Annotated in this window: 89 protein-coding genes and 1 pseudogene (2 of these 90 cut by a window edge); 38 read left to right on the forward strand and 52 right to left on the reverse strand. The window is 71.9% G+C overall.

Annotation, left to right across the window (positions count from 1 at the left end; all coding sequences use genetic code 11):
- The 9 genes from OG698_RS14005 to OG698_RS14045 form a co-directional block, all read right to left on the reverse strand.
- Positions 1–1,652 carry the 5' portion of a CDP-glycerol glycerophosphotransferase family protein gene (locus OG698_RS14005; protein WP_406103344.1) on the reverse strand. The gene continues 592 nt to the left of window position 1, outside the view, so only the first 1,652 of its 2,244 coding nucleotides appear in the window; it begins with the start codon at positions 1,650–1,652; its stop codon lies beyond the left edge, outside the window.
- 47 nt (positions 1,653–1,699) lie between these two features.
- Complete coding sequence (locus tag OG698_RS14010) at positions 1,700–3,928, reverse strand: CDP-glycerol glycerophosphotransferase family protein (protein WP_406103345.1); 2,229 nt, start codon at positions 3,926–3,928, stop codon at positions 1,700–1,702.
- A 22-nt stretch (positions 3,929–3,950) separates the two neighbouring features.
- A complete protein-coding gene (locus tag OG698_RS14015) occupies positions 3,951–6,203 on the reverse strand; it encodes a CDP-glycerol glycerophosphotransferase family protein (protein WP_406103346.1) in 2,253 nt (750 codons plus the stop codon).
- A gap of 118 nt (positions 6,204–6,321) precedes the next feature.
- The gene (locus tag OG698_RS14020) at positions 6,322–6,657 is read right to left on the reverse strand and encodes a hypothetical protein (protein WP_406103347.1); all 336 of its coding nucleotides are present in this window, start codon (positions 6,655–6,657) and stop codon (positions 6,322–6,324) included.
- Between the two features lie 28 nt (positions 6,658–6,685).
- Positions 6,686–7,900 (reverse strand): macrolide-inactivating glycosyltransferase, encoded by a 1,215-nt coding sequence (gene mgt, locus OG698_RS14025; protein WP_406103348.1) that lies wholly within the window; start codon positions 7,898–7,900, stop codon positions 6,686–6,688.
- A 43-nt stretch (positions 7,901–7,943) separates the two neighbouring features.
- Positions 7,944–8,399: a MaoC family dehydratase gene (locus tag OG698_RS14030; RefSeq protein ID WP_406103349.1), complete on the reverse strand. Its 456-nt coding sequence runs from the start codon at positions 8,397–8,399 to the stop codon at positions 7,944–7,946.
- Between the two features lie 37 nt (positions 8,400–8,436).
- Entirely contained in the window at positions 8,437–9,924 is a 1,488-nt protein-coding gene (locus tag OG698_RS14035; protein WP_406103350.1) for an acyl-CoA synthetase, read from the reverse strand.
- 11 nt (positions 9,925–9,935) lie between these two features.
- Positions 9,936–10,808 (reverse strand): amidohydrolase family protein, encoded by an 873-nt coding sequence (locus tag OG698_RS14040; RefSeq protein ID WP_406111058.1) that lies wholly within the window; start codon positions 10,806–10,808, stop codon positions 9,936–9,938.
- A gap of 16 nt (positions 10,809–10,824) precedes the next feature.
- Positions 10,825–11,751, reverse strand: a complete 927-nt coding sequence (locus tag OG698_RS14045; RefSeq protein WP_406103351.1) for an SDR family NAD(P)-dependent oxidoreductase — start codon at positions 11,749–11,751, stop codon at positions 10,825–10,827.
- 199 nt (positions 11,752–11,950) lie between these two features.
- Here OG698_RS14045 and OG698_RS14050 point away from each other — a divergent pair, with 199 nt between their 5' ends.
- Positions 11,951–12,376, forward strand: coding sequence for a MarR family winged helix-turn-helix transcriptional regulator (locus OG698_RS14050; protein ID WP_406103352.1), 426 nt, complete (start codon positions 11,951–11,953; stop codon positions 12,374–12,376).
- A gap of 10 nt (positions 12,377–12,386) precedes the next feature.
- Positions 12,387–13,163, forward strand: a complete 777-nt coding sequence (locus OG698_RS14055) for an IclR family transcriptional regulator (protein ID WP_406103353.1) — start codon at positions 12,387–12,389, stop codon at positions 13,161–13,163.
- 4 nt (positions 13,164–13,167) lie between these two features.
- Here OG698_RS14055 and OG698_RS14060 read toward each other — a convergent pair whose 3' ends face one another.
- Together OG698_RS14060 and OG698_RS14065 are read right to left on the reverse strand one after the other, a co-directional pair.
- Positions 13,168–14,778 (reverse strand): MFS transporter, encoded by a 1,611-nt coding sequence (locus OG698_RS14060; RefSeq protein WP_406103354.1) that lies wholly within the window; start codon positions 14,776–14,778, stop codon positions 13,168–13,170.
- A 35-nt stretch (positions 14,779–14,813) separates the two neighbouring features.
- A complete protein-coding gene (locus tag OG698_RS14065; protein WP_406103355.1) occupies positions 14,814–16,178 on the reverse strand; it encodes a DUF6351 family protein in 1,365 nt (454 codons plus the stop codon).
- Positions 16,179–16,439: 261 nt separating this feature from the next.
- Between OG698_RS14065 and OG698_RS14070 the strand changes: the two genes are divergently transcribed.
- From OG698_RS14070 to OG698_RS14080, 3 genes are read left to right on the forward strand one after another with little or no spacing between them, the layout of a single operon-like run.
- Positions 16,440–17,507, forward strand: coding sequence for a Rieske 2Fe-2S domain-containing protein (locus OG698_RS14070; protein WP_406103356.1), 1,068 nt, complete (start codon positions 16,440–16,442; stop codon positions 17,505–17,507).
- Positions 17,504–17,674, forward strand: a complete 171-nt coding sequence (locus OG698_RS14075; RefSeq protein WP_406103357.1) for a hypothetical protein — start codon at positions 17,504–17,506, stop codon at positions 17,672–17,674. The genes OG698_RS14070 and OG698_RS14075 overlap by 4 nt, the downstream gene beginning before the upstream one ends.
- Positions 17,671–18,612, forward strand: a complete 942-nt coding sequence (locus OG698_RS14080; RefSeq protein ID WP_406103358.1) for a PDR/VanB family oxidoreductase — start codon at positions 17,671–17,673, stop codon at positions 18,610–18,612. Before OG698_RS14075 ends, OG698_RS14080 begins: the two co-directional genes overlap by 4 nt.
- A gap of 156 nt (positions 18,613–18,768) precedes the next feature.
- On the opposite strand, the pseudogene OG698_RS14085 reads toward OG698_RS14080, so the two are convergent.
- The 3 genes and pseudogenes from OG698_RS14085 to OG698_RS14095 form a co-directional block, all read right to left on the reverse strand.
- A pseudogene (locus tag OG698_RS14085) lies at positions 18,769–20,055 on the reverse strand (ABC transporter substrate-binding protein).
- Positions 20,052–20,885, reverse strand: a complete 834-nt coding sequence (locus OG698_RS14090) for a carbohydrate ABC transporter permease (protein WP_406111060.1) — start codon at positions 20,883–20,885, stop codon at positions 20,052–20,054. The pseudogene OG698_RS14085 and the gene OG698_RS14090 overlap by 4 nt, the downstream one beginning before the upstream one ends.
- A gap of 17 nt (positions 20,886–20,902) precedes the next feature.
- Entirely contained in the window at positions 20,903–21,841 is a 939-nt protein-coding gene (locus OG698_RS14095; RefSeq protein ID WP_199841621.1) for a carbohydrate ABC transporter permease, read from the reverse strand.
- A 191-nt stretch (positions 21,842–22,032) separates the two neighbouring features.
- On the opposite strand from OG698_RS14095, the gene OG698_RS14100 reads away from it, so the two are divergent.
- Both OG698_RS14100 and OG698_RS14105 read left to right on the forward strand, forming a co-directional pair.
- Entirely contained in the window at positions 22,033–22,935 is a 903-nt protein-coding gene (locus OG698_RS14100) for a phosphotransferase enzyme family protein (RefSeq protein WP_406103359.1), read from the forward strand.
- A gap of 166 nt (positions 22,936–23,101) precedes the next feature.
- Entirely contained in the window at positions 23,102–25,939 is a 2,838-nt protein-coding gene (locus tag OG698_RS14105; protein ID WP_406103360.1) for a glycosyl hydrolase family 95 catalytic domain-containing protein, read from the forward strand.
- A 68-nt stretch (positions 25,940–26,007) separates the two neighbouring features.
- Here OG698_RS14105 and OG698_RS14110 read toward each other — a convergent pair whose 3' ends face one another.
- The 4 genes from OG698_RS14110 to OG698_RS14125 all read right to left on the reverse strand — a co-directional run bounded on the left by OG698_RS14110 (position 26,008) and on the right by OG698_RS14125 (position 30,338).
- The gene (locus OG698_RS14110) at positions 26,008–26,730 is read right to left on the reverse strand and encodes a 3'-5' exonuclease (RefSeq protein WP_406111062.1); all 723 of its coding nucleotides are present in this window, start codon (positions 26,728–26,730) and stop codon (positions 26,008–26,010) included.
- A gap of 109 nt (positions 26,731–26,839) precedes the next feature.
- Positions 26,840–28,096, reverse strand: coding sequence for an SAV2148 family HEPN domain-containing protein (locus tag OG698_RS14115; RefSeq protein WP_399967555.1), 1,257 nt, complete (start codon positions 28,094–28,096; stop codon positions 26,840–26,842).
- 101 nt (positions 28,097–28,197) lie between these two features.
- Positions 28,198–29,505 (reverse strand): copper amine oxidase, encoded by a 1,308-nt coding sequence (locus OG698_RS14120; RefSeq protein WP_406103361.1) that lies wholly within the window; start codon positions 29,503–29,505, stop codon positions 28,198–28,200.
- Positions 29,506–29,549: 44 nt separating this feature from the next.
- Entirely contained in the window at positions 29,550–30,338 is a 789-nt protein-coding gene (locus OG698_RS14125; protein ID WP_406103362.1) for a Tat pathway signal sequence domain protein, read from the reverse strand.
- A gap of 159 nt (positions 30,339–30,497) precedes the next feature.
- Between OG698_RS14125 and glgX the strand changes: the two genes are divergently transcribed.
- Positions 30,498–32,612 carry a glycogen debranching protein GlgX gene (gene glgX, locus OG698_RS14130; protein ID WP_406103363.1) on the forward strand — a complete coding sequence of 705 codons (2,115 nt, stop codon included), beginning with the start codon at positions 30,498–30,500 and terminating at the stop codon, positions 32,610–32,612.
- Here glgX and OG698_RS14135 read toward each other — a convergent pair.
- Positions 32,566–33,834 (reverse strand): MFS transporter, encoded by a 1,269-nt coding sequence (locus OG698_RS14135; protein ID WP_406103364.1) that lies wholly within the window; start codon positions 33,832–33,834, stop codon positions 32,566–32,568. The genes glgX and OG698_RS14135 overlap by 47 nt on opposite strands.
- A 90-nt stretch (positions 33,835–33,924) precedes the next feature.
- On the opposite strand from OG698_RS14135, the gene treY reads away from it, so the two are divergent.
- Positions 33,925–36,339, forward strand: a complete 2,415-nt coding sequence (treY, locus tag OG698_RS14140) for a malto-oligosyltrehalose synthase (RefSeq protein ID WP_406111064.1) — start codon at positions 33,925–33,927, stop codon at positions 36,337–36,339.
- Positions 36,340–36,615: 276 nt separating this feature from the next.
- Positions 36,616–37,866 carry a M14 family zinc carboxypeptidase gene (locus tag OG698_RS14145; RefSeq protein WP_406103365.1) on the forward strand — a complete coding sequence of 417 codons (1,251 nt, stop codon included), beginning with the start codon at positions 36,616–36,618 and terminating at the stop codon, positions 37,864–37,866.
- A 39-nt stretch (positions 37,867–37,905) separates the two neighbouring features.
- Here OG698_RS14145 and OG698_RS14150 read toward each other — a convergent pair whose 3' ends face one another.
- Positions 37,906–38,457 (reverse strand): FHA domain-containing protein, encoded by a 552-nt coding sequence (locus OG698_RS14150; RefSeq protein WP_406103366.1) that lies wholly within the window; start codon positions 38,455–38,457, stop codon positions 37,906–37,908.
- A gap of 195 nt (positions 38,458–38,652) precedes the next feature.
- On the opposite strand from OG698_RS14150, the gene OG698_RS14155 reads away from it, so the two are divergent.
- Together OG698_RS14155 and treZ are read left to right on the forward strand one after the other, a co-directional pair.
- Positions 38,653–39,603 carry a GNAT family N-acetyltransferase gene (locus tag OG698_RS14155; protein ID WP_406103367.1) on the forward strand — a complete coding sequence of 317 codons (951 nt, stop codon included), beginning with the start codon at positions 38,653–38,655 and terminating at the stop codon, positions 39,601–39,603.
- A 135-nt stretch (positions 39,604–39,738) separates the two neighbouring features.
- The gene (gene treZ, locus OG698_RS14160; RefSeq protein ID WP_406103368.1) at positions 39,739–41,487 is read left to right on the forward strand and encodes a malto-oligosyltrehalose trehalohydrolase; all 1,749 of its coding nucleotides are present in this window, start codon (positions 39,739–39,741) and stop codon (positions 41,485–41,487) included.
- 18 nt (positions 41,488–41,505) lie between these two features.
- Here the strand turns inward: treZ and OG698_RS14165 are convergent, their stop codons facing one another.
- Positions 41,506–42,432: an aminoglycoside phosphotransferase family protein gene (locus OG698_RS14165; RefSeq protein ID WP_406103369.1), complete on the reverse strand. Its 927-nt coding sequence runs from the start codon at positions 42,430–42,432 to the stop codon at positions 41,506–41,508.
- A gap of 5 nt (positions 42,433–42,437) precedes the next feature.
- Positions 42,438–43,562 (reverse strand): M24 family metallopeptidase, encoded by a 1,125-nt coding sequence (locus OG698_RS14170; protein WP_406103370.1) that lies wholly within the window; start codon positions 43,560–43,562, stop codon positions 42,438–42,440.
- Positions 43,563–43,777: 215 nt separating this feature from the next.
- On the opposite strand from OG698_RS14170, the gene OG698_RS14175 reads away from it, so the two are divergent.
- Positions 43,778–44,530: a metallophosphoesterase gene (locus tag OG698_RS14175; RefSeq protein ID WP_406103371.1), complete on the forward strand. Its 753-nt coding sequence runs from the start codon at positions 43,778–43,780 to the stop codon at positions 44,528–44,530.
- A gap of 21 nt (positions 44,531–44,551) precedes the next feature.
- Here OG698_RS14175 and OG698_RS14180 read toward each other — a convergent pair whose 3' ends face one another.
- From OG698_RS14180 to cyc2, 3 genes are all read right to left on the reverse strand, one after another.
- Positions 44,552–45,145 (reverse strand): PDZ domain-containing protein, encoded by a 594-nt coding sequence (locus OG698_RS14180; protein ID WP_406103372.1) that lies wholly within the window; start codon positions 45,143–45,145, stop codon positions 44,552–44,554.
- 90 nt (positions 45,146–45,235) lie between these two features.
- Positions 45,236–47,125, reverse strand: coding sequence for an O-aminophenol oxidase PhsA (gene phsA / locus OG698_RS14185; protein ID WP_406103373.1), 1,890 nt, complete (start codon positions 47,123–47,125; stop codon positions 45,236–45,238).
- 62 nt (positions 47,126–47,187) lie between these two features.
- Entirely contained in the window at positions 47,188–49,389 is a 2,202-nt protein-coding gene (gene cyc2 / locus OG698_RS14190; RefSeq protein WP_406103374.1) for a germacradienol/geosmin synthase Cyc2, read from the reverse strand.
- Between the two features lie 134 nt (positions 49,390–49,523).
- Between cyc2 and OG698_RS14195 the strand changes: the two genes are divergently transcribed.
- The gene (locus OG698_RS14195; RefSeq protein ID WP_406103375.1) at positions 49,524–49,991 is read left to right on the forward strand and encodes a universal stress protein; all 468 of its coding nucleotides are present in this window, start codon (positions 49,524–49,526) and stop codon (positions 49,989–49,991) included.
- Between the two features lie 68 nt (positions 49,992–50,059).
- Entirely contained in the window at positions 50,060–52,126 is a 2,067-nt protein-coding gene (locus OG698_RS14200; RefSeq protein ID WP_406103376.1) for a prolyl oligopeptidase family serine peptidase, read from the forward strand.
- A gap of 22 nt (positions 52,127–52,148) precedes the next feature.
- Here OG698_RS14200 and OG698_RS14205 read toward each other — a convergent pair whose 3' ends face one another.
- Entirely contained in the window at positions 52,149–52,991 is an 843-nt protein-coding gene (locus tag OG698_RS14205; protein ID WP_399968357.1) for a pentapeptide repeat-containing protein, read from the reverse strand.
- Between the two features lie 206 nt (positions 52,992–53,197).
- Here OG698_RS14205 and OG698_RS14210 point away from each other — a divergent pair, with 206 nt between their 5' ends.
- Positions 53,198–53,659 (forward strand): hypothetical protein, encoded by a 462-nt coding sequence (locus OG698_RS14210; protein ID WP_399967523.1) that lies wholly within the window; start codon positions 53,198–53,200, stop codon positions 53,657–53,659.
- A gap of 19 nt (positions 53,660–53,678) precedes the next feature.
- On the opposite strand, the gene msrB is transcribed toward OG698_RS14210, so the two are convergent.
- The 4 genes from msrB to OG698_RS14230 form a co-directional block, all read right to left on the reverse strand.
- On the reverse strand, positions 53,679–54,086 hold the full coding sequence (gene msrB, locus OG698_RS14215) for a peptide-methionine (R)-S-oxide reductase MsrB (protein WP_399967521.1): 408 nt from the start codon (positions 54,084–54,086) through the stop codon (positions 53,679–53,681).
- A 13-nt stretch (positions 54,087–54,099) separates the two neighbouring features.
- Positions 54,100–55,494: a UDP-N-acetylmuramate--L-alanine ligase gene (gene murC, locus OG698_RS14220; protein ID WP_406103377.1), complete on the reverse strand. Its 1,395-nt coding sequence runs from the start codon at positions 55,492–55,494 to the stop codon at positions 54,100–54,102.
- Between the two features lie 113 nt (positions 55,495–55,607).
- Positions 55,608–56,081, reverse strand: coding sequence for an indole-3-glycerol phosphate synthase (locus OG698_RS14225; protein WP_100591298.1), 474 nt, complete (start codon positions 56,079–56,081; stop codon positions 55,608–55,610).
- A 144-nt stretch (positions 56,082–56,225) separates the two neighbouring features.
- Entirely contained in the window at positions 56,226–56,999 is a 774-nt protein-coding gene (locus tag OG698_RS14230) for a pyrimidine reductase family protein (protein WP_100591297.1), read from the reverse strand.
- Positions 57,000–57,036: 37 nt separating this feature from the next.
- Between OG698_RS14230 and zapE the strand changes: the two genes are divergently transcribed.
- Positions 57,037–58,128, forward strand: coding sequence for a cell division protein ZapE (zapE, locus tag OG698_RS14235; protein ID WP_406103378.1), 1,092 nt, complete (start codon positions 57,037–57,039; stop codon positions 58,126–58,128).
- Positions 58,129–58,140: 12 nt separating this feature from the next.
- Here zapE and OG698_RS14240 read toward each other — a convergent pair whose 3' ends face one another.
- Positions 58,141–58,683 (reverse strand): hypothetical protein, encoded by a 543-nt coding sequence (locus tag OG698_RS14240; protein WP_329569368.1) that lies wholly within the window; start codon positions 58,681–58,683, stop codon positions 58,141–58,143.
- A gap of 179 nt (positions 58,684–58,862) precedes the next feature.
- On the opposite strand from OG698_RS14240, the gene OG698_RS14245 reads away from it, so the two are divergent.
- The 4 genes from OG698_RS14245 (at position 58,863) to OG698_RS14260 (ending at position 63,272) form a co-directional block, all read left to right on the forward strand.
- Positions 58,863–60,263 (forward strand): alkaline phosphatase PhoX, encoded by a 1,401-nt coding sequence (locus tag OG698_RS14245; RefSeq protein ID WP_406103379.1) that lies wholly within the window; start codon positions 58,863–58,865, stop codon positions 60,261–60,263.
- Positions 60,264–60,482: 219 nt separating this feature from the next.
- The gene (locus OG698_RS14250; RefSeq protein ID WP_406111066.1) at positions 60,483–61,307 is read left to right on the forward strand and encodes a PPK2 family polyphosphate kinase; all 825 of its coding nucleotides are present in this window, start codon (positions 60,483–60,485) and stop codon (positions 61,305–61,307) included.
- A gap of 147 nt (positions 61,308–61,454) precedes the next feature.
- The gene (locus tag OG698_RS14255; protein WP_406103380.1) at positions 61,455–62,318 is read left to right on the forward strand and encodes an ABC transporter substrate-binding protein; all 864 of its coding nucleotides are present in this window, start codon (positions 61,455–61,457) and stop codon (positions 62,316–62,318) included.
- Positions 62,319–62,408: 90 nt separating this feature from the next.
- Entirely contained in the window at positions 62,409–63,272 is an 864-nt protein-coding gene (locus OG698_RS14260; protein WP_406103381.1) for a polysaccharide deacetylase family protein, read from the forward strand.
- 348 nt (positions 63,273–63,620) lie between these two features.
- On the opposite strand, the gene OG698_RS14265 is transcribed toward OG698_RS14260, so the two are convergent.
- From OG698_RS14265 to OG698_RS14360, 20 genes are all read right to left on the reverse strand, one after another.
- Positions 63,621–64,514 carry a peptidoglycan-binding protein gene (locus OG698_RS14265; RefSeq protein WP_406103382.1) on the reverse strand — a complete coding sequence of 298 codons (894 nt, stop codon included), beginning with the start codon at positions 64,512–64,514 and terminating at the stop codon, positions 63,621–63,623.
- Complete coding sequence (locus tag OG698_RS14270) at positions 64,514–66,073, reverse strand: DUF6519 domain-containing protein (RefSeq protein ID WP_406103383.1); 1,560 nt, start codon at positions 66,071–66,073, stop codon at positions 64,514–64,516. The genes OG698_RS14265 and OG698_RS14270 overlap by 1 nt, the downstream gene beginning before the upstream one ends.
- A 54-nt stretch (positions 66,074–66,127) precedes the next feature.
- Complete coding sequence (locus OG698_RS14275; RefSeq protein WP_406103384.1) at positions 66,128–68,305, reverse strand: hypothetical protein; 2,178 nt, start codon at positions 68,303–68,305, stop codon at positions 66,128–66,130.
- Complete coding sequence (locus tag OG698_RS14280) at positions 68,305–72,063, reverse strand: putative baseplate assembly protein (protein WP_406103385.1); 3,759 nt, start codon at positions 72,061–72,063, stop codon at positions 68,305–68,307. Before OG698_RS14280 ends, OG698_RS14275 begins: the two co-directional genes overlap by 1 nt.
- Positions 72,060–75,182: a putative baseplate assembly protein gene (locus OG698_RS14285; RefSeq protein WP_406103386.1), complete on the reverse strand. Its 3,123-nt coding sequence runs from the start codon at positions 75,180–75,182 to the stop codon at positions 72,060–72,062. Before OG698_RS14285 ends, OG698_RS14280 begins: the two co-directional genes overlap by 4 nt.
- Positions 75,179–75,571, reverse strand: a complete 393-nt coding sequence (locus OG698_RS14290; RefSeq protein WP_399967496.1) for a GPW/gp25 family protein — start codon at positions 75,569–75,571, stop codon at positions 75,179–75,181. Before OG698_RS14290 ends, OG698_RS14285 begins: the two co-directional genes overlap by 4 nt.
- Entirely contained in the window at positions 75,568–75,903 is a 336-nt protein-coding gene (locus OG698_RS14295) for a hypothetical protein (protein WP_399967494.1), read from the reverse strand. The genes OG698_RS14290 and OG698_RS14295 overlap by 4 nt, the downstream gene beginning before the upstream one ends.
- 19 nt (positions 75,904–75,922) lie before the next feature.
- Positions 75,923–76,459: a phage baseplate assembly protein V gene (locus OG698_RS14300; protein ID WP_329569379.1), complete on the reverse strand. Its 537-nt coding sequence runs from the start codon at positions 76,457–76,459 to the stop codon at positions 75,923–75,925.
- Between the two features lie 30 nt (positions 76,460–76,489).
- A complete protein-coding gene (locus tag OG698_RS14305) occupies positions 76,490–77,629 on the reverse strand; it encodes a hypothetical protein (RefSeq protein ID WP_406103387.1) in 1,140 nt (379 codons plus the stop codon).
- On the reverse strand, positions 77,622–77,975 hold the full coding sequence (locus OG698_RS14310; protein ID WP_406103388.1) for a hypothetical protein: 354 nt from the start codon (positions 77,973–77,975) through the stop codon (positions 77,622–77,624). The genes OG698_RS14305 and OG698_RS14310 overlap by 8 nt, the downstream gene beginning before the upstream one ends.
- A gap of 11 nt (positions 77,976–77,986) precedes the next feature.
- Positions 77,987–78,673: a hypothetical protein gene (locus OG698_RS14315; protein ID WP_406103389.1), complete on the reverse strand. Its 687-nt coding sequence runs from the start codon at positions 78,671–78,673 to the stop codon at positions 77,987–77,989.
- Between the two features lie 8 nt (positions 78,674–78,681).
- Positions 78,682–79,281 carry a hypothetical protein gene (locus tag OG698_RS14320; protein ID WP_406103390.1) on the reverse strand — a complete coding sequence of 200 codons (600 nt, stop codon included), beginning with the start codon at positions 79,279–79,281 and terminating at the stop codon, positions 78,682–78,684.
- Complete coding sequence (locus OG698_RS14325) at positions 79,278–85,919, reverse strand: DUF4157 domain-containing protein (protein ID WP_406103391.1); 6,642 nt, start codon at positions 85,917–85,919, stop codon at positions 79,278–79,280. Before OG698_RS14325 ends, OG698_RS14320 begins: the two co-directional genes overlap by 4 nt.
- Complete coding sequence (locus OG698_RS14330) at positions 85,916–86,248, reverse strand: hypothetical protein (protein ID WP_406103392.1); 333 nt, start codon at positions 86,246–86,248, stop codon at positions 85,916–85,918. Before OG698_RS14330 ends, OG698_RS14325 begins: the two co-directional genes overlap by 4 nt.
- Complete coding sequence (locus OG698_RS14335) at positions 86,239–88,200, reverse strand: ATP-binding protein (protein WP_406111068.1); 1,962 nt, start codon at positions 88,198–88,200, stop codon at positions 86,239–86,241. The genes OG698_RS14330 and OG698_RS14335 overlap by 10 nt, the downstream gene beginning before the upstream one ends.
- 33 nt (positions 88,201–88,233) lie before the next feature.
- Entirely contained in the window at positions 88,234–89,061 is an 828-nt protein-coding gene (locus OG698_RS14340; RefSeq protein ID WP_406103393.1) for a Pvc16 family protein, read from the reverse strand.
- A gap of 60 nt (positions 89,062–89,121) precedes the next feature.
- Positions 89,122–89,847: a hypothetical protein gene (locus OG698_RS14345; RefSeq protein WP_406103394.1), complete on the reverse strand. Its 726-nt coding sequence runs from the start codon at positions 89,845–89,847 to the stop codon at positions 89,122–89,124.
- Entirely contained in the window at positions 89,840–90,568 is a 729-nt protein-coding gene (locus tag OG698_RS14350) for a hypothetical protein (protein WP_406111070.1), read from the reverse strand. Before OG698_RS14350 ends, OG698_RS14345 begins: the two co-directional genes overlap by 8 nt.
- 79 nt (positions 90,569–90,647) lie before the next feature.
- Positions 90,648–91,172: a phage tail protein gene (locus tag OG698_RS14355; protein ID WP_100591276.1), complete on the reverse strand. Its 525-nt coding sequence runs from the start codon at positions 91,170–91,172 to the stop codon at positions 90,648–90,650.
- A 34-nt stretch (positions 91,173–91,206) separates the two neighbouring features.
- Positions 91,207–93,072, reverse strand: a complete 1,866-nt coding sequence (locus tag OG698_RS14360; protein ID WP_406103395.1) for a phage tail sheath family protein — start codon at positions 93,070–93,072, stop codon at positions 91,207–91,209.
- A 641-nt stretch (positions 93,073–93,713) separates the two neighbouring features.
- Between OG698_RS14360 and OG698_RS14365 the strand changes: the two genes are divergently transcribed.
- From OG698_RS14365 to OG698_RS14380, 4 genes are all read left to right on the forward strand, one after another.
- Entirely contained in the window at positions 93,714–93,908 is a 195-nt protein-coding gene (locus OG698_RS14365; RefSeq protein WP_406103396.1) for a hypothetical protein, read from the forward strand.
- A 57-nt stretch (positions 93,909–93,965) separates the two neighbouring features.
- Positions 93,966–94,742, forward strand: coding sequence for a peptidyl-tRNA hydrolase (locus OG698_RS14370; RefSeq protein ID WP_406103397.1), 777 nt, complete (start codon positions 93,966–93,968; stop codon positions 94,740–94,742).
- Positions 94,743–94,851: 109 nt separating this feature from the next.
- The gene (locus OG698_RS14375) at positions 94,852–95,562 is read left to right on the forward strand and encodes a hypothetical protein (RefSeq protein WP_406103398.1); all 711 of its coding nucleotides are present in this window, start codon (positions 94,852–94,854) and stop codon (positions 95,560–95,562) included.
- A gap of 159 nt (positions 95,563–95,721) precedes the next feature.
- On the forward strand, positions 95,722–97,443 hold the full coding sequence (locus tag OG698_RS14380; RefSeq protein WP_406103399.1) for a DUF4157 domain-containing protein: 1,722 nt from the start codon (positions 95,722–95,724) through the stop codon (positions 97,441–97,443).
- Positions 97,444–97,699: 256 nt separating this feature from the next.
- Here the strand turns inward: OG698_RS14380 and OG698_RS14385 are convergent, their stop codons facing one another.
- Positions 97,700–99,025 (reverse strand): hydrolytic protein, encoded by a 1,326-nt coding sequence (locus tag OG698_RS14385; RefSeq protein ID WP_406103400.1) that lies wholly within the window; start codon positions 99,023–99,025, stop codon positions 97,700–97,702.
- Positions 99,026–99,260: 235 nt separating this feature from the next.
- Here OG698_RS14385 and OG698_RS14390 point away from each other — a divergent pair, with 235 nt between their 5' ends.
- The 13 genes from OG698_RS14390 to OG698_RS14450 form a co-directional block, all read left to right on the forward strand.
- Complete coding sequence (locus OG698_RS14390; RefSeq protein ID WP_406103401.1) at positions 99,261–99,986, forward strand: LuxR C-terminal-related transcriptional regulator; 726 nt, start codon at positions 99,261–99,263, stop codon at positions 99,984–99,986.
- A 217-nt stretch (positions 99,987–100,203) separates the two neighbouring features.
- Positions 100,204–103,323, forward strand: a complete 3,120-nt coding sequence (locus OG698_RS14395; protein WP_406103402.1) for a hypothetical protein — start codon at positions 100,204–100,206, stop codon at positions 103,321–103,323.
- Positions 103,320–104,024 carry a DUF4255 domain-containing protein gene (locus tag OG698_RS14400; RefSeq protein WP_406103403.1) on the forward strand — a complete coding sequence of 235 codons (705 nt, stop codon included), beginning with the start codon at positions 103,320–103,322 and terminating at the stop codon, positions 104,022–104,024. Before OG698_RS14395 ends, OG698_RS14400 begins: the two co-directional genes overlap by 4 nt.
- On the forward strand, positions 104,021–106,108 hold the full coding sequence (locus tag OG698_RS14405; protein WP_406103404.1) for an ATP-binding protein: 2,088 nt from the start codon (positions 104,021–104,023) through the stop codon (positions 106,106–106,108). The genes OG698_RS14400 and OG698_RS14405 overlap by 4 nt, the downstream gene beginning before the upstream one ends.
- Before the next feature lie 152 nt (positions 106,109–106,260).
- Positions 106,261–107,820 (forward strand): phage tail sheath family protein, encoded by a 1,560-nt coding sequence (locus tag OG698_RS14410; protein WP_406103405.1) that lies wholly within the window; start codon positions 106,261–106,263, stop codon positions 107,818–107,820.
- Between the two features lie 48 nt (positions 107,821–107,868).
- Positions 107,869–108,309 (forward strand): phage tail protein, encoded by a 441-nt coding sequence (locus OG698_RS14415; RefSeq protein ID WP_406103406.1) that lies wholly within the window; start codon positions 107,869–107,871, stop codon positions 108,307–108,309.
- Positions 108,306–108,803 carry a hypothetical protein gene (locus OG698_RS14420; RefSeq protein WP_406103407.1) on the forward strand — a complete coding sequence of 166 codons (498 nt, stop codon included), beginning with the start codon at positions 108,306–108,308 and terminating at the stop codon, positions 108,801–108,803. The genes OG698_RS14415 and OG698_RS14420 overlap by 4 nt, the downstream gene beginning before the upstream one ends.
- On the forward strand, positions 108,800–108,958 hold the full coding sequence (locus OG698_RS14425; RefSeq protein WP_199815708.1) for a DUF6760 family protein: 159 nt from the start codon (positions 108,800–108,802) through the stop codon (positions 108,956–108,958). Before OG698_RS14420 ends, OG698_RS14425 begins: the two co-directional genes overlap by 4 nt.
- Before the next feature lie 1,810 nt (positions 108,959–110,768).
- Complete coding sequence (locus tag OG698_RS14430; protein ID WP_406103408.1) at positions 110,769–111,857, forward strand: hypothetical protein; 1,089 nt, start codon at positions 110,769–110,771, stop codon at positions 111,855–111,857.
- Between the two features lie 51 nt (positions 111,858–111,908).
- The gene (locus OG698_RS14435) at positions 111,909–112,334 is read left to right on the forward strand and encodes a phage tail protein (RefSeq protein ID WP_406103409.1); all 426 of its coding nucleotides are present in this window, start codon (positions 111,909–111,911) and stop codon (positions 112,332–112,334) included.
- 58 nt (positions 112,335–112,392) lie between these two features.
- Positions 112,393–113,115: a LysM peptidoglycan-binding domain-containing protein gene (locus OG698_RS14440; RefSeq protein WP_406103410.1), complete on the forward strand. Its 723-nt coding sequence runs from the start codon at positions 112,393–112,395 to the stop codon at positions 113,113–113,115.
- Positions 113,112–114,935 (forward strand): VgrG-related protein, encoded by a 1,824-nt coding sequence (locus OG698_RS14445; RefSeq protein ID WP_406103411.1) that lies wholly within the window; start codon positions 113,112–113,114, stop codon positions 114,933–114,935. Before OG698_RS14440 ends, OG698_RS14445 begins: the two co-directional genes overlap by 4 nt.
- Before the next feature lie 97 nt (positions 114,936–115,032).
- A protein-coding gene (locus OG698_RS14450; RefSeq protein ID WP_406103412.1) for a PAAR domain-containing protein crosses the window boundary here: on the forward strand, positions 115,033–115,343 show its 5' portion. It continues 7 nt past the right edge of the window; 311 of the gene's 318 nt are visible here — the first part of the coding sequence; its start codon is at positions 115,033–115,035; its stop codon lies beyond the right edge, outside the window.

Here is a 115,343-nt window from a genome sequence, read left to right on the forward strand (position 1 = left end):
TCGCGCCAGGTCGGGGCGTAGAGCACCACGGTGTTGCCGTCCGGGACACCGAGCCGCTTGCGCAGAGCGACCGTCCGCGACGTGTCCCCCCGCACCAGCACGTCGTTGCGCGGGGCGCCGGTCGGCAGTGAGGTGAAGTGACAGGGATAGGCGCGGTCCCAGATCTGCTGCGCGTACGGACTGGAGACCAGGCTGAAGTCCCAGCGGTCCGCACGCCGGAGCAGCGCACGGACATCGACGTGATACTTCGCGGCCGGGCGGCCGAGCAGGTCGACGCCCATGTGTCCCAGGGGTGTCCCCTGGTGGGTGTGCACATGGATCTGCCCCGGGCGCTTCACCAGGCCGTGTGTCCAGTCGACGTTGTTGACGAAATACGTGGCGCGGCTCATCACCCGGTGGTAACCCGGTGTGTCCGGGGCGACGTGGTCGATGCCTCCCGGCAGCCGCTCCACGTCGTCCGGCCGCACCACCCACACCGGGTGGATGTGCGGGGCCAGCATCCGGGCCGCGTCATGGACGGCCGCCGGATCGCCGAGCACACCGCGGTGCCAGAAGGCCGAGTACACGGCGAGATTCGGATCGAGCGGGCGCCGGCGCTGGGTCCCGGCGATGGCTCTGTTGATCCGCCGTGTGGTCGCCTTGCGCACCTCGCTCTTCTTGCGGAGGGACGCGTTGCGCAGCCGCTCCGCCAGCAAGCAGGCCTGGAACACGGGGTAGGGACTGCCGGGGAGCAGGCGCCACTGGGTGCGGTAGGCATCGTCCGGCGGGGTGAAACCGTCCGGCTTGTAGCGCCGGTAGAACCCCACTGTCTCCCGGTAGAAGGCGGCCCGGTCCTCGGGCAGTACTCGCTCGCCGAGCGGCATCGTCGCCAGGAAGTGGTTGATCATCCGCTCGAAGAGGAGCGGCCTCGCCCCGTCCAGTTCCGGGTGTTCGTCGAGAAACGCGAACAACCCCGCGTACTGCGCGAAGATGTCGAAGTGCCTGCGTCCCGGGGTGCGGGTGATCGCGCCACGCCTGCGCTGCAGATACTGGACGCACACCCGGTCGAGACAGGCGATACGGCGGGCGCACATCAACGCCTGATAGGTGACGGGGGCGTCCTCGTAGAGACCCTGCTGGTAGGTGAATCCGTGGCCGGTGAAGAAGTCGCGACGGTATGCCTTGTTCCAGGCGACCAGGAACAGATGCAGATACTGGGGACTGCGCATGACGTCGAACGTGTCCGTGCCCGCGGAGGCGAGCAGATCCGCCGTCATGCTCCTGCCGCCACGGCCCCACCAGTGCGTGCGCACATGGTCGAAGACGAGAACGTCCGGGTCGCCGGTGACGGCGAGCCGCTCGTCGATGGCTCGCAGGGCTCCGGGGGTGTAGCTGTCGTCGCTGTCGAGGAAGAGCAGATAGTCGCCGGTGGCGTGGCCGACCCCCGCGTTGCGTGCCCGGCCGAGGCCGACGTTCTGCGGCAGGTGGACCGCGGTGACCCGGGCGTCGCGCGCCGCGTACTCGTCGATGATGTTGCCGCAGTTGTCGGGTGAGCAGTCGTCGACCGCGATGACCTCGATGTCGGTGCAGGACTGCGTCAGGATCGAGTCGAGGCACTCGCGCAGGTAGCCCTGGACCTTGTGGACGGGGACGATGACGCTGAAACGAGGCACGGGCTCTTCCACGGTCGTGAGGGATGGGGGCGTGCGGTTCGGACGGGTCAGTGGTGCGGGACGCGGGCTGCGGCCGGGGCCGGAACGCGCTCGCCCAGCGGAACGACCGGCGGCAGGGCCTCGGCCGGCTCACCGAGCAGCACCCGGCGCACCACCCGCTCCGCGGCACGCCCGTCGTCGAATTCGCAGAACCGCTCACGAAACGCGCCGCGCAGCCGGGCCGCGGCCTCGCCGTCCCACTCGCCACCGCGGAAGATCCGCGTGAGCTCGTCCTGGGTACGGGCCACCGGACCCGGCGGCGCGGCGAGCAGATCGAAGTAGACGCCCCGTGTCTCCCGGTAGATGTCCCAGTCGTCGGCGTACACGACGATCGGGCGGTCGAGGTTGGCGTAGTCGAACATGATCGACGAGTAGTCCGTGATCAGCGCGTCCGCGGCGAGGCACACCTCCTCGGGCGAACGGTGCTCCGTCACGTCGATCAACGCGCCGGAGCGCAGCATCCCTTCGAGGCCTGCGGCCCCCTCGTAGGAGTGGTGGGCCCGCAGCAGCACGACGAACTCCTCGCCGAGCGCCTCGCAGAATGCGACGAGGTCCAGCTGGGGGAGGAAGTCCGTGCGGTAGTCGCGGTGGGTCGGCGCGTACAGCACCGCGGTCCGTTCCTCGGGGACGCCGAGGCGGCGCCGGATCGCGGCCACGTCCTCGGCCGTCGACAGGTAGAACGCGTCGTTGCGCGGATAGCCGACGTCCAGACTCTCGTACTCGCCCGGGTAGGCCCGCTCCCAGACCTCGGTGGAGTGGCGGTTCGAGGAGAGGTTGAAGTCCCAGCGGTCCACGCGCTGCAGGAGCTTGCCGAGCGGGCCGGCCGCGGCCGCCGCCGCCGGGAACTCCACCTGGTCCACGCCCATGCGCTTGAGCGGGGTGCCGTGCTGGGTCTGCACATGGACGGTGCCGGGGCGCTTCTTGACCGCCATCTCGAAGTTGACGTTGTTGAAGGTGTACTTGGCGGTGGCCATCACCTGCCAGTAGCGGGCGCTTCCGATCACCACTGTCTCCACGTCCTGCGGCATCTGTCGCGCGTGGTCCTCGGTCGCCAGAAAGACCGTTCTGATGTGCGGGGCCAGACGCCGCGCCGCCGCGTGGATGGCGGCGGGGTTACAGGTGTAGCCGCGACCCCAGTACGAGGAGAAGACAGCGAGGTTCTCGTCGACCGGCCGTCTGAGGAAGGCCCCGTACGGGTTCCCGGTCCGCTTCCGCAGTCTCCTGAGGAGCCGTCCGACAGGCCGCGCCACCCTGCCGAGGCAGCGCTTCGTGCCGCGCAGTGCGCGGAATGCCGTGTAGGAGCGGGAAGCCAGCAACGCGTGCTGCAGCCCCACGCTGCCTCCTGGCGGGCGGTGGCCCGTGGGTCGGTGCTGACGGTAGAGCCGGGCGGCCCTGCGGAAGTACTGTCGCCGCAGCGCGGGCCTCGGCAGCCGTGTGGGCGATGCCGCTGTCTTGAGCACCCCGCACACCAATTGGTGGAAGACCCGGCCGAGCAGCGCCGCGTCCGGCTTCAGCTCCGCCGCCCGGCGCATCACCAGGTCGAACCGGTCGAGGAGATCCATGTGGTGGAGTCCGGGGATCTGGTTCCGGCTGCCTTGGCGGCGCAGCAGATGGCGTACGCAGATCCGGTCGAGCAGCGCGATCCGCTCGGCCCGCAGCGCGGCCAGCACGCTCCACACCGTGTCGGTGAACATGCCGGGCACGAAGGCCAGTTCGTGCCGGGACACGAAGTCGCGCCGATAGGCCGCGCTCCATGCGGGCACCAGCACATCGGGCAGCGCCGGGTGCTGCTCCACGGTAAAGGTCCCGGCCGGGGCCCCCTGCCACAGCCGCTCGAGCGTCGCGCCCCAGCTGCCGTCGAACCAGTGCACCCGCTCATGGTCGAAGAGCAGCAGATCGGGCGCTTCGCACTCGGCGAGCCGGGCGTCGAGGATTCCCAGTGCGCCGGGCACCAGCGTGTCGTCGCCGTCGAGGAAGAGCAGGAACTCGCCCTCGGCAACGGCGATCCCGGCATTGCGTGCGCCCGGCAGGCCGTGACCCGGTGGCGAGTGCACCACCTTGATCCGCGGATCGCGGTCCGCGTGTGCGGCCACGATCGAGGCACACAGCCCTTCCGGGGCGCTGACGACCGCGATCAGTTCGAGGTCGGCGAAGGCCTGGCCGAGCACCGAATCAAGACAGTCGGGCAGTCGCCCCGGCCCGTCGTGGGCGGGAACAACAACGCTGAAGCGGGGCAACACACTCTCCTTCGGTGGGCGTTCAAGCAGCGCTGGTGGGCAGGGTCACGGTTGCCTCCGGCTCCTTCCGCGCACCGGATGCCGCCGGGGCCTGGGCCGGTTGCCGCTCGTCCAACGGCACGACGGGCGGCAGGCCCGCCGTCTCCCCGAGGAGGACATGCCGCACGACCCGCTCGGCGGCGCCCCCGTCGTCGTACGGGCAGAAGCGACTGCGGAACGCGGCCCGCCGCTGGGCGGAGCGCGGGCTGCGCCACTCGCCGGTCGCGAAGATGTCGATCAGCTCGTCCTCGCCGGTGGCGACCGCGCCGGGCGGGAAGGCCCAGAGGTCGAAGTAGGTGCCCCGGGCCGCCTCGTAGGCCTCCCGGTCGTCGGCGTACACGACGATCGGGCGGTCCAGATTGGCGTAGTCGAACATCAGCGAGGAGTAGTCCGTGACCAGCGCGTCGCTCGCCAGGCAGAGGGATTCGACGCAGGGGTGGTCCGAGACGTCGACCAGCCGGGACGAGCCCTTGCCCACGAGCGGACTGCCGGAGAGGTGGTGGGCGCGGGTGAGCAGCATGAAGCCGGGGCCGAGTGAGCGCAGCATGCGCTCCAGATCGATCGCGTGGCGCTGGGTGCGGCGGTAGTCCCGGTGTGTGGGGGCGTACAGGATCGCGACCGAATCCCGGGGGATGCCCAGGGTCTCGCGCAGCCGGGCCACGTCCTTGCCGGTGGCGTGCTGGTAGATGTCGTTACGCGGATAGCCGTACTCGAGCGTGGTGTAGGCGGCGGGGAAGACCCGCTCCCAGACGAGCGTGGAATGGCGGTTCGCGGACAGGACGTAATCCCACTTGTCGCAGTTGGCGAGCATGCGCCCGACGTCGGTGTCGCCGACTGCGGCGGGCCGGTCGAGCAGGTCGAGGCCCATGTGCTTGAGCGGGGTGCCGTGCTGGGTCTGCAGGAACACCTGGCCCCGGGCTTTGACGAGTCTTCGGTCGAAGTTGACGTTGTTGACCAGGTACTTGGAGCGGGCCAGCGCCGTCCAGTACGCAGCCGAGCCGGGGGTGAGGCGACGGGTGGCCGCCGGGATCGTGTGGTCGTGCGCGGGGCCCGCGATCCAGGCGGTGCGGATACGGGGCGCCACTTCGCGGACCTTCGCCTCGATCGCCGCCGGGTTGCAGCCGTAGCCGCGGCCCCAGTAGGCGGAGAACACGGCGTCGTTCTCGCGCAGCGGAAGGAGCCGTTGGATGCGGTAGTGGATCTGGAGTGCGGCCGCCCTGACGGCACCGTATGCGGCGACGGCAGCGCGGTGGACGTGTCGCTGGAGGGCTCGTGCGCAGTACAGGGCGAGGTAGCTGCGGTGCGCGCCCAGGCGTACGAGGGCGTGCCGGATTCTGGTGCGCGCGCGGGGAGTCGCGCCCGGGCAGCGGTAGCGGCGGCCATAGGTGCGGGCCTGGCGCAGAAACGCGGCGCGGCTGCCGCGCAGCAGCCGGTCGCGCGCCGTGAACACCGTGCTGAAGTGGTCGAGCATCCGGCGGAAGACGAAGGGGCGCCAGCGCGCCAGTTCGGGGTGCGCGTCCAGGTAGGCGAAGACCCGGTCGTACTGGTCGAAGATCTCGAAATGCCTGCGCCCGGGGGAGCAGGTGATCGCTCCCTGTCTCCGCTGCCGGTACCGCACGCAGACCCGGTCGAGCACCGCGATCGAGTTCGCGGTCACCAGCACCGGATAGGTCCAGGAGACGTCCTCGTAGTAGCCGGGAGCGAAGGTGAAGCCCGCGCGCTCCAGGAACTCGCGGCGGTAAGCCTTGTTCCAGACGACGTGCAGGACTCTCAGCAGGCCCGGCCTGTCGTCCAGGGTGAACGCCGCCGGGCCCTCCTCGGTGAGCTGGGCCGTGACGACGTCGGGGGCCGTCCTCCCGGTGCAGTACGACCGTACGTAGTCGTAGACCAGGACGTCGGGGGTGTCCGTCTCCTTGAGCCGGTCCGAGATCGCGTGCAGCGCGTCAGGGGTGAGGGAGTCGTCGCTGTCCAGGAAGATCACATACTCGCCGGTGGCGCGTTCCAGCCCGGCGTTGCGGGCTCGGCCGAGACCCCTGTTCTCCGTCAGATGGATGGCGCGCACACGCGGATCCCGGGCCGCGAACTCGTCGATGATCGTTCCACTGCCGTCCGGTGAGCAGTCGTCGACCGCGATCAGCTCAAGATCCGTGAAGGGCTGCTCCAGGACGGATTCAAGGCATTCATGTAGATATGCCTGCACCATATAAGCGGGGACAATCACACTGAACCGTGGCAATACGAATCCATGGGTCGTCAGCGGCGTATTGCCCGAAAACGACCGATAGCATCCGAAGTTACGCTGAATCTGGCATACGGGGTACTTCTGGGTGATCGGAGGGCGGAACCGTCACCCCTCACCGCCGCGAGCGGAGTGACTGGGGCTCACCGTGCTCGTTGCCCTCGCCGGTCACATGGGCGCCGGCCACGAGGTTGTCGATGTCGACGACGCGGGGCAGCGCGGCCGACCGGGATCCGTCGGCGGGTCCGCCTTCCGGGCCCGGGACCACGCTCCGGCACGCCGCCGCGCCGCCGGGCAGGGCGTGCCGGCGAACGCGGTCACCGCGGCTCGGCAGCGGGGACGCACCCACGCCGTGGCGGCGTACGAGGCCGGGCGGTGGGTGCCGGAGCGGGCCGGACGGGAGGTCGCGGAATGCCTTGCCAGGGGGCAGCAGGACGGACCGCTCCCCCATCGGTATCCACCAAAAACATGCGCCCCCTTTACCGTTGGCGGGCACCCGCCCTGTCCTCCGCCGCCTCCACCAGGTCGGCCGCCCGGGCCGTGCCGCCCTCGCCCGCCATGTCCGCCCGGATCCCCTCGAGGCGGCGCGCCACCTCAGGATCGGCCGCCATGGCGAGTACCGCCTCCCTGAGCGTCGCGGGCGTGGCCTCCTCCATCGGTACGTGGCGTGCGACGCCGAGCCCCTGGAGCATGTCGGCGTTGCCGAACTGGTCGACGGCCTGCGGGACCGCGACCATCGGCGTCGCGGTGGCGAGGCCTTCCTGGCTGCCGCCCGCGCCCGCGTGCGTGATGAAGGCGTCGGCCTGCCTGAGGATCGCCAGCTGCGGCACCCAGGGGTGCACCTCGACGTTCGCGGGGATCTCCCCGAGTTCCTTCTCGTCGATGAACTTGCCGATCTGGAGCACCACATGCCAGCCGGGCAGGTCGCCGAAGGCCTCGATACAGGCGCGGTAGAAGGCGGGCTGCTTGGTGAAGGTCGAACCGAGCGAGACGAGGAGGACGTTCTGCGCACCGGCCGGGCGCTGCCACTCTCCCTGCGCCGAGCGGTCCCCCTGACAGGCGCCGACGAAGGTGTAGCGGCCCTCGTCGACCCGGTCGGCGTTCGGCTGGAGCGCCTTGGGGATGAGGACGAGGCAGCGGTCCGGGCGGCCCATGAAGTCCTCGACCGAGAGGTCGATTCCGTTCGACCTGATCCAGCTCTCGAAGGTCTCGTAGAACGCCTTGCCGCGCGGCGTCTGCTTCAGCGGCTCGAACATCGGCTTGCCGACCTCTTCCTCGTATCCCTCCCAGGCCACGAGGTTCGGCGAGAACTGCACGATCGGGACGTTCCAGCGATGGGCCAGGACACGGGCGGGGTAGGCGGTGATGTCGTAGAGGACGAGGTCCGGTTCGTCGCCCTCGTAGAGGTCGACGAGCTGCGGCAGCGCCTGGATCGCGTCGGCGAGGAAGGGTTCGAGGTTGTCGATCAGCTCCGTGCCCCACGCGTCCGGGTCGTCGTCGGTGGGCAGCGTCGAGTGCCAGATCTTCGGCTCTGCCCCGGTCTCGGCGACCTTCTCCGCGAACTGCGGCGGGATCGCGTACGTCACGCGGTGCCCGCGGGCGACGAGCTCCCTGATCACCTCGATGCTCGGGTTCACGTGCCCGTGGGCGGCGATGGAGAACATGGCGATATGGGCGTTCCTGGGGACGGTCATGACGCCACCGTAAGCGAGACGAGACGTATCGTGCAATTTGTTTCTACACGTAGAACCTCGAGACGCTCTGCAGGACGCAGGCAGGCTTGGCCGCTCCCTCGATCTCGACGGTGCCGTCGACCGTGATCTGCACGCCGCCCGGCACGTCCTCGACCCCGGCGAGGCGCGCGGCCAGGCGGATGCGGGAGCCCGCCGGCACGGGGGCAGGGAAACGGACCTTGTTCAGGCCGTAGTTGACCTTGGTGGTGACTCCTTCGACGTCCAGGAGCTCGGTGAACATCGGGATGAAGAGCGAGAGCGTCAGATAACCGTGCGCGATGGGCGCGCCGAAGGGGCCTTCCTTGGCACGCTCGGGGTCCGTGTGGATCCACTGGTGGTCGTCGGTGGCGTCGGCGAAGGTGCCGATCCGCTCCTGCGTGACATCGGTCCATTCACTGGAACCCAGGTCGCTTCCGGCGAGCTTCTTCAGTTCGTCCAGGCCGTTGACGGTGACGCCCATGAGGGGCTCCTTCCATGTGTGCTGATGAATTCGGTGGTCATGAAGTGCCGTGCAGGCGGCGGACGTCGGCCTTGACGAGCTTTCCCGACGCGGTGCGGGGCAGGGCGTCCACGACGACGGCCGACTTGGGGATCTTGTAGGGCGCCAGGCGCCCGGACAGCGACGCGAGGACCTCGTGCGGGTCGGGCGCGCGGCCCTCGCGGGCGACGAGGACCGCCCTGCCGACCTCACCCCACTTCTCGTCGGGTACGCCGATGACCGCGCACTCGGCGATGTCCGCGTGGGCGAGCAGGGCGTCCTCGACCTCGGCGGGGTAGATGTTCTCGCCCCCCGAAATGATCATGTCCTTGAAGCGGTCGACGATGGTGACGTAGCCGTCCACGTCGATCCGGGCCGCGTCCCCCGTCCGGAACCAGCCGTCGGCGAACGCGGCGGCGCTCTCGTCGGGCAGACCCCAGTAGCCGGGCATGACATGGGGCCCGCGCACCAGGACCTCGCCCGTCTCGCCCGGCTCCACCGGCGCGAGATCGGGGCGCGCCACGCGTACGTCGCTGAAGAAGTGCGGCACGCCGGCCGTGCCTGCCTTGGTGACGGCGTGCTCGGCGTCGAGGAAGAGGGTGCCGGGCGCCGCCTCGGTCATCCCGTAGCCCTGCAGGAAGGTGAGTCCGCGGTCCTGGTAGGCCGCGATGAGCGGGGTCGGGACGGGCGAGCCGCCGCAGCTGAGCATCCGCAGCGACGACAGGTCGGCGTCCGGCCAGTTCGGTTGCCGTGTGAGCTGGTCGAACATCGTCGGGACGCCGAACATGAAGGTGACCCGGTGGCGCTCGACGAGTTCCAGGGTCGCCGCCGCGTCGAACGAGCCCACCAGGACACAGCTGCCGCCCTTGAGCAGCACCGGCAGGGTGAGCATGTTCAGGCCGGCGGTGTGGAAGAGCGGCGCCACCACGAGCGCGATCTCGTCGGCGACGAGGTCCTGGTCGACCAGGACGTTGACGGCGTTCCAGGTGAGGTTCCCGTGCGTGAGCATGGCGCCCTTGGGTCGGCCCGTCGTCCCCGAGGTGTACATGATGATGCACACGTCGTCGGGTCCGACCTGCTCGTCGATAGGGAGGGCCGGGGCGGCGGCAAGAAGTTCCTCGTACGCCGCGCCGTCCGCCTCGATGGCGGTGCGGACGCCCGGCAGGTCGCCGGTGCGCGCGGCGGCGTGCAGCAGCACCGTGGCGCCCGAGTCCCGTATCTGGAAGGCGAGTTCGGGCTCGGCGAGCCGGGTGTTGAGCGGTACGAAGACCGCACCGAGGAGCCCGGTCGCGAACAGCGCCTCCAGGAACGAGGGGTGGTTGGGGCCGAGGTAGGCGACCCGGTCGCCGCGACGGACGCCGAGCGCCCGTAGGGCGTGGGCGAGCCGGGTGGTGCGCTCGTGCAGTGCGGCGTAACTGATGGTGGTGGTGCCGTGGATGAGTGCCGTGCGGTGCGGGGTCTTGCGGGCCCGGCGTGCGGGCCACGACCCCAGTCCCTCGTTGCGCATGTCCGGCCCCTTTACGGTTTTGTCAGCCCGAGCAGCCGGGCGGCGTTCTCCTTGAGGATCTTCGGCCTGACCTCGTCCTTGATCGGGAGCTTCGCGAAGTCGGCGAGCCAGCGGTCGGGGGTGAGTACGGGGTAGTCCGAGCCGAACAGCACCTTGTCCTTCAGCAGGGTGTTGGCGTACTGGACGAGCTGCTGCGGGAAGTACTTCGGTGACCAGCCCGAGAGGTCGATGTGCACGCCGGGCTTGTGGGTGGCCACGGCGAGCGCCTCGTCCTGCCAGGGGAATGAGGGGTGCGCGAGGATGATCTTCAGCTGGGGGAAGTCGGCGGCGACGTCGTCCACGTGCATCGGGTTGGAGTACTTCAGGCGGATGCCTCCACCGCCGGGCACGCCCGCGCCGATGCCGGTCTGGCCGGTATGGAAGAGCGCGACGGCGCCGGTCTCCTCGATCACCTCGTAAAGGCCGTACGCCATACGGTCGTTGGGGAAGAAGCCCTGGATGCTGGGGTGGAACTTGAAGCCGCGCACCCCGTACTCCTCGACCAGGCGCCGGGCCTGCCTGATCCCGGCGCGGCCCCGGAAGGGGTCGATGCTCGCGAAGGGGATCAGCACGTCGGGGTTGGCGAGCGCGGCCTCGGCGACCTCCTCGTTGGGGACGGGCTCGGTGCCGGTGGCGGACTCGGCGTCGACGGTGAAGACGACGGCGGCCATGCGCCGCTCGCGGTAGTACGCGGCGGTCTCCTCGAGGGTGGGCTTCCGGTTCCCCTCGACCTTGAAGTAGGCGCTGGACGCGGCGTGCAGCTCGTCGTCGAGCGAGGCCCGCCCCTTGGACGACACCTCGGCATGCGTGTGGACGTCGATCGCGACGAGTTCGTCCACATCGATCGTGGTCATGACGGGGTCACTCTCCCGGGATCTTCGGTGCGGGGATGCCGACGGTCTGCGGCTCGCGCCCGACCGACGTGTGCCACGTCTCGGCGATGGTCCGCGGGCTCCAGCCGCCGTCCGCGTAGGCGACGGACACCTCCTGCGGGTGTGACCACAGGGCGAGCTTGTCGCCGCCGATGCCGATGCACTGACCCGTGACGTCCCGGGCCGCTTCCGAGGCGAGGAAGGGCACGAGCGCGGCGCAGTCCTCCGGCGTGCCGAACCCCTCGCCCCTGCGCAGGAAGCCCGGCAGCGGTTCGCCGTCGCGCAGGGCGTCGACGTAGGGGGCGAAGGCGGGGATGGTCTCGGTCATCGCGGTCGCGGCGACCGGCACGACGGCGTTCACGGTGACGCCTGCGCGGGCCAGCTCCATGGACCAGGTGCGCACCATCGCCGCGATCCCGGCCTTGGCCGCGGCGTAGTTGGTCTGCCCGAAGTTGCCGCGCTGGCCGGCCGGGGAGGCGATGAGGATCAGGCTGCCGCCCTCGCCCTGTTCGCGCATGCGCACGGCGGCGGCCCTCGCGCAGGTGAAGGTGCCCCTGAGGTGGGTGGTGACGACGGCGTCGAAGTCGTCGTCGGTCATCTTCCACAGCACCCTGTCGCGCAGGATTCCGGCGTTGGTGACCATGACGTCCAGCCGGCCGAACGCCGAGACGGCCCGGTCGACGAGGCGCTCGGCGGCCTCGGTGGTGCCGACCGGGACGACCTCGGCGACGGCCCGGCCGCCGGCCTCGGTGATCGTCTTGACGGCCTGCGCGGCGACGTCCTCGTCGATGTCGTTGACGACGACGCTCGCCCCGGCCCCGGCGAGGGCGGTGGCGTAGGCGAGGCCGAGTCCGCGGCCGCTTCCGGTGACGACGGCGACCTTGCCGGAGAGAGAAGTTGAGGGTGTGTCAGGCACTGGGTGGGTCCTTCCAGGTACGGGTACCGGCCGACGAGAAAGAAGCTATGGCCAATCATTGTTGTCGTCAATAGTTGCCGTAAGCCTTGAAGTCCTTCATGCTGGAGCCTCACGCACGACCTCACGCACGACGTCACGCCCCCCGTGCCCGCACGGACCGACCCCGGAGCCCGACATCACTGACGAAGAGGCGCCCTGGATGCGCGCGTTGCACGCCGACACCGGCTATCTCCTCTACCGGCTCGGGCTGCACTCGGGCCGGCTGTTCAACGCCACGCTCGAAGAGTTCGGCCTGCGGCTGCGGCACTACGCGCTGCTGCGCTACCTCGCCACCGTGGAGGGCGCCCTGCAGCGCGAGCTGAGCGACCGGCTCGGCTACGACCCGAGCGCCATCGTGAGCCTCGTGGACGACCTGCAGGAACTCGGCCTGGTGGAGCGCGGACCCGCGCCCGGCGACCGGCGCAGCCGCATCGTCGCCCTCACGGGCCGGGGCAAGGACGTCCTGCGCGACACCGACAAGGGCAGCCGACGCGTCACCGACGAACTGCTCGCACCCCTCGACCCCATGGAACGCGCCACGTTGCAAACCCTGTTGGCGCGGGTCGCGGAAGCGGACCGGGGCTGACCCGGCGGGCATGGCCGAGCCGCCGGAGGTCTCCTTGGACGCACCGCGCAGCCGTTCCGCGGCGGAGCGTCTCCTTGCGGTGCTCGGCGCGTTCGACCACCGCAGACCCGCGCTGTCCCTCACCGAGATAGGCCGCCGGGCCGGACTGCCGCTGGCCACCGCCCACCGTCTGGTGGGCGAGCTCACCGCGTGGGGCGCCCTCGAGCGCGACGCGGCGGGCAACTACCACGTCGGGCTGCGGATCTGGGAACTCGCGGCGCTGGCCCCGCGCGGCCCCGCCCTGCGCGAGGCCGCGCTGCCGTTCCTCGAGGACCTCTACGAGGCGACCCACGAGAACGTGCATCTCGCGGTGCGCGACGGCCTCGACGTCGTCTACATCGAGCGGCTGTCCGGCCGCCACGCGGTCGGCGTCCGCAGCAGGATCGGGGCGCGCTGGCCGCTGCACGCGACGGGCGTCGGGCTCGTCCTCCTCGCCCACAGCGCCAAGTCCTTCCAGGACCAGGTCTGCGGGCGGCCGCTCGCCGCCTTCACCCCGCACACCCTGTCCGACCCGGCCCGGCTGCGCCGCGCCCTGGCCGAGGTCCGGCGCACCGGCTGCGCGGTGGCCGACCGCCAGATCACGGACGACGCGGTGTCGGTGGCCGCACCCGTGCGCGGGCCGCGCGGCGACGTCGTGGCCGCGGTATCGCTCGTGGTCCCCTCGGCCGGGACACAGCCGCACTCACTGGTCCCGGCCGTACGGCTCGCGGGGCGCGGCATCTCGCGCGCGCTGGGCTGGCGGCCCTGAGGGGTCAGGAAGAGACCGCGCCGACGTCCGGCAGGGCGGTGGCGGCCGAACCGTCGGCGTCCCGCGCGCCTGTGTCCGTGCCCTTCCCGCGCCGCAGGGCGACGAGCACCAGGAGCGCCGACAGCGCCGCGGCCGCCCCGCAGACCACGAACCCGATCGAGTAGCCGTGGCCCAGCGCCTCGAGGGCGTAGGGTCCCGCCGCTCCGGGCGGGGAGCCCGCCGGTACCGAGTTCAGGGCGAGCGGCCCGCCCTCGGCGAGGACCTCCCCGGCCGCCGCCTTCGCGCTCGGCGCCAGGTCCGACGTACCGATCGCCCCGTCGAGTCGGGACGCCGCCTGGCTGAGCGCCACCGCGCCGATGACCGCGGGACCGAGGGTGAAGCCGAAGTCGCGCAGCAGGTTCGTCGAGGCGCTGGCCATGCCCGCGAGGTGGGCGGGGGCCGCGTTGACAGCGGTCGCCGTGACGGAGGAAACGGTGAAGGCGAAGCCCACCCCGACCAGGCCGAGCGGCAGGATCAGCGACGGCAGGGCCCGGTCGGTCACCCGCAGCGAGGCGGCGGTGAAGTCGCCCGCGGCCATCAGGGCCAGGCCGCCGGCGAGCAGCAGACGCGGCGCCACCCGGGTGAGCAGCCGGGTGGTCAGCGGGGTGAGGAACGGGGTGATGCCGTTGAGCAGCAGGAAGGCGAACGCGGTGCGCAGCGGGCTCTGATGTTGGATCGGACCGAGTCGGATGCTGGCGGCGTACGCGGTGCCGAGGAAGGCGAACATGCCGACCACGGTGACGGCGGAGGCCACCGCGAACGACCGGTCGGCGAACAGGTCGAGGCGCAACAGCGGTGAGCGCGCCCGCAGTTCGGCGACGAGGAACAGGCCGAGGAAGACGGCGGCGACCAGGAAGGCGGTCACCACGGGCACGGAGCCCCAGCCGTCCATCGGCCCCTGGATGACGCCGTACAGCAGGGCGAACGCGCCGACGCCGATGGTGATCTGCCCGCCGATGTCCAGCGAACGGCCTTCGGGCGCACGGGAGTCATGGGCGAGCAGCAGGCTGGTGAGGGCACTCACCGCCGCGATGGCCGTCACCACGACGAAGGCCCACCGCCAGGAGCCGTAGTTCCCGGTGATCCCGCCGAGCAGCGGGGCGAGGAAGCCGCCCGCGGACAGGCTGGACGCCCACAGGGCGATGGCCCGGGTCCGGCTCGCCGCAGTGGTGCTGCCGGCGGCGATCATCGCCAGTGAGGTGGGGAACAGTGCCGCCGCGCCCAGCCCGGCGAGCGCCTGCCCGACCCAGAGCTGGTGCACCCCCGCGCCGGTGGCGGCCACCGTCTCTCCGGCGCCGAGGAGCACGGCGCCGCCGACGAGCAGCCGTTTGCGTCCGAAGAGGTCACCGAGGACGCCGAAGGTCAGTTCCAGGACGGTGACGGGGAGCAGGAACGCGTCGGATATCCAGGTCAGTTGGGAGCCCACCGGGTGCAGATGCTCCTGGAACAGGCCGTTGAGCGTGGCCGGAAGGGCGATGCCGATCTGAGCGAGGCAGACCGCGAGGCATCCGGCGATCAGGGTTCCGGCTTTCAGGGTTCCGGCGGTGAAGCGGCCGGTGATTCTTCGTGCGGGCATGGGACATCCCTGGGTCGAAGGTTCGGGGAGGCGGTTCAGTGGGAGCGGGCCGCGCCGTTCAACTCGTCCGGCCGGTACGGGACATACGCGGCGTCTCCCAGGTGCAGTCCGAGCGCGGCATGCTGCAGGGCCGCGGGCCGCTCGGCGCCGTCCCAGCGTCCGAGGGCGGCCCTCCGGTCGATCACGTGCACCGCCGCGACGGTCTCCGCGGTGGTGAAGGTGCAGTGGCCGGGGCGCGCGACGTACGCCTGCCGCAGCAGGGCCCCGTCCCCGCCCGCCCGCACCCGGTCCGCGAACGCGTTCTCCTGCTCCACGGGTACGAGGTTGTCGGCGGTGGTGTGCACATCGAGCAGCGGGACGTCGAGGCCCTGCCCCGCCGACGAGGTGCGCCGCGCGGCGGCGACCGCGGCGGGATCGGCGACGGTCCGGGGCCCTGCGGCGAGCGTAGCGAGGTCGGCGCGCAGGTCGAGTCCCGCGGCGCGGTACAACTCCCGTACTTGCGGGGCGTGTTCGGAGCGGGCCAGGAGCGCGGTGTAGTCGGTGCCGGCATTGCCCGAGTTATTGCCGCCCACCGACTGCTCCATCGCGTACCGGCCGCCCTCGATGAACGTAAGCAGCCCCTGGGCCAGCCATCCGTACTGCTGCTTCTCCTGCGCCGCCGCGTCGTGCGGCGCGGGCGGCTTCTCGCCCGACGACCAGGCGGGCAGGTTGAGGTAGGCGGCGGCGAGCGCGATGCGGGCCCGGCCCTGTGCCGTGTCTTGCGCGGACGTCACGGCCGCGGTGAGCCGGTCCGCGGTGGCCGACGCCTCGGCCGCGTCGGCGAACCCGGTGAGCCGGACCTCCTGCCCGGGCAGCAGCAGCCTGGCGAGCGTGTACTCCGCGTTGAGCTGGTAGGTGTCGAGGTCGGTGCCGCCGGCGACCAGGCCGCACATGCCGAGCGCTCCGTCGACGCGGCCACCGCCGTCGCGGGCGATCCGGGCGTTGACCAGGCCGCCCATCGACTGCCCGAGGGAGAGCGTGCGCGCCGGGCGTCCCACCGCGGCGACGAACGCGTCGAGCGTGGCGAACTGGTCGCGCTCGGCGCTCTCCAGGGCCCACATCGAGCCGTGCGGATCGTAGGAAGAGCCCGCCAACGCGTACCCCTCGGCGAGGAGTTGGGATCGCACAGCGGGCGTGGGCGCGTCCTGGGCGACGGTCGGGCCGAAGCCGTGGGAGAAGAGGACGAGGGTGCCGTTCCAGTGGGCGGGGACGTCCGCGATCCAGGTCGCGTCGTCGGCCAGGGTTCCGGTCAGATGCCGGGCGGTTGCCGCGGTGTCCGCCTCGGCGGCGGCCGGGGCCGCGAGGGTGAGGAGCAGCGCGGCGCCGAGCGCGGCGAGGGTACGGGGCAAGGGTGCGGGCACGAGAGGCCCTCCGTTCCGAGGGAGTTCTGCGGGAGTTCCGAGGGAGTACGAGGGAGTGCGGGGTGCCGCCGGGGCATGCCGGCGAATGCGTGGAATGTAGAGCGCAATAATTGTGGAGGTCAATGATTAGAGACCCCCGACATTCTCCGGCTTCCGCCCGACGGAAGAGCCGTTGCCGCGACCTGGCCCCCGTCACGACGCTGGTGGCACACCACGGCACGGCGAAGCAGAGCCGCTTCGCCCTTCAGGGACGGGAGTGCCATGTCCGAGTTCGCGCGGAACCAGTGGTATGTAGCGGCGTACGGGACGGAGGTCGGGCGGGAACTGCTCGCCCGCACCGTCCTCGGCGAACCGATCGCCTTCTACCGGACCGAGGACACGGGCGAGGTCGTCGCCCTGGCGGACCGCTGCGTGCACCGCCGCTTCCCGCTCTCGCACAGCCGGCTCGACGGCGACAAGGTGGTCTGCGGCTACCACGGCTTCACCTACGACACGACCGGCACCTGCGTGTACGTCCCCGGACAGAAACGCATCCCCCGTACCGCCAGGGTGAGTTCGTACCCCGTGGCCGAGCTGGACTCCTTCGTGTGGGTGTGGATCGGCGACCCGGCGCTGGCCGACCGGACGACGATCCCACGGGCCCCGCACCTGGCCGACTCCGCGCACTGGACGACGGTCGGCGGCATGGAGCCCATCGACGCCGACTACGTCCTGCTGGTCGACAACCTGATGGACCTCTCCCACGAGACGTACCTGCACGGCGGCTACATCGGCACGCCCGAGGTCGCCGACACCCCCATGACGACGGAGGTCGACGAGGGCGCGGGCATCGTCCGTGTCAGCCGGCACATGGCCGACGCCGAGTGTCCGCCGTTCTACGCCAACTCCACTGGCATCAAGGGCCGTATCACCCGCTGGCAGGACATCGAGTACCACGCCCCCTGCCTGTACCTGCTGCACAGCCGCATCGCCCCGCAGGGCGTTCTGCCGAACCCGGACGGCACCGACCCGGACGCCTTCCACGTGGAGATCACCTACGCGATCACCCCGTCCACGCGGAACCAGGTCTACGACTTCTGGGCGGTCTCCCGCGACTTCGGCCACGGCGACGAGGAGATGTCCACGTTCCTGCGCGACTTCAACCACGAGGTCGTCATGCAGGACGTGAACGCGCTGAACCTGCTCCAGAAGACCCTGGACACCGAGCCCGCCGGCTACCAGGAGCTCAGCATCAACATCGACACGGGCGGCCTCGCCGCCCGCCGGATCCTGTCCCGCCTCGCCACAGAGGCCGACCGGTCCGCGGCCCCCGACACCGTCGCGCGATGAGCCGCCCGCCCACCGCCGAGGTGTACCGCGTCGACTGGGTCCCCGGCACCGACGAACTGCACGGCATCTGCCACTGCGGGGCCGAGCACGGCACACAGGATCCCGTGGCGATGTGGCAGTGGATGCTGTCCCACCCCGATCACGATCACCAGGAGGACGACCGGTGAACCCGCCCCACGAAGCCGACCTCGTCGTCGCCGCACGGACCGAAGAGGCCGACGGTGTCGTGTCCTTGACGTTCCGGCACCCCCAGGGCGCGACGCTGCCGCCCTGGGAGCCGGGTGCCCACGTCGACCTGGTCCTGACGGACGGCCTGGTCCGCTCGTACTCGTTGTGCGGCGACCCGGCCGACCGCGCCGCCTGGACCGTCGCGGTCCTCCACGAACCGCTCGGACGCGGCGGATCGGCGTACGTCCACGAGAAGCTGACCCCGGGCGCGGTCGTCCGCGTCCGGGGGCCGCGCAACCACTTTCCCCTCCACGAGGCACCGGGCTACCGCTTCGTGGCGGGCGGCATCGGGATCACCCCGATCCTTCCGATGGTGGCCGCCGCCGAGGCGGCGGGCGCCGAGTGGAGCCTGCTGTACGGCGGCCGGACGCGCGGCTCGATGGCGTTCCTCGACCGCCTCTCCGCCTACGGCACGAAGGTGCGCGTCGCTCCGGAGGACGAGACGGGGCTGCTCGACCTCGACGGGTATCTCGGCCCGGCGGGCGACGAGGCCCTGGTCTACTGCTGCGGCCCGGGACCGCTCCTCGACGCCGTCGAGGCCCGGGGCGCCGCCCACACCGAGCGTTTCCGGCCCGCGCAGGACGGGCCGGACAGCACCGGCGGCACGGACCACGCCTTCGAGGTGGAGCTGCGGCGCTCCGGCCGCACCGTGACCGTACCGCCCGGCCGCAGCATCCTGCACACGGTGCAGGATGCGGGGATCGACGTGCTGTACTCCTGCGCGGAAGGCACCTGCGGGACCTGCGAGACCGACATCATGGAGGGCGCGGCGGACCACCGGGACTCGGTGCTCACCGCCGGGGAGCGGGCGGCGGGCGAGACGCTGATGATCTGCGTCTCGCGCTGCCGGGGCCCACGCCTCGTCCTTGACATGTGACCCACTCGCCCGCGTCCCGCCCTAGGGCCTTTCGTTTGGATCGGGCTGGGCTCGCGGGGTCTGGCACGCACTCCCCCAAGCTCTCGACTGCGCTCGAGCAGAGGGGGGACCACCATGACCCCGCTCCCTGATCCAGCCCGATCCAAACGAAAGGCCCTACCTCTGATACCTCGCGAGCACCAGATTTCCGTCCTTCACCAGGCGCTTGCGCAGTTCACCGAGACCGATCGAGCCGCTGTAGTACTCCTGGAGCGCGGGTGTCGCGACCTTGTCCTTTCACTCCGCGTAGCCGCGCACCGACTGCGCCGGGGCCGAGCGGAGGTCACCGGCGAGGGCCGTGCCGGTCGCCCAGTCGTTCTTCTCCGTGTGCAGGGCCGGGTCCTTCAGCGCCTCGGTGCCGGTGGGCAGCATCCAGTCGCCGAGCGCGAGGCGCACGATGTTCGGCGGCCGCAGGAGGAAGTCGATGAACTGCGCCGCCTCCTTCTTGTGCGGGCTGTCCTCGGCGACGGACAGGGTCTGCGGGGAGACGCCCTGGGCGAGCCCGTCACGGCCCGCGGGCGCCGGGAGCACCTGCCAGTCGAAGCCCTTGGGCGCCTGCTGGACGATCTGCTGGCGGTAGGAGAAGCCGAGCGGGACCATCGCGTACTTGCCGGCGAAGAAGCCGGGGAGCGTGTCGGAGCCGCCCATGCCGAGCGTCGCGCCAGAGGCGCTGCCGTCGATGTTGACCTGGTCGTGGACCGTGCGGGGCCCGACCTGGTCCGCGGCGTCGAAGCGGACCGTCACCTTTCCGTCTGCGCCGCGGTGGAACATGCGTCCGCCGGCCGAGAGGGAGAGGTTGAGGGTCGCCGAGACGGGCTCCTTCAGCGGCCACGCGACGCCGAACTTCCTGTCGCCGCTCAGCTTCTTCGTGACGGCCCTGAACTCCTCCCAGGACCAGGGCTTCGCAGGCGTCGGGATGCGTATACCCGCCGCCTTGAGGATCTTCGCGTTGGCGATGAGGACGCGCGGCTCCTGGAGGAACGGCACACCGTAGACGCCGTCACCGAAGGTCGCGGTCTCCCAACTGCGCTGCGGGATATCGGACTTGAGGCGGGTGGGCAGCAGGTCGCGCAGATCGGCGAGGTAGCCGCCGTACGCGAAGTCCGCGAGGTCGTCGGAGGCGTCGTGGATGACGTCGGGCGCCTCCCCTCCCTCGAAGGAGGTGAGCAGCTGGTCGTGGACGCTGTCCCAGCTGCCCTGGACGTACTTGACCTGGATGTCCGGGTGCGCCGCGTTCCACTCCTTCACGAGCTGCTTGTTGGCGTCGACGGACTCCTTCTGCCAGGCGAGGGACTGGAACTCGAGAGTGATCTTGCCGTCGTCCGCCGTCCCGCCGGACGAACAGCCGGTGAGCAGCAGGGCCACGGCCGCGGCGACGGCGGCCAGCCGGGGTATCCGCCTCATGACTTCACCGCCCCGGTCAGCATCCCGCCGGTGAGTCTGCGCTGGATGAACGCGAAGATCACCAGTGAGGGCAGGGTCGCGAGGAACGCCGCGGCGGCCAGCGGCCCGAGGTCGGCGACGCCCTCCGCGCCGAGAAAGTGCGTCAGGATCACCGGCAGCGTCTGCCTCTCCGGGGTCTTCATCAGGACGAGCGCGAAGAAGAACTCGTTCCACGCGGTGATGAACGCGAACAGGGCCGTCGCCACCAGACCCGGCGCGAGCAGCGGAGCCGTGACGGAGACGAGCGTGCGCAGCTTTCCGGCTCCGTCGACGGCGGCCGCCTCCTCCAGCTCGGGCGGCACGGCCCGGACGTAGCCGACCAGCATCCACAGTGCGAAGGGCAGCGACCACACGACGTAGACCATGGTCAGGCCGGGCAGCGAGTTGATCAGGTGCAGGTTCTTCAGGATCAGGAAGAGCGGGATGATCAGCAGGACGAACGGGAACGCCTGGCTGACCACCACCCAGCCCGTCGCCGCGCGGGACAGCGCGGAACGGTGGCGGGCCATCACGTACGCCATCGGGGTCGCGATGACGACGGCGATCAGGGCCGCGCAGACCGCGACGATCACGGAGTTGGCGGCGGCCCTCAGGAGGGGCTGCTCGTCGAAGGCCTGGCGGAAGTTGGCGAGTGTGGGGTCCTTGGGTATCCACGTGGGGTGCAGGCTCGCGAGTTCGCGGGGCGGCTTGAACGCCGTGGAGATCAGCCACAGGAACGGGAACGCGAGGAAGACGAGATAGGCGAGCAGCGCGAGGTACTGGCCCGCGCGCGCCGGCCTGCTCGGCCGGATGCCTGTCCGGGTACGGCTCACTGCTCGTCGCCTCCCTTGAGCCGGCCCACGAGGTAGAAGGCGAGGATGACCGAGATGACCGCGACCATCACGCAGCCCATCGCCGCCGCGTAGCCGAACTGGCCGTAGCGGAAGGCCTCTTCGTAGGCGAAGAGCATGGGCAGGCGGGTCCGGCCGCCCGGGCCGCCGTTGGTCAGGACGTAGACCAGGGCGAACGAGTTGAAGTTCCAGATGAAGTTGAGCGCGGTGATGGCGAGGGCGACCGGCCTGAGCGCGGGCCACGTCACGGCGCGGAAGCGGCCCCAGGCGCCGGCGCCGTCGAGCGCGGCGGCCTCGTGGAGTTCGGGCGAGGTGTTCTGGAGCCCGGCGAGCAGGGCGACGGTGGTCTGCGGCATGCCCGCCCAGATGCCGACGACGATCACGGCGGGCAGCGCGGTCGCCAGGCCGGTGAGCCAGTCACGCCCGTCACCGAGGCCGAGGTCGCGGATGGTCTCGTTGAGGATGCCCGCGTCCGGGTTGTAGACGAGGCGCCACATGATGCCCACGACCACCTCGGGCATGGCCCAGGGAATGATCGCGAGCGCCCGCGCCAGCCAGCGGAAGCGGAGGTTCTGGTTGAGCAGGAGCGCGAGGCCGAGCGCGAGCAGGAACTGAGGGACGGTCACCCCGACCGCCCACAGCAGGCCGATCCGGAACGAGTCCCAGAACAGCGTGTCGTGCAGCAGGTCCTGGAAGTTGAGCGCGCCCACCCACTGGGTCGGCGCCGTGCGGCCGGCCTGTGAGTCGGTGAACGCCAGCGCGATGCCGTAGAGGAGAGGCCCGACGCTGAGCACGAGGATCGGGATGAGGGCGGGCAGGACCAGGAACCAGGCGGCGCCGCGGTCCGCCGGGCGCCCACCGCCCGGTGGCCCTGGCGCGCGCTTCCCCGTCCGCGTCGTTGCGGTCGCCAATGTCACGTGTCCGGCTCCTTCGGGCGACTGGGTATGGCACCGGCCGCCCCGGCGGCCTCCGTCATCGTGCTGAGGGACCCGATACTCGTCAAGCCGGTGCGCACGACCTTGTCCGTTACGGCGTGGACCGGGGCGTATGCGCATGCGAAACGGGTGCGAGACTGGGCCCGGACCAAGGGATCGGCGGGAGGCAAGTGATGGACGAGGCGCAGGCGCGGAAGGTGCTCGCGGCGGCGGAGCTCCCCGGCGGACAGCGGGGCGGCGGACAGCGGGACGGTGGGCCGGAGGGCGGCGGGCCGGAGGCCGAGCTGCTCGCGCTCGGCGAGAACGCCGTGTTCGCGCTCGGCGACCTCGTGGTCAAGGTGGGCCGCGACCCCGAACTCCTGGAGCGGGCGCGGCACGAGCTCGCCGTCGCGGGCTGGCTCGCCGGCCAGGGCGTGCCGGCCGTACGGGCCGCCGAGCCCGAGCCGCTCCTCGTGGACGGTCACCCGGTGACGCTGTGGCACCGCGTTCCGGCCGCCCTGCGCCCCGCCGAGCCGCGCGACCTGGCCGAGCTGCTCCGCCTCGTGCACGCCCTGCCCGCCCCGCCCTTCGCGCTGCCGCGCCGCGAGCTGCTCGGCGGCGTCGAGCGGTGGCTGCGGCTCGCGGGCGACGCGATCGACCCCGCCGACGCCGCGTATCTGCGCGAGCGGCGCGACGGCTTCGCGGACGCGGCGGCGGCGCTCGTCCCGCACCTGACGCCGGGCCCGATCCATGGGGACGCGCTGCCGCGCAATGTGCACATCGGCCCCGACGGACCCGTCCTCGTCGACCTGGAGACGTTCTCCTCCGACCTGCGCGAGCACGACCTGGTCGTCATGGCGCTCTCCCGCGACCGGTACGGGCTCGACCCCGAGGCGTACGACGCGTTCACGCGGACGTACGGCTGGGACGTGCGGGAGTGGGACGGGTGCGCCGTGCTGCGCGGCGCGCGCGAGACGGCGAGCTGCGCGTGGGTCGCCCAGCACGCGCCGGCCAACCCCAAGGCGCTCGCGGAGTTCGAGCGCAGGGTGGCGTCACTGCGGGACGGGGATCCGACGGTGCGCTGGTACCCGTTCTGACGGGTTCCTTCGGGGCGCTCGGCTGAACTTCCGCTCCTGCACGGGCGTTTGGACTCCCGCGCAGGAGTTGTTGGACTTTCGCGCTGAATTCATCCGATCTCTTTCCCGTGAGGGGGTCCTGGAGCAAGGTACGGCGGAGTTGGCCGACTCTTGCCTGGAGGACCTGATGCCCACGCACCCCGAACCCGGCTCCGCCGTCTCCCGCCGCTCCGTCCTCAAATACGGCTCAGCCATCGGATCTCTCCTGGCCCTGAGCCAAGTTCCCGCCTTCACGGCACAGGCAGCCCCGAGACCCGGCGGGCACCCGGCCACGCCACGCCTCGTACCCGAGGCCGACGCGCTCGCGCTGCGGTACGGGTCCCCGGCCGCCGAGGACCTGCTCATGCGGGAGGGGCTGCCCATCGGCAACGGCCGCCTCGGGGCCGTCGTCTCGGGGCACCCGTCCCGCGAGGTCCTGTCCGTCTCGGACGTCACCCTGTGGACGGGCGGAGCGAACGACGCGCTCGAGTCCGACGGTCAATTCCCCTACGACACCGCCCACTTCGGCTCGTACGGCGTCCTCACCAAGGCGTATCTGGAGGTGCCGGGGCACGACCCGTCCGCCGTGCGCGGCTACCGGCGCCGCCTCGACCTCAGCAACGGCCTGACGACGGTGGAGTACGAGGTCGGTGGCACCCGCTACCGGCGGGAGATCTACTGCAGCCACCCCGACGACGTGATCGTCGTCCGGCTCACCCGCAACGGCGGCGGCACCTGGAGCGGACGCCTCACGCTGACCGGGACGCGCGGCGAGCCGATCACCGTGGACCCCGCCACCGCCTCGGCCGGCTTCGCCGCGAAGCTCGACAACGGCCTCGCCTACTCCGCCGTCGCGCGGGCGGCGACGCACCGCGGCGGCACGGTCGGCGCGAGCGGCTCCTCGGTCACCTTCGAGGACTGCGACGAGGTGCTCCTCGTCCTGAGCGGCGGCACCTCCTACTCCCCCGACGCCGACGGCTTCATCGACCGCGACGCCGACCCGCGCGCCACCGCCGCCACGCGGACGGCCGCCGCGGCGAAGGCCGGCGCGACCCGCCTCCTCGCCGCCCATGTCGCCGACCACCGCGCCCTGTTCGACACCATGAGCGTCGACCTGGGCGCGTCCACCGACGCGCAGCGGGCCCTGGACACCGACAAGCGGCTCCTGGCCCGGCAGGCCTCCGGCAACCGCCCCGACCCCGAACTCGAGGCATCGTACGTCCAGTTCGGCCGCTATCTCACCGTGTGCGGCTCGCGCTCCTCGCTACCGCTCAACCTCCAGGGCCTGTGGATCGACCGGAACGACCCGGCGTGGATGGCGGATTACCACACCGACATCAACCTCCAGATGAACTACTGGCCCACCGACAGGACCGGCCTGCCCGACTGCTTCGACGCGCTCGCCGACTACTGTCTCGCCCAGGTCCCGCACTGGGAGAAGCGCACCCGCGCGCTGTTCAACGACCCGCGCAACGGCTTCCGCAACACGAGCGGCGAGATCGCCGGCTGGACCACGGCGATCTCCACCAACACGATGGGCGGCCCCGGCTGGTGGTGGCACCCGGCGGGCAACGCCTGGCTGTGCAACTCCCTTTACGAGCACTACGAGTTCACTCTCGACCGGCGCTATCTGGCGAAGATCCTGCCGCTCCTGGAGGGTGCCTGCGCGTTCTGGGAGAAGCGGCTCGTCACGGCGACGGTGAAGGACCCGAGGACCGGGGCGGACGCCGAGGTGCTCGTCGACGACCACGACTGGTCGCCCGAGCACGGCCCGACCGACGCGCGCGGCATCACGTACGCCCAGGAGCTGGTCTGGCAGCTCTTCGAGAACTTCCGCACCGCCACAGCGGCCCTCGGCACGTCCGAGGCGTACGCCCGCCGCGTCGCCGCCCTCCAGGACAGGCTGTACCTGCCGCGCGTCAGCCCCGCCACGGGCTGGCTGGAGGAGTGGATGGGCGGCGCGAACCTCGGCGAGACGCAGCACCGGCACCTCTCCCACCTCGTCGGCCTGTTCCCCGGCGACCGCGTCAGCCGCGACCGCAGCCCGCACGACGTCCTCGTCGGCGTCGACAAGGGCCTCACGGCACGCGGCATGGACTCGTTCGGCTGGGCCTGCGCGTGGCGGGCGCTGTGCTGGGCCCGGATGAAGGACGCGGAGAAGGCCTATCAGCTCCTCGGCACCGTTCTGCGCCCCTCCCTCAACCACAGCAACGGCACCGCGCCCAACTTCTTCGACTTCTACCAGCTGGGCAGCAACAGCTCGGTGTTCCAGATCGACGCCAACTTCGGCACGACGGCCGCCGTGATCGAGATGCTCCTCTACTCCCGCCCCGGCCTCGTCGAGCTCCTGCCCGCGCTGCCGGTCGCGTGGGGTGCGTCGGGCAAGGTCACCGGCATCGGCGTGCGCGGCGGGTTCACGGCCGACCTGGAGTGGAAGGACGGCGTGGCGACGAGGCTCCGGCTCACCTCGACCGGCGGCCGCACCACCCGCGTGCGCGCCGGCTCCTGGACGAAGGACGTCACTCTGAGGGCCGGGGCGAGCGTCACCCTGACCCCCTCGTACGCGTCACAGCGCTACGTTCTCGTCAACCGGGCCGACAGCGGCATGGCGATCGAGGTGTCGGGGACATCCGAGTCCGCGCCGCTGGTCCTGGGCGCGCGCACGGGCGGCGCGTCGCAACAGTGGAAGTTCGCGGAGTCCCTGGACGGCGGCCACCGCCTCACCAATGTGCACTCCGGCCTGACGGCGGACGTCAGCGGCGGCCAGGCCACGGAGAACGCCCCGATCGTCCAGTACCGGGCCACCGGCGCCGACAACCAGCACTGGCGCACGGAGTCCACGGACGGCGACTACGTCCGTCTGGCGTGCGTCCGCACGGGCAAGTCGCTCGGCACGGCGGGCGGTTCGACGGCGACGGGCACGGCGGTCGTCCAGCAGACGTACACGGGTGCGGCGTCGCAGCAGTGGCGACGAGTGGCCGTGTAGGCGGCAAGGGGCCGGGGGGGTCACTGGCCCTGGCGCCGGTGGCTCGGTGAATCCCCCCGCCCCACCGCTCAGACCCCGGGCCCCGTCAGCTCCCGCATCGGCCACGCCGCCTCGACCACTGCCTGCGCGTCGCCCTTGCGGCGCAGGAAGGACTGGAAGTCCGCCGCCCACTGCGCGTACCACTCGATCTGGGATTCGTGCAGCCGGGCCGGTCCGAGGGAGGCGACCTTCGGGTGGCGGCCGGCTATCGCGGCGGCCAGGCGCGCGGCGGCGAGGGCGTCGGCGGAGGCGTCGTGCGCGGATTCGAGCGTCACGCCGTACTCCGCGCACACCGCCTCGAGGTTCCGCTTGCCCTTGCGGTAGCGGTCCACCGAGCGGTCGATCGTGTACGGGTCGATGACCGGCGCCGGGTCCACTCCGCCGAGCCGCTCCCGCAGCGACGGCAGGCCGTGGCGGCGCAGCTCGGCGGAGAGCAGGGTCAGGTCGAACGCGGCGTTGTACGCGACGACGGGCACGCCCGTGCGCCAGTACCCGACGAGCGCCTCGGCGATGGAGTCCGCGACCCGGTCGGCCGGCTCGCCGTCGGACGCCGCTTTCTCATTGCTGATCCCGTGCACGGCGACCGCGTCGGCGGGGATCTCGACCCCCGGGTCCGCGAGCCACTGCCGGTGTCCCAGCGGCCTCGCGTCCTTGACCTCTATCACCGCGCCCGTGACGATGCGCGCCTCGCGCGGATCCGTCCCCGTGGTCTCCAGGTCGAAGCCGACCAGCAGCTCCTGGTGCCATCCCATCGCGGCCCCCTTCTTCATGGTGCGTCCCCGTGTCTCCCCAGTGGCCACCACGATGACATGGGGCACTGACAACGGCCGGGGGCGTTCCGCTTCCCGCCGTGCGGCGGGGTCAGGACACGGGACGGGCGTCCGCCCAGGCCAGCTCGAATTCTTCGCGATACGTCGGGAAAAGTCCGGCTTCCTCCCCGTCGCGGGGACCGTTCGCCTTCACCACGCGTCCGGGCCCGCGCAGCACGAGGACCGGCGCCTCCATGCCCCTGGCCCGGCGCAGATACGACTGGACGACCCCCACGCCGTCCGACCCGTCGCCGTCGACCAGATACGCGGTGAACCGTGGGGTCTCGTCGTAGACCTGGATCTCGAACGCGCCCGGGTCGCGCAGCCGGGCCCGCACCCGGCGCATGTGCAGGATGTTCATCTCGACGGCGCGGCTCAGCTCGCCGCGCTTGAGACCCAGCTCGCGCTCCCTGCGCTTGACGGCGCTGGAGGCGGGGTTGAGGAAGAGCAGCCGCACCCGGCAGCCGGACTCGGCGAGCCGGACGAGACGGCGGCCCGAGAAGTTCTGCACCAGCATGTTCAGGCCTATGCCGATGGCGTCGAGGCGGCGCGCGCCGCCGAAGATGTCCTCGGCCGGGAACTGGCGAAGAAGCCGCACCCGGTCCGGGTGCACGCCCACGACGTCGGCGTACCGGTCGCCGACGAGCTCCTCGACGGCGTCGACGGGGAGCCTGCGGGCGGACGGCACGTCGGAGCCCGCGCCGAGCATCTCCAGGAGCCGCCCGGAGGCGCGCTCGGCCTGGGCGAGGACGGCCTCGGACAGGGCGCGGTTGCGCGAGACGACGTTCCGCGTCACCTCGAGCTCGTCGAGGGCGAGTTCGACGTCGCGGCGGTCGTCGAAGTACGGCTCGAAGCAGGGCCAGTGCTGCACCATCAGCTCGCGCAGCTGCGGCAGGGTGAGGAAGCTGAGGACGTTGTCGTCGGCCGGGTCGAGCAGATAGCCCTTGCGGCGGCTGACCTCGCGCACGGCGACGGCCCGCTGGACCCACTCCTGCCCGGCGGGCCCGGCGGCGGCCACGACCCAGTCGTCGCCGTGGACGGGTTCGTAGATGGGGCGCAGCACTGCGGCCACGACGGCCCGCAGCCGCTGTTCGACCAGGTTCAGCCAGATGTAGGCGCGGCCGGCCCGCTGCGCGCGCGTACGGACCTCGCTCCAGGCGTCGGCGCCCCAGGCGAACTCCGACTCCGGTCCGATCTGGGATCCCATGTCCATCGGCCGTGCCAAGGACACCGCTCCGGGCGGGACGTCAGCGGAGCTCCCCTCGTGACCTGCGTCACCAGGGGGCAGCTCCAGCCCACCCGAGCTCACCCACGCACCGCCTTCCGCTCCCCCGAGCACTCCCCAGCAACGATCAAGGAAGGGTACTCCGGGAGCGGTCGGCGGTGCAGCCGGATGGGCAGGGTAGTTTCTCAACTACCGTTTCTGGGCACGCCGTTCTGGTCCGCGAGGTCGGCGGGAGTGAGCGGATTCATAGCGGTCACGTCCCTGGGGGCCAGTGAGAAGCCCTGCCAGTGGACCGGCATCGGCTGCTGGTCCTCGTCCCGGGCGATGTGGTGGAACCCGATGTTGACCCAGGTGATCGGGTGCGTGAGCGTCTGCCCGCCGACCCACTTGTCGACGCTGGCGCCGCCGCAGTGCCCGGCCGGGTTGTCGCTCGCGTACTGCTCGCACTTCTTGTACTCGGTGAAGTACACGTCGTGCTTGGTGAACGAGCGGCCGGGGAACTTGGCCGTGCGGCCGGGCACGAACTCGTAGGACCTGGGGTGGCCGTCCTTGTTCTTGCCCGCGGTGCTGACGACCCGCCACCAGCGCATGTCCTTCGCGTCACCGGCGAGTTCCTTGGTGACGGGGGTGCGGGTGGTCTTCGTGGTGGGGCTGCCGCTGCCGCTCGGCGCGGTGACCTTGGAGTCGTACTGCTCGACCTTGCTCTTGGGGGAGCCGTCGAGGCCGAAGTTGAGCCGCCAGAAGACGTTGTGCGCGTGGCTCTCGGCGTAGGCGCGGGCGCCCTTGCCGATCGGCCAGCCCTTGCCGTCCGTGCCGTTGTAGTCGTACGGGGAGAGGCTGCCGGTCGCGCCGACGTTCGACGTGATCGTCCCGTCGGAGGAGAACCGCCACTCGGTGATGTACTCGTACCAGGACGCCTTGTTGACCGTGTAGATGAGGAGGTCCTTGCCCTGGGCGGTGTAGACCTTGCCGCTGCCGCCGGTGCTCTCGTCGTCGTTGAGCCGGTACGCGTGCCCACGCGCGCGCGTGGTGGTGCACAGGCCCTGCACGTTGCCCCGGTCGGGCACCTTGACGGTCTTGATGGTGCCGCCGGGGCACTCGCCGGGCTTCAGGTTCTGCAGGGCGTACCCGAAGTCGGTGCCGGTGACGTCGTCGTACTCGTTCTCGCCGTCGTCGTAGGGGACGTGCACCTGCGCGAGGCGGGCGCTGGTGAGGACGGCGATCGGCTTGGGCTCGTCCTTGGGCTGGTAGCTGACGTTGTCGAGGACGAGCCCGGACAGCGTGTTGTAGTGCCAGCACATGCGCCAGGTCGTGCCCCCGTCGAGGACCTGCTCGATCTTGTACGCGGTGCTGCAGGCCGGGGCCGCGGCGGCGGGCGCCTGCGGGGCGGCGGTGGCGGGGCCCGCGGCGCTGACGGCGGTGCCGAGCAGCGCGAGGGACGTGAGGGCGACGGCGGCCCGGGCGCGGGCGCGCCGAAGTCTGTTGACGTGCATACGGAATGACTCCTTCAAGCAGGAGAGAGACGGGCGTGAGGGACTCAGCCGAGGCGGCCGACGGTGCGCGCGCTGAGGTCGACGACCAGGGCGCGGGTGTCGATCCACGGCCCGTTCCTGACCTTGGTGACGACGCGCAGGCACCGGTGCTCGCCGCAGGCGGTGAGGCCGGACGGGACGTGGGCGACGGTCTCCTTGCGGAAGACCATGCCGCTCAGCTCCAGCTGGTCCGTGCCCGTGAGCTGCTTGCCGGTGGCGTCCTTGTAGTCCTTCTTCAGGCCGGCGCCGAGCGGGTCTGCGATGAGGAGCTGGGTGGCCTCCCGCAGCTCGCCGGGGCTCGGCGGCGGCTGCACGCCGTGCGCCGTGTCGGTGTTCTCGACCTTGCCGCTGTCGAGGTTCACGGTCCTGGTCACGACCGTGTCGGCCTTGTAGTCGTAGAAGACGACCTCTGCGCGGCGCTCGGCGGCCTGTGCGCCGCTCTGCGTCGGGTCCACCTCGCTGAGGTTCGTGGACAGGTGCTGCGGTCCCCGGTCGCCCTCGACGTCCCGCGCGCTCCTGCGCAGTCCGTTGCTCGCGACGGCGAGCTGTTCGGCGCGCTTGATCTCGTCGTCGGTGAGCGGGTCCCTGCCGACGCCCTTCTCGCCTTCCCTCGGCGCGGCCTCCACCACGCCGTCCTTCGGGATCGCGTCCTGCTGGGCGGAGCCGGCCTTGGCCTGGTCACCCGCGCCCGCCTCCCCCGGCAGGGTCACGCCCAGCAGCACGGCGGTCGCCGCGGCCGCGACGGCCGCTCCCGCCATCATTTTCCCCAGATGGCGTCTTGCGAGCTCTCGCACATCTTCCCCCTGTTGTCCCCGCGGCCCCACCTGTGGGCGACGGGTATGCGTGGTCTTCCTGTAAGAGGGGCCCAATTCCTAGGTGGTTCCGTCACTTTCGGGAAGACTCTCGCCGAAGTCGCCCGGGGCATCCGGGCCGGAAGTGGAAGAGTCGTACCCATGCAGGTCTGGCCTGGACAGGCGTATCCACTCGGTGCCACTTACGACGGCGCCGGCACCAACTTCGCGGTCTTCTCGGAGGCCGCCCGGCGCATAGAGCTGTGTCTGCTGCACGACGACGGGTCGGAGACCGCGGTGGAGCTGCGGGAGTCCGACGCCTTTGTGCGGCACGCGTATCTGCCCGGCATCATGCCGGGCCAGCGGTACGGCTTCCGCGCGCACGGCCCGTACACCCCGGAGCGGGGCCAGCGGTGCAACTCCTCGAAGCTGCTCCTCGACCCGTACGCGCGTGCGATCAGCGGCCGGATCGACTGGGGCGAGGCGGTGTACGGGTATCCCTTCGGGTCGCCCGACAAGCGCAACGACCTGGACTCGGCGCCGCACACGATGACGTCGGTCGTGGTCAACCCCTACTTCGACTGGGGCGACGACCGTCCGCCGCGCACCGAGTACCACCACACGGTGATCTACGAGGCCCATGTGAAGGGCCTCACGATGACGCACCCGGCCCTCCCGGACGAGCTTCGTGGCACCTACGCGGCGCTCGCCCACCCGGCGATCCTGGATCACCTCACGGAGCTGGGCGTGACGGCGCTCGAACTGATGCCGGTCCATCAGTTCGTCAACGACCACCGCCTGATGGAGATGGGCCTGAGCAACTACTGGGGCTACAACACCATCGGCTTCTTCGCCCCCCACAACGCCTACGCCTCCTGGGGCGACCGCGGGCAGCAGGTCCTGGAGTTCAAGTCGGCCGTACGGGCACTGCACGAGGCCGGGATCGAGGTCATCCTGGACGTCGTCTACAACCACACGGCGGAGGGCAACCACCTGGGCCCGACGCTGTCCTTCAGGGGCCTGGACAACGCCTCGTACTACCGCCTGGCGGACGACCGCCGCTACTACATGGACACGACGGGCACCGGAAACTCGCTGCTCATGAGGTCGCCGCACGTCCTACAGATGATCATGGACTCGCTGCGCTACTGGGTCACCGAGATGCACGTCGACGGGTTCCGCTTCGACCTGGCGGCCACGCTGGCGCGGCAGTTCCACGAGGTGGACCGGCTGTCGTCGTTCTTCGACCTGGTACAGCAGGACCCGGTGGTCTCCCAGGTGAAGCTGATCGCCGAGCCGTGGGACGTCGGCGAGGGCGGCTACCAGGTGGGCAACTTCCCGCCGCTGTGGACGGAGTGGAACGGCAAGTACCGGGACACCGTCCGGGACCTGTGGCGGGGCGAGCCGCGCACCCTCGCCGAGTTCGCCGGGCGGCTGACCGGCTCGTCCGACCTCTACCAGGACGACGGCCGCCGCCCGCTCGCCTCCATCAACTTCGTCACGTGCCACGACGGCTTCACCCTGCGCGACCTGGTCTCGTACAACGAGAAGCACAACGAGGCGAACGGCGAGGGCAACCGTGACGGGGAGAGCCACAACCGGTCGTGGAACTGCGGTGCGGAGGGCGACAGCGACGACCCCGGGGTGCTCGGCCTGCGGGAACGTCAGACCCGTAACTTCACCGCGACGCTGATGCTCTCCCAGGGCGTGCCGATGCTCAGCCACGGCGACGAGCTGGGGCGCACGCAGAACGGCAACAACAACGCCTACTGCCAGGACAGCGAGCTGGCCTGGGTGCGCTGGCCCGAGGACGGCGAGAAGGACTCGCTGCTGGCCTTCACGCGCGCGATGGCGCGGCTGCGGCGTGACCACCCGGTGTTCCGCAGGCGCCGCTTCTTCCACGGGCGGCCGGTCGAGGGCACCCACGACGAGCTGACCGACATCGCCTGGTTCACGCCGGAGGGCGAGGAGATGACGCGGGACGACTGGGGCGCGGCGCAGGCGCGGGCCCTGTCGGTGTTCCTGAACGGGCACGCGATCTCGGAGCCGGGCCCCCGGGGCGAGCGCATCTCGGACGACTCCTTCCTGCTGCTGTTCAACGCCTCGCCCGACGCGCTGGAGTTCCTCGTGCCGGTCAATCACGGGCGCCAGTGGGAGGTCGTGGTGGACACGGCGCTGCCCGAAGGTGTGCCCCTGGGGACCGGTGCGAAGGTGCGGGCCGGTGACCGCCTCACACTCGTCGACCGGAGCCTGACGGTGTTGCAGCGACCGGCGTGACTCCTGGTCCCGCCGGGGCCTTGACGAGGAGTGCGACGCCGAACGCGAGGGCCGCGGCCACGCTGCCGACGGTGAACGCCGCGGCGGGGCCGTGGGACTCGGCGAGGCGGCCCGCCACGGCGAGCGTCACCGCCTGCCCGCCGACGAAGGCACTCGCGGCGAACGTCATGCCTTCGGCGAGACGTTCGCCCGGCACGGCGCGCTCGGTGAGTCCGAAGCCGGTGATCAGGTTCGGCGCGAAGACGGCGCCGAACACGGTCACCGCCACGTAGAGGCCCGCCATGCTCTGTGTGCCGATCAGCAGGAGGGACAGGAGCGCGGCGGCCGCAGTGGCGACCCGCCAGCGCAGGGCGAGCCCGAAGCGGTCCGGCACGGCGGCCATGGACAGACCGACGACGGCGCTCATGACGCCCATGGCCGCGTAGACGAGGCCCGCCTGGTCCTCCTGGCCGAGCTTCTGGGTGAGCGCCGTGATCCCGGCCCCGCAGCCGCCGAGAAGGATGCCGAGGAGGACGAGGCCGAGGCGCACGAGCCGGACCTCGCGCGGCATGCGGGGTCGCCGGGCGCGCGGCTCCTTGGGGGTGGGCGCCCCCGCGGGCCGGACCGCCGTCGCAGTCGGGTGCAGCGCGAACGCCGTGCCGCAGACGGCGACCAGGAGAGCGGCGGCCCCGAACGCGTACGCGGGGTGGCCGACGAAGGACGCGACGCCGATCAGTGCGGGCCCGAGGACGAACGACACCTCGTCCATGGTGCTCTCCAGCGACAGCACGGTGTTCACGACGCGCTCGTCCGCACCCCCGCGGCGGACGAGCGCGACGCCCCGGGCCCTGGCCAGCGGGCCGATCCCCGGCACCGTGGCTCCGGCGAGCACGCCGAGCGCCACCAGGAGCGGCGTGGACGGCCCCGCGAGGGCGCCGAGCGTGTAGCAGGCGATCGCGACGGCGTTCAGCAGCGAGCAGCACAGCACGACGCTCCGCTGACCGCGCCGGTCGGCGAGCCGGCCGACGACGGGCCCCATGGCCACCTGTCCGAGCGCGAGCGCGCAGGCCACGGTCCCCCCGGTCGCGAGGGAACCGCTCGTCCTGGTGATCAGCAGGACGCTGCCGAACTGGATCACCGCCACCGGCAGCCGCCCCAGGAACGAGATCACCGGGAGCAGCGCACCGGTCGCCCCGAGCACCTCGCGGTATGTCGCCGACGTTCCCCCCGCTGCCTGTGCCATCGTTCGAAACTATCGACGGCGCCGGTGACATATGCATGCGGCGATGACACGAAAGACGCCGGGGCGGGTACGTAGGTTCGCATGACGCGCATGACACCGGACCATCACGAGGGCGAGGTCCCCGACCCGCCCACGGCCACGTACCGGATGCAGCTCCAGCCGGCGTTCCCGTTCGCCGCCGCCGCCGGAGCCGTCCCGTATCTGGCCTCTTTGGGTGTCTCGCACCTGCATCTGTCGCCGGTCCTGGAGGCCGTACCCGGTTCCACGCACGGGTACGACGTCGTGGACCACGCGCGCGTGCGGGACGAGCTGGGCGGTGAGGCCGGGCTGCGGGCGCTCGCGCGGACGGCGCGGGAGCACGGGCTCGGCCTGATCGCCGACATCGTGCCCAACCACATGGCGTCGGCGGCCGGGCTCAACCGGCCCCTCCAGGAGGTGCTGCGGGACGGGCCGCACTCCCCTTACGCGCACTGGTTCGACATCGACTGGGAGGCGCAGGGCGGGCGGGTTCTGCTGCCCGTGCTCGGCCACCGGCTGAGCCACGAGCTGGACCACCTGGAGGTGGACGGCCGTGTGCTGCGCTACTACGAGCACGCGTTCCCGCTGCGCGAGGGCACGGAGACGCTGCCCCTTCCCGAGCTGCTCGACGCGCAGTGGTACCGGCTCGGCTGGTGGCGTCTGGCCCGCACCGAGCTCAACTACCGGCGTTTCTTCACCATTTCGGACCTCATCGGGGTCCGCGTGGAGAACCGCGAGGTGTTCGACGCCACCCACGAGAAGATCGTCCAGCTGCTGCGCGAGGGCGTCCTCGACGGGCTGCGCGTCGACCACCCCGACGGCCTCGCGGACCCCGGCGCCTACCTGAAGGACCTCGCCGACGCGGCCGGCGGGCGCTGGACCGTCGTCGAGAAGATCCTCGGCGAGGACGAGCAGCTGCCCGCCGCCTGGCCGGTGGCAGGGACGACGGGCTACGACGCGCTGCGCCGGATCGACGGCCTCTTCACCGACCCGTCGGGCGCGGACGAACTGCTCGGCCTGTTCCGGCGCTTCACGGCGGCGCCCGCCGACCGGGGCGGCGACTGGGACGCCACGGCGCGCCGTGCGGCGTACAAGGTCGTCACGCACGAGCTGGCGGCCGAGGTGGACCGCCTCACGCGCGAGGCGGTCAGGTTGTGCGCCGCCGACGCGGCCCTGCGCGACCACGCCCCGTGGGCCCTGCGCGCCGCGGTACGCGAACTCCTGGTGCGCCTCGACGTGTACCGGCCGTACGTGACCGGGGGCGCGGACCCCGAGAGCGTGCTCACGCGCGAGGACGCGGAGGACGCTAAGGGGGTGTTCACCGTCGCCGAGGAGGCCGAGGCGGTGGACACCGTGCGGGATCTGGCACTCGGGAAGCACGGGTCCGGACCCGAACACGGCGCGTTCCGGGCGCGGTTCGCGCAGACGGCGTCCGCGCTGCGGGCCAAGGCGGTCGAGGACACGGCGTTCTACCGGCACGCGCCCCTGCTGTCCGCGACGGAGGTCGGCGGTACGCCGCAGAGCCCCGCTGTGGACCCGGAGTCGTTCCACGCGTACTGCGCGCGCGTGCAGCGCGACTGGCCGTACATGGGCACCGTGTTGTCGACGCACGACACCAAGCGGAGCGCCGATGTGCGGGCGGGGATCTCCGTGCTCACGCAGTGTCCCGGGCGTTGGGCCGATCTGCTCGCGGAGGTCACCGAGCGGACCGCGCGCGAGGGCGGCGCGAGCTCGCCCGACGCCCAACTCGCCTGGGCGGCCTGGCAGACGGCGGTCGGCTTCGGCGACCAGGACGGCGAGCGGCTCCAGGGCGCGATGCTCAAGCACGTGCGCGAGGCGGGGCTGCACACGAGCTGGACCGAGCCGGACGCGGACTACGAGAAGGCGGTACGCGACTTCGTGGCGGCGGGCCCGTGCGGGCCGCCCAGGGAGGCCGTCGCCGCGTTCGCGGACTCGTTGCGGCCCCATGTGCGGGCGAACGTCCTGGGGGCCGCTCTCGCCCATCTGACGATGCCGGGGGTACCGGACGTCTACCAGGGGACGGAGCGCGAGTACCGGGCACTGGTGGACCCGGACAACCGTGCGCCGGCCCGCTTCGACCTGAAGCGGCTGAACTCCGCTGAGGGGTCCGTGCCCCGCGATCTGTCCGACGAGAAACTGGCGCTCACCGTCGCCGCGCTGCGGCTGCGCCGGGCGCACCCGGAGTGGTTCGGCGGCGAGTCGACGTACGATCCGCTGCCCGCGCGGGGGGCGGGCGCGGCGCACTGTGTGGCGTTCGCACGCTCCGGGGAGGCCGTCGCCGCCGTGACCCGGCTGTCCCTGCGCCTCGCGGAGACGGGCGGCTGGCGCGACACGGAACTGCCGCTCCCGGAGGGCCGCTGGGTCGACCTGCTCGCCCCGGGACGGGAGTTCACCGGCCACGCACGCGTGGAGGAGCTGTTCGACCGGCTTCCGGTGGCGCTCCTGGTGCGGGCGCCGGTCGGCTGAGGAGGGCGTCCGGGACAGTTCACGGGCGGCGCGCGTCCAGGAGTCGTTCAGCCGGATTCCGGTTGCGCTCCTCGTGCGCGCACCCGTCAACTGACGAGTACCGGCGGCGTCTTCGGGCCGCGTGTGATCAGGCCGCTCCCCGAGGCCGTCGGCGAGACCTCCCTCGCCCCGGCGGGCCCCGGCCGCACCAGCGGTGAGGCACCCGATGCCGCCTTCTTGACAGGTGCCGCGCAGCGTGGGGTACTGCGGGATGCGACGCGGGGAGCACCAACGGGGGTGAGTCACCTGACGGAGCAGCGCTACCCCAATGTGGCCGAACTGGTCCAGTCAGCACGGGAGCTGGCGACTCACCGACCCGACCTGTGCGTTCTACGCCAGGTCGGGACCTCACGCGCGGGCCGGCCGCTGCACCTGTTGTCGGTGGGGCACGACCACCGCGCGGTGCTCGTGGTCGCGGGCGCCCACGCGAACGAGCCGGCCGGTGGCTCCACTCTACTGCGCCTGGCCGAACGGGCCCTGATGGAGCGGGAGTTACGCACCGACTGCTCCTGGCACTTCCTGCTGTGCGCCGACCCCGACGGCGCGGATCTGCACCGCACCCCCGCGCCGCGCACCCTGCTCGACTACCACCGGCACTTCTTCCGCCCCGCGGGCCCCGAGCAGCCCGAGTGGTCGCCCTCCGTCCTGCCGCCCGACCGGCTGCCGCCCGAGACGCGGGCCCTGACCGGGGTCATCGACGAGCTGCGCCCCTTTCTCCAGGTGTCCCTGCACGGCACCGATCTGGGCGGCAGCTGGGTGCAGTTGACGCGGGACATACCGGGGCTCGCGGAGCCGTTCGCCAAGTCGGCGGCGGAGCTGCACATCCCGGTGGAGACGGGGGCGTCGGACGCGGCGGGCTGGCCCGCGACGGGCCCCGGCGTCCATGTGATGCCCGAGCCCGGCGCCGAGGCCGCGTTCCCCAGCCTGCCGGACGACGCCCGGCACAGCACCTGGCACCACGCCCACCGCTACGGAGGCCGCACGGCGATCGTCGAGGTCCCGATGTGGGCGAGCGACCTCGTGGACGACCCGGCGCCGCATCCCGCCCCCGACCGGGCGCTGCGGCGCCTCGCGCAGCGGCTGAGCCGGGACACACTCCTCGTGGAGGAGATCCTCCAGTCGGCGCTGCCGCGGCTTCCCGAGGTGGACGGGCCGCTGATGCGGGCGGCGCGCTGGGCCGTAGCGCTGGTGCCGGGCCTCGCGGACGACTGGCTGAAACCGCCGCCGCCGGACGCGACGATGGCGTACGTGGGAAGCATCGACGCGTTCTCCAGACGGCTGCCGCTGAGGGCGGCCGCGATGCTCCTGCGGGTCCTGAAGGAGGCCGACGACCCGGACGCGGAGCGTCTTGAACAGCTGGTGGCCCACTGGTGCGACGCGTTCGCAGAGCGGTTCAGTGCGCGCTGGGTGCCGCTGGAGCACCAGGTCGAGCACCAGTCGCGTACGACTGTCGCGGCGGTACGGCACACGCGTGCGGCGGGGGACTGAACACCAACGCCCCCTGCACCGGCCGGAGTCGTTCGACAGCTATTCGGCGGACAGCCGGAACGAGATCCGTCCGAAGCCGACCTGGTCGCCGTCCTGGACGACCGCCGCGCCGACCACCCGCCGCCCGTTGACGGACGTGCCGTTGGTGGAGCCGAGGTCACGCAGCACCCACATGCCGCCCTGCCTGCTCAGTTCGGCGTGCACCCGGGAGACCGTCTCGTGGCTGAGGCGCAGTCCGTTGGCCGGGTCACGCCCGATCCGCAGCGGGTACGGACTGCTGGGCGGCGGCAGTTGCAGCTTCGGGAGCCGCTCGCGCTGCCAGGCCCCGCGCAGCCGCACCGTGAAGGCGGAGACCGCCGCCACGGTGCCGAAGACCACCCGGGACAAGCGGCCCTCGGTGTGCAGATCGGCGGTGAGCGCGGCCAGTTCGTCGGACCGGCGGGCGGCGAGGGCCAGCTCCATGCGCCGTACGAACGTGTCGTGCGACAGCCGGCCGAGTGCGGCGCCCTCACGGAGCTCCCGCAACGCCCTGTCGCGCTCGGCGTCGGACAGCCGCGCGGGGTACGTATGGTGCTCGAACGAGGAGGTCACGTACGTGATTGTCCGGCAGCGCGGCCGAGGTGTCCAGAAAACGACGAACTTCAACCCGCCTCCGTACGGCCTTGACCAGCAAAGACGGTGACGGAACGCGGTGCGTGGGAAACCGGTCGCGTCCGTCCCGTGCCCGCTGCTACGTTCGGCGGCTCGGACCGCCACCAGGCGCGTTCACGTGGACCAGGAGAATTCTTGACTGCTGCACCGCAAGGAAGCCCGCACCCGACGCGCGACGACTCGGAGCTGGTCGTCCGCGCACTGACCGAGGAAGACGTACCGCTTTTCCGTACGTTCGAGGATCCGGGCCTCGTGGGCCGCGTCATCACCGGCGTCGGCTATCGCACCGTCGCCGAGGGCGGCGACTACCGCCCGGACTGGACCTGGGTCGCCCTGCGCGAGGGGCGCGTGGTCGCCCGGGCCGCCTGGTGGGGCGGCAAGGACGACACGGAACCGGTGCACCTGAACTGGTTCGACGTCCTGGAGGACGATGTCGAAGCGGGCGCCGAACTGCTGCGGCGAGCCCCGTTCGACGTCGAGTACGAGCTGATCCTGCCCGCGGACTGGCGTGCGGACCCGCGGACGCGGGCGGCCGCCGAGGCGCGGACGGAGGCGGTCACGCGGGCCGGCAAGAAGCTGCTCGTGGAGCGGCTGCGCTACCGGTGGACGCCCGAGAACGGCCTGCCGGAGCGCCCGGGCCGCCTGGAGTTCCGGGCGGAACCCGACGACGAGGTGATCCTCGACGTGCTGCGCCGGGTCCACTCGGCGACGCTCGACGCACACGCGCGCCGCACCATCGAGGAGTCGGGCCTCGACACGGCCGCGCAGGAGGAGCTGGACTTCTTCCACTGGTGCCCGTCACCGCGCGAGTGGTGGCAGCTGGCGTACACGCCGCAGGGCGAGCTGGCCGGCCTGCACATCCCCGCTCACAACCCCGGCGGTCCGTGCATCGGGTTCATCGGCGTGGTACCGGAGCAGCGCGGTCACGGCTACGCGTACGACCTGCTGGTCGAGTCGACGCACCTCCTGGTGGAGCACGGCGCCGAGTTCGTCGCGGGAGCGACGGACGACGGGAACTTCCCGATGGCGGCGAACTTCGCGAAGGCCGGGTACCCGGTCACGGAGAAGCGCATCAATTTCGTCTGAGGTTCACCGGCCGGTTCGGCGACGGGTCCGATCCGGCGAGGAATGCGCGGAACCCGCTGCGAATCCCAGCGGATCGATCTCCGCTGACGCAGGATGGACGGGTCGTCACTGTCGGCAGACAAGGGGGAACCGTCCGTGCAGTTCGAGGTGTGGGCACCACAGGCAGAGCGGGTCGCGCTCCACTGCGAGGGCGCCACGCGCGCGTTGGAGCGCGACCCGGACCGCGAGGGGTGGTGGGCGGGCGAGGCCGACGCGCAGGACGGTTCGCGCTACGGCTTCGTGCTCGACGACGGGCCGGTGCTGCCCGACCCCCGCTCGCGCCGCCAGCCGGACGGGCCCGATGGCCTGAGCGCGGTCGCCGACCACGCGCGGTACACATGGCACTCGGAGTCGGGGCCGGGCAGCGGCCTCCCCGGCGCGGTCCTGTACGAGCTGCACGTGGGGACGTTCACGCGTGAGGGCTCGCTCGACGCCGCCGCCGAACGGCTGGGCCACCTCGTCGAGTTGGGCATCACGCATGTGGCGCTGATGCCGCTGTGCCCCTTCCCCGGCCGGCACGGCTGGGGCTACGAGGGCGTCAGCCCGTGGGCGGTGCACGAGCCGTACGGGGGCCCCGAGGCGCTGAAGCGTTTCGTCGACATGGCGCACGGGCTCGGGCTCGGCGTCGTCCTCGACGTGGTCCACAACCACCTGGGCCCCTCGGGCAACCATCTGCCCGCGTTCGGGCCGTACTTCACCGACACCCATCACACGCCCTGGGGCGCGGCGGTCAACCTCGACGCCCCCGGTTCCGACGAGGTGCGCGCGTACTTCGTCGGCAGCGCGCTCGCCTGGCTGCGCGACTACCGGATCGACGGGCTGCGCCTCGACGCGGTGCACGCGCTGCGCGACACGCGCGCGGTCCACTACCTGGAGGAGCTGTCCACGGCCGTCGACGCCCTGGCCGAGGAGCAGGGCAGGCCGCTGTTCCTGGTCGGCGAGTCGGACCTCGGCGACCCGCGCGTGATCACCCCGCGCCGCCACGGCGGCCTCGGGCTCCAGGCGCAGTGGAGCGACGACTTCCACCACGCCCTGCACACGGCGGTGACGGGCGAGTCCCAGGGCTACTACGAGGACTTCGCGAAGGCGCCGATGGCCGCGCTCGCCAAGACCCTGAGCCGGGGCTACTTCCACGACGGCACGTACTCGACGTTCCGTGGCCGGCATCACGGGCGCCCCATCGACCGCACCCGCACGCCCGCGCACCGGCTGCTCGGCTACGCCCAGACCCACGACCAGATCGGCAACCGCGCGCAGGGCGACCGGCTCTCCGCGAGCCTGTCCCCCGGGCTCCTCGCGTGCGCGGCAACGCTCGTGCTGACGGGGCCTTTCACGCCGATGCTGTTCATGGGTGAGGAGTGGGCCGCCGGCACCCCGTGGCAGTTCTTCACCGACCACACCGACCCGGCGCTCGCCGACGCCGTACGCAAGGGCAGGCGGCGGGAGTTCGCGTCGCACGGGTGGGCCGAGGAGGACATTCCCGATCCGCAGGACCCGGCGACCCGGGAGCGCTCCTGCCTGGACTGGTCGGAGCCGGACAGCGACTCTCACGCGCGCGTGCTGGCCTGGTACCGCGAGCTGATCGCGCTGCGCCGTGCCCGGGCCGACCTGACGGACTCCGACCTGGCGGCCGTGCGCGTGGCGTACGACGAGGAGGCCCGCTGGATCGCGTACCGGCGGGGTGATCTGCGGGTGGCGGTGAACCTGTCGGACGATCCGGCAGCGGTACCGGTCGGCCGGAACGGCTACCGGGTGCTCGCCGCGTGGGAGCCGGTGGGGCTGCCCGGCGAGGACGGTCTGCTCACCGTCCCTCCGCAGTCGTGCGCGGTGCTGATCGGGCCATGAGTCGGCCCGTAAGGGGCTTCAGCCGGTCTCCGGGTCCTTGTCGGCGAGTTCCGTCACGAGTTCGAGGAGGATCGCCTCCCACGCGCGCTCCAGCTGGGTGCGCAGCAGCGGCACGGGGCTGTCGTCCGTGCCGTGGAGGCGCTCGCCGAGGCGTACGAGGGTGTCGCAGCGGGCCAGCCACAGGCCGCGCAGGCTGGCGCGGGCGCCGTAACCGGCGAGGGTCGCCGCGCGGACGGCCGCGCGGGCGCCGACCGAGATGCTCAGGCCCGCGATGTCCTCGGCCGGGTCGCCGATGACGGCGTCGGTCCAGTCGAGGACGCCGCGCACCCGGCCGTCGGGGGTCACGGTGAGGTGCTCGCCCCTGAGGTCGTTGTGGACCACGACGGCGCCGGGCTGCGGGGCGAGCTGGGCGGCGGCCTGCGGGGTCAGCTGCGCGAGGCTCGCGATGTCGAACTCGCCGTCAGCACCGAGGAGTTCGGCAGCCCGCGCCGCCTCCCGGAGCACTACGTCGAGGGAGCGCGGCGCGGTCCTCGTGAGCCCGAGCGCCTCGGCCCGCGCGGCGGGCACCTCCCGCAGGCCGCCGAGCAGCCCCGCCAGGTCCTCCTCGCCGACCGCGGTGACGTCGACGACCTCGCCCGACGCGCCCTGCAGCCGCGTGTCGAGGGTGTACGTGCGCCCGGTCGCCCACTCGCCGGACGCGAGAGAGGCGGGCACGGCGATGCCGACGTGCTGGCGCACGAGGTCACGGAGCCTGATCTCGCGGCGCTGGCGCACGGACGACGGCGCGTCGAGGGCGAGGCGCAGCACATAGCGGGTGCCGACCCACCAGGTGGAGTGCTCGCCGCCCTCGGCCACGGCACTGACGTCGAGCTGCCCGCCGTCGGGGAGGAGGGCGTCCAGCAGTCTTCGTACGGTGTCCTGGGTGGGCCGCGGGGCGTCGGACATGGCGTCTAGCTCACGATCGCCATGTCCCGCGACGTGCTGTTCAGCCGTCGTACGCCGTCCTCGGTGACCGTCACGATGTCCTCGATGCGCACCCCGAAGCGGCCCGGAAGGTAGATGCCCGGCTCCACGGAGAAGCACATCCCGGGGACGAGGGGCAGTTCCTCGCCCTCGATCATGTAGGGCGGTTCGTGGGTGGTGACGCCGATGCCGTGGCCGGTGCGGTGGATGAAGAACTGGCCGTAGCCGAACTCGGTGATGACAGCGCGGGCGGCGCGGTCGACGTCCTGACAGGCGGCGCCCGGCTTGACCGCCGCGCAGCCCGCCGCCTGCGCCTCGCGCACGACGTCGTGGACGCGCTGCTCCTCGGCGGTGGGCTCGCCGACGTGCACGGTGCGGGAGGTGTCGGAGCCGTAGCCGTGCTTGAGGCCGCCGAAGTCGAGGACGACCATGTCGCCGTTCTCGATGACGCGTTCGCCCGCCTCGTGGTGCGGGTTGGCGCCGTTCGGGCCCGATCCGACGACGGTGAAGTCGACCTGCGAGTGCCCGAACTGCCGCAGCAGATCGGCGAGATCGCCCGCGACGTCGGTCTCCCTGCGGCCCGCGAAGGGAACCTTCTTGATCTCCTCGTACGTGGCGTCGGCCGCCTCGCCCGCCGCCATGAGCCGTTCGAGTTCGGCCGCGTCCTTGACGGCGCGCATCATCGGCAGGGCCTCGGTGAGGGAGGCGTACGAGGTGTCGGGCAGTGTCTTCTGCAGCCCGATGAGGTGCATCGCCCACGCGTTGTCGCTGATGCCGAAGCGCCCGGAGACGTCGAGGAGGGGCGCGGTCACCGCGTAGGGGTCCTTGCCGTCGGTCCAGTCCCGCAGGGTGAGGGCGTCCGCTCCCACCGCCTTCGCGGCGTCCGGTGCCTCAAGCGTGGGGACCACGAGGACGGGGTCCTGACCGGGGGCGAGGACGAGCATCGTGAGGCGCTCGGTATCGGCGGTGGGCGAATAGCCGGTGAGCCAGACCATGTCGGGGCCGGGGGCGACGAGGACGCCGGCGAGCCCCGCGTCGGCCGCGGACCGGGCGGCGCGCTCCATCCGGGCCTTGTAGTCGTCGGCCGTGAACGGCGCGGGCGTGGCGGTCATCCGGTCCTCCGGGTGCTCCGAGCTGAACCTTGCTTCTCCGAACAGGACGTACGGGCAGCATCCTGCCCGCCCGCAGGGCCTGACGCGAGTCTGTTCCCGCCTGCGCGCGCCGCCCGGCCGGGCCGCTTCCTAATGTCTACCCATTGATCAACCATTACAACTAATGGTTAGATCGGCAGTATCCGTTAAGCCCCTTCTCCGGAGGACGTACAACCATGCTTGTACTGGCCCAGATCAGCGACCTGCACCTCGACGGAACCCCGCGCGCCACGGCGCGCGCCCGGCGCGTGATCGACCACCTCCGGGCGCTGGCGGGCCCCCTCGACGCCCTCCTGGTCACCGGCGACATCGCGGACCACGGCGCGGAGTCCGAGTACGAGGAGGCGGCGGAGCTGCTGGGGCTGCACGACGGCGACGCACCCTTCCCCGTCCTGACCTGCCCCGGCAACCACGACAGCCGGGCGCCCTACCGCAAGGCGCTGCTGCGCGAACCCGCGGCCGAGGGACCGGTGAACCGCGCCCACCACGTCGGCGGCGCCGTGGTCCTCATGTGCGACTCCAGCATTCCGGGCGCCGACGAGGGCCGGCTCGACGAGGAGACGTACGGCTGGCTGGAGGACACCCTCGACAGGCTCGACGGCGAGACGCCCGTCCTGCTCGCGTTCCACCACCCGCCGGTGGCGCTGCACCACCCGCTGCCCGACACGTACCAGCTGGACCGACCACGGGAGCTGGCCGCCCTGCTGGAGCGGCGGCCGGAGATCGCCGGGATCATCGCGGGGCACGCGCACACCCCGGCCGCCACCGTGTTCGCGGGCCGTCCACTGATGATCGGCCCCGGCGTGACCTGGACGCTGCGGCTGCCCTGGGAGGGCGAGGGTGTGGCGGACCGGGACGCACCGGTGGGCCTGGCCTTCCACATCCTCGACGACGAGCGGCGGCTGACGACGCACTTCCGGGTGGTCTGATCTCCCCCCTAGGGCGATCCCCTAGGTCACCACTCCAGGAGTCACCGCCAGCACCTGGCGCACGCCCGACTCGTGCCGGACCGTCAGCGTGACCTGCCGGCCCGGACGCGCGGACTCCACCGCCTGGGCGAGGGCGCCCGCCGAGCCGATCCGCGTCCCGCCGAAGGCGATCAGCACATCGCCCCGGACGAGACCGGCCGTATAGCCGGGACCGGGCACGTGCACGCCCACGAGCAGCGCCCCAGCCCCCTTGGGCGCGTCCACCGCCTCGACGCCGAGCGCCGCCCGCACGGGGCGGGCGGAGGGCGACGGGGCGGCGGAAGAGGTCGACGGATGTGACGGCTGGAGCGCGGGCGACCGCGGCGCCGCCCCCGCCTGCTGCTGCATCTCGGCCAGCTTGCTCATGCCTATGACGGCGGCGCCGACCGTGCCGAGGCCGACGCCCGACAGCACGAGCACGGCCCCGAACAGCAGGCCGAGCAGCAGGGTGACGAGGCGCTTGCCACGGCGCCGTGCCGCATGCGGGCGGCGACCGCCCGAACCGTTCCCCCGGGCCGCCGCCTCACGGCGCGGGGCTCCGGGCATCGACTTGGGGCGCAACGCGGTCTGTTCCATGGCCCACCTCCGGCCAAAGCTCTACCCGTCCGCGTCCGGCGCGACGATCCTCGAACGAGTGAGACTGAACCGGGCATTTCTGGCATACGGTCAGCCGCCGTGCCCTCCGTGCCCCCCATGTCCGCCGTGCCCGGCACCGTGGTCGAACTTCATCGCTTCGGCGGGCATCACCACGAACGGCCGCATCATGCCCATGTCCTCGTGCTCCAGCAGATGGCAGTGATACATGAAGCGCCCGTACGCGCCGTCGAACCGGCCCATGACGCGCAGCATCTGGCCGGGCAGCGCCCGGAAGACGTCCTTGTAGCCGCGCTCGTTCGGCGGGAGCGGGACCGGCGTGGCCGGGTCGGGCGCGAGCGGCGCGCGCGTGCCGCCGACCGTCGCGTCGAACCCCGACACGTCGTACGTGTCACGGCCGAGGATCTGGAAGTCGGCGAGATGGATGTGCATGGGGTGCACGACGGGCGGGTTCACCGCGAGGTTGAGGAAGCTCCACTGCTCGTAGCTTCCCTCGGCGACGGTGAAGCCGAGGCCGTCGTTGAAGGTGCGTGAGGTGCGACGGTACGTCTTCAACGTACCGTCGGCGCCACGGAGTTGGATGACGCCGTCCGCTGGGACTTCGACCTCCCCCTCGACCTCGGTCATCTCCCAGATCTCGGGGTGACCACCGCCGCCCTTCGTGGCGGGCGGGGTCAGCACGATCAGCCGGTGCCCGTGCTCGATGTCGTGCGTCAGGCGGCGGAAGGATCCCGAGAGCACCTCGGGCAGCTCGAAGGGGTCGTCCGCGCCGCACTCGCCGACACGGAACTCCATGACGTGCGGATAGCGCACGTTGTTCGCCGGGTCGGGTACGCCGGGCGCCTGGCCCGCGCCCTTGTTGACGAGGCGTACGCGGCGTCCCGCGAGCGCGCGGAAGTCGATGAGCAGGTCCATGCGCTCGGCCGGCGCGACGGTCAGCGTGGGCAGCGCCTCATCGAAGTCGACCGGCACCGGGCGCGGCAGCAGCCCGCCGTCGCTGCCGATCTGATGCAGAACGCCCGGCACCGGGTTGTCGTCCTCGTCGATCAGGACGAGGTCGTAGATCCGGGCGTTCGACGCGTTGACCAGGCGGAAGCGGTGCCAGGCCGCGTCCACTTCGGCGTAGGGCCAGATGCGGCCGTTGACGGTGGTGTACGGGCCCGCGAAGGGCACGGAGACCGGCTTGCCCGTCTCCGGGTTCTTCTCCTGGACGATCACGGTCTTGTGCAGCAGTCGGCCATTGAGCGCGCCGTCCTCGTCCGTGTCGAGGTTGCGGTCGGCGATGAGGAGCGGGATCTCCCGCTCCCCGGAGGGGAGTTGGAGCGCGTCCTCCTCGTCGTCGCGGACGAGGTAGGTGCCGTAGAGGCCCGCGTGGACGTTCCACCGCGTCACGTTCATGGCGTGGTCGTGATACCACCACTGGACCGCCTGGTGGTCGTTCGGGTACTCGGAGAGCTGGGCGTCGCCGTAGCCCACCGCGTTGTCCGCCCAGCCGTCGTTGCCGCCGCCGGTCTGCGCGCCGTGCAGGTGGGTGACGGTCCAGGCGGGCAGGGCGGCGACGTCCGCGATCGGCGGGACGCCGCCGCGGCCCGGTTCGGTGCTCGGGTTGGGGTTCGCCGCCGGCACCTCGACGGCGGTGACCGGGTACTCGCTGCCCTTCGGAATGCGGTTGGTCCAGGCGATCCGGACGCGCTGCCCGCGCCGGACCTCGATCGTCGGCCCCGGCACCGATCCGCCGTATCCCCACATGAGTGTCGGCGGGAGCTGCGGGTGCAGCCGCACCCACGTCGGCCGCAGCGCGATCTCGGTCTCCCGCAGGACGTCCGTGGAGTCGGGACGCAGGACGGGCGGAACGGTCAACGGCGCGATGTGCGGCGCCAGTTCACCGTCCGCCGCGGCGGGCGCGGAATCCCGCGCCGCGCCCGCCAGGCCGTCCGTGATCCTCTCGATGATGTCGGTCATGGTGAGAACACCCCCGTGTTCTGTGTTGCGTCCCCCGTGGTGCGGCCGGTCAGTGGCCGCCTTCACCCCACAGGACTCACCACACCCCACGAGGGTTCCATGAACCCCTCATTCCGGCTGAAAAGGTTCGGCAACCGTCCCGGTACGAACCCATGCGCGCGCCGGGCCAGGTCGGCGGCTCCGTAACGTCGGCATTCCCGGTGCCAGTTGAGGATCCCGGCCGTCCAGTTCTGGAGCTCCAGCACATAGCCGTCCATGGTCGCCCGCGCCTCGCGCGACAGCTTGAAGTCGTCGTACAGGACGGGGAATTCATGGGTGGCGACATGCTCGAACTGCTGCATGCGCTGTGTCATCAGGTCGTGCACGACGCCGAGCGCGGTCGGGTAGTCGCAGCCGAAGAAGTTCTGCACGACGAGGATGCCGTTGTGGATCTCGCCCTCGTACTCGATCTCCTTCTGGTACGAGAACACGTCGTTCAGGAGCATCGCGTAGTCGACGGCTGCGTTCTCCAGGGAGCGGACCGGGCCGCTGCGGTAGACCTCGGGCGGCACGGCCGGGCCGTGGCCCATCCGGCTCAGGCTCATGGTGAGGTCGGCGCCGAACGTGGCGCGGCGCATCTCCAGGTAGTCGACAGGGTCCGGGATGCGGTTCTGGAGCTGGTTGGCCAGCTCCCACACCCAGCTCTCCGTCATGACGTCGATGGACGCCTTCAGGGTGCGCCGCTGCTCGGTCGTCATCCCGGCGGCGGTGCGGGCCCACAGGTCGGCGAGGCCGCGCTCCATCGCGTTCACGGGCGGCGGGATCTCGCCGCCGTCGACGGGCATACACGCGGAGAGCCGCTCGGTGCACAGCTTCGCCGCGGCGAGGTCACGCCGGTGCCCGAAGACGAGCGGGTAGTAGTCGTCCCCGTACGTCCCCCAGGCCAGCCAGTGCGCACTCAGGTCCAGGGCGTCCTGGTCCCCGTCGGGGTCGATACCGGCCGAGCACAGGGGCAGGTCGTAGGCGGCGAGCTTGTCCTCGTCCCAGACGCCTTCCTCCAGGATGCCCATGGCGTGCGCCCACGGCGTGATGCGCCGGCGGGCCTCCTCCAGGCCGGGATTCAGCCGGAGCCGGAACGGCATGTAGAAGTCGGGGAGCAGGGACGGGCCCACCTTCTGGTACGGCACATGCGTGTAGGCGCGCAGCCGTTCTGCGCCGGCCGCCGCGAGCAGCGCCCCGACGTCCGCGCCGGACGTGCCGATCCCGGTGGGCCCCGCCAGGGGGTTGCTCCCGGTCGCCCCCTCGTTCATGTACCGGCTGGAGCGCAGATGCCATTCGTGGCCGCCGGACTGCCAGTCCTGGAGGCCCCGCGTGTAGGCGGCGACCGCGGCGACCTCGGGCGGTGCGAGCCCCTTCTCGACGGCGAGGGCCGGCACTTCGGTGAGCGCGGTGTGCTCGAACTGGTGGAGGCGCGAGGTGAGGATGTCGTTGACGGTCTGCGCGGCCTCCTGCGTCGTGCAGCCGAAGAAGGTCTCCAGGACCAGTACGCCGTTGCTCAGCTCGCCCTCGTCCTCGACCTCCCGCTGGTACGAGAAGAGGTCGTTGCGCAGGTGCACGGCGTCGGAGAACGTCTCCATGAGGACGCGCAGCGGCCTCGACCCGGCGGCGGACGCGGGCACTTCGGAGGTCGCGTACTCGACGAGCCCCGCCGACCAGGGCGCGCCGCCGACCTTGCGGCGCATCTCGATGTACTCGACGGGGTTGGAGATCCGCCCCTCGTTGATGTTGGACAGCTCCCACATCGACTCGTTGAGGAGGTGCTCGGTCGACTCGGCGAACCTTCGGCGCCAGTCCACCGACATGGCGGGCACGGTGCGCGCCCAGAGGTCGGCGAGGCCCGCCTCGACGGGGTTCTGCGGCTCGGGCACGGGGGTCGACAGGTCCATCGGCATGAACAGGGGCAGGCGGTCCAGATAAGCCTTGCCGCCCTCGCGGTCCGTGGTCCGCTTGAACGTCTCCAGGAAGTGGTCGTCGAAGAAGAAGACCCACACGTACCAGTCGGTGACGAGCGACAGGGCGGGCCCGTCGCAGTCGGGGTGGGTGTACGCGCACAGCAGTCCGTAGTCGTGCGCGTCGAGGTCGCTCTGCTCCCAGATACCCGACCCCTCCAGCATGCTCATCTCGCGGGCCCACTGTGTGGAGTGCGCCCGCGCCTCGTCGAGGTGTGGATTGAGCCGCGCCTGGTACGGCATGTAGAAGTGCGGCAGTTCGAACGGCTGCGTCATGGCCCGGCCCTACCCGTGGCCTCCGGCGGGCATCCGGACGGCGGCACATGATCGCACCATCGCGTGAACCGACGACTGAGGAGCGTCCGGACGGGGAAAAGGGCGGTACCCGATCCCCAGCTGAGGAGTCTTCGGTGAGCCAGGCCACGGAGCCGTTGATCGTCGTAGGCGTCGACGGTTCGAAGCACTCGAAGGAAGCCCTCCGCTGGGCCGTGCGGCAGGCCACACTCGTCGGCGGCCGGGTGCACGCCGTCATGAGCTGGGAGTGGTCCACGAATCCCTTCAGCTTCGGGCCCGCCGACGGGGCCACGGTGGCCGGCGGGAGCGAGCCGCTCTCCCCCGAGGAGACCTCGCGCGTCAGACTGATCGACGTCGTCACGGAGACGGTAGGCGAGAGCCCGCCCGTCCCGGTGCACAGCCGCATGGTGCACGGGCCCGCGGCGAAGGTCCTCGTCGAGGCGTCCGGGGCCGCCGAACTCCTCGTCGTCGGCACCCGCGGCTACGGCGGTTTCAAGGGCGCGCTGCTCGGCTCGGTGAGCCAGCAGGTGACGCAGCACGCGCACTGCTCGGTCGTGGTGGTGCGGCACAAGTCCGACAGCTGACGCGAGCGGCGGCCCACGCCCTGTCGCCCACCCGACGGGGTGTCAGCGGGGCGTGCCAGAGTGCCCTCATGGACGATGCCCGAGAGTTCCCACGCCAGTACGCCCGCACCCGCCGCTTCGCCCTGGGCGCGCCGAGCCGGTTCACGGTTTCGGCCGACGGCGGACGCGTCCTGTTCCTGCGCACGGGCGGCGGCGCCGACCCCGTGAGCTCGCTGTGGCTCCACGAGGACGGTGAAGAGCGGGTCCTCGTGAATGTCTCGCGCACCGCACGCGCAGGAGACGTGCCGGCCGCCGAGCGCGTGCGCAGGGAGCGGGCGCGAGAGAGCGCGGTCGGGCTCGTCTCGTACTCGGCCGACGCCGAGTGCCGCACCGTCGTGTACGCCCTGTCGGGAGCGCTCTGGGCCGTGCGTGTCGCGGACGGCGTCCCGTTCCCCGTGTCGGCGGCGGGCCCGGTCGTGGACCCGCGCCTGTCCCCCGACGGCCGTTCGGTCGCGTACGTCACCGGGGGCGCTCTGCACGTCGTCACGCTCAACGGCGAGGACCGGCTGCTCGCGGCACCCGAAGGCCCTGACATCACCTACGGGTTGACCGACCACGCGTCCTCGGAGTCGATGGGCCGGGCGCGCGGACACTGGTGGGCGCCCGACGGCGGCGCGCTGCTCGCGGCGCGCGTGGACACGTCGCGTGTGCAGCGCTGGTATCTCTCCGACCCCGCCGACCCTTCGGCGCCGCCGCGCGCCGTGCGCTACCCGGCGGCGGGCACGGCCAACGCCGACGTGTCGCTCCATTTGCTGCACCTGGACGGCTCGCGCGCCGAAGTGGACTGGGACCGTAAGGCGTTCGAGTACGTGCCCGTGGCCGGGTGGGACGCGCAGGGCCCGTTCGCCGCGGTGCAGAGCCGCGACCAGCGGACGCTGCGCACGCTGGCCGTGGACGCCGCGACGGGCGCCACCCGCCTCCTGGACGAGCAGCTCGACGCGGCCTGGGTCGAGCTGGTCCCCGGCGCCCCGTGCCGCACGGCGTCCGGCGCGCTGGTGACCACCCGCGACGAGCAGGACACCCGCCGCCTCGTCGTGGCCGGGAAGCCGGTGACTCCGGTGGGCCTCCAGGTCCGTCAAGTCCTTGGCGTACAGGGCGAGTCGGTGCTGTTCGAGGGCGGCGACGAGCCCACCGAGACCCATGTGTGGACGTGGGCGCCCGACGCGGGCTGCGTCAGGCTCACGGACACGCCGGGCGTGCACACGGCCGTCTCGGCGGGCGGCACCACGGTCCTGGTGAGCCGCCGGGAGGACCGTACGACCGTGGAGGTGACGAAGAGGGGCAAGCCCGTCGGGGAGATCGCCTCGCTCGCCGAGCGCCCCGTCGTCCCCACGCGGCCCGTTCATCTGCGGCTCGGCGAGCGGGAGTTGCGCAGCCAGCTGTTCCTGCCGTCGTGGCACACACCGGGCAGCGGCACGCTCCCCGTCCTGGTGAACCCGTACGGGGGCCAGCACCTTCTGGTTGCCACGCGCGGCCTCGGCTGGCCCGCGCATCTGTCGCAGTGGTTCGCCGAGCAGGGCTTCGCGGTCCTGGTCACGGACGGGCGCGGCTCCCCGGGGCGCGGTCCCGCGTGGGAGAAGGAGATCCGCGGCGACATCCTGACGCACGCCCTCGACGACCAGGTCTCCGCCGTACAGGCGGCCGGGGCACGGTTCCCCGACCTCGATCTGACGCGGGTCGCGATCCGCGGCTGGTCGTTCGGCGGGTTCCTGGCCGCGGGCGCCGTGCTGCGCCGGCCCGACGTCTTCCACGCGGCGGTCGCGGGCGCGCCGCCCACCGACCAGCGGCTGTACGACACGCACTGGAAGGAGCGCTATCTCGGCCATCCCGACGAGGAGCCCGAGAACTACGAGCGCTGCTCCCTGATCGCCGACGCGCCCCTGCTGCGCCGGCCGCTCCTGCTGGTGCACGGGCTCGCCGACGACAATGTGGCGGTCGCGCACACCCTGCGCCTGTCGGCGGCGCTGCTCGCGGCGGGCCGCAGCCACCAGGTACTCCCCCTGCCGGGCGCGACGCACATGGTCACGCAGGAGGGCGTCGCGGAGAATCTGCTGCTGTTCCAGCTCGACTTCCTGAAGAAGTCCCTGGGGGTCTGACCACTCGCCGAGAGGCGGGTGCCTACCAGTGCGCGGGGCGGCTCAGGGTGGCCGGGATCCTGGTCGAGCCGTCCCCGCGGGCCGCGTTGACCTGCGCCTGCGTGAGGAAGATGCTGCCGGTCAGATCGGCGCCCTGAAGGCGCGCGTCGCGGAGGTCGGCCCCTATGAGGTCGGCCTGGCGCAGGTCGGCGCCGGTGAGGTCGGCCGCGATCAGATAGGCGCCGCGCAGGTTGGCGCCCCGCAGATCGGCGCCCTTGAGGCGGGCCCCCATCAGGTCGGCGCCCCGGTGGTTCTTCTTCCGGCCGGGCACGGCCGCCCGTACGAGTTCGCTGACCTTCAGGAGCGTCTCGCTGACCTCGCCGCGGAGGGTGGGGACGTCGGCCGCGGCGAGGGTGGCGGCGTCGGCGCGGGTGAGCTCCTCGATCCCGTCGAGGGCGCGCCGCACCTCCGCGTGCGCCGGGCGGGCCCGGTCGAGCTCCAGCGCCTCGGTCAAGTACCAGAGCAGTTCGTGCAGTTGGCGCATGACAGGGAAGACGTCGAACATCGTGCGCGCGGTCCCGCGCGACGTACGCCAGTCCTCGCCGCCGAACGTGACCTGTGACACCTGCTGACCGGCGCCGAAGCAGTCGAAGACCGTGCAGCCCGAGTAGCCCTTGTCACGGAGCGTGGTGTGGATGCCGCAGCGGAAGTCGTCCTGGAGGTTGTGGCACGGCCGGCCCGCGGCCTTGTCCGCGGCGAAGTCGGAGGACTTGGCGAAGGGCAGCGCGACACAGCACAGCCCGAAGCAGTTCCCGCAGTCGGCGCGCAGATCGAGCCGGCGCCGGTGCCCGGCCTCCGGAACAGCGCCGGGGCCATCGGACGCCACGGCCTCGGGTCGGGTTTCGCGCTTCTGGGACAACGGGCCTGGTCTCCTACGTGTACGTGGTGTCTGCGGCGTGGGGCTCTCATTCTCCCCGATGGCGCGGGCGGCGGACCGGGCGCGGGCCCGGGTCACCCGCCGGGCCCGGTACCGTGGGGGAGGAACGATCTCGTGGGCCTCCTGGCGGGCTGCGTGAACCCAGGAGGAACCAGATGACGACGAACCGCGGACGCAAGCACGTGATCCGGAACCGGATGACGTCGACCGGAGAGTCGTACGTCGTCGCCGCGAAGAACCTCAAGGCGATGAAGGACATGGGCGCCACCGCGGAGGCCGTGCGCACCCAGCGCTGGCGGCCCGCGGAGTCCCTCGACGTCCCCTGCCCCTGCGGCGGCACGTGCGAGCCCGGCGAGAAGTGCGACCGCTGTCACGCCCGCCACCGTCACGTGGGCCGGGCCCCCGGCAGCCTCACGGACGTCGAGACGTGGATGGACAAGTACGACTGCATGGGCTGCGCGTCCTCGTACACGCTGACCGTCGTCCTGCCCGGCCGCCCGTGGGGCATCGCCGAGACGGTCGTGCAGGGCGGCTCCTCGGAGCCGGTGGTCCGGGCCCGTGTCTTCCCGGGCGTCGTCCACCCGATGATGCGCCCGGAGACACCGGCGGAGGACTGAGCCTCCGCCGGGGCCCCGGTCAGCCCGCTTCCGGCGCCAGCTTCAGCGAGATCGAGTTGATGCAGTACCGCTGGTCCGTCGGGGTGGGGTAGCCCTCGCCCTCGAAGACGTGGCCGAGGTGCGAGCCGCAGCGGGCGCAGCGCACCTCGGTGCGGACCATGCCGTGCGAGCGGTCCGCGATCAGCTCGACGGCGTCCGTGTCCTTCGGGTCGAAGAAGGACGGCCATCCGCAGTGCGACTCGAACTTCTCGCCCGAGGTGAAGAGCTCCGCGCCGCACGCGCGACAGGAGTAGACGCCCTTGGTCTTGGTGTCCGTGTACTCACCGACGAAGGCGGGCTCGGTGCCGGCCTGGCGCAGTACCGCGTACTCCGCCGGGGTCAGTTCCGCGCGCCACTCCTCGTCCGGCTTTTCGACGTCGTACGACATTCAGCTCAGTCCTTCACTTGGCAAGGCGATCCAGGATCTGCGGGCCGAGCTCCGTGACGTCACCCGCGCCCATGGTGAGAACAAGGTCGCCCGGCTTGGCCATTCCCGCGATCACGTCGGGCACGGTCGCCTTGTCGTGGACGGTGTCCACGTCGGCGCCCGCCGCGCGGGCCGCGTCGATGATGAGGCCGCTGGTGATGCCGGGGATCGGGTCCTCGCGGGCCGGATAGATGTCCAGGACCACGGACGCGTCGGCGAGGCCGAGGGCCTCCCCCATCTCCTTGCCGAGCTCCTGGGTGCGGGAGAAGAGGTGGGGCTGGAAGACGACGAGGATCCGGGAGTCCCCCGCGGCCGAGCGCATCGCCTCGAGGTCGGCGGACATCTCGGTGGGGTGGTGCGCGTACGAGTCGATGACCTGCACGCCGTTCTCCTCGCCCTTGAGCTGGAGGCGGCGCTTGACGCCGGTGTACGACTTCAGGGCCGCGGCCAGGTTGCGGGAGGGGATGCCGAGCGCGACGCCGGCGGCGAGCGCGGCGACCGCGTTGTGCGCGTAGTGGCGGCCGGGGACCGAGACGGTGAAGGTGAGCAGCTTGCCGTCGAGGAGGACGGTGACCTCGCTGGTCAGACCGCGCGGGGTGACCTTGTGGATGCGGACGTCGGCCGCCTCGGACTCGCCGTACGTGACGACCTTGAGGGACGTCGTGTCGCGCAGCCTGCGGGTGAGCTCGACCGCGCCGGACTGGTCCGCGGCGATGACGAGCGTGCCACCGGGGACGATCTTGGAGGCGAAGGTCTCGAAGGACTCGTAGATCTCGTCCATCGACGCGTAGTTGGCGTGGTGGTCGAGCTCGACGTTGAGGACGATGGCGACCTCGGGCGCGTACTTGTGGAAGCTGCGGTCCGACTCGTCGGCCTCGGCGACGAAGATCTCGCCCTCGCCGTGCAGCGCGTTCGAGCCGGGGGCGTCGAGGTCGCCGCCGATGGCGTACGAGGGGTCGAGGCCCAGGGAGGACAGCGACACCGCCAGCATCGACGTGGTCGTCGTCTTGCCGTGCGTGCCGGCGACCGCGATGGGGCGCAGGCCGTCCATGAGGGAGGCGAGCGCGTCGGAGCGGTGCACGACCGGGATGCCGAGCTCGGCGGCGCGGGCCAGCTCGGGGTTGTCGGCACGGATCGCGGAGGAGACGACGACGCAGGTGGCGTCCGGCGCGAGGTGCGCGGCGTCGTGGCCGATGTGGACGGTGGCGCCGAGCGAGCGCAGCGCCTCGGCCGTGGCGGACTCCCGGGAGTCGCTGCCGGCGACCTGGGCGCCGCGCTGCGTGAGGATCTTCGCGATGCCCGACATTCCGGCGCCGCCGATGCCGATGAAGTGCGGTCGGTCCATGGCGGTGGGCAGGCCGGGTGCCATTGGTTTCTCCCTGGGACGGTGTGTGCTGCGTGCCCACTGTGCGGGCAGGCTCAGCCTACTTTCTCCGTGCACCCCGCCCGCGCAACCCCGTATCGCCCCGGCGGCGAGAGGCCCTAGGCCTTGCTGTACGAGAAGAGCTTCAGCACCGGAACGCCCACCTTGTGCCGGGCGCGCGAGGCCCAGTCGCGGTGGAAGAACTCCTCCACGTAGTGCGGGTCGGTCAGGACGATGACCTCGTCGGCGCCGATCTCGTCGACGAGGGACTTCAGGGCGTCCAGGGGGTGGTCCTCGACGAGGCGGCCCTCTGCCTGGCAGCCGGCCTGGTGGAGTGCGGTGAGGGAGACCTGGAGCGCTTGTTCGCCGGGTTCCGTGGCGTCCTGGCCCTCGGGTACGTCCCTTTCCTTCGCCGCGTCGTCGAGCTCCCCCATGGCGACGTCGTCGATGGCCCGCAGCAAGCGGTCGGCCTGGTCGCCGCGGGGCTGGAGCAGCACATGGAAAGTGACTTCCTCGTCACCGTGCAAGGTGGTGACGAACTCCACGTCGGCGGACGTCAGGGCCTTCTCGATCATCAATACGCTCGTGAACACGACAGGCGCCCTTCTTCTCTCCTCCGTGGGCCGTCGACTCTCGACCGGTCCCTGCGGAAACCATCCTGCCCCGTGGCCGTACGGGGTCTGCGAGATTTAGTGTGCCCAGCGGAACGTAAACGGAACGGCACATTCCGCTGATTGTCAGCTCCGACGGTATCGGGTGAACAGGAACCCGGCCTCTTCCAGTACAGAAGCCATCTCGAAACGCTCGGGGACGGTCAGGGACGGTCCCCCGGCAATGCGCTGGGCGTCTCCGGCGGTGAGCATCGGCGACAGCGTCAGACAGAGCTCGTCGAGCACCTGTGCGGCCACGAACTGGCCGAGCAGGCGGGGTCCGCCCTCCGTGAGCAGCCGGGTCAGCCCGCGCTCCGCGAGCGCCCGGACCGCACGCTCCGGCTCGACGGTGGTGCCCTCGCCGACGATCAGCACCTCGGCGCCCGCCTTGCGTGCGGCGTCCAGCCGGTCGGGCGGCGCTCCGGCGCCGGTGACCACGAACGTGGGAACGAGGGGGGAGGTGAACAGCGGAAGGGAGAAGTCGAGGTTCAGGCTCCCGGTGATCACCGCGATGGCCGGGGCGGGTGCCTGTCCGGCCGCCTCCCTGCGCCCGGCGAAGGCCTCACGCGCGCGTGCCGGGCGATAGCCCTCCAGACGGACCGTTTCCGCACCGACCAGGACGGCGTCCGCGAGACCGCGCAGGGTGCCGAAGATCCGCATGTCGGCGGCGCTCGAGATGCCCTGCGAGCGGCCGTCGTGCTGGGCGGCACCGTCGAGCGTGGAGACCATGTTGGCGCGCAGCCATACGTCCTGCCCGGCGGGGTAGGCATAGGCGTCCGCGAGCTCGTCGAGACTCCATTCACGGGCTTCGTGGGCCGCGTGATCTGCTGTTTCGTACGTCACAGGGAACAGGCGTCGCATGTCACGCAGTGTCGCACGGCGTCTAGAGTTGGGTCCTGTGTCGTCCTCCACCACCGCCCCGGCCCAGAGTCCGATAGCCGACGCGGCCCCGCTGTCCCTGTGCGCCCGTGAGCCGCTCGTCCCCGCGGACCGTCTGGTCGCCGAGATGGTGCCCCCGCCGCGCTTCGACTCGGTCCGCTTCGAGACGTACATCCCGGACGCCAATCAGCCCAGCCAGACCGAGGCGGTGCGGGTCCTGAGCGGCTTCGCGGCCGGGCTCGGCGGCGCCCACGCGAGCGGCTCGGGCAAGCGGAGGTGGTTCGCCAAGAAGCAGGCGGCCCCCACCGGGCCCCGCGGCGTCTATCTGGACGGCGGCTACGGCGTCGGCAAGACCCACCTCCTCGCCTCCCTCTGGCACGCCACCCCGGCGGCCCCCGAGCAGAAGGCGTTCGGCACGTTCGTCGAGCTGACGAACCTGGTGGGCGCCCTCGGCTTCCAGCAGACCGTACGCACGCTCGGCGAGCACCGGCTGCTGTGCATCGACGAGTTCGAGCTGGACGACCCGGGCGACACCGTCCTGGTGTCGAGCCTGCTCGGCAAGCTCGTCGACGCGGGCGTCGCGCTCGCCGCGACCTCGAACACGCTGCCGGGCAAGCTCGGTGAGGGCCGGTTCGCCTCCGCCGACTTCCTGCGCGAGATCCAGGGCCTGTCCGCCCACTTCCGCCCCCTGCGGATCGACGGCGACGACTACCGCCACCGCGGCCTGCCCGAGGCGCCCGCCCCGTTCTCCGACGAACAGGTGACGAAGGCGGCGTACGCGACGCAGGGCGCCTCGCTCGACGACTTCCCGCATCTGCTCGACCACCTCGCGCGCGTGCACCCCAGCCGCTACGGCGCCCTGACGGACGACCTCGATGCCGTCTGCCTGACCGACGTGCAGCCGGTCCCCGACCAGTCGACGGCGCTGCGCCTCGTCGTGCTCGCCGACCGGCTCTACGACCGTGAGATCCCCGTGCTCGCCTCCGGCCTCCCCTTCGACCAGCTGTTCAGCGAGGAGATGCTGAACGGCGGCTACCGCAAGAAGTACTTCCGTGCGATCTCCCGGCTGACCGCGCTCGCGCGGGACGCGAAGGGACTGGTGCACGCATAGGGCCGCCCGCGGTCACCTGCTGCGCCGCCTGCCGGTCACAAGCGCGACCACAAAGCCCGCCGAGCTGACGAGCACCGTCAGGACAGCGGCGCACACCGCACTGACAAGCCAGTCGGCATCCCTGCCCTGCCTCGCGTCCTCGCTCCACCACATCACCGTCAACACCACCCATGTACCACCGATCCAGGCGACAGCGCTCCGGACCGATGGCGCCTTGAACGGCTCTGCGCGGTCGATGTGCTCAAGGGCCTCCTTGGCCATGCGCTCCCACCGCAGCGTCAGGGCGAAGAGAAGGCCGACCCCCGTCCCGATGGCGACGAGCGCCAGGGCATCGGCCGCCCCCGTGAACCGCCACCCCGCGACTGCACAGATCCCCACCATGAGCGCCGCCGTCGCGGCCCCCAGCAAGCCACCCGCGCGCACCGGATGCCGATGGCCGTAGGCCTGGACCCGGCCAGGACGCCGCGGCGCACGGGCAAGGCTCCGGTCGCGGTTCACCAAAGCCCGGACCACCACCCGGTCGATCGCGCGCACCGCCCGCAGCAGCACCTTCACGTCCCCTCCTCGTCTGCCACCCGCCCGGCCCCCCTGAGCCGTACGCAACGGGACAGTAGAGCGGTTACACGAGCAACCTCCCCCCACCTGACACTGCTACGCGCGTGGTTCCCGTGACGAATGGGCCGTGATAGACACAGCCGGGTCACAGTTCCTGTCCGCCAACAGGAGGTTGCCCCATGTCTGAAGCACGTACCGCACGTACCGCTCAGTCCCCCGCAACACGACGTCAGGTCCTCGCGCGCAGCGGCGCTTCCGTCGCCGCCATCGCCTTCGCCGGAAGCCTCTCCGAGCTCTTCGCGGGCACGGCCGCCGCGCAGAGCCTCGGCAACAAGGGCTACGGCCCGCTGGTGCCCGACCCCGCCGGGCTGCTCGACCTGCCCGCGGGGTTCCGCTACAAGGTCCTCTCGCGCGAGGGCGACCCGCTGCGCTCCGGCGAGGGCAAGGTGCCCAGCAACCACGACGGCATGACGGCCCTGGAGGGCAGACACGGCCGGGTCCACCTGGTCCGCAACCACGAGAACCGCGTCACCGCGAAGATCGCCGTGCCGACCGTCGAGGGGCTCACCTACGACCCGATGGGCAAGGGCGGCTGTACGGCACTCACGCTCGACCATCGGGGCAATGTCCTGTCGGAGCGCGTCGCCATCGCCGGCACGGCCGTCAACTGCGCGGGCGGGCACACGCCTTGGGGCACCTGGCTGACCTGCGAGGAGACCGAGGACAAGGCCGGCACGAACGGCTACACCAAGGACCACGGCTTCATCTTCGAGGTCGACCCGGCCGACCCGCACCGCTCGGGCGCCGTGCCGCTGACCGCGATGGGCCGCTTCCAGCACGAGGCGATCGCGATCGACCCGAAGCGGGGCGTCGTCTACGAGACCGAGGACGCCTTCGAGAAGCCGTTCGGCCTCTTCTACCGCTTCCTGCCCAACAGGCCCGAGGGCGGCCTCGGTTCGCTGCGGGCGGGCGGAACGCTCCAGGCCATGCGGGTGCCCGGGGTGCCCGACCTGTCCGTGGTCCAGGAGACGGGCGCGACCTTCGACGGCATCGAGTGGGTCGACGTACCCGACCCGCTGGCCGCGCAGACCCCCATCCGCCTCCAGGACTTCGGCCCGAAGGGCATCACGCACGCACAGAAGCTGGAGGGCTGCTACTGGGGCGGCTCGTCCGTCTACTTCGTCTCCTCCTTCGCCCACAGCGCGGAGGGCTCGGCGGCCGACCACTTCGGGCAGATCTGGCGCTACGACCCGAACAAGCGCCGCCTCACCCTGGTGATCGTCTTCGGCCCGAGCACCGACGTCCAGCTGCCGGGCGAGGAGCCGGACAACATCTGCCTCGCGCCCAGCGGCGGCCTGATGGTGTGCGAGGACGGCGAGGGCGCGCAGCACGTCTTCGGGGTGACCCGTAAGGGCGACGTGTATGCGATGGCGCGCGGGCGCCAGAACATCGGCACGGCGCAGGAACCCGCGTGGGGCGAGTTCGCGGGCGTCACGTTCTCCCCGGACGGCGACACGATGTACGTCAACTGCTACACGCCCGGGACGACCTTCGCCGTGACGGGGCCCTGGCAGCGGTAGCGCAGGTGCCCGGTCCGTCGCACGATCGAGGGACCTGACGGGAAGGGGTGCGCGGTGGCCAAGGCCGACAAGGACACGAAGCGGAAGGGCAAGGGCAAGGGCAAGGGCAAGGGGGAGCCGGCCAAGAGCGCCGGGAAGTCCCGGGCCAAGGCCGGACAGGCCCCCGGGAAGCCGTCCGGGAAGTCCTCCGGCGCCAAGGCGCCCGTCGCGCTTCGTGAGCTGCTGCGCATCCCCGCGGGTAAGCCCGTGAATCTTGCGTCCTTCGACGCGCGGGCGACACCCGCCGGCCCCTCCGGCAAAGCCGCCGGCCTGGAGGCGGCCGCCCGTATGGGTGAACGCCTCGCCGACCTCCAGGAGCGCCTGTGGGCCTCCAGTACGGCGGGCGACCGGCGCCGGGTCCTGCTGATCCTCCAGGGCATGGACACCAGCGGCAAGGGCGGCACGGTCAAGCACGTCATCGGCCTCTTCAACCCTTCAGGCTGCCGCATCAAGGCGTTCAAGGCGCCGACCGCCGAGGAGCGCGGCCATCCGTTCCTGTGGCGCATCATGCGGGCGCTCCCCGAGCCCGGCGAGATCGGCATCTTCGACCGCTCGCAGTACGAGGACGTCCTCGCCGCCCGCGTCCGCGGCCTCGTCCCGCGCCGCCAACTGGGCGGCCGCTACGGCCAGATCAACCGCTTCGAGCAGTCCCTGGCCGAAGACGGCGTGACGGTCGTCAAATGCTTCCTCCACATCTCGTACGAGGAGCAGCGCGAGCGGCTGCTGGAACGGCTCGACAACCCGGACAAGCACTGGAAGTTCACCATGGGCGACGTCGAGGACCGCGCCCTGTGGCCCGCCTACCAGGAGGCGTACGAGATCGCGCTGGAACGCTGCTCGACGGACGACGCGCCCTGGTACCTCGTGCCGGCGGACCGCAAGTGGTACCGCAACTGGGCGATCAGCAAGCTGCTCCTGGAGCATCTGGAGGCGCTGGACCCGGCGTACCCGAAGGCGGACTTCGACGTGGCCGGGGCGCGGGAGCTGTTGCTCGCGCAGGGGTGAGGCAGGGTTCCGTCCCCACCGGCGCCGCCCACAACTGCGGCTGATCACCGAGCGTGCCGATCCCGCCCCCTGGGCAGGGTCTTAGGGGTCCTGCCGGGCCCATGAGCCCTTCAGGACGTCGCCCCCTAGGGACAAGGACACGGACACATGGAACGACACGCAGTCTGGGAGTTCACCGACGACCGCGGGCATGTGGCGGCCGCGGGGGACGTGCCGTTACGGGTGGTGGCCTACATACAGGCCGGCGCCACCCTGTGGGACCACGGGATACGGCCGGTGGGGATCTTCGGCTCGTTCCACGACGGGGATCTCGCCGACCCGGCCAAGGCGGGGACGCTGCCGCTCGACGAGGTCCTGTACCTGGGGGCCGGTCACAGCGTGGGGCTGGAGGCGGTGCTCGCGGCCGAGCCCGACCTCGTCGTCGCCGTCACCTACGGCGGCGCTCAGGTGTACGGCGTCGATCCGGACATGGCGAAGCACCTGGAGGAGCACGTCCCGGTCGTCGTGGTCGACGTCGGTCAGGGCCGTTCGCTCACCGCGGTCAGGGAGCGCTTCGCCGAGCTGACGCGCTCGCTCGGGGCGCGGGACCGGGGCGGGGCCGAACTGGAGCGCGCCATGCGGGAGTTGGAACAGGCCGCGCGGGACGTTCCGGGGCGGGTGCTGGCCCTGTCGCCGGGTGGCCCGGACAGCGTCCATCTGGCACGCCCCGCCAAATGGCCCGACCTGAGCGCGCTGACGGCTCTCGGCGTACGGACCGTCGAACCGCCACCGGGGCCGGGCGCCAACTGGAATACGGCCGGGTGGGCACAGGCCGCCGCGCTCACGCCCGACATCGTGCTCGTGGACTCCCGCGCGAACGCGGCCCCGTGCGAGCAGTACGCGGCGAACCCGTACTGGCAGCAGGTCACGGCCGGGGCACGCCTGCTCCCCTGGAACCCCGAACTCCCGGCGAGCGAGTCCGCGCACGCGCGCTTCTTCGACCAGGTGAGCAGGGCGCTGCGGGACACCTGAGCCCGCCCCCCTCGCCCACCTGGCCCGACGCCGCACCGCACACGCGGCACGGTGCGCAATTAATCGCATTAGTACGTTTAATGTCGCCGCGTGATGACCTATGTACGGAGATTTGCACTGGTCTGTGCCCTGGGCGCGCTGGGGGTCGGAACTGCCGCCTGCGGTGGGAGCGACGGCTCCGCCGGGCACCCGGGGCGGGGGGTGGTGAGCGCGAGCGCCTCCGCGTCCGCCGCGCCCTCGCGCCCGCCCACGCTCGCGCCGGGCCCCGCCGGACTCACCCCCGTGTTCAAGAGCGCGCCCCACCCGCGGGACCGCACCGTGGCCCTCACCTTCGACGCCGACATGACCGCCGACGAGGGCGCCCGCGCCGCGGCCGGTGAGCACTTCGACAACCCGGCCCTGATCGCGACACTGCGCCGGCTGAAGGTGCCCGCGACCGTGTTCATGACCGGGCGGTGGGCCGAGGAGTACCCGGCCGAGGCGAAGTCGATCGGGAGCGATCCGCTCTTCGAGGTGGCCAACCACTCGTACAGCCACTACGCCTTCACCGGTCAGTGCTACGGCCTGCCCACCGTGCCGCCCGCGCAGATGCGGACGGACGTGGAGCGCGCCTTCACCGCGTTCCGCAAGGCCGGTGTGAAGCGCACGGTGCCGTACTTCCGCTTCCCGGGCGGGTGTTACGACCAGGAGGTACTGCGGAAGCTGACCCCGGCGGGCGTCACGGCCGTGCAGTGGGACGTGGTGAGCGGGGACGCGTTCGCCACGGACTCGGACGCGGTGGCACAGCAGGTGCTCGACGGGGTGCGGCCCGGTTCGGTCGTCGTCATGCACTGCACCCGCAGCGCGGCGCCCGCCACGGAAGCCGCGGTGCGCGCCGTCGTACCGAAGCTGCGGGAACGCGGGTACCGGTTCGTGCGGGTGTCGGAGCTGATCGGGTCGACGGCCGGGCGCTAGGGCGGCGTCCGTCCGGGGCCGGACCGCCCCGGGAGTCCTCGCCTTCCGTGGTCGCGTCGGCCGTTTCGGGTTCTCCGACCCTGGGGCGACCGGCGACGACGAGTGGGCGCAGGTCATGCGCGACCGGCAGGACGCCCGGATCCGCAAGGGCACACCGCCAGAGGCGTCGGCGGCGTCGTTCGGGAGGCGCGGCCCTTACGGCAGCCGCGATCACCCTGAGCAGGAGGTGCGCTGCGGGTCGGCGTCCGAGGCAGCCCGCCGACCCGGCACATCGCCCCCCTCGCCGCGGCCCCGCCGCACCTGCCCACCAACGCCGAACCGGCGTGGGCGGGCAGGACGGTCAGGCTCTCAGGACGCCGGGACTTTCAGCTTGTCCCAGCTGGTCCTGCCCGGAATGCCGTCCGCGTCCTTGCCCTTGAAGCCGAGCTTCTGCTGCCAGGCCTTGTAGGACTTGCGGTCGGCGTCGGTCCACTCGGGGCTGGGCCCTTCCTCGTAGTGGTCGCAGCCCTCGGCGACCAGGCGGCGGCCCATCGCCGTGATGACCGCCGACTTCTGGCCGTCGTGGAAGAAGCCGCTGCCCGGAAACGGAGCGTGCGACGGCTTGGACGGCGTGGGCTTCGGGTCGGGCTCGGGGTCGGAACCCTGGGACTTCCCGGCGAGCCGGTCGGCGATCCGCTTGCGCATGCCGTCCATCGTGAAGCCGCGCGGGTCCTGCTTGCCCGGCTGCCACTCCTTGTGGCCGATGACCGACCGCTCGCTCCAGCCGTAGTGGCGGCAGATCGCGGCGGACACCTTCTCGATGGCCTCCTTCTGCGCCTCGGGCCAGGGGTCCTTGCCGTCGCCGAGGTTGATGCACTCGAAGCCGTAGAAGTGCCGGTTGCCGTCGGTGTCGGCCTCGTTGTCGTGCGGCAGCTTCGACTCGTTGACCACGGCGCGCAGGACGTCGCTGTCGCCCAGCCCCGCATGATTGGCACGGCCGTTGCCGACGAGGTGGATCTCGCCCTTCTTGTCGATGACGCCGTGGCACAGCGGCCCCGGCAGGCCCGAGTAGCCGTTGTAGCAGATGTTCACGGAGGCGTCCGTGCCCGAGGTGACGGTGTGGTGGATCATCACGCCGTTCACCGGTCCCCAGGGACCCTTCGTATTGCGGTTGTGCGTACGCCAGTTGCGCACCTCGTGGACCGTCAGACCCTCTTTACGCAGGATCTCCACCAGCTTGGACGCGCTCAGAGGTGTGGCCATCACTCGTCTCCTTCCACGGCGGACTCCGCTTCTGCGGTGGTCTGCGACCTGCTGCGCGAGGGGCCTTCGGCCGCGAGCTCCTCACGGTGTGCCTGTTCCTCCGCCGCAAGGGTCGCCTCGTCCGCGGCCGGGATGCTGATCGCGAGCGGGCCGAAGGCGAGGCGCAGGTCGACGGCGCTCTCCTCGCCCTTGACCAGGGCCAGCGGGGCGAAGTGGCGGGCGATGCCGGCGGGCCCCTGGAGCAGCGGGCGGCGCGCCGGGTCCGTCGGCCATTCGACGCTGCCGGTGGCGGTGCGGGCGGGGACAAGCCAGTGGTCGCCGGTCCGGTAGGTGCCGCCCTTGGCGAAGTACACCTCGACGCCGTCCTCCAGAGGCAGCCACTCCCCCTCCGTGACGGGGACGGCGCCGCCCTTCAGGGCTGCGGTACGGCCCCTGCGCTTCGGACCCTCGCGGTGGTCCCAGCGGCGCAGGAACGGGTGCAGGTGGGGCAGCCGGCCGACGCCCGGCCCGGGCTCGGCGGAGAGGCGGACGCGGCGGCCCGGCAGGTCGAGCTCCTCGACGCGCAGCAGGGGCAGGGCTTCCAGGCGGGAGGCGGAGGCGGTGTCCGTGAACTCGACGAGGTCGCCGACGTCCAGGTCGAGCTTGTCGTCGTGGCCGAGGGACGCCAACTGCACCCAGGTGCCGTCCAGTTCGTCGACCGGGAAGACGACCGAACCGTTCTCACGGGACCACTTGAAGGTGGCGTCCTTCGCCTCACCACCGGCATGGACCTCGACCCGGTACAGCTGGTTCTCCGGACCGCGGTAGCGGGCATCGGGCCTGACCAGGCACGGGTCCTCGTCGGCGTGGTCGGGCCGCTCGCTGCGGGCGGCCAGCCGGGCGGTGGCCGCCGCCTGGCTCTGCGCCCACTTGTCGAAGGCCGCGCGGACGACCTCCTTCGACGGGTCGGCGTCCTCGATCGCCAGCGCCGCGAGAGACAGCGGCAGCACCTGCCAGACCACCTTGACGCGGGCCGCGGTGTCCGGCATCGCCGCGCCGAGGGCGACCTCGCGCAGCGCCGGGTCCTCGGCCGCGTTCACCGACCGCTCCCACACGTTCAGGTAGACCACGAACGGCGACTGCGCGGGCGAGGGCAGCCGGTCGCCGGGCTTCTCCGCGTCCCGGTAGGCGTCGGGCTGGTCCCAGTAGGTCCAGTACGAGGGCGGGGTGGCCGTGTCCTCCGCGCCCTCCGCGTCCTCCGCGGCCTCGTCGGGCACGGGCGTGCCGGGGGCCGGGCGGTCCGCGTCGAGCAGGATGCCGTCGACGTAGTACCGGCCGCCGTGGATGTAGAGGGTGTCGATGTCGTGCTTGCCGCCCACGTACTCGATGCGGAAGCCCGCCGCGTCGCGCGGCCCGCCGTAGCGGCCGATCAGGTCCGCGGCGAGGGTGCGTGCCTGGTGGAGCTGGATCGCGGTCTGCTCGTTGGCGTCGGCGTCGAGCTGGACGCGGCCCTGCTGGGCGACGACCGCGGAGTAGTGCCGCTCCGGGTGGAAGGTGAGACGGGAGAGATCAGCGTGCATGAAGGGGGTCCCCCTGGTTCAGGAAAGTGCGGGTGAGTCGTACGGCGGCACTGCTCATGTCACGAAGAAGATTCCGGCGTCCGTGCCCGCGGGCGTGTGGTCCGCGAGCCGTGCGCGCAGACCGTCCTCGCGCTGCGGCCGGTACAGGTCGTGGAAGGCGCCCATCTCGGCACCGTCGTCCGCGCCGCGCCGGATCACCTCCGGGCAGCCGTCGGCCAACTGCCCGTACCAGGGGGTCCCGTAGCGCACCGCGGCGAACAACGGCTGTACGCCGGGCGTGAGATCGGGCTGGCAGCGGTGTCGTCGTGGCGTGCGCGAGCCGGCCGGGACGTACGAGTACCGCAGGCAGCCGATGCCGCGCCGGGCCACCCGCAGCCTGCCCGTGAAGACCGAGTTCTCGGCGATCTCCACCGCGTGCGTGTGGACTTCGCCGATGACGGTCGTGCGGTGCGCGTGCAGCACGGCGTGAGCGAGGCGGCAGTCCGGGGCGGACAGGGCCTCGCGGTCGTGGCCGGTGGCGTCCAGGATGCTGTCGCGGAGGTGGATGTCGAGGGGGTCCTCGCCGACCTCGTCACCGATGACCTCGATGGTGCCGAGGACGCTGTGCTCGATCTGGAGGCAGGCGGTGGTGCGTTCCAGGACGATGCTGGGCTCGTCGGGCGAGTGCGGCTCGCACTCGGGCTCCAGTGACCAGCCGGGTACGAGGGTGGTGTGCCGTACGACGACGGCTCCCATCGGCCCGGTGACGTTGATGCCGCGCCCGGCGACCAGCAGCCCGTCGAGGACGATGCGCGGCCGCTCGTGCGGGGCGCAATCGTCCGCCACGGCACGGATGTTGAGGGCGTCGGGCCGGTTGCTGTACCAGTCGAGCAGGCGCATCACCGGCCGCGTGCCCTCGGCCGCCCGGAGCTCCAGCCGGTCGCCGGGGTCGAGGTCGAAGTCCAGCTGCTCCTGGTAGGCGCCGCTGTGCGTGATCTCGATGATGCCGTCGGGCCCGGTGCGGTCCGCACGGCGGTCGTGCTGCCAGGCCCGGTACGCGTCCATGATCTGCCGGTACGGCTGTCCCGGGCCGACCCGGTAGAAGGCGGCGTCGGGCCGGTCCACGCGGTCGGGCCGCTCGTACTCGCCGCCGCCCATGTCGGCGCCGGACGCGTAGTGGTAGTCCACCCACACGCCCTGCCGGGGCGCCGACCGCGCCCCGAACGCGATCCGCCCGAGCTCGGGGTCGACGGCGACCTGCCCGCGGCCCGGACGGTAGCGCCAGTCGGACAGGTCGGTGACCACGATGTCCGAGGGCGGTACGGGCTTGTCCTCGCCGTCGCGCCGGATGACGAAGCTCTTGCCGGGACCGTAGTAGTCGAGGAGACGGTCGTGGAGCAGGCGGCGGGTGATGAACGCGGGGACGTTGTCGACCGCGGCGATGTGGGTCGGCGACGGTTCCGGCACCGGCTTGGTGACCAGGGGGCTGTCACTGCCGAGGATCGAGAACGTGTAGAGGTTGCGGGCGCGGTCGATGCAGTACGCCGGAGAGGACGTCAGCGAGTACGCCTTGAGCCGCCAGACGAAGAGGCCGACTCCCGCCGGGGTCCGACCACCCTGCCTCTTGGACGAGTTGGCACGGCGGATGTCGACGGTGCGGGCAGTGCTGTCGAAGGGGCCGCCGGCGAGCGCGAGCGCAGAGCCGTCCCGGAGGTCGAGGAAACGGCCCCTCTCCGCGGCCGTTTCCCGGAACAGCTTCACCGACTGGTTGTGAGCGACCAGCCGCGACAGCTCGACGGCCCGCGCGGGCCAGCCTGCGACCTGCTCGGAGATCTCTTCCAGCAGGTGCAGCGTTCCCTTCCGGCGCCGGTTGGCGACGGTGGCAGCCACGTCCGCGCGCGGCGCGATGGCGTCGGCCAGCGCGGCACGCCCGCCCTCGTGCAGGCCCGTGGTGAGGACGCGTTCGTAGCCCGGCAGGGTGCGGTAGCCGACCAGGTCGCCGAGGTACGGCAGTGCCCAGGGGGCCGCCGTCTCCACGAACAGGTCCTCGTAGCCCTGCGCGACGCCGTCGCGGACCCGGTCGAGCTGCTCGGCGATGACCGCGAGCAGCGCGCGCAGCGGCTCGCCCTCCTCGGCATCGCGCAGGAGATGCCAGCGGGGCAGCAGGGCGGCGAGGCCGTCGGGTTCCCGGGATGTCGCGGGGGCTGCCGTGTCGAACTCGACGTCCGTCGAGTTCGCCGCGTTCGTGGCCATCACTTGACCTCCGTGAGTATCAGCGTGTCTGCGGCACGCGGCGACAGCAGGGCGAGCTGCGCCGGGCGGATGCCGCGGAAGACGAATACCGACCGGCCCTTCGCCAGGCGCCGCGTGTCGGTGATGTCGGGGTTGAGGCGCAGGAGTTCGGCGAGCGGAATGCCGTAGCGCGCGCAGACGGCCGACAGGGTCTCGCCGTCGGCGTCGCGAACGGTGTGGATCTTCTCGTCGTACGTCGCCTCGTGCGCGGGAACACTCGACCGCGGTGCGCCGGGGTCGGTGAGCAGCTCGGCGAGCTCTTCCGGGGTGGCGGACGCGGGGACGCCGTTGAAGACGTCGACGTCGACGTAGTCGACACCCGGCACGGTGTGGGCCGCGGCGAGGAGGTCGGAGAGCCGGGCAACCTGCCCCAACTCCCGCCCCTCGTACCCGAGTCGGCGCAGCAGCGCCTGCCGCAGCCGTGGTTCGACGAATTCCCAGGCGTGGTCCGGAGCGACCTTCACCCTGGCGGCGACGAGCAGCAGGACCAGTTCGCGCACGTCCACACGGACGGGCAGGTTGGCGTCTCCGTACTCGGTGAGGGCCCCGCGCAGGGCGCGCAGGGTGTCCGAGTCGCCGTCCAGGGGTACGTCGTCGGTGCCCGCGACCGTCACGTGCAGGACGCGCCGCCGCCCGTCGAAGAGTTCGCGCGCGGCGGCCCGGCCGATACCGGCGCGGGAACGGGCGAAGTCCTCGTAGTCGGCCGCCGAGACGAGACGGTCGAGGGCGGAGACGGCGAGCGGGATCGTCCGGCGGGTCAGGCCCGGGCCGTCCGCGTCGGCGCCGCCCGTGGCCGGGCGCAGGTTGGTGACGGCTGTGACACCCAGCGGGCGGGTGAGGGGCTGGGTGAGCCGGTCGGCGGGGACGTTGGCGGCCTTGCCGGTGCCGAAGCGGTAGCGGGCGTGGACGTTCTCGTGACCGCTGGGCAGCCGGGCCCCGTGCACGCCGTCGCCGAAGGTGACCGTCGTCCGGCCGTCGGAGGCGGTGCCGGTGATGTAGATCCGTTCGCGCGGGCCGCGTCCGGCAAGGCTGTCGACCTCGTGCCACAGGACGCCGTCGACCCGGATCTCCAGCACCGGTGTGGCACCGAGGGGGTTGTCGTCGGCGAGCCAGGTCAGCGGGGACTGCCACAGGGCGAACGTCTGGTTGACGCGGTCCGAGTCGCCGCTGCCGATGGCCTCCTCCCGGCTCTCGCCGTGCGTGGCCTCGACGACGTTCCCGAGGATGCGGACCGTCTCGCGGCGGTAGCGGTGGGCGAGGTCGGTGGTCAGGGTGAGGTGGGTGTGGACGCGGTCGCCGGGCAACTGCGGATCCACTGTCTGGTCTGCCGCGGCGATCGTCACGACCTCGGCGGCCGTGACGCCGGCCGTCCCGGGGACGTCGCTGCGCTCGCCGGTCACGATGAGCGTGCGTCCGGCGCGCAACCCGTCGTACAGCTCGGCGAGTTCGATCCCGTTGCCGTGGACCTCCTCGCCGAGCGGCTCGTCGGCCGGACGCAGCGGCTCGCCCGCCGCGTGCACGGTGGTGTCGCGGATGTGCGACAGCAGGACATCGAACTCGTCCAGCCAGGGGTCCGCAAGGGTGAGTTCGGTGCCGCGGCCGGTGATCCCGTAGTTGGTGTACGCCGCCGTACGCGCGGCCACGACCTGGGTGGTGACGAACGCGAGCGCGGCGTCGCCGGGTATGCCGTCCCCGGCGCCCTTGGCGGGGCGCTGGATCGCGACCCAGCTGCCGACGGTGATGCCGGTGTGCACGGTGTCGAGCTGCAGCACGCGCCGGTTGACGGGCGCGGGCTTGCTCGCGATGACGATCTCGACGTTGGGCTCGGTGCTGCCCACCGTGTAGCGCAGGCTCACCTCGTACTCACCGTGGGTGAACTGCTGGGTGGCGCCCGGGCGCAGGGAGATCTCCTGCGCGCTGCCGTTGTTGATGCCGACGTGGATCAGGCGGTCCTGGTCCGGACGGGACACGAACAGGGTGCATTCGGGCAGCCCCTCGCGAAGGCGCACGGTGACGCCCGGCTCCTGGGAGTCGGCGGGGCGGCGAACGAGCCAGCTCAGGTCGCGGTCCTGGGCGGAGCGCGTCGACAGGTCGACCTGGCCGGGGCCCAGCGCGAAGGTGACCTGCCGGGTGACGGGCAGCGGCACCGCCCGCTGGTCGGAGCCGTTGCCCTCGACGTACTGGAACTCCGCCCGGATCGGCGCCTTGCCCGCGGTGTCGTGGACGACCCGCATGCTGGTCAGCACGGCTCCTGTGAGCGGCCAGTCCGCGCTGCGGATGACCCGGCCCTTGTCGTCCTGGACGGGCTTGAGCGGGGCCGTGGCACCGAAGGGGGACGCGGTGACCCGCATCGCGAGCAGGTCGCGCAGGAGCTGCGCGCCGCCGGGGGCGGCGGCCCCCGCCTTGCGCCAGGCCGGGTAGAGGCCGGTGAGGCCGGGGTTGAGGGCCGCGAGGAGGCGGGCCGTGTCCGTGCCGGGGCGCTGGGGGCCGGTGCCGGAGGGCGGGGCAGGGGTCCGGGCGCGGAGGGCGGGGAGGACGGCGGCCAAGGTGCGGAAAGCGGCATCGCGCGGGTCGGCGGTGCTCTTCGCCTTGGTGACCACCCCGGTCCCGTCGGTCCGCGCGGGCGCCAACTCCTGTGCCCGCTCGGCAAGTTCGGCCAGCACGGCCTCCAACTGCTCGAACCAGGCCGCCACGTCCTCCCACGGAGTGGCCAGCACCTGTGCCTCGCCGAGGCGGGCGACGGGCTCGGCGAGGGCGGCCGCGAGGCTCTCGGGAGTCTTCACGTCGTCCAGGGCCGCACGGAGCGGCGCCAGAACCTGGTCCTCGAAGTCCTCGATCAGCCGGCTGACCGGGCGCGGGTTGGGCACTTCGGGCGTGGGCGGCTCGTCGCCGGGCTCGCCGGGGGTCGCAGGCTCGGCGGTCCACCGCCGTACCTCGTCGACCAGCTCCTTCAGCGTGGGCGGTGCCGACTTCTGCAGGGAGATCGCCGTGATGTCGTCGTCCCGGTCGATGCGCACGTCCGCGACGGGCAGCAACTTCCGCTGACCGCCAGACTGTTCGCCGAAGACGAAGAGCAACTGGTCGCCGGTCTGCAGGGAGTTCGCGGTTCCCTCGACGAAGAGCTCGGAGCGGCGCTCCAGATCCTCCGGGGTGACCAGGGACGGCCGGCGCCTGCGCACCTTCAGCTCGTTCCAGTCCCAGCGGGCCGTGAGGTCCCGGCTGGTCTCGAACGTCACGGACTCCTCGTCGGCGGACGCGGGCACGCCGTGGGTGCGCGCCCCGCGCGGGATCAGCACGGGCAGCGCCTCGGCACGCGGGTCGCGTTCGAGGGTGTACGCGAGGTGGGTGGCGGCGGCGACGCCGGGCCGGGGGCGGTGGCCGACGAGGCGCCCCAGCAGGACCAGCGAGCGGTGCTCGCCGGCCGTACGGATATAGGCCTCGTCGGCGATTCGCTCCGAGTGGAAGGTGAGCAGGTCGCCGAGGACGGCGGTGGCGTCGAGGAGTCCGATCGCCGGGTCGTCGGGGGTACGGACGGTCAGGCCACCGAGCGCCGGGTACGCCGGTGAGGCGAGCCGGTCGAGCAGGGCGGCCAGGAACGAGCCGTACTCGCCGACGCGGTAGTCGAGGGCGGTGCGGCCGGGCGGGTTGTGCAGCGGGGCGGGCACGAGACGCTCGTCGTGGCCGCCGCACGCGCCCCCACAGGAACAGGCCTGGCTCATCGGGCACCTCCCAGGGATATCGCCAGCAGGCCGTTCTCCGGCCGGTCCGGGTCGTTGTCGCAGGTGGCGATCTCCAGCGGGCCGAGCCGCAGCACGCCGTCCTCCCTCTCTCCTCGGTCCTGCTCGAACAGCCGCCGCAGCCGGGTGACTTGGGCGCTCTGCACGCCCGGTACGGCGGCGGCGACGGCGACCAGACGGCTGAGCCGTACGGGTTCGCCGAAGGTCAGCGCGTCGGGGTGGAAGAACCCGAGCCGGCCGCCCGCGAGGCGGCCGCTGCCCAGTACCCGGTACAGCTCGGCCAGGATCTGCCCGTGCTGATGGCCGGGCGCGGCGCACACGCTCAGCGCGATGTCGAGGGGCACCAGGCGGGCGGGGCCGACCACGAGGTCGTGGCCGATGCGCCGGTAGGCCTCCAGGGACTGCTCGACCCGGGCGAGCAGCTCGGCCGACGGCTCTGCGCTGCCGTACGCGTCGATCGCGACGTGGGCCTCCTGGACGCTGCCGGTCCAGCGGATCTCCGCGGCGGCGCGCTGCACGCCGGGCAGTTCCGCTGCGAGCGCGGCGTAGTCCTCGGCGGTGACCGCGCGCAGGCGGGTGCGACGCAGGTCGAGCGGGGCCAACTGGCGTGCCTGCTCGACGGGTTCGGGCTCGACGCCGCCGGTGGCGGGCAGCGGGTTGCGGACCGCGGCGGCCGGCGGAGGGGCGCAGTCGCTCTGGACGACCAGGTGGTTGATGGCCTCCGCGCCGACGTTGCCCGCGATGCCGCCGCCGAGCCGGTGGTGCAGGGCGAGCCGGCCGCCCGGCGTGGGCTTCGCCCCGTGCCGCCCGTCGCCGAAGCGCAGGGCGAGGCGGCCGTCGTCCTCGAGTTCGCCGACGAAGTGCCGGTCGCGGGGGCCACTGTGCAACAGGTCGCGGCGGGGCACCCAGGTCAGGTCGCCGTCCTCGACACGTACGGCGGGCAGGGCCTTGCGCGGGTCCTGGCCGAGCGCGGCGGTCGCGGATCCGCGCAGCACGGGCTCGTCCGGGTGCAGCCCGGCCGCGTGATCCGGACCCCAGCTGTGGGCGATCTCCCAGGCGATGTGCCCGTCGAGGACCGTGCCCGCGCGGGCGCGGGAGGCGAGAATCTCCACGCGCCGGAGCTTGGTGTCGAGCAACTCGTCGTTCCTGTGCAGGAGTTCGCGCAAGGCGCGGACGGGATGCGTACGGAGCTCGAACCGCTCGACGACCTTCAGGCCGTAGATCAGGGTGAGTTCGTCGATCTCCGCGGCGGCGAGCCCGTCACGGTCGCGGGCGCTGCGCCACAGCTCGACGAGCCGCTGCCGCACCCGCCCGGGGATCGCGGCGATCCGCTCGGCCTGCCCGGCGGCCACGATCCGCGCGTCCGGGAACGGCACCGCCTGGACGACCGGTGAACGGCCGAGCACCGGGCGGAAGCGGGGTGCGATGCCCGGGTGGACGGACTGCGCGAGCAGGGTGCGCAGGGCGACCGCCTGGGCGTACGCCGTGCCGGGCACCACGCGTTCGTGCCGCTGTCCGGCGCGTTCCAGACCGAGTCCGGCGCGCACGGTCGCCCCCTCGCCCACGACCTCGAACAGTTCGCGGACGTCGTCGGGCACGAGTGCCTGCCCGCTCTCCGCCAGGTCCGTGAGGGAGTTGACGAGCCGGGCGGGCGCGTTGCCCTCGTCCCGGTCGTGGCAGCCGAAGGCGGGCTGTTCGCAGGGCGCGACGACGGCGGGCTCGGGCGGCACGGTGGCCGTCTGCGGGAGTCCGGTGAGGGTGCGGCCGTGGTCGACAAGGACGACATTGCCGCGGGCCACGGTCACGTCCTCGACGGGCAGGCAGTCGCGGCCGCCGCGCGTGGTGAGACAGAGCGGGAAGCGCAGGGCGTCCTCGGCGGCCCAGGTGACCTCCAGGACCGGCTGGTCCTCGATGCGGTCGACGGCCGGGGTGACGGAGGTGAGGCGCACGGCCTGACGGTGGCCCGGGTCCTGATCTCCGGGGGTTCCGGTGCGCGGGCCTTTCACCTCTTCGAGTACGAGCAAGTCACCTGGACTCAGCGCGAGTTGGCGGTCCCGGCAGGTCTCCGGGTCGTCCCACTCGTCTCGCAGGGTGGCGGCGGTGGCGCCCTGGGGCAGGGTGCACACCTCGCCGCCCCAGGTCCACAGGCGGATCGTGTTGTGCGCGGCCTTCAGCTCCAGCGGGTCCACGGCGACGACCGGTTCGAAGACCTCCACCGAGCCGCGCTCGTCCAGGTCGCCGAGGTCGTTCTCGTCGATCACGGTGCCCGGTTCGGGGCGGTCGTGCGGGTCGAGGGAGCGGACGTCGACGGAGGCGAAGCGGAAGGTGCCCGGGGCGAGCGTGGCGTCACCGGCGGTCCGGACGGTGACGTAGGCGCGCGCCGTGCAGCCGTCGTGCAGCGCGTAGTCGATGAGCCGGACGTGCCGGCGTACGGAGACCCGGCGACGCGCGGTGTCCAGGTAGGCCTCGGTGGCCACCGCGTCCTGCTGGTAGCTGATCTGGTCGCCGGTGTACGCGAGCAGCTCGACGAGGGTGACGCCGAGGTCGGCGGGGTTGCGCTCGACCCAGTCGGGGGTGGTGAGCGCGAGCCGGTCCAGGAGCAGCTTGCGGATGGTGTCGTAGTCGCGGGCCGTGTAGTCGACGACGGGAGCGGCCGGGAAGTCCGGTACGTCCTCGCCATCGCCCTTGCAGTCGAAGGGAGTCGGGCAGTCGGGCCGGAAGGAGAAGGACGCGCGGTGGTAGCGCTGGTCGAAACCGCGGAAGGGCTCGGTGCCGGGCCGCCCGTACGGGTCGGTCTCGACGAGCGAGAACACGTACTCCGAGGTGTCTCCGGCCTGGTCGAGGGTGACGTAGAGCCGGTCGTCGAGCTCCGGGTCCTCCTCGCGCTCGACGCTGACGTCGACGACTGTGATGTCGGTGAGTCCGGTGATCCGGCGGCCGCCGTCGATCCGGACGTTCTCCGGTCCGAGGCCGTGCGGTGCCTTGCCGAGGAACAGGACGGTGAGCAGCAACCCGTCGTCGCTGACCTCGACGGAGTCAACTCCGTTGAGCTGAGCGGCTCTTACCTTGACGCGACGGGAGGTGGTGGTGCCGGTGGTCACGCCGCCCTCCCTTCGAAGACGTCGTCCGTGCGGGTTCCAGTGGCGCGCAGGACGTACGACAGGTAGACCCGTACGGCGTCGTCGGCGCTCTCCACGTCGAGAGCCACCACGTCGATGAGGTCGCCGAGCCAGCGCTGGAGCGAGGCCTGCACGGACAGTTCGAGCGTGCTGACGAGTTCGGGGGTGTTCGGGGCGAAGACCAGGTCGAGGAGCCCGCAGCCGAAGTCGGGGCGCATCACCCGCTCGCCGGGGCTGGTGAACAGCAGTTGCTCGATCAGGTCGTGGACGTGCTCGCCGTGGCCGGCGTGCGCGGTGCGTCCCCGGCGGTCGGCGCGGAAGGGGAACGCGATGTCGCTGCGCGGGCGGGTTCCCCGGCTCGTCTGGCTCATCGGACGATCACCTTTCGCTGTGCGGCCTGGACGACGGGCGGCCCCTGCGGCACGAACGCCGCGGTGAAGCACTGGGCCGCGGAGGTGTCGAGCAGCACAGGGGCGCCGTCGACCGTGACGCCTGCGCCGTCGGCGGTCCAGCGGACCGAGACGCAGGGCTTGTGCACACCGCCTTCGGTGTGCGGGCAGCCGGTGACGACGTACGCGTGAGCGGCCGTCGCGACGGCCACGCCCCCGATGCGTACGCCGCCGGAGGGTGTGGTGGCGGCGGTGACCCGGCCGCCGTGCGGGCAGCCGATCACGGCGCCGGCGTCGAGCAGACTCCCGGACACTTGGTGCTTCCCCCGTCTTCTATCGCTTCGAGAGCACGGTCAACTGGCCCTCGTTGATGGTTACTTCGTTGCCACGGAGCACGACTTGGGCGCCTGCGCCGGTCGCGATGACCACGGCTTCCTTGGTGATGCGGATGTACGCGCCGCCTTGGGCCTGGAGCAGGATCCCCTGCTCGGCACCGGCGGTGTCGTTCATGACGAGCTTGTGCGCGGCCGGCGTCTGTACGACGACCGGCTTGCTGGGTGAGTTCGCCGCCAGCTCGCGCCGCGCGTCGGGCGGCAGCTCCTCGGCGGCGCCGTACCAACACCCGGTCCACACCGGGAAACTGGGGTCCCCCTGCTCGAACTCCACCCACACGCCCGCGCCCGGCGGCGGCACCACGAACTGCCCGGCCTCGGGCCCGGTGAACGGCAGGCAGGGCAGCGCCCAGGTGGATGCCTCGTCACCGAGGACGTCGGGCACCTCGACGGTGATGCGGCCGATGCGCAGCGGGTCGTTGTTGTCCACGACCCGGCCGCGGAACTTGCCGAGGTAGCGATTGCCGTCTGCCGCCATGCTGAACTGCTCCTGATCAAGGGGTTGTTGTTACGGTCGGACGTGGTCGCTGCGCGCCTCGAGCCCCTCCCTGGAGAGGGTGAAGTTCTGCTGGAACGAGCCCGGGCGCAGGTTGTGCGTGACGGACTTGACGTAGTAGTCGCCGTCGTAGGCCCGCCCGGAACCGCGCACGCCGACCAGCTGACGGGGCTGCAGGATGTACCCGTGCCGGTTGACGTCGAGCGAGCCGGACCCGGAGACGACGTCGGCGGAGACGGCGGCACGGGCGAGGAGTTCGGCCTCGGCCTGTTCGCGCTGCTGCTTGGCTGTCCCGGAGAGGGTCTTGCGCTTGAGGGCCGGGGTGGGCCGGCGCCCGAGGGGCGGACGCAGCGGACTGATCGGTGGCTGCGGAAGAAGAGTCGACTGCCGGGTCCCCGGATCCTGCCACCGCGCCTGCGGCTCTTCCCGCGCCGTCCCGTCGTAAGCGAACGTCAGCTGGTCCACGGTGCTGTTGGCGTCCATATTGACGTTGAGGGCGTGCTGGCGGATGCCGAGCCGGACCTCGGGTCCCCAACGGGCGGAGGACTGACCGGGGTTGGGGCCGGGCTCCAGGTAGAAGGTGTAGCCGTTGGCGCGGGCGAGCTCGGTGACGTACTGCAGATCGGTACCGGTCTGGTAGTGGACGCGGAGATCCTGATGCGGAGGCTGAGCGATCTTCTCGGCGTAGACATCAGGCCGGATGCCGTAGTCGGAGTACCGGCGAAGGATGTTGAGGACGCGCTCGGAGGGCGGCAGGTTGGGATACCGGGCGGTGCGCTCCTCCAGGTCCATCAGCAGCGTCAGGTCCTCGCCGGTGACGGTGAGGGTGGAGTGCCCGGGCTGATTGCTGGCACCGACCTCCTGCCGCACGATCAGCCCGTCGAACAGCACGTCGGGGGTGCCCCGGACGCTGACGGTGACGATGATCCGCGTCTTGGGATCGAAGAACCCCTCGGGCAGGAGCCGCTGGTTGATGATCCCGGTCTTGGTGAGGTCGAAGGCCAGCTGAAACCCGCTGCGCTCCCCCGCCGTGGCGGTGATCTGGGCGGACAGCAGGGCCTCGGTCACCTCGGCCGGCACCGGCCGGGCGAGCTTCGGCCCCATGAGGAGCGTGATGTGGACGGGGCCCTGCCCCACGGGCTGTTCAGACACGCCGGTGCCCTCCGGGCTCGGGGATCTCGACGACCCGTCCGGCCTCGTCGGTCAACTCGCGCGGATCGAGTACGGGGTTGGCGTCGGCGATCCGCCACCACTGACGGGGGTCGCCGAAGTACCGCTGAGCGAGCAGATCGGCCCGCTCGCCTGCGCCGACGACATGTTCCTGCGTCTCCTGCGCGTCGAGCGGGGGCAGCAACCGGCGCTTGGCGTAACGGACTTCGGTGCCGTTGGGAAGCCGGTGCACCCCGATTTCGGCGTCGTGGTACCGACTGCTCCGCGGATAGGGATGGGCCCCGGGTATCGCGCTCAGGGCACTCTCGTAAGACTCGATGTCAGCCATGACGGTGGCCGTCAACCCCTTCCACTCATCACGTCGGCACCCGGCAGCCCGAGGGCCCCGAGACTCCCGCCGCGCGCGGTCGCGGCGAGCCGCTCCTTCTGCGCGAGGTGGGCCATGTACAGATCGGCACCGCGGTGCCCGGCCGGCAGATCACTGACGGTGAGGATCTTCATGCCGATGCCGAGAGAGGCCCGGATGGGATTGAGATTCACGTCGAAGGCGGATTCATTGACGGACAGTTCGGTGAGCCGCACGGGCATGACCCGCTTGCTCCCCCAGGTGAACAGCGTCAGCGGCATCTCGATCGGGCTGATCTCGATGGTCCCCTTCTGCGACAGCCTGCTCGCGGCGCGCAGCTGCGCGGTGGTCGGCTGCACCAGCATTTCGAGGGTCGCCAGCTGCGGGTGGATCCCGTCGGGCGCCGCGATCTCCAACTGGTCGGTGGCATCGATCTCGGCGGTGAACTTCCAGGTCTCCTGGGCCGGCCCTTTGAGACGCAGCGCCTCGTTCCGGTCTCCCCCGCCGCTGCCTCCACCGCCACCGTCGCCGCTGTCGCCGGCGGTCTGGGGCGCGATGCTGCGCTCCAGGGTGTCGGGGTTGAACTGCAGCACGATGACGCGCTGGGGGGTGCCGCGGTCGGGGTCGACCACGACTATGCCGGAGCGGATGGGTTTGGGGATGTCTGCGTACCTGGTCATGAACTTCCTCAGCTGCCCGAGTAGTTGTCGAGAATGACCTGCGCGTCCCTGCGCAGGGTCGGCTCGGGATCATTGCGTGCGGCTGCTTCGAGGTCGGGCCGGAACTCCTCCCACCGGGAGTAGGACGCGGCCCAGATACCGGCGGACCTGATGGTCGCATCCTTGTTTCGGACGGCCTTTCTGATGCGCTTGTAGAACCGCTTGTCGAATTCGTGGGGGGCGCCGATCCCGGCCCTCAAGACGGCATCGTAGATTTCCTGCGCCCCCTTGGACCGGTCGACGCCGGAAAGCAGTTCTTCGAGCGTCCAGGGATGTACGCCTTTCTCAATCGATTCGGCAATGCCCTTGACGTCTTCGGCCGGCGTTCCGGTGAGGGTGAACACCGAACACTTGGATCGGCTGTCCACCGCGTACTGGAGCAGGATTCCAGGAGTGATACGCCAGATCACGTCCCGCACGATGCCGTTCTCCATGTCGGAGGACTCGTCCTGGAGCAGCTCGAAGTTTCCCTCGTCGGCAAATCTCATGACCTCTTCTTCGCTGCCCCAGCCCCGAAGGACCAAGCGGCGCGAGGTGTATTTGTCGGCGGAGTGCGGCATCCCGGTCATGTTCTCTTCTGTCCTTTGTTGAGTCCGTAGACTTCAAACAGCCATTCCTTCTCGCCGAGAAGTTCGTCGACGCCCTTCAGGATGTCCTCGATCGCATGCTGCTTGTTCTTCTCGGTGGTGAGCACGCCCTCGGCGATGAGCAGATCGACGATGGTGTCACGCATCTTCTTGATCTCGGTCGCCGGCGTCCCGACTTCCTGTTTCTTGGCCTCTATCTGCTCGTTGGTGACGGAACTCAGTGGCGGATCGTAGACCTTGCGAGTGCGGGTCTCCGTCTCACCGCTTCCACCCCTTTTGGCCCTTGTCACCTCTTCAGTTCCGACTTCCTGGGGGTTGAGGTTCTCCCACCAGTACCTGCGCTTATAGAAGTTCGTGTTGCCGGTGTTCGCCCGCTCTCGCGCCTGATCGATACGTGCGTGAATGCCGCTCGTGTCGTACGTCCTTGCCTCGGGCGCCGCCGCCTGCTTCCTGGCGATCTTGGCTAGGTCCTTCAGCCGTGCACCGGTCGTACGCATGAAGTTCCGGATCGGGGCGGTGAGTGAATTCGCGCCCCGGCTCACCAGAGGGCCCTTGGTCAGTACATCGTCCGGTGACCGCTTCCCCTCCTCGATCAGACGGAGTTCAGCGGGGCCCACAGCGAGCATGAGGGGAACCCGCAAACCCTCGGCCATGGAACGCACGACTGCAACCTGCGCCGGAAGCTGCCTGCGGCTCCCGGGGAACTTGTTGATGTCGTCCTCGTTCTTGAGTGCCTGTAGGCCCTGCGTGCCGAGGTCTCGCCCCAGGCCCTGCTGCTGCACAGCCCTGGCCATCTGTTTGTACGACCCGATGCCTGTGGCCTCGGCGATTTCCTCCGGGTGCGGCTGGACACTTATCTCACCGGAGAGGTCGGAGTTCGGCCCCCTCTTTCTGGTCAGGCGCAATTGCTCTGGAGTACCGGTGTTGTATTCCGTCTCGTCTCCACGCTGCGTTCCCTTGAATCCCTTATCGTCCCGCATGGCGGAGTAGGTGTTGAGCAAGCTGCTGCCGCCCTGGCCATTAGCCTTTTCCAGGGCCTGCTGAATGTAGGCGAGAACACGCTGTTCGATGTCCTCCGGCACGAGCTCACGACCCTTGTCCAGAGCCGGAAGCCGCGGGTTGAGCGCCGCCTCGACCCCGAATGTCCGGTCACCCTGACGCTCCAGACCACTCAGCCGGTACCACAGCTTCATGGCGCCCAGCGAAGCCCTGAAGACGCCGCCTCGCACTCCCCTGTTCAGCAAGGAGTCCAGTCGAGGCCTGACCCTCTCGACGATCTTGCGGAGCCGTGCTTCCTTCGACTCCTTGGACTTCTCGTCCTTACGCCGCTGATCCTGCTTCTGCCTCTTCTGCTCCTGCTGCCGCCGCTTGTGGTCCCGCAGCCGGTCCTTCTTCCGCTTGAAGAAGTTCCGCAGCTTGGACGCACCGTTCTTCAGGGCCTTGCCGACCTTCGACTTCTTCAGCTTCCGGCCGAGCGTCTTCGCCGCGTTGCCGACCTTCTTCAGGGCGGACTTGACCGCACCCTTGGCCTTCGCGAGGGCCCTGCCGACCGGGGACTTGGGCTTCTTGGGCTTGGTCGGCTTGGGGCCCTCGATCTCCTTCTGCTTCTTCTTCGGAGCGGACTCGGGAGTCTTGCCCTTGGCCGGTGCCTGCTCCTTACCGGGTGCCTTCTCCTTCTCCTTCGGCTTCGTCTCCGCCCCATCCGGCTTCTTCGCCGGACCCTTGGGCGTGGCGTGGTCCTTCGGCTTCACGGGAGACTTCGAATCCGGTGACGGCTCGCCCTTCGGCTTCCGGGCGGTGCCAGGCCCGGACAGCGCCTGCTTCGCGTTCCGCAACGCCCCCCGAGCCGAATTGACCGCCGACCCCGCCGCCTTCTTCGCCCCGCCACCGACCTTCTTCAGCCCGTCCATGATCTTTTGGGCCATGCCCTTGAGCCGTTTGCCGACGCCCTTCGTCGCCGAAGACAGCTTCTGGAGAAGAAAGTTGGTGATCAGGTCGAGGAGGGCGACGACGCCCGCGGCGACCGCCTCCGCGAACAGGCAGGCCGCCGGTCCCGCCTTCACCGCCTTCAGGTACGCCCAGAACTTCGAGAACGCGGACAGGATGGAGCTGATGCTCTGCCAGGCCGACATCAGGCCCTGGACGATCGTGAGGATCGCGCCCGCCGCCGGCACGATCATCGAGACGACCTTCTCGATGACCAGGGTCGCGATCATCATCGGGAGGGAGGCGGTGATCGCGTCCCAGGCCATCTTGCCGATCTGTTTGATCGACACGCAGCCCTTCACCAGGACGTCGATCACTGCTTTGCCGAGGCCGAGGATGCCTTCGACCTTGGTGTCGAACCATCCCTTGACCGCCACCTTGATGGCGCCCCAGAGGTGGTCGGTGATGCCGGTCTTCGCAGAGCTGCCGGCCTTCGAGATCCAGCCGCCCGGGTCCGGCGCGATGTCGGCGACCAGCGCCGCGAACTTCCCGAGCGCCTCGATCGCCGCCTGCGCGAACTTGATCGCGCCCACGATGACGGCCTGGTAGGCCTTGATGACCGCCTTGACGCCCGCCTCAAGGACGTCGAGGAGCTTGTTCAGGCCGGCCGCCAACGCGTCCAGCAGCGTGTTGACCGCCTTCTTCAGGCTGTCCGCCAGCTGGTTGACCTTCGCGATCGCCGCGTCCCGCAGGCCCTCGATCGCCTTGCGGAAGCGGTCCCGTAGCTCCGGGAAGGCCGCGAGGAGTACGTCCCCGATCGCGATCAGCACGTCGGCGAGCGCGTTGATCGCGTTGACCGCCAGATCGCGTACGAAGTCGATGGCCTGGTTGGCCCACGTCTTGAACGTGTCGATGATCCCGTTGACGGCCTTGCGGGCGGCGTCGAAGACCGCGGTGACCGCCGCGAGCAGGCCCTTGAAGAAGTCGGCGACCTTGTCGGCGATCCAGCCGAACAGGCCTCCGGAGGGCTTCTTCTCCTCCTTCTTCTTCTTGGCCTCCTTCTCGGCGTTCTCGCGCTCGGTGTCGATCTGCGAGTTGTCCTTGTCCTTGCGCGCGCCGACCTCCTTGTCCTTGTCGTCGCGCGCCTTGACGATCTCCTTGTTCTTCTTGCCGTGTTCGTCGTCGGACTTCTTGTCCGCGTCCTCGGTCTTCTTGTCCTGCTCGGTCCGCCAGTCCTCGCGCTGCTTCTGCGTTTCGCGCGCGACACGGCCGCGTTCGGTGGTCTGCTGCTGGGTGTTGCGGTCGACCTCGCGGTCGATCTCGGTCTGCTTGTCCTGCTTGGCCTGCTGCTCGCCCTGCTGGTGCTGCTTCTCCTTGGAGCCGAGGTCGCCCTGCGCCCGACCGGCGGCGCCGGTGATCTCGGAGCCCTTCTCCTGTTTGGCCACCGCGCCCACGCCGGCCTTCGGCGTGGGCGTGGCCTCCAGGGCGCCGCCCTTGCCGCCCCCGGAACCACCGGACGCCTTGCCGGTGAGCTGTTCACGGGGCGCGTTGGGGAAGATCTGGTCCTCGCCCATGGGCTTGGCCGCGTCGGCACGCCCGGTCGACTGCAGGTCGGACTGCTTGTCCTTGAGCGCCTTGGCCTGGTCGTCGGTGCGCTTGGGGTCGCTGGCGCCCTCAAGACGGATCTTGGGGGCCGGGCCGACGGTCTTGTTCTCGAGTTGTGGGTCGGTGGTCGGGACGGCGTCGGCCGCGGCTTCGACGCTCTTCGCCTCGGACTCGCTGAGCCCCTTGTCGGGTACGGCGGGGGCGGGCGGCGGAGGCACGTTGTCCGTGGGCTGCTTGCCCTCGGCCTTGTCACCGCCCTTGGCCTTCTGCTTGTCGCCCTGGTTCTCCGGACCGAGCTTCTCCACCTTGCCGGTGACCTGGGGCGCCGCGGGAGCGGCCGAGGGCGGCGCCGAACGCGTCTGCGGCGCGCCTGACGGACGTTCGCGCGTCGGCGGGGCCGCGTCGAGCCGCTTCTGCTCCTCGCCGATCTTCTTGTCCGCGGCCCTGTCGACCCCGGGCATGGCGGCGGCCGCCTGGTCGGGCGCCAGCTTGCTCACGGTCTGCACGGCGGCCTTGGGGTCCTGCCCCGAGACGTCCGGCGGTTCCTCCTGCTTCTGCTCGGGCGCGGCCTCACCACCGCCGCCCCCGCAACTTCCCTGCCCGCCCTCGTCCTTCTCGGGCGCGGGCGCGGGCGGCGCGCAGCCGCCGCCGTCCTTCTCCAGGGACGCCTCGGGCCGGGGCGCGGCCGGGTCGGCAGCGGTCTGGCCGGGCCCGTCGGTCTGCTCGGCGGCCGGGCTCACCGCCGCCTGCGCGACGGACGGCGCGGCACCGGGTCCGGCGGCCGTCGTCGGGCCGGTCTTCTCGGCGGCGCCCACGGGTCCGCGCGGCACGGCGCCCGGCCCGGTCTCCTTGGGCACCCGGCTCTTGGCCGCCGGCGCCTCGCGCTCGGACCGGGGCGGTTCGGCTTCGCGCCGGGCGGCGGGCGAGGGGTCACGGTCCTCGACCGGGGTCTTGGGAGTCTGCGCACCGGCTGGCCGGGACACGGCCGCCGCCACCGGACTCACCACGGTGGGGGCGGGACCGGCGGCCGACCGGGACTCCGCGGTCGTACGGTCCTGCTGGTCCCTCTTCTCCTCCTGCGTGTCCTTGGCGTCCGGCTGTTCGTCGCCGCCGTCCGCCTCGGTGCCCTCGTCCTCCGGTCCCTTGGTCTGCTCCCTCTCCTGCTGCTGTTCCGGGTCGGGCTTCTCGGCCTCGGGTTCGGGCCGCTCCTTGTCCTGGGTCGCGGGATCCTGGCCGACCTCCTGGTCGAGCGGCTTGTCGGTCTCCTGGAGGTCCTTGGTGTTACGGTCCTGGGCCTGCGCGGCGGGCCCGTTCTCGGGCTGCGGGGCCTCGCCCTCGACGGGCCCCTCGTCCTGGCCGGGGGTCTTGGCCTCGGGCCCGGCGCTGTCCTCGTCCTCCTCCTGGTCCCGCTTCTCCCGCTCCTGCTCGATCTTCTCCGCCTTCGTCGGCGGCGGAGTGGGGAAGGAGGGCAGCGACGGTTCGGCGGCGCCCGGCCCGACCTTGTCGGCGGTCGGTACGGCGGACAGGTCCAGGTCGGCTTCGGGCAGGTGGTCCTCGGGCTTGATCGCGGGCTCTTCCTGCGCGCCCGGCGTCCCGTCGCCGTCGTCCCCGCCGCCCGCGATCTCCTGGTCGGCGCCCGCTTCAAGGCCGAGCGGCCGTTCCTCCTCGCGCGGCTCGGCGTCGGCGCCGCCGTCCTCGTCCTTCTCGTTCAGGCCGTGCTCGGACAGCGCGGAGTCGGGCTGCTCGGCCCGCTCGTCGACCTTCTCGGGGCGTGCGGGGCCGGGCTGGGCCTGCTGCTTCGGGTCCGGCTGCTCGTTCTTCGACCCGGCGCCCGGCTGGGTCTGGTCGTCGCGCTGCTCGCGCTTGTCGGCGCCCGGCGCGCTCGCCTGCTGCGGGTCGGCCTCCTCGCGCTCCCGCTGCTCCTTGCGCTCCTCCTTGGCCTGTTCGGCGCCTTCCTGCTGCCCCTGTACGCGCTCGTCGGATGCCTGGTCGGTGCGCTCGCGGTCGGTGGCGGCCTGCTCGCCCTCCTGCTGCTCCTCCTCGCGCGCCTGCTGCCGGGAGGCGTTGCGCTCGTCCTCCTGCTCCGTGCGCCGGGCGGTGTCCTGCTCCTCGGTGGCGGCATCCGAGCGGGCCCGGCTGCGGTCGCTGCCGCTCTTGTCGTCGCGGGCCTTGGTGTCCTGCTGTTCCTCGCGGGCGTCGGCGGCACGCTTGTCGGCGGATCCGCGGTCCGACTCCTGCTTCTTCTGCCACTGAGTGCGTTCGACGCCGAGCTCTTCGAAGAGGTCGATCTCGGGCAACGGCGTCTCGGCGGGCTGGAGTTCGACCGGGCCGGGGCGGGCCTGCTCGGCGATCTCCAGGAGACGGTCGTACTCGGGTGTCAGCAGACGGTTCTCGAGCCGATCGACAACCGCGTCCTCCAACTCCTGCGACATCCGCGCCAGTTGGAGCCGCACCCGGCCGGAGGCATCGGTGGGGTCGCCACGCAGACTGCGCAGCACGTTGCCCGCGAGCCGGTCCACGAGGGTCGCCGGGTCGACGGCCTCGGCACGCATCCGGTCGGCGTCGACGGTGGCGTAGCGCAGCCAGCCGGGCGTGGCCTGCCCCTCCTCGACCTGCGGGGCGGACTCCTCCTGAACGACCGCCTGAGCAGCTGCTTCCGCCTCCCGCTCGATGGCCTGCTGCGGCAGGCTCACGGCGCCGAGCTCGCGGCCGGCCCGAAGGGCGCCGAGGCCGTGCGGGTTCTGCACCGTGTGCTGCAGTTCGTGGGTGAGCAGCCGGCGGCCCTCGTCGGTGCCGGGCCGGTAGGCGCCCTCGCGGAAGAAGACGTCCTGGCCGACCGCGACCGCGTCCGCCCCGAGCAGCTCGGTCAGCTGCCCGGCGTCCCGGCCGGTGTGCAGCCGTACCCGGCCGAGATCGTGTCCGAGCTGCTCCTCCAGCTCCCGTCGCAGACCAGGATCGAGGGGCTGCCCGGCGCCGCTGACGATGTTCTTCGGCTCGGGCGCACGGGACTTGGCGGCCCGCTCCTTGCGCTTGCGGCGCCGCTGCTCGGCGGACTGCTCCGCAGCGGCGTCCTGGGTCCGGGAGCTCACCGGCTCGCCTCCCCGTGACCGCTCAGTCCCTCGTGCACGGCACGCGCCAGCTCCTGCCCGAGCCGCCGCGCGGACAGCCCGGCGGGCAGGGGCGGCAGCCCGGACAGCGCGTCGACCGTGAGGGGACCGTCCGCCGCCAGGGGCACGCCGTGCAGCCGGACCAGCCGGGTCAGCTCACTCTCGAACGCGGCCGAGACGCGCTCCGGATCCGCCCGGAAGCCGTCGAGCACCAGCTCCCCGATCTCCACGCGGATCGCCGAGGGCGCCTGGTCCCGGGAGTGACCGCCTGAGCGATGCCGCAAGTGGTCCCGTGAGACATTCACACCCATCCGCGCACCTCCGTGGGCGTCAGCGAGCGCTCCAGCTTCAGGTACTCGGTGCGGGCGGCGGCGAGCATGTGCCGCATCTGCAGCCGATCGCCCTCCTCGGCGGCCAGGAAGGCCCCGGACAGGGCGATGTTGCGGATCGAGCCGCCGGCGACGGTGAGCTGGGCGAGCAGCGACGCGTCGATGTCCTTCACCGGGGCCTGCGGCGGCAGCACACGGCGCCAGATCTCGGCGCGCTCGTGCTCGGCCGGGAAGGGGAAGTCGACGACGAAGCGGATGCGCCGCAGGAAGGCCGTGTCGAGGGCGTTCTTCATGTTGGTGGTGAGGATGGCCAGGCCCCGGTAGGCCTCCATGCGCATCAACAGATAGCTCACCTCGAGGTTGGCGTACCGGTCGTGGCTGTCCTTGACCTCGCTGCGCTTGCCGAACAGCGCGTCGGCCTCGTCGAACAGGAGCAGCGCGCCGCCGCGTTCGGCGGCGTCGAAGACCCGGCGGAGGTTCTTCTCGGTCTCGCCGATGTACTTGCTGACCACCTGCGAGAGGTCGATGACGAACAGGTCGAGGCCGAGTTCCTTCGCCATGACCTCGGCGGCCAGCGTCTTGCCGGTGCCGGAGCCGCCCGCGAACATCGCGGTCACGCCGAGGCCGCGGCGCAGGGTGGCCGCGAACCCCCATTCCTGGTGGACGGTTGCGCGCTGGCGCACATGCGCGACGATCTCGCGCAGCACGCTCGTCTGCCGCTCGTGCAGCACCAGGTCGTCCCAGCCGGCCTGCGGCGCGATCCGCCGTCCCAGCTCGTCCATGCCGATCCGCGCCTCGTCGAGTCCGGCCCGCCAGGCGAGTTCGGCGGCGTCCAGCTCGTCCTCGTGCGGCAGCCGGCGGTGTACGGCGGTGGCCGCGGAACGCACGACATGCGGCGGCAGCTGGAACTGGGCGACCAGGGACCGGAGTTCGCCCTCGTCCAGGTCCACTCCCTCGAACGCGGTCGTCCACAGCCCGAGTTGTTCCTCGTCGTCCAGCCGCGGCACGGCCACCCGGGCCCCGTACGACCGCTCCGAACGCAGCGGATCCTCGCTCGACACCACCACCGGTACGGCGGCCCCGGCCAGGAACGATTCGGTCGCCGCCCGTTGGTCGCGGTCCAGTTCGCCCACCTCTACGAGCAGCGCCGAGGGCAGCAGGACCGCCTCCCGCTGCCACAGCCGGGCGAGCCGGTCGCGCTCGACCGGGTCGGACGGCACGTCCTCGGCGCTCATCGAGTAGAGCCCGAGTCCCGAGCGTGCGGCCGCCGCGGCGGCGAGGTCGGCCCGGCTGCGCAGGTCCCCGCCGGTCACCTCGACAAGCGGCGCCTCGGAGTCCGCCGCCGTCGCCCAGCCCTCGGCGAGCCGGCTCGCGGCCAGGTCGTACGAGGGCGTCAGCTCATGAGGCGCCGGCGTGCGGCGCAACTGACCGTGCAGCCGTGCGTCCAGGTAGGGCGAGCCCAGCAGGAAGTGCAGGATGCGCTCGTCGAGGCGCAGCCGGGAGGTCGTCAGCCGCGACTCGTCGTCCAGCTCGACGATCCGCCAGCGCCTGAGCGGCGCCACGGGCGTCAGGGCACTCCAGTGCGGCTCGGCCAGCGCGGCCAGCGCGAGCGAGAAGGTGGGGTACGCCCGCTCGGGGTCACCGCAGGCGGCGGCACATCGGGCGGCGGTCGTGGGCTCCAACTCGTGGGCGGCGGCGAGGAGTACGAGGTCGCGCTCGAAGGGCGTGATGCTGAAGCAGGAGACGAGGGCGTCGAGCGGGGCGCTGCCGGGGGCGCCGGGCGCGCCGGCGAGTTCGGCCCCAGGGGCACCGCCGCTCTCCTCCGTGACACGTGCCGCATGCGCGTCGACGCGGGCCAGGACGCGCCGGATCTCCGCGGTCAGCGTCGCCCTGCCCGGGTCGGCGTCCGCCGCCCTCTGTTCGTACGTCCCCATGTCCTCACCTGCCCCCGTCGTCTCCATGCCGTGTCACTCCTGCGTGGGCTTGGCGGCCCGGGGTGCTGTCTTGCGCGTCCGCGCCGGGGCCTTGGCCGGGGATTTCGCGACGGCCTTCGCAGGGGTCCTGGCTGCCTTCTTGGCGCTCGGGGCCGGGGGGTCGGCCTCCTTCTTCGCAACATCGCCCGAAGCAGGCTCATTTGAGGTCACGTCAGGAGTCGGCTCCGCCCCCGGAGGGATCGGCGCGCCCGGCGCCCCGAACGGCAGCACCCGTACCTCCGGCCGCTCCACCGGCTTGCCCGCCACCGGAGTCTCCCGGCCGTCGATGAGGACGAGGGTCGCCTGGTAGCACACCGACAGGGTGTAGGGCGTCTGGTAGAGCATCCCCCACAGCTTCGACGTCTCGTCGACGTCCATCACCGTCGGAGTGAACCGCACGCGCTGCGCCGACTCGGCGAGATTGCTGCCTGCCAAGTACGGCCGCTCGCCGGCGAGTTCGATGATGTCCTTCGGCAGGACCGGTATCTCGTGCAGCGCGCGCACCACGGAACCGATCAGCCGCTGACCGACCAGTTCCGTCTCGTCGCCGTACGCGGTGATCAGGTAGTGCAGGTCGAGTGCCGCGACGGGCCGCTTGACCAGCGTGCCGTCGGCCGCACGCGTCGGCAGGTCGTTGTTGCGCTGCGAGGTGTCGGGCGTGACCTGGTAGAGGAACACGGAGATGGTGGGCTCGGTCGGCGGGTCGGCCGGCGGCTTGCGCGGCTCGACCTTGACGGCCATGTCGATCTCGGGACCCAGGTTGGACTCGAGCAGCAGGGCGAGGGCCTGGGTGACATGCGCGAGGGCAAGTGCGTTGCTCATGGCGTCAGTTCCTCGGTTCCTCTCGGCCTGCTGGTCGTCGTTCTGATCCGTGTCCGCGGTTCACTCGCGCCCCCGCGCCAGGTATTCCGTGAGGCTCAAGGTCGCCCCGGCCCTCCCCGCGGCGGGTGTCCGCGGCCGTCCGCCGCCGGGCGCCTCGCCCGCCGTCACTTCGAGCCGCCCGATCTGCACCTGCACCACCTGCTCGACGGCCCGTGCCGGTCGCCGGGCCGCGGCCTGCCGTACGGCGTCGCGCGTTGCCGCCGTATCGGCGGCGCTGGGGGGCAGCGCCGCCGATACGGCGTGGGGAGCGGCGTCCCTGCCCGGGGGGACGGGCACGGACACCGCGGGCAGTGCGGCTCCCAGCTCCGCACGCCCCCGGCCCGGCGCACGCCGCCCGGTCTCGGGCGGAGTCCGCGGCGGCGCGACAGGCGTGGCGGGCCGCAGCAGCGGTGCCTCGGCCATGACCACCGGCGCCGGACGTGGCCCCTGCCGTTCCGCCACCCGTTCGCTGCGGACCACGGTCCGCTCCCGTTCCGTGTGCGTCCGTGCCGCCGCAGCCGTCGGCGACGGCGCATCCGGCAGCGGAGGGGCCGACGGCGTGGCCGCGGGCCACAGCAGCGCGTCCTCGTCCGGTGCCGGTGCGGCGGCCCGTACCGCCTCGACCCGCTCGAACGGGCCGGGCAGCCGGGGCCGTACCCGCGCCGCGGCCGGCCGCGCGGCGGTGTGCCGCGCGAGCAGCCGGTCGAGGAAGTCCGGCGAGCCCTCAGGGGTCTCGGAGTCAGACATCCGCACACAGCTCCAGGTAGTAGCGGCGCCGCGTCGGGCTGAGCGCCAGGATCTCCGGCTCGCTCCAGCCGTAGGCGGTGGCGAGCAGATGGACGTCGAGCAGCACGTCCCGTGCCCAGGAGTCCAGTTCGGTCCACAGGTAGGAGGCGATGTCGAGCTCGGCCCGGGTGGCCTGCCCGCACTCGGGGCAGGCCACGTTGAGCGCCAGGTCGGCGCCGGGGTCGGCCGTCTCGACGGCCTCGACGATCCGGCGCTGTAGCGGCGCGGGCAACTCCCCCGCCGTCACCGCCGTCCCGTCGTGCACCGCCGAGACCAGGCATTGCGCGAACAGTGCCGCACGCGGATCCGCCGCCCGGGCCGCCGCCGTAAGGTCGGCGACGCCGGGCAGCCTGAACTCGACGTCCCAGCCGTCCTGTTGGACCCGCACGGCCGACTCGCCGCGCCCGCCCAGTGACCCGGAGAGCTCCCCGGCGTCCAGGTCGAACTCCATGTCCTGTCCGCACGCGACGCACGCCAGGCGCACCTGCATCCGCTCGCCGAACAGCGCCCGGCGCAACGCGAACAGGTCCGCCTCGCGCTCGCCCACCGGCAGTGCCGGCAGCCGTTCCGCCCCGACGTCCGGTCGTGCCGTGCGGTGCAGCAGCAGCGCACGCCCGACCGGAGCCTCGCCGAGGCCCGCCTCCCAGGCAGCCAGCAATTCAGCCGCCCCGGTGATCACCATGTACACCCCGATTTCCGCGACCAGCCACGACGAAGCCTCAGACGAACGACGACCCGTCGCGGCACTTCCGGCGGAGCGCTCAGGCCGGGTTGAGGAACGAGGGCTCCTCCGGCTCGGGCACCTCGTAGTCCCGCTCCCAGCCCTCGCACTCGAGCTTCAGCGACTGGATGGCCACCGCGTTGGCGTTGGCGTCCAGTTCACCGAGGACCTGGTACTCGCTGGGCCAGGTCCGGTACAGCTTGTGCGAGACGGCGACCTGGCCGGCCTCGTTGAGGACCTGGATGACGAGGTCCTTGCGGAAGTCCGCGAGGGACACCTCCGAGCCGAGGCCCGCGCCGACCTGCCAGACCTTGTTGGCCCAGCGGTCGAACTCCGGGTCGTGGGTCACCCCGCGTTCGAGGGTGATGCCCTCGAACTCCGAGCGCCCCGGCGACTTGCGCGGGGAGGAGGGGTCACCGCCGTGGCGGTGCTTGACGACCTCCGTGGTCCGCTTCAGCGGACTGATCTTGCTGATGCCGGCGACCGTACGTCCGTCCCACAGGACCAGGAACTTGAAGTTCTTGTACGGGTCGAAGCGATGGGCGTTGACCGTGAACTCAGCCATCGATTTCCTTCAGCTCTCCCTGGATCCCGGGCCGCTAGAGAGCGAACTGCCCGGACGTCTGCTGGATCTTGACGACCACGAACTCGGCCGGACGGACCGGCGCGATGCCGACGAGCACGTTGACGATCCCGTTCGCCACGTCCTCGTCCGTCGTGGTCTCGCTGTCGCACTTGACGAAGTACGCCTCCCGCGGAGTGCTGCCCTTGAAGGCGCCCTGGCGGAAGAGCGTGTGCAGATACGAGGAGGCGGACAGCCGGATCTGCTGCCACAGGCTCTCGTCGTTGGGCTCGAACACGACCCACTGCAACCCGCGTTGGAGGCTCTCCTCCACATGCAGCGCGAGCCGCCGCACGGGCACGTACTTCCAAGCGCTGTCGAGGGCGTCGGAGCCCTCCAGCGTGCGCGCGCCCCACACCAGCGGACCGGCCAGCGGGAAGGTGCGCAGGCAGTTCACACCGAGCGGATTGAGCAGCCCCGTCTCGCGGTCCGTCAGATCGACGGTCAGCGAGCGCACTCCGACGAGCTGCGCCTCCGTACCGGCCGGTGCCTTCCAGACACCGCGCTCGGAGTCGGTGCGCGCGATGACGCCGGCGACGGCGCCGGACGGCGGGAAGGCGCGCAGCCGCCCGGTGAGCGGGTCGGTGAGCTGCAGGTGCGGGAAGTACAGGCCCGCGTGGTTGCCGCGCACGGCGTCGAAGGCGGACAGGCCCGCCCGCGCCGAGTCCACGCTCACCCAGGTGCTGGGCGCGTCGACCAGCAGGAAGATCCGCCGCTCCTCGCACAGCCGCTGAGCGGCGGATACGACGGTGAGCGCGTCCTCGGTCTTCTCGTACGACGCCAGCTCCGGCAGCGACAGCAGGTTGACGTCGGCCACCCCGCGCAGCGCCTGGATGCCGGTCTTGTCGGCCTCGGAGCCGATGAGGTCGCGCGGGCCGGGGGCCTCGCCGTCCTCGCCGCCCTCCAGCGGGAACACCGGCGGGTTGACCGAGGCCTCCAGGCCCAGGTCGTTGGCGCACTCGCCCAGGAAGCGGACGACGTCCTCGGGGTCGGTGGAGCCCGCGACGACCTGGATGCGCCGGCCGAACGCCGTGACCTCGACACCCGCGAAGGCGTGCCGGCCCGGCGCGTCGGGCAGCGCCCGCAGCTTGCGCTCCAGAAGCAGCGCCAGCTCGGCCACGGAGGACGGGGCCTCGCCGTCGCAGTCGGCGTCGTAGAGCTTGAACTCACGCTCCACGTCACCGATCTTCACCGTCACGTCGACGGCCAGGTCGGGCAGTTCGTGGCCGAACGGCTTGGAGACGGTGCCGGACGGGTCGGGGCGGCCCTCGCCCACGGCGTCGACGCGAATGAGGCGCGACCCGGCGTTGATCACGGTGGGCGCGTGGGTTCCGCTGCCGGCGTCCATGGACAGGCCGGTGAAGCTCTCGCGGGCGTCGCCCTTGGCATCGTAGACCCGCAGGTTGAAGGTGTCGTCGCAGTCCGGGGTGTCGTAGTCGACGGCGACCCGCAGACCGTTGCCCCACACGCCAGGTTCCTTGGCGTGGACCTCGAGCACATGGCTCTCGCTGTGGCCCTCGGTGGACTCCAGGACGACGCAGGCGGCCTTGCCGCTGCCCGCCTTGGCGACCCTGACGACCACGGCGACGGAGCCGCCGTTGCCGAAGAACTGGTGCACCGCGTAGGCGAGCGGGCTCTGCGCGCTCAGCCCTCCGAAGCGCCGCTCGAACTCGGTGAATCCGGTGACGCGCACCGGCTCGTTGAGCGGGCCGCGCCGGGTGTGCCCCACGAACGCGGTCACCGAAGTGGTCACGGCGGAGATGGCGCGGGTGCTGCTGGGAAGCTCTTCGACGTAGACGCCCGGGTAAGTAGGCCTCGCGGCGCTCACGGCATTCGTCGGCATTCCCCCTCCTATCCCTTCTCGGGCACCGGGTGAAAGGCACCAAGAGGCGGCAGAGGGGGAGGTGTCGGCACGGCGGGCGCGCGGCGGTCTCCGGACGCGTCATGTCGCGCCGGTCCGCACAGCCCGTATCAGTTCCCCCGTCAATGCCCCGGACGGACGGCCGCCCGGGTCAAGCACGCACGCTTGTGACTCCTGATGCTCAAGTGCTCAACCCACCTTGGGGAGTTGGCAGTTGTGGGAGCAAGGCATGTTTACGCCAGTCCGAAAGACGGTTCGATGAAGGGATGTGCGTGCGACCCACACACGATGTGCACGTGTCGGAACAGATAGTTCACGGATTTCACACAGCGGATGGTGCAGCGGAAGGGAACTCATGTCCTGACGTACCTCACAATTCCGGCGGCAGCGTGGCTCCGCCCCGGCTCACAAGCGCTCCTGCCCGTGCGGTCTCACGGAGACGTACGAAGAGTGCTGTGGCCGATTCCGCCGGGGTGAGGCCGCGTCGCCGACCACCCGGCCCTGCGCGCCGGCGTCGCGCGGCATACGGCAGGGGTGGAGGAGATCGCGGAGGCCGTGGAGGTGATGCCCGGCATCGCACTGGGGCCGCGCGCCCGTCCGGGGCCAGGACTACGCTGGGAGTCATGGCTGACTACCGCGACGGGCCGGGTCCGCGTACGGGCCCGGAGGTATCCGAAACGGCCGGCGCGACCACGGAACCGTTCGCCGAGTGCGTGCTGTGCCGCGAGCCCACCGAGTACCCGGAGTCCCACAAGGGTGTGACGCTGTGCCCCGTGTGCGAATGGCAGGAGGCGCAGCGCACCTCCTGCTCGGGGTGACCACAGCTGCCGCAAAGGGCCGCGAGGAACCGATCTTCCGCCTGGCAGACTGGTCCGGTGAGCAGTGACGACCAGACCCTCCCGAACGACGCCGCCGACACCTCTGCCGAGGTGCCGCAGGACAGCCCCTTCCGGTCCGAGCGGACCTCGCGTGACGAGGCTCCGCAGTTCGTGCTGCCCCTCGTGGCGCGGATCGAGAGGGCCGCTCCCCCGGCCCGCACCGACGCACTGGAGACTGCGGCCCGCGCGGTCCTCGTGATCCTCTCCGACCCGCGGGCGACCGGCGACGGCGAGTGGGCGCAGGTCATGCGCGACTGGCAGGACGCCCGGATCCGCAAGGTGGTGCGGCGGGCTCGCGGCGCGGAGTGGCGCAGGGCACAGGCGCTCGAAGGGATCACCGTGACGGGGAGGTCGGCCGAGGTCCGGGTGTTTCCGCCGGTCCCGCTCGACGGCTGGCCCAAGGATCTGGCCCGGCTGCAGGTCTCCGGCACGGAACTCGACGACCCGGAGCCGCCGGCCGCGCCGGACCCCCGGGCGCCCGTCCTGTGGCTGAACCCCGACGTCGACATGACCGCGGGCAAGACCATGGCCCAGGCCGGGCACGGCGCCCAGCTGGCCTGGTGGGAGCTGTCGGACACCGAGCGCAAGGAGTGGCGCGAGGCGGGCTTCCCGCTGTCCGTCCGGGTCGCCGACCGCGACCGCTGGGGGCCGCTGACGCGGGCCGGGCTGCCGGTGGTGAACGACGCCGGCTTCACGGAGATCGCCCCCGGAATGACGGTGGTCGCCGAAGGGGGCAGTCACTTCTGTCCGCTCCCGGGCGGGCGGCAGGCTTAGCGACCCACGGGCCCGGGAGCCGCTTCGGGCGACCCCGTGTCGGTTTCTTCCCGAACCGCCGTGCATCCGCCTGTTCTCCGTATCGCGCAGCGGCTACCGTGCCCCGGTCATGAACCTCGATGACGCGCAACACGGAGCTCCACAGGCGCCCGAGGCGCTCGACGCCGTCGCCGGTCATCTGCTCGCCCTGCTGCACGGTGACCGGCCGACGGCCTCGGCCGAGCCTCTCGCCTCGTGGCGCTCCTCGGCCGCCTTCACCGAGCTGGAGGTGACCCTGACCGAACTCGGCCGCTCCCGGCGGCGCCGCGTGCAGGCCGAGTTCAGCGCGTTCGGGGAGACCAAGAGCGCCGCCGCCTGGGCCGAGGATCCGCGTTTTCAGGTCACGGCCCAGGTCCTTGTGCAGCGCGTCGCGACCGGGATGCGGGTGACCGACGCCCTCACCCTGCCGGCCACCAAGCTGCGCAAGCCCGAGGAACGGGCCGCGCTGCAGATGCAGTTCATCGAGCTGCTGCGCACCGGCGACGTGGAGGTTCCCGAGGCCCGTGACCGCCTGGGGATCCCCCGCTCGACCCTCGCGGCCTGGATGCGCAACAACCCGGCCTTCGACGCGGCCGTCGCCCGGGCCGGCGGCCAAGGGGCCGCCCGCGCGCAGGAGGCCGTCCTGGCCCGCATACGGATGGGCTCGACGCTGACGGGCGCGGCCCAGCGCAGCGGCATCAATCTGCGGCGTATCAACTCCTGGCGCCGCGGCGACCCGGCCTTCGAGCGGAGTCTGCGCACGGCGCTGGCCCGCAAGCGGGGCGGCCGCGAGCCGGTCTGACGGTCCCGACTGCGGTCGCACGTCGGTCAGTTCTTCACCTGCTGCTTCGCCCATCGGCAGCGGTCCTGCCCCCGGCCTTGCCCTCGTGGCCCTGCCCACGCCCGGAGGGACGCGCTAGACCTGACCCGTGGTCCGGTGAAGCAGCGACGTGGAGGCCGCATGCGTCCGAGGAAAGAAGAGCGCCCGTCGCGGAGCGCACAGCCCCGCGGTGACGCCCCGCCCGCCGCTGCGCGGCGCGGGCCGGCAATGGCGGCGCTGCAGCGCTCGGTGGGCAACGACGCCGTGGTGCGCATGCTGGGCAGGGGCGAGGCTCCCGTGCAGCGTTCCGCGGTGCCCGATGCGCTGCGCTCCGCGGGACGTCCGCTGGCGGAGCCCGTGCGGACGGAGATGGAGGCCCGGCTCGGCGCGGACTTCGCCGACGTACGGCTGCACACCGGTTCCGTCGCGCAGCGCTCGGCGGCGGAACTGGGCGCGCGGGCCTACACCTCGGGCAATGACATCGTCATCGGCCGCGGAGGCGGCGGCCGGCACATCCTGGCCCACGAGTTGACGCATGTGATCCAGCAGCGCCGGGGTCCGGTGGCCGGGACCGACATCGGCTCGGGGTTGCGAGTCAGCGATCCGTCGGACCGGTTCGAGCAGGCGGCGGAGCGCAACGCCTGCACGGCGCTCGCCGGACCGGTTCCCGAGAGGGACCGGGCCGAGGACGGCCACCGGGACCACGCGCAGACGGGCGAGGCACCCGCGCACGTCCAGCGCTTCGCCGTGGTCCGGCCCGGCTCCGCGCAGTACCCGGTCCTGGGCACCCTCGACGCGCAGGGCCGGCCGGGCGCCGCGACAGCGGACTTCTTCCCCGGACAGGTGGCCCGCCCGCGGACGTTCACGGAGCCGTCCGGGGAGACGGAGCAGCGGCCCAGTTACGTCGACGCCGACGGCAACCTCAACGTCGAGTACCGGGGGCAGGCGCCGCTGCGTCTGGCGGACCACCTCGACCTGGCCGTCGAGGACACCGGCGGCGGCCGCCAGGCCAAGACCTTCTTCGCCACACAGAAGCGCATCGACCAGGCGAACGACAGGCTCCGGGGCCGGGTGAGCCTCGAACGGGGCGAGAGCTTGATGACGCTGACCAGGACGACGAAGCTTCTGAAGATCATCACCCGCGACAAGGAACTGACCCTGTGGCAGGTGGTGCCGGTGATGAACCGCCCGGCCGGGGTCCAGCGCCCCGCCACGCAGCAGCGCGGGCTCGCCATCCGGCTGCCCCAGCGCTGCAACGAGATCGCCACCGCCGTCTCCGGCAAGCACAGCCCCGAGATCATCGGGGAGCAGCGCTACTTCCACGCCCTCGCGGACGTGCTGGGCAGCCTGGCGCAGGACACGACGGCCGCGCAGGAGCGGGCGAAGCTGCAGACCGCCTGGGACACGGCGGCGTCGGACACCTCGGCCACGGCGAGGAAGGACCTGTCCGACGTCCTGGCCGCCCTGATCGGGAAGGTGGTGGCGTATCGCGACGATCCGGCCCGGGCGCTCCTGCTCACCGAGGCCTACGAACGGTTCCGGCTGAACCGGTTCACGCCGCCCGCCGGCATCGGTGACGTCTTCATGATCAAGGCGCTGCGTCCGGACGCCACGTCGGGCGGGCTCGACTTCCACTTCGGCGGGGTGGTGGCCAAGAGCGGCGAGGACCACGTGACCATGGAGAACTTCGCGCGGCACGAGGAGGACCAGACCCTCAGCGGCGGGGACCCTCAGTGGTACTTCGAGATGTACGGGCCGCAGCGCAGCATGCAGAGCTTCCACGAACAGTGGGGCTGGGAGGGCCGGTTCGACGCCGCGAGCGGGGCGCAGAACCGGCTCGTCCTCACCATCCTGCTCCAGTGACGCCGGCCATTGCCGTCCGGCATATCCCCTCCGCACATCTGCGGGCGGTGGAGGGAGCAACGATCAAGCCAAGTTCTCTACGGCACGAGATGCCTCATCTTGTCACCCGGTCCGGGTATTTGGGCTGTGACACCGGCACTTAAGACCACAAAGGAGACATCCGGCCGCGCGATCCGGGGATCTGCTTTCCGGACGCGGAAAGATGCCTCCCTTTGCAGGTCACCGCATCTGCATGACCATGGGCGGGACGCCTGGTTCACCTGGTGCTGCTGAGTACGCCACTCACGTTCAGGACCTCGTGACATTCCTGCGCACGACGGCCCGTGGCCGGCGTGCCCGGCTTGGCACAGGTCACCTGGGCGGTCACGGTGTCGTTCTCGGTGATCCTGATGGGGGTGACCCAGTGGTAGTCCTGGTTGCGGAAGGTCTCCAGCGCGATCGTCGTGATCTTGCGCTCGCCGAAGTTGATGGTCAGCACCCCTTCGTCGCCCTGGAAGTTGGCGACGACGATGTCGGTGATCCCGAACACCTTGCCCTCGGGCACCGTGTACGTACCGGTCTTGTCCGAGCCGGTGGACGTCTGCAGGTCGATGGTGGCCGAACTCTGCTGCCCGCCCGCCGATCCGCTGCCGCCCCCGGACCCGGAGCCTCCGCCGCCGGTGCCCGGCTGGGTGTCCGAGCCGCCGTCGGGCTTCTGCGAGGCGCCGCCGCCACCGGGCTGTCCGCCCGCGCTCTCCCCGGGGGTCGGCCGCGGCTGCACCACCTGGTTGGCGGCTTCCTTCGCCGTGCTGCGCACCGCGGGCCGCACCAGCATGAACCAGGCCAGCAGCAGGGCGAGCAGTGCGGCCAGCACCGCGAGCAGCCACTTGGGGAAGATCGGTATCTGGACGAACTCCGCGTCCAGCGGCGCCCGGACATCGGTCGGGTCCGTCTGCTCCTGCCGCTCGCCGTCCTCCCCGGTCTCGGCGACCTCCACGGTGAACGGCCAGACCACGGGGTTGCCGAACCACACCGGCTTCCCGATGCGGACCCGCAGACCGACTTCCGCGGACTCGCCCGGCTCCAGCTTCTGCACCGTCGGCTTGAAGGCGAAGCCGAGTTCCTCGCCGGGCTGCCGGGGCGTGAAGCCCAGCTGCGTCGGGGCGTTGCCCTCGTTGCGCAGTGCCAGCCGGTAGCGGCCGCGGAGCCAGCCGCGGCGCCGGTGCGGGGTCACCTCGGTGCGCAGCTGCCGGAACTCCTCGACGCGCACGGTGGTCTCGGGGACCCGTACCGCCTCCGGGTGCTCGGTCGGCAGAACCCGTACGGCCAGAGGTTTCTCACCGGCCCGCACCTCGGGCGAGCGCGGCGGTCCCAGACGGATCGTCACCGTCTCGGAGGTGCCGGGGTAGAGGGAGATGCGCTCCGGTTCCACCGTGGCCCAGGCGGCGCATTCGCCCACGACCTCCAGGCTGTACGCCTCGACGATGTCGCTGTCGTTGCGGACGGTCAGGCTGGTGGTTGCGGTGCCGCCGGGTGTCACCGACACCTCGGGGATGTCGAGACCGGGCGAACCGGGACTGGGAGAGGCTGTTGGAGACGTCACGCGGCGACGCTACGCCGGTGACCCGGCCCCTTCGAGAGGCCCGAGGGCAACGCCTCGGGCAGTGGCGATGCCTCCAGGAACTCTCCTCAACTCCCCTTCCACATACGTCTGTCGACTCACCGGTCGGCAGTGACGCGGCCGACCGGGCAACCGCCCGCGGCCCGAGGAGCACCACCGTTCCACCGGGCCAGGCCCGTGCCCCCACACACGCATCACGGAACAGGTACTGACAACTATGTCTTCCACCAGCACGATCAGGCTTGCCGCCGCCTCCCACCAGGAGTCCCAGCAGGCGGCGTCCCGGTCCGCCCGCTGGCCGACCCGCGCCGACCGCTCCGAGCGCGTCAGCGTGGCCGTGTACGCACCCGATCCGATCCTGTACGTCGGTGTCGTCCATCAGCTGCGCCAGCGCCCCGAGGTCGAACTCGTCGATGACAACGACGCCGACAGCGCGCGCGTGTCGCTCGTCGTCGTGGACACAGTGGACGACGAGACGTCCGCCCTGCTGAACAGGTTGCGGCACAACACCGCTACCCGTACGGGAGTTGTGGTCGGCACGTTCGAGTCGGGGGACGCTTTGCAGCGCACGCTCGACTCGGGTGTCGCGGCGGTCCTGCGGCGCGCCGAGGCCGACCAGGACCGGCTGTTACGCCTGGTCCTGGCGATAGCCAACGGCGAGGGTGTGCTCCCCGGCGACCTGCTCGCGAAGCTGCTCACGCACGTGGGCAGCCTGCAGCGCTCGACGCTCGACCCCCGCGCCGTGTCCCTCTCCACGCTGACGACGCGGGAGGCGGAGATGCTGCGCCTGGTGTCGGAAGGGCTGGACACCTCGGAGATCGCCCGCAAGACCGCGTACTCCGAACGGACCGTCAAGAACGTGCTGCACGAGGTCATCACGCGCCTGCAACTCCGCAACCGCGCCCACGCGGTCGGTCACGCCCTGCGCAACGGCCTGATCTGACGGCGCGGCCCGCCCCCGCAGTCCGGCGACTGCCCCTGCGCTGCCCTTACGCGCACCCGGCTCTTCCCCCGCGTGCGGCCCGACGGCCCTGCCCCGCGCGCGCATCGGGCAGCAGGCTGGCGGCCGTATGTGCAAATGCGGCGTTCGGACTGTGAGGTGGGCCGTGAGGGGCACGGGAGGCTCGGGGGGCCGGCGGCACCGCCCGGGGAGAATCGGCATGGCGTTGCTGCTGCTGGTTCCCCTGCTCGCGGTGACGGCGGCGGCAGGCCCCGGCAGGGGCGGGGGCACGGCGCAGGCGGCGGACGCGGCCGGTGCGCCCGAGACCCGGATCGCGTACGCCGGGACCCGGCACCGCAGCCTGGGCAGGGTCGAGACGACCACGTCCAGCGCGCCGCTGTTCGGCGTGGGCCCGGCCCACCTCGACGTCCAGCCCTCGGCGTCGGGCAACCAGTTGGTCTTCGCGAGCCGCCGCGACGAGAAGGACCCGCAGATCTATCTGCGGGCCGCCGACGGCTCGGTGCGGCGGCTGACCAGCGGGCGCGACGCCGCTCATCCGCGCCTGACGCCGGACGGGCAGTCGGTCGTCTTCGACTCCGCCGAGCCCGGCGGCTCGGGCGGCGGCACCCAGCGCGACCTGTGGCTCGTCCGCACCGACGGAACCGGCCTGACCCGGCTGACCGACACCCCCGCGAACGAGGAGTGCCCGACGGTCTCGCCCGACGGGCAGCGCCTGGCGTACTCCAGCGACAGCGATCCGGTGGCGGGGCAGCAGATCTACGTACGGCCGTTGCAGGGCGGCACGGCAAACCGTGTCACCGATCCCGCGAACGGCACGGCGAGCGAGCCGGCCTGGAACCCGGTGAACGACGACGAGAACCGCGACATCATCGCCTACACGGCCACCGGCAACGACGGCCCCCGGCTGCAGTGGACCGCCGGGAGCGGCGGCGGGGGCGGGCCGCTCCTGGCCGGCGTGCAGGCCGACTGGCAGACCCACGGGGCAGCGTGGTTGCCCGATGGAGACGGCCTGTTGTTCCTCAGCCCGGACCGCACCTGTGACTGCGAGGGCGACTGGGACCACGTGTTCCGTATCCCCGCGCACTCCGCGGACACACCGACGCTGGTGCTGAGCGAGGACCGCGAGGTCGGATCGGCCACCTGGCTCGGCCCGGTCGACGGCGGACAGGCCGTCGTGGACCGCACCTCCGCGTCGGGCCCGCACACGGTGACCCTCCAGGACGCCCGCATGGACGGCTCCGATCCGCGCGACCTCGGCCTGACGATCCTCAAGGAGGATCCGGCGGCCGACACCAACACCGACCCGACGAAGGATCCGCTGTTCCAGCCCGCCGCCGGGTACGACCCGTGGACCGAGCGGCAGAACTACACTCCCGACGGCCGCAGGATCGTGGTGACCCGCTTCGAGGACACGAACGACGGCCGGATCGAGCGGATCTGGATCGCCGACGCCGACGGCGCGAACCCGCAGCCGCTGCCGCTCGCGGGGCGCGGGGCGCGGGACTGGGACACCGATCCGACGTTCTCGCCGGACGGCAAGTCCCTTGCTTTTACGCGCACTTCGCCCGGCGGCACCGGTGACGCGGCGGGGCCCAGCCGGGTACTGATCGCGGACGCGGCCACCGGCGAGATCCGCGGCGAGATCACCCCGCCGGCCGGCCAGGCCCAGGGCAGCGACGCGCAGCCCACCTGGTCCTCCGACGGCACCACACTGGCCTTCACCCGCACCCAGGTGGTCAACGGGGGCGGCGGCAACAAGCACATCTGGACCGTGCCGGTGGACCACCTGGACCAGCAGCACGACCTGAGCGCCACCGACTGCCCCGGCGCCTGCGACATCATCGACGACAGCCCGGCGTTCTCGCCGGACGGCACGACTGTCGCCTTCAACCGCAAGAGCGGCGGCGGCCGCGTCGACGAGCACAACGGCATCCTGCTCACCTCACTGTCCGGCGACGACTGCCGCGTGCTGCTGCCCGCGGCCGCGCGCGGCCTGCCCGGCGCGTGCGGCCGGGAGCTGCCCGACACGACGGCCACCGGTCCCTTCCAGCCCCGGGACGCCGCGTGGACGGCGGACGGCAAGAGCCTCGTGATCAGCTCCCGTGCCGAAGTCGCCACGAACAGCCCGGAAAAGCTGCAGTCGGTGGACGTGACCTCGGGCACGCTGACGCCGCTCACCCATGAACTGCCGGGGCGTCAGAAAGAGCCGACCGTCCAGCAGTCCGTGGACCTCACGGTGCAGGCGCCGGACACCGCGCCGGAGATCACCGTCGGCCGCACCGGCACCGTCGAGGTCGACGTCGTCAATCACGGCCCCGCCGCATCGCCCGGCACCCGGCTCACCGTGGCGCCGCCCCCCGGCGTCGGCATCACCGGTCTCGACGCGCCCGGCGGCACCTGCGACGCGGCGGCGCTCACCTGTGACCTGGGTGTGGTGCCGCCCGGCACCACCGTCCCGGTGACCGTCACCCTCACCGGCGTCACCCCGGGCGACCAGCCCGTCGACTGGTCGGTCACCGGCGCCGTCATCGACCCGAACCCCGGCGACAACGCGGACCGGACCGTGGTGCCGGTGCGCGAGGCGCCGGTGCCGCCCGGCCCGTCGCCGAGCCCGACGCCGCCCACCACCCCGTCACCGCCACCGCCGCCGCCACCGACGCCGCCCGCGCCGAAGGCCGGCCCCGGAGTCTCCGTCACCGCACAGCCCAACCCCGGCTATGTGGGCGGCCGCGTCGTCGTCACGTACACCGTCCGCAACGGCCGCGACGCGCTGGCCACCGGACTGCGCCTGCGCATCGGGCTGCCCGCGGGCGTCCCGACCAACGGGCCGCCGGCCGGCTGCGACACCGGGTGGCTGTGTGCGCTGCCCGATCTGGCACCGGGCGCGCGGACGGTGATCCAGGTGGTGCTGAGTCCCAAGAAGGCGCTCACCACGCAGGTCACGGGCAAGCTGACGACGACCGGCACGGACGCCGACCCCGGCGACAACAGCGCCCGGCAGCGGCTGCGCATCCTCCAGCCGAAGATCGTCGCGGTGCCGCCGATCGGCAAGCCGGGCTTCGTCACTTCGGTGCGCGGCAAGGACTTCCCGCCGGGTGTGCCGGTGCGCTTCCGCTGGAAGCCCGGGATCACCGCCGCGGCCGCACCGACGGTCCCGAAGACGGACGGCACGTTCATCGGCCAGTTGCTCATCCTCACCAAGGACCAGACGGGCCCGCGGACCATCACCGCGAGCGGACCCGGGTTCTCGCCGGTGAAGACCGACTTCCTGGTCGTCAACGGCAGTGTGCAGCCGCCGGACGAGGTGACCCGCCGGTGATCCACGAAGTCGACGAGGCGCTGCGCCGGCTGCTCGACGAGTCCGGGCTCGCGGCGTCGGGCATCGAGGTGGTCTTCGACGCGCCGACCAGTGACTGGGCGGCCCGGCGCAGCGCCCCGACCGTGTGCGTGTTCCTGTACGACATCCGCGAGGACAACACGCGGCGCGGCAGCAGCGGCGGCGAGGTGTACGACGAGGACGGCTTCGTCGTGGCGCGCCGCTCCCCCGCGCGCTGGTTCTGGCTGACGTATCTGGTCACGGCGTGGGCGGGGCGGCCGCAGGACGAACACCGGCTGCTTTCCCAGGTGTTGGGCACGCTCGTGGCCACGGACACGCTGCCGCCGCGTCTGCTCACCGGTTCGCTCGCCGAGCTCGGCCTCATCGTGGGCCTGGACGCGGGCGGCACCGGCCTGGACGCTCCGGCCGCCTCCGACGTGTGGTCCGCGCTCGGCGGCGAGCTGAAGCCGTCGCTCGGAGTGCGGGTGCGGGCGCCGCTGGGCGGTATCCAGCAGGTCGCCGCGCCGCCGGTCACCGAAGGGGTCGTCGTCCGCTCCGTGCCCAGGGCCGAGCCGGACGAGCCGGAGTCCGCACGCCGCCTGCGCTACACCGGAGTGAGCGATCCCGGCTCCGACGGATTCGGGGGCTCGCGGGAGCGGCGGCCCGCGCCCGCACGCCGCCGACGAGGGGACCGCCAGCCGTGACGTACACCGTGGAGCCCGTGTCCCCCGCCGACGAGGACCGCGCGCCCCCTCTGTGGCAACGGCTGCGGTGGGTGGAGGGGCGAGTGCGCGGCGCCGTCGCCGCCCGGCGCGCCGCCGATCCCGATCCGGACGATCCCTATCGCGGCCAGTACCTCACGCCCGAGGCGGTCCTCGGGATCCTCGACGGGCCGGGCGGCCTCGGTCTGCCGCTGCCGCCGCCCGCGGACCCGCCGCCCGGCTCACTCCTCCACGACCTCGCCCGCGACTTCGGTCTGACGCCGCTGGACGTGGACCTGCTGCTGATCGCCGTGGCACCGGACCTGGACACCCGGTTCGAGCGGCTCTACGGCTACCTCAACGACGACCTGACGCGCCGTCGGCCCACCGTCAACCTCGCGCTCGAACTGTGCGGGCACACCGGGATGTCCCCGGCCCGGTTCCGGCTCGCGCCCGGCGCGCCCCTGATCGACGGCGGACTGCTGGACGTCACCGAGCCCGAACGGCCCCCGTTGTCACGCGTGGTGGCCGTGCCGGACCGGGTCACGGCGCATCTGCTGGGCCACCGCGCGCCCGACGCCCGGCTCGCCCGGATCCTCGGCGAGCCGAGCGTCGACCCGACCGTGGACCCCGAGCTGGTCCGACGGGCCGCCGCGGCGGCCGGTCACGGCACCGGCCATGTGCACCTTCGGGCCCTCGGCGGTGCCCCCGAAGGCCTGGCGGGTGCCGCCCTGCGCGCGTCCGGGCTGCGCTGTCTGGTCCTGGACACGGCGGCGCTCGCCCGGCGCCCCGGCGAACTGCCCGAAGCGGTGCGGTCCGCTGCCCGCGAGGCACGGCTGACGGGTGCCGGGATCGTCGTCGGTCCCCTGGAGGCGCTGCCGGACAATCCGTCCGAGCGGGCCCACGCGCTGCGCACCCTGTGCGCGGTGGTGACCGGGATCCCCTTTTTCACGTACGGCTCGAACGGCTGGGACCCGGCGTGGGCGGCGGCGACGCCCGTCACGCTGACGGTGACCGCGAACTCCCCCGAGCAGCAGGTCGCGCGGTGGCGGTACGCGCTGGATGCGGCCGCCGATGACGACCTCCCGGTGGCGGACGCCGACGCGCTGGCCCGGTCGGTGGCCGCGCACCGGCTGGACTCCGGGCAGTTGCGGCGGGCCGCCGACGCGGCCGTACGGAGCGCCGCGCTGGCCGCCCGTCCTCTCACCGCCGACGATCTGCGCACCGCGGTCCGGGCCCAGAACAGCGCGGGGCTGGCCCGCCTGGCCCGCCGGGTGGAACCCACGGTGACCTGGGACGACCTCGTCCTCCCCGCGCAGACGCACCGCGGGCTGCGCGAACTCGCCGTCCGCGCCCGGCATCGCGACCAGGTCCTCGGGCAGTGGGGCATGCGGCCCGGCGGCGGCCGGGGGCACGGCGTGATCGCCCTGTTCGCGGGTGCGTCGGGCACCGGCAAGACGATGTCCGCCGAGGTAGTGGCGGCCGATCTGGGCATGGACCTGTACGTGGTGGACCTGTCCACGGTCGTCGACAAGTACATCGGGGAGACCGAGAAGAACCTGGAGCGGATCTTCACCGAGGCGTCGGCGGTCAACGCGGTGCTGCTCTTCGACGAGGCCGACGCGATCTTCGGAAAACGCTCGGAGGTGAAGGACGCGCACGACCGGCACGCCAACATCGAGTCGGCGTATCTGCTCCAGCGCATGGAGTCGTTCGACGGTATCGCCGTCCTGACGACCAATCTGCGGGCCAACCTCGACGAGGCGTTCACCCGGCGCCTGGACGTCGTGGCGGACTTCCCGGTGCCCGACGAGACCCAGCGCCTTGCCCTGTGGGAACGCTGCCTGGGCGGCCGGCTGCCCCGCGCCGACGATCTGGACCTCGGCTTCTGCGCGGACCGTTTCGAGCTGGCCGGCGGCTCGATCCGGGCGTGCGCGGTGACCGCCGCCTATCTGTCCGCCGCGTCCGGCGTCCCGCTGACGATGCGCCAGGTGGTGGCCGCGATCGCCCAGGAGTACCGCAAGCTCGGCCGCCTGGTCCTGGAGAGCGAGTTCGGCAGGTATCTGGCGCAGGTCGACGAGGTCTGACCCGGGCCGGCCGCTGCACGCCGGGCCCGGCCCGGGAGACCCCGCGGGCAGGGGAACTGCCCCCGGGCAGGGCCCGAAGTCCCCTGCCACCCGCGGCGGCGGCGGAAAGGCTGGGGCCGCGACCCCATATCCGTAAGTGTGAAGGAGCGAGCATGCCGACGTACCTCACCCCAGGCGTGTACGTGGAGGAGGTGCAGTCCGGTGCTCGCCCCATCGAGGGTGTCGGCACGGCCGTCGCCGCGTTCGTCGGGTTCGCCGAGAGCGGCGCGTTCCACACGCCGATCCTCGTCACCAGCTGGGACCAGTACAGCCAGCAGTTCGGCGGGTTCACGCAGGGCACCTATCTCCCGCACGCCGTGTACGGCTACTTCGCGAACGGCGGCGGCGCCGCGTACATCGTGCGCATCGGCGGAGCCGCGGGCGACGCCTCCGCCCCGGCGGCGAACGGCTCGGGCGCGCGGCCGAACGACGTGGCGCAGACGGTGGAGCTCGGTGGCTTCCTGGTCGCGGCCAAGTCCGGCGTGAGCGGCGTGTCCGTGGAGGTCGCCGAGCCCGACGGGGAGAACTCGCCCGAGGACCGCTTCAAGCTCCTGGTCCGCCAGGGCGACCAGGTGACCGAGACGTACGAGGCGTCCACCCGTAAGAACGTGAAGGGCTACCTCCTCAACCAGGCCCGTGCCTCGAAGCTGATCGACGTCACCGAACAGCGCGGCGCGAGCCAGAGCAGGCCGGCCGCGCAGACGGTGGCGGTGCCCGACGCCCCGGCCGCCCCCGCCCCCACCGGGTCGGGCGAGGTGGCCCGCCTCGACGCGGCGGAGTACGTGGGCGACTCGAGCGCCCGTACCGGGTTCGCCGGTCTGGAGAGCATCGACGAGATCACGATGGTCGCCGTACCCGACCTGATGAGCGCCTACGAGCGCGGCGACATCGACGCCGAGGGCGTGCGGACGGTGCAGCTCGCGGTCATCTCGCACTGCGAGCAGATGGGCGACCGGGTCGCGGTCCTCGACACCCCGCCCGGCCTCTCCGCCCAGCAGGTGCGCACGTGGCGCAACGACGAGGCGGGCTACGACTCCCGCTACGCCACCCTCTACTACCCGTGGGTGCGCGTCTTCGACCCGGCGGCCGGCCACAATGCCACCGTCCCCCCCAGCGGTCACATCGCCGGTCTGTGGGCACGCAGCGACGCCGAGCGCGGGGTGCACAAGGCCCCGGCCAACGAGGTGATCCGCGGCGCCGTCGACCTCGAACTGCGGCTCAGCAAGGGCGAACAGGACCTGCTCAACCCGATCGGCGTGAACTGCGTACGGGCATTCCCCGGCCGCGGCATCCGCGTCTGGGGAGCCCGCACCCTGTCCTCGGACCCGGCCTGGCGCTACCTGAACGTGCGGCGCCTGTTCAACTACCTGGAGGAGTCGATCCTCCTGGGTACGCAGTGGGTGGTCTTCGAGCCCAACGACGACCGGCTGTGGTCGAGCATCCGCCGCAACATCAGCGCGTTCCTCACCGAGGAGTGGCGCAGGGGCGCGCTGTTCGGCCGGACGGCCGCGGAGGCCTTCTACGTGAAGTGCGACCGCGACAACAACCCGCAGGAGTCCATCGACCAGGGCCGCGTGGTCTGCGAGATCGGTGTATCGCCCGTCAAGCCCGCCGAGTTCGTGGTGTTCCGCCTGGCCCAGTTCTCCGACAGCACCAGCCTCGTCGACGAGTGATCCGCTGATCGCTGGTCCACTGACCCCCACGAAAGGTGACAGACAGTCATGGCAGAGGGCGATGCTCTTTCCACCCATATCTTCGGCGTGCAGCTCGGCGGCTACCTGGTCGAATCGATCCAGGAGATCAGCGGGCTGACCGTCGAGGAAGAGGTCGTCGAGGTCCGGCAGGTCAGCGCGGAGGGCAAGCAGATCATCCGCAAGCAGCCGGGGGCCCGCCAGGCCGGTGAGATCACGATCACCCGGGGACTCGACCAGAGCAGCGAGTTCACCAAGTGGATCAAGGAGACCCTCAACAACGGCGCCGTCGACACCGCGCGACAGAACCTCACCATCGAGATCAAGGACACCACCGGCTCGACCGTCCGGCGCATCCAGCTGATGCAGGGCTGGGCGTCCAAGTGGGAGGGCCCGTCGCTCAAGGCGGGCGAGTCCTCCGCGGCTACGGAGTCCGTGACCATCGTGTTCGAGGAGATCGTCGTCGAATGAGGCGCCGTACTGTGACAGCGGGCAACCTGGAGGAGATCCTCCAGGCGACGGCGCCCGCGACGGACGCGGGCGCGGCGGTCCCCCATCCCCCCGCCGCCGCGCCCGTGTCCGGTCAGGACCACGGGCTGCGCACCGAGTTCGAGTTCGAGCTGCCGCGCGGATACGTGGACGAGGCGGGCACCGTGCACCGGCACGGCGCGATGCGCCTCGCCACGGCCCGGGACGAACTGCGCCCCCAGATCGATCTGCGCGTCAAGGAGAACCCGGCGTATCTGAGCGTGGTGCTGCTCAGCCAGGTGATCACCCGGATCGGGACGGTCACCGATGTGCACGCCGGTGTCGTGGAGCGGATGTACGCGACCGACGTCGCGTTCCTCCAGGACTTCTACCGGCGCGTCAACAGCGAGGGGCACACCCGCGCGGCCGTCACGTGCCCGCACTGCGAGGGCGGCTTCGAGGTCGACCTCTCGGGTGGGCGCCTGGGGGAATCGTGACGTACGCGCTCCCCCGGCTGCGGGAGGAGATCGCGTACATCGCCTACCACTTCCACTGGCCGCGCGAGGAGATCCTCGACCTGACCCACGGCGAGCGCCGGCAGTGGGTCACGGAGATCGCCCGGATCAACACCCGTGTGAACGAAGGCGGTTGAGCGCATGACATGGCGGGACAGGTTGCGTCGGCGTGCGGCCGGGCGGGGCGCCCCGGCCGCACAGCGGCCTTCGGGCGCCGAGGCCGGCGAGCGGGACGTGTCCGCCGCGCCGGGCTCCGGCGTGCCCGGCGACTGGGACGGCGGCTGGCGCCGCACGGCGCCGCCCCGCCTCACGGTGTCCCGCGCGCCGCTGGGTATCAGCGACGGCCTGGTCTTCCGCTCGCACCTGGCGGCCTGGCGCGACCCCTCGTTCGACACGGGCCTCGCGCATGCGGTGCTGCCCACGGCCCCGGCCGGTCTTGTACGGGGCATCGCCCGCACGGCCGCCGCGCCGTCCACGCAGAGCGGTGGGGGCCCGCTGTTGCTCCGGGCGCTGGCGCCGTCTCTTGAGCACGAGACGGCGGACGTCCCGTCCGGGGGCGGGGATACCCGTGAACTGCCTGGGCCCGACGCGAGGCGGCGGGCGGGCGGTTCGCCGGCACAAGGTGGCGCGGGGGCCGCCAGTCCTTCGCCGGGTACAGGTACAGGTACAGGTACAGGTGATCATGTGCCCCTGCTGCCTCACATACAGCGACAGCGGGACAGTTCCCGGAGCCGGAGGGACGCGAGGGCCGACGGCGGAGACGCTGCAGCGCCCGCGCTGCCGCATGTGCAACGCCAGCGGGACAGTTCGCCGGACCGGCCTGAGACGGGGTCCGGAAGTCATGCCTCCGGCGCGAGCCGCCCGACCCACGACGGCTCGCGTCGAATAAGCGGGGGCAGTGAGCGGTCGGCCGGGCCCGTCGTGGAGCGGCCCGAGGTGAGCGACAACTCGTGGACGACAGCGCCTCGTTCGGTCGCCGAAGCGTCGGATGACGCCCCCGCGCCGGACCGGCCCCATCGAGTGCCCGGGGTACGCGGCCTCGTGTCCGAGCGGCCCGCGGCTGCCGTACGGGAGTCATCCGCGGCGGCTGTGCAGCGAGCGGAGGTCGGGGGCGGCGCCGTCGGCGTGTCAGGTCCGGCCGCCAATTTGGGCCGCCCTTCAACTCCGGTTCGGCTAACCGTCGTTCGCCGGGTGGCCGTGGTTCCGGACACTTCCACCGGCACCGGCTCACCCCGGACCAGCCCGGCGGTACAGCGTGCCGTGGTCGGGACGGCCTCGACCGCCACCACCGCACCCACCGCACCCACCGGACGACCTGGCGCCAAGGCGGACGGAACGAGCGCGAAGGTGGATGAGAGGGGCGCGGACGCGCCCCGTCCCAGCGTCCGGCCCCGCCCGGTGAGCCGTTCGCTCACCGTCGCCCAGGCCCCGGGCGGGCCCGCGCGGCGCGTGTCCGTCGTGCGCGCCGCCGTTCTCCCGTCGAGCAACCGGGACGGGCCCGGCGGCGCCCGTGAGTCCGACTCGGCGGACACCGGTCGGCCCGAGACCCCCACTCGTCCGGTCGCCCGCCCGCCGCTCGGTGCCCCGATGGCCGAACTGCCGCCCACAGCAGCCCTGTTGGCGCCACATGGAGCGACTGCGGCCGGCGGTTCCCCGGCCCCCGTACTGCCCATGGTGCAGTCCCGCCCGGCGCAGCCCGCCGGCCCCGAGTCCGGTGGCCCGGCCGTGCCGGAAGCCCGACCCGGCCGACGAGACCTGCCGCAGAGGTCACGGTCGCGCCCCCGCACCGGGCTGGGAGCCCCGCTGTCCTCGCTGCCGCCCAGCGCCGACCTTCCGGTGCCGGCGCAACGTGCCGTTCCGGCACCTGGGAGCAACTCCCGTTCAGGACCTCAGCGTTCACCGGCGCCCAGCGACGCCCCGCGTCCGGACACCTCGCCCGCTCCGGCGGTGGGAGCACCCTTGCTGGGCGCGTCCGTCACGCCCGCATTCGTACAACGCGTCGTGGCTCCGGAATCCGAGGCGCCGTCGAGCCTGCTCCCCCTGCCCAAGGGACCCGCGCCCGCAGCCCCCGACACGACGCGGCCCGCCGGGACACCGGCCCCGCACACGACGCAGCCCACCCGGACACCCGGCCCCCACACCGGCTACACCACCGCCGCCACGCCGGCTCCCCACACGACGCAGCCCGCCCGGACACCGGCCCCGCACACCGGCTACACCGCCGCCGCCACCCCGGCCCCCTTGGTCGTCGCCCGCGCCGTGACCGATCACGGACGCACCACGGCCGCAACCGCATCCGCCGCCGGGACCACGGCACCGACACCGGCGCCGCGCACCACCCGCCTCTTGGCCGCACGCCCGCTGGTGCCCAGCACCCACACGGCGACACCCGCAACAACGCCCGCGGCCCGCACCGGCGTACGTCCCGTCGTCGCGCCACGCTGGCCTCGTCCGTCCCCGGCGGACGAAGCGACGACTCCTGCGGCCGTCCAGCGCATGGCATCCGGGCACGGAGCATCGCCCCGCCCGCCCCAAGTCGTACGTCCGCAGAGCCCCGTTCAGCGAGCCGGGACGACACGGAACGTCGCGCCTGCGACCTCGCCCGGGCGGGCCCTGCCGGTGACCGGCCCGCAGTACTCCCAACCAACCGTGGTGCATGCCTCGTTGACGGCACCACGGGTCGGAGCAGTGGGCACGGCGGCCCGGCCGACAGAGACGACCCCCGTCGTCGCCCGGCGGGCCCCCGCTCCCGCCGTGCCCGGCATCGTCCCGGTCCAACGCGATCCGGCCCCCTCCGGGAACGGGAACAGCGGCAGGAAGGGCGGCGTCACGACCGCGTCCACGCAGACGACGGACAACGCCAACTCGGCCGGAGGGCAAGGGAAACGCGAGAAGGCGGCACCCGCACCGGAAGCCGCCGCCCTCGACCTCGACGACCTGGCCCGCCGCCTGCTCGACCCGGTGGCCCGCCTGCTGCGCACCGAATTACGACGCGGCCGGGAGCGGACGGGCCGACCGTTCGACGGGCGCCGCTGACCGCTTGGGAGCAGGACGACAGGACCAACGACAGGATCGACGGACGGACCCATGACGGACAACATCTTCGCCACGAGCGTGTTCTTCCGCCTCGCCATCGGCGGCAACGACCTGGGCGCCTTCCACACCTGCTCCGGCATGGGCGCCGAGGTCGAGATGGAGAGCTACGCCGAGGGCGGCAACAACGGGTTCACCTGGCAGCTCCCGGGGCGCGTGACCTGGTCGAACATCACGCTCACCCGTCCCGTCACCTCGGACACGGCGAAGATCGCCCGCTGGCTGGACGAGACGCTGCGCCGGGTGGAGCCCAAGGACGGCGAAATCGTGGCGCTGCGGCCGGACCTGAGCCGGATCATCAGCTGGCAGGTGTTCGGCATCGTGCCCGTGCGGTGGCAGGGCCCTTCGTTCGACCCGAGCAATTCGGAGGCGGCGGTGGAGACGCTGGAGATCGCCCACGAGGGCCTCTCGCCCAGCTGACGCCGCCTCCCCACCCACCCACCCACGTCCACGCCGCTCCCGAAAGGAAACGCACACCATGTCCCCAGCGGGCCGTGCCAGCCGGGCCAGGGCCCAGCTCACGCTCAAGGAGCCGCCGGCCTCGGTCGGGGCCAGGCCGGGCGGCACGATCGCGCGGCTCGACCTCCAGTTCAACCCGTCCACTCTGCAGTTGGGCAAGACCACCGAGTGGCGGCGCACTCCGTCCCGGATGGCGGGCCAGTCGGCGCTGCCCGAGTTCGTCGGCAGCGGGCCGCGCACCCTGAGCCTGGACGTGTTCCTGGATGCCACCGCCGCCCACGACAACTCGGTGGAGCAGGCCGTGGAGAAGCTGATGAAGGCGTGTGTGCCGACCCCGGCCAGCCTCGGCCGCAAGAAGCCGGCGAGCCCGTGGGTGCGGTTCGAGTGGGGCACCGCGCGGACCACCTCGTTCGACGGGGTGCTGTCGAACCTGTCGGTGTCGTACACGCTCTTCGACGTGGACGGGAAGCCGCTGCGGGCGACATGCTCGCTGTCCATCGAGGAGGCGAGCGTCGACCCGCCGGGGCAGAACCCGACGTCGGGTGCGCGCACCGCCCGCAGTACGCACACGGTGGTGGCGGGCGACAGCCTGGCGATGCTGGCCTGGCGCGAGTACGGCGACGCGACGGCGTGGCGGAGCATCGCGGAGGCCAACGGCATCGACGACCCGATGGCCCTGGTGCCCGGCAGTGAACTCGTGGTGCCGGGCGTGCGCGACGCGTCCGGCGAGGAGGAGTCGTGACCACACCCGAGGCGCGCGGCGGCCGGTCGTTCGCGGCCGATCCCGTCATCGAGGCGCCCGCCGAACTGCCGCAGACGTGGGCCGCGCAGCTGGTGAGCTGTGTCGTCGACGAGAACGTCGGCCTGCCCGACACAGCGGTGCTCACCTACCGCGACCCCGACCACGAGTTCCTGACCAGGACCGGCATCACCATCGGCACGCCGCTGCGGGTGTCCGTGGTGACCGTGAAGGGGCAGACCCGCGAGCTGCTGTTCAGCGGCGAGGTGACGGCCCTGGAGCTCGACCGGGACGGCACCGGCACGTTCACCGTCGTACGGGCGTACTCCAAGGCCCATCGTCTGCAGCGGGGCCGCAAGGTGGTGGCGTACCGGAACATGACGACCGCGGCGATCGTCCGCAAGGTCGCGGCGGGCGCCGGTCTCGCCGTCGGCAAGGTGCAGGCACCGGCCGTCACGCACAAGCAGCTGTCCCAGGCCAACGTCTCCGACTGGGACTTCCTGCAGTACCTCGCGGGCGAGAGCGGCGCGCAGGTACGCATCGACGACAAGGGCATGCTGCAGTTCACGACGCCGGTCAAGGCGTCGGGTGCGCCCGCGCCGTCGACGTCGGCCACGACCAGTCCGCTGGTCCTGGAGTACGGGCGGAATCTGCTGGCGCTGCGCGCCGGGCTCTCGGTCGGCGACGCGGCGGCGAAGGTGCAGGTACGCGGTTGGGACACCACCACCAAGCGGGCCCTCGTCGCCGAGCAGGCCTCCGTGGTGAGCGGCGCGGCGGTGCCAGGTCTGAACCCGGCGTCCGTCGCCCGGTTCGGCAAGGCGACCCAGGTGACGGTCACCGACACCCCGTACCGTACGCAGGCCGAGGCGACGGCGGTCGCGCGGGCGACGGCGGAACAAGTCAGCGCCGGCTACGCGGAGTTGGAGGCCGTCGTCGAGGGCAATCCGCTGCTGCGCGCGGGCAAGGCCATAGCGCTCGGCAACGTCGGCAAGGAGTTCTCCGGCCGGTACACGGCGACCGCGGTGCAGCACGTCCTCGAACCGCACGGCGGCTACCGGACCACCCTGTGGGTCAGCACCAGCCCGGACCGCTCCCTGACCGGCCTGGTCACCGGCGCCAACGCGCCCGGCCGCGGCCCGCGCATCCAGGGCCTGGCGATCGGAGTGGTCACGGACGTGCGCGAGCCGAACGGGTCCGAACGCGGCGCGGTCCGCCTGAAGTTCCCCTGGCTCGACGACAAGTACGTCACCGACTGGGTGCGCACCGTGCAGTGGGGCGGCAAGGGCGGGGGCGGCGTGGTCAGTCCCGAGGTCAACGACGAGGTGCTGGTCGGGTTCGAGCAGGGCCTGCTCGACTGTCCGTACGTCATCGGCGGGCTCTACAACGGCGTGGACAAGCCGTCGCCGCACGACGTGCCACTGATCGACAAGACGAGCGGCAAGGTCAACCGCCGTTCTGTGGTGTCGCGTTCGGGACATCGCGTGGAGCTGCTCGACGCGAGGGCGCCCGGCCCGTCGGGGCTGCGCCTGGTGACCGGGGACGAGCGGCTCGAAGTGCGCATGGACGACCGTCAGGACCGGATCGAGGTGACCGTGTACTCGGGACCCAAGCGGGCGGCGACCTCCATCGTCCTGGACAGACGCAGCATCACCCTGGACGCCGGACAGGGGACCGTGACGGTGAAGGGACGCCAAGTGGACATCAACGCCACGGTCGGGGTCGACATCAGCGGCCGCAAGGTGGGGGTGTCCGGGCAGGCGGAGGTCTCGGTCGACGGCGGACTCCTCGGGATCCTCAAGGCGAAACTCATCAAGATCAACTGATGCCCGATGTCCCCTTCCCGCTTCCCGCTCACCGCTCACCGCTCACCGCTCACCGCCCGTTCCCGTCCGTCGACCACCCCGAGTGAAGGAGCTCTCGATGCCAGCAGCGGCCCGTACCGGTGACCCCACCACTCACGGCGGCCGGATCGCCACCCCGCCGGGCCCGGTCGCCGCGACCGTGGCGCGCGTGCTGATCGGCGGTCGGCCCGCCGCCGTCGTGGGCAGCCTGCACGTCTGCCCGGTCCCGCCGCACGCCGCCACGGGTCCGCTCAACGTGGTCATGCCCGACCCGGCGGCCCTCGCCCGCGGCACGGTGCTCATCGGCGGGGCGCCGGCGGCGAAGGCCCGTGACAAGACGGCGTGCGGCGCGCAGATCCTGACCGGCGCCATGAACGTGCTGATCGGAGG

This window comes from Streptomyces sp. NBC_01003 (assembly GCF_045162695.1).
Lineage (GTDB): Bacteria > Actinomycetota > Actinomycetes > Streptomycetales > Streptomycetaceae > Streptomyces.

Coding starts and splice junctions, on each gene's coding strand:
- OG698_RS14120 (WP_406103361.1), bottom strand. CDS start 29,505: ATGCACGTCAACAGACTTCGGCGCGCCCGCGCCCGGGCCGCCGTCGCC.
- OG698_RS14390 (WP_406103401.1), top strand. CDS start 99,261: ATGTCTTCCACCAGCACGATCAGGCTTGCCGCCGCCTCCCACCAGGAG.
- OG698_RS14440 (WP_406103410.1), top strand. CDS start 112,393: ATGTCCCCAGCGGGCCGTGCCAGCCGGGCCAGGGCCCAGCTCACGCTC.
- OG698_RS14270 (WP_406103383.1), bottom strand. CDS start 66,073: ATGCACGCTGATCTCTCCCGTCTCACCTTCCACCCGGAGCGGCACTAC.
- cyc2 (WP_406103374.1), bottom strand. CDS start 49,389: ATGACGCAGCCGTTCGAACTGCCGCACTTCTACATGCCGTACCAGGCG.
- phsA (WP_406103373.1), bottom strand. CDS start 47,125: ATGACCGACATCATCGAGAGGATCACGGACGGCCTGGCGGGCGCGGCG.
- OG698_RS14020 (WP_406103347.1), bottom strand. CDS start 6,657: ATGGGGGAGCGGTCCGTCCTGCTGCCCCCTGGCAAGGCATTCCGCGAC.
- OG698_RS14280 (WP_406103385.1), bottom strand. CDS start 72,063: ATGAGCCAGGCCTGTTCCTGTGGGGGCGCGTGCGGCGGCCACGACGAG.
- OG698_RS14350 (WP_406111070.1), bottom strand. CDS start 90,568: ATGGTGATCACCGGGGCGGCTGAATTGCTGGCTGCCTGGGAGGCGGGC.
- OG698_RS14030 (WP_406103349.1), bottom strand. CDS start 8,399: ATGGGCGTCACCGTCAACGGCCTGGACGAACTGAAGAAGCTCGCCGGA.
- glgX (WP_406103363.1), top strand. CDS start 30,498: ATGCAGGTCTGGCCTGGACAGGCGTATCCACTCGGTGCCACTTACGAC.
- OG698_RS14165 (WP_406103369.1), bottom strand. CDS start 42,432: ATGTCCGACGCCCCGCGGCCCACCCAGGACACCGTACGAAGACTGCTG.
- OG698_RS14320 (WP_406103390.1), bottom strand. CDS start 79,281: ATGACCGGGATGCCGCACTCCGCCGACAAATACACCTCGCGCCGCTTG.
- OG698_RS14100 (WP_406103359.1), top strand. CDS start 22,033: ATGGACGAGGCGCAGGCGCGGAAGGTGCTCGCGGCGGCGGAGCTCCCC.
- OG698_RS14110 (WP_406111062.1), bottom strand. CDS start 26,730: ATGGGATGGCACCAGGAGCTGCTGGTCGGCTTCGACCTGGAGACCACG.
- OG698_RS14395 (WP_406103402.1), top strand. CDS start 100,204: ATGGCGTTGCTGCTGCTGGTTCCCCTGCTCGCGGTGACGGCGGCGGCA.
- OG698_RS14310 (WP_406103388.1), bottom strand. CDS start 77,975: ATGGCTGACATCGAGTCTTACGAGAGTGCCCTGAGCGCGATACCCGGG.
- OG698_RS14360 (WP_406103395.1), bottom strand. CDS start 93,072: ATGCCGACGAATGCCGTGAGCGCCGCGAGGCCTACTTACCCGGGCGTC.
- OG698_RS14330 (WP_406103392.1), bottom strand. CDS start 86,248: ATGGGTGTGAATGTCTCACGGGACCACTTGCGGCATCGCTCAGGCGGT.
- OG698_RS14365 (WP_406103396.1), top strand. CDS start 93,714: ATGGCTGACTACCGCGACGGGCCGGGTCCGCGTACGGGCCCGGAGGTA.
- OG698_RS14265 (WP_406103382.1), bottom strand. CDS start 64,514: ATGGCCACACCTCTGAGCGCGTCCAAGCTGGTGGAGATCCTGCGTAAA.
- OG698_RS14055 (WP_406103353.1), top strand. CDS start 12,387: ATGGCCGAGCCGCCGGAGGTCTCCTTGGACGCACCGCGCAGCCGTTCC.
- OG698_RS14255 (WP_406103380.1), top strand. CDS start 61,455: ATGGAACGACACGCAGTCTGGGAGTTCACCGACGACCGCGGGCATGTG.
- OG698_RS14105 (WP_406103360.1), top strand. CDS start 23,102: ATGCCCACGCACCCCGAACCCGGCTCCGCCGTCTCCCGCCGCTCCGTC.
- mgt (WP_406103348.1), bottom strand. CDS start 7,900: ATGACCGTCCCCAGGAACGCCCATATCGCCATGTTCTCCATCGCCGCC.
- OG698_RS14380 (WP_406103399.1), top strand. CDS start 95,722: ATGCGTCCGAGGAAAGAAGAGCGCCCGTCGCGGAGCGCACAGCCCCGC.
- msrB (WP_399967521.1), bottom strand. CDS start 54,086: ATGTCGTACGACGTCGAAAAGCCGGACGAGGAGTGGCGCGCGGAACTG.
- murC (WP_406103377.1), bottom strand. CDS start 55,494: ATGGCACCCGGCCTGCCCACCGCCATGGACCGACCGCACTTCATCGGC.
- OG698_RS14245 (WP_406103379.1), top strand. CDS start 58,863: ATGTCTGAAGCACGTACCGCACGTACCGCTCAGTCCCCCGCAACACGA.
- OG698_RS14375 (WP_406103398.1), top strand. CDS start 94,852: ATGAACCTCGATGACGCGCAACACGGAGCTCCACAGGCGCCCGAGGCG.
- OG698_RS14355 (WP_100591276.1), bottom strand. CDS start 91,172: ATGGCTGAGTTCACGGTCAACGCCCATCGCTTCGACCCGTACAAGAAC.
- OG698_RS14070 (WP_406103356.1), top strand. CDS start 16,440: ATGTCCGAGTTCGCGCGGAACCAGTGGTATGTAGCGGCGTACGGGACG.
- OG698_RS14415 (WP_406103406.1), top strand. CDS start 107,869: ATGGCAGAGGGCGATGCTCTTTCCACCCATATCTTCGGCGTGCAGCTC.
- treY (WP_406111064.1), top strand. CDS start 33,925: ATGACACCGGACCATCACGAGGGCGAGGTCCCCGACCCGCCCACGGCC.
- OG698_RS14060 (WP_406103354.1), bottom strand. CDS start 14,778: ATGCCCGCACGAAGAATCACCGGCCGCTTCACCGCCGGAACCCTGAAA.
- OG698_RS14290 (WP_399967496.1), bottom strand. CDS start 75,571: ATGAGCCAGACGAGCCGGGGAACCCGCCCGCGCAGCGACATCGCGTTC.
- OG698_RS14345 (WP_406103394.1), bottom strand. CDS start 89,847: ATGTCTGACTCCGAGACCCCTGAGGGCTCGCCGGACTTCCTCGACCGG.
- OG698_RS14435 (WP_406103409.1), top strand. CDS start 111,909: ATGACGGACAACATCTTCGCCACGAGCGTGTTCTTCCGCCTCGCCATC.
- OG698_RS14200 (WP_406103376.1), top strand. CDS start 50,060: ATGGACGATGCCCGAGAGTTCCCACGCCAGTACGCCCGCACCCGCCGC.
- OG698_RS14275 (WP_406103384.1), bottom strand. CDS start 68,305: ATGGCCACGAACGCGGCGAACTCGACGGACGTCGAGTTCGACACGGCA.
- OG698_RS14340 (WP_406103393.1), bottom strand. CDS start 89,061: ATGAGCAACGCACTTGCCCTCGCGCATGTCACCCAGGCCCTCGCCCTG.
- OG698_RS14300 (WP_329569379.1), bottom strand. CDS start 76,459: ATGGCGGCAGACGGCAATCGCTACCTCGGCAAGTTCCGCGGCCGGGTC.
- OG698_RS14180 (WP_406103372.1), bottom strand. CDS start 45,145: ATGGAACAGACCGCGTTGCGCCCCAAGTCGATGCCCGGAGCCCCGCGC.
- OG698_RS14075 (WP_406103357.1), top strand. CDS start 17,504: ATGAGCCGCCCGCCCACCGCCGAGGTGTACCGCGTCGACTGGGTCCCC.
- OG698_RS14175 (WP_406103371.1), top strand. CDS start 43,778: ATGCTTGTACTGGCCCAGATCAGCGACCTGCACCTCGACGGAACCCCG.
- OG698_RS14410 (WP_406103405.1), top strand. CDS start 106,261: ATGCCGACGTACCTCACCCCAGGCGTGTACGTGGAGGAGGTGCAGTCC.
- OG698_RS14315 (WP_406103389.1), bottom strand. CDS start 78,673: ATGACCAGGTACGCAGACATCCCCAAACCCATCCGCTCCGGCATAGTC.
- OG698_RS14050 (WP_406103352.1), top strand. CDS start 11,951: ATGCGCGCGTTGCACGCCGACACCGGCTATCTCCTCTACCGGCTCGGG.
- OG698_RS14035 (WP_406103350.1), bottom strand. CDS start 9,924: ATGCGCAACGAGGGACTGGGGTCGTGGCCCGCACGCCGGGCCCGCAAG.
- OG698_RS14210 (WP_399967523.1), top strand. CDS start 53,198: ATGACGACGAACCGCGGACGCAAGCACGTGATCCGGAACCGGATGACG.
- OG698_RS14335 (WP_406111068.1), bottom strand. CDS start 88,200: ATGGGGACGTACGAACAGAGGGCGGCGGACGCCGACCCGGGCAGGGCG.
- OG698_RS14420 (WP_406103407.1), top strand. CDS start 108,306: ATGAGGCGCCGTACTGTGACAGCGGGCAACCTGGAGGAGATCCTCCAG.
- OG698_RS14170 (WP_406103370.1), bottom strand. CDS start 43,562: ATGACCGCCACGCCCGCGCCGTTCACGGCCGACGACTACAAGGCCCGG.
- OG698_RS14230 (WP_100591297.1), bottom strand. CDS start 56,999: ATGCGACGCCTGTTCCCTGTGACGTACGAAACAGCAGATCACGCGGCC.
- OG698_RS14135 (WP_406103364.1), bottom strand. CDS start 33,834: ATGGCACAGGCAGCGGGGGGAACGTCGGCGACATACCGCGAGGTGCTC.